102 protein-coding genes and 11 pseudogenes (2 of these 113 running past the window's edge) are annotated in these 113532 nt (G+C 60.5%); 60 read left to right on the top strand and 53 right to left on the bottom strand.

All coding sequences use genetic code 11. From position 1 onward, the window contains the following. From PYH37_RS10840 to PYH37_RS10825, 4 genes are all read left to right on the top strand, one after another. Positions 1-670, top strand: partial view of a C-terminal binding protein gene (locus tag PYH37_RS10840; protein WP_280731409.1) — the 3' portion only. Its footprint begins 350 nt before the window's first position; the window shows 670 of its 1020 coding nt (coding positions 351-1020); its start codon lies off the left edge, out of view; it ends in the stop codon at positions 668-670. Between the two features lie 11 nt (positions 671-681). After that, positions 682-1353 carry an RraA family protein gene (locus PYH37_RS10835; RefSeq protein ID WP_280731408.1) on the top strand — a complete coding sequence of 224 codons (672 nt, stop codon included), beginning with the start codon at positions 682-684 and terminating at the stop codon, positions 1351-1353. A gap of 451 nt (positions 1354-1804) precedes the next feature. Further along, the gene (locus PYH37_RS10830) at positions 1805-2266 is read left to right on the top strand and encodes a mobile mystery protein A (RefSeq protein ID WP_280732478.1); all 462 of its coding nucleotides are present in this window, start codon (positions 1805-1807) and stop codon (positions 2264-2266) included. Continuing rightward, complete coding sequence (locus PYH37_RS10825) at positions 2263-2859, top strand: mobile mystery protein B (RefSeq protein WP_280731407.1); 597 nt, start codon at positions 2263-2265, stop codon at positions 2857-2859. The genes PYH37_RS10830 and PYH37_RS10825 overlap by 4 nt, the downstream gene beginning before the upstream one ends. Before the next feature lie 617 nt (positions 2860-3476). On the opposite strand, the gene PYH37_RS10820 is transcribed toward PYH37_RS10825, so the two are convergent. Continuing rightward, positions 3477-4112 (bottom strand): peroxiredoxin-like family protein, encoded by a 636-nt coding sequence (locus tag PYH37_RS10820; protein WP_280731406.1) that lies wholly within the window; start codon positions 4110-4112, stop codon positions 3477-3479. A gap of 820 nt (positions 4113-4932) precedes the next feature. On the opposite strand from PYH37_RS10820, the gene PYH37_RS10815 reads away from it, so the two are divergent. The 7 genes from PYH37_RS10815 to PYH37_RS10785 all read left to right on the top strand — a co-directional run bounded on the left by PYH37_RS10815 (position 4933) and on the right by PYH37_RS10785 (position 12728). Then, positions 4933-6168 carry a sensor histidine kinase gene (locus PYH37_RS10815; protein ID WP_280731405.1) on the top strand — a complete coding sequence of 412 codons (1236 nt, stop codon included), beginning with the start codon at positions 4933-4935 and terminating at the stop codon, positions 6166-6168. Positions 6169-6219: 51 nt separating this feature from the next. After that, positions 6220-6462, top strand: a complete 243-nt coding sequence (locus tag PYH37_RS10810; protein ID WP_280731404.1) for a hypothetical protein — start codon at positions 6220-6222, stop codon at positions 6460-6462. Positions 6463-7645: 1183 nt separating this feature from the next. After that, positions 7646-10672, top strand: a complete 3027-nt coding sequence (locus tag PYH37_RS10805) for a PAS domain-containing protein (protein WP_280731403.1) — start codon at positions 7646-7648, stop codon at positions 10670-10672. Further along, on the top strand, positions 10669-11316 hold the full coding sequence (locus PYH37_RS10800) for a response regulator transcription factor (protein ID WP_280731402.1): 648 nt from the start codon (positions 10669-10671) through the stop codon (positions 11314-11316). The genes PYH37_RS10805 and PYH37_RS10800 overlap by 4 nt, the downstream gene beginning before the upstream one ends. Continuing rightward, a complete protein-coding gene (locus tag PYH37_RS10795) occupies positions 11313-11702 on the top strand; it encodes a response regulator (protein WP_280731401.1) in 390 nt (129 codons plus the stop codon). The genes PYH37_RS10800 and PYH37_RS10795 overlap by 4 nt, the downstream gene beginning before the upstream one ends. Then, positions 11692-12375: a response regulator transcription factor gene (locus PYH37_RS10790; protein ID WP_280731400.1), complete on the top strand. Its 684-nt coding sequence runs from the start codon at positions 11692-11694 to the stop codon at positions 12373-12375. The genes PYH37_RS10795 and PYH37_RS10790 overlap by 11 nt, the downstream gene beginning before the upstream one ends. A 131-nt stretch (positions 12376-12506) precedes the next feature. Next, positions 12507-12728: a hypothetical protein gene (locus PYH37_RS10785; protein WP_280731399.1), complete on the top strand. Its 222-nt coding sequence runs from the start codon at positions 12507-12509 to the stop codon at positions 12726-12728. A 123-nt stretch (positions 12729-12851) separates the two neighbouring features. On the opposite strand, the gene PYH37_RS10780 is transcribed toward PYH37_RS10785, so the two are convergent. Further along, the gene (locus PYH37_RS10780; RefSeq protein ID WP_280731398.1) at positions 12852-13820 is read right to left on the bottom strand and encodes an MBL fold metallo-hydrolase; all 969 of its coding nucleotides are present in this window, start codon (positions 13818-13820) and stop codon (positions 12852-12854) included. A 456-nt stretch (positions 13821-14276) separates the two neighbouring features. On the opposite strand from PYH37_RS10780, the gene PYH37_RS10775 reads away from it, so the two are divergent. The 14 genes and pseudogenes from PYH37_RS10775 to PYH37_RS10710 all read left to right on the top strand — a co-directional run. Beyond that, a complete protein-coding gene (locus PYH37_RS10775) occupies positions 14277-15305 on the top strand; it encodes an HlyD family secretion protein (protein ID WP_280731397.1) in 1029 nt (342 codons plus the stop codon). Further along, on the top strand, positions 15302-16909 hold the full coding sequence (locus tag PYH37_RS10770) for a DHA2 family efflux MFS transporter permease subunit (protein WP_280731396.1): 1608 nt from the start codon (positions 15302-15304) through the stop codon (positions 16907-16909). Before PYH37_RS10775 ends, PYH37_RS10770 begins: the two co-directional genes overlap by 4 nt. A 145-nt stretch (positions 16910-17054) precedes the next feature. Beyond that, positions 17055-18608, top strand: coding sequence for a mechanosensitive ion channel domain-containing protein (locus PYH37_RS10765; protein ID WP_280731395.1), 1554 nt, complete (start codon positions 17055-17057; stop codon positions 18606-18608). Beyond that, positions 18602-18976 carry a mechanosensitive ion channel family protein gene (locus PYH37_RS10760; protein WP_280731394.1) on the top strand — a complete coding sequence of 125 codons (375 nt, stop codon included), beginning with the start codon at positions 18602-18604 and terminating at the stop codon, positions 18974-18976. The genes PYH37_RS10765 and PYH37_RS10760 overlap by 7 nt, the downstream gene beginning before the upstream one ends. A 64-nt stretch (positions 18977-19040) precedes the next feature. After that, a pseudogene (locus PYH37_RS10755) lies at positions 19041-19274 on the top strand (ATP-binding protein); the annotation flags it as partial. A 101-nt stretch (positions 19275-19375) separates the two neighbouring features. Beyond that, positions 19376-19966, top strand: a pseudogene (locus tag PYH37_RS10750) (GSU2403 family nucleotidyltransferase fold protein); the annotation flags it as partial. 602 nt (positions 19967-20568) lie between these two features. Then, positions 20569-21381 carry an SDR family oxidoreductase gene (locus PYH37_RS10745; RefSeq protein WP_280731393.1) on the top strand — a complete coding sequence of 271 codons (813 nt, stop codon included), beginning with the start codon at positions 20569-20571 and terminating at the stop codon, positions 21379-21381. A gap of 181 nt (positions 21382-21562) precedes the next feature. Further along, positions 21563-21964: a cupin domain-containing protein gene (locus PYH37_RS10740; protein ID WP_014764426.1), complete on the top strand. Its 402-nt coding sequence runs from the start codon at positions 21563-21565 to the stop codon at positions 21962-21964. Between the two features lie 135 nt (positions 21965-22099). Further along, positions 22100-22543, top strand: coding sequence for a carboxymuconolactone decarboxylase family protein (locus PYH37_RS10735; protein WP_280731392.1), 444 nt, complete (start codon positions 22100-22102; stop codon positions 22541-22543). Between the two features lie 334 nt (positions 22544-22877). Beyond that, a complete protein-coding gene (locus tag PYH37_RS10730; protein WP_280731391.1) occupies positions 22878-23207 on the top strand; it encodes a hypothetical protein in 330 nt (109 codons plus the stop codon). A gap of 114 nt (positions 23208-23321) precedes the next feature. After that, complete coding sequence (locus PYH37_RS10725; RefSeq protein WP_280731390.1) at positions 23322-24659, top strand: alpha/beta hydrolase; 1338 nt, start codon at positions 23322-23324, stop codon at positions 24657-24659. A 370-nt stretch (positions 24660-25029) separates the two neighbouring features. Further along, on the top strand, positions 25030-27861 hold the full coding sequence (locus PYH37_RS10720; protein WP_280731389.1) for an MASE1 domain-containing protein: 2832 nt from the start codon (positions 25030-25032) through the stop codon (positions 27859-27861). Then, positions 27858-28505, top strand: coding sequence for a response regulator transcription factor (locus PYH37_RS10715; RefSeq protein WP_280731388.1), 648 nt, complete (start codon positions 27858-27860; stop codon positions 28503-28505). The genes PYH37_RS10720 and PYH37_RS10715 overlap by 4 nt, the downstream gene beginning before the upstream one ends. 20 nt (positions 28506-28525) lie before the next feature. Continuing rightward, positions 28526-28996, top strand: a pseudogene (locus tag PYH37_RS10710) (response regulator transcription factor); the annotation flags it as partial. A gap of 133 nt (positions 28997-29129) precedes the next feature. On the opposite strand, the pseudogene PYH37_RS10705 reads toward PYH37_RS10710, so the two are convergent. The 3 genes and pseudogenes from PYH37_RS10705 to PYH37_RS10700 all read right to left on the bottom strand — a co-directional run. Then, positions 29130-29950: pseudogene (locus PYH37_RS10705) on the bottom strand (alpha/beta fold hydrolase); the annotation flags it as partial. After that, entirely contained in the window at positions 29951-30118 is a 168-nt protein-coding gene (locus PYH37_RS32410; RefSeq protein ID WP_425336056.1) for a hypothetical protein, read from the bottom strand. A 176-nt stretch (positions 30119-30294) separates the two neighbouring features. Beyond that, positions 30295-30492 (bottom strand): cysteine hydrolase family protein, encoded by a 198-nt coding sequence (locus PYH37_RS10700; RefSeq protein ID WP_280731387.1) that lies wholly within the window; start codon positions 30490-30492, stop codon positions 30295-30297. 516 nt (positions 30493-31008) lie between these two features. On the opposite strand from PYH37_RS10700, the gene PYH37_RS10695 reads away from it, so the two are divergent. Continuing rightward, positions 31009-32175 (top strand): IS110 family RNA-guided transposase, encoded by a 1167-nt coding sequence (locus PYH37_RS10695; RefSeq protein WP_280731386.1) that lies wholly within the window; start codon positions 31009-31011, stop codon positions 32173-32175. Positions 32176-32625: 450 nt separating this feature from the next. Here PYH37_RS10695 and PYH37_RS10690 read toward each other — a convergent pair whose 3' ends face one another. Both PYH37_RS10690 and PYH37_RS10685 read right to left on the bottom strand, forming a co-directional pair. Beyond that, a complete protein-coding gene (locus tag PYH37_RS10690) occupies positions 32626-33507 on the bottom strand; it encodes an ImmA/IrrE family metallo-endopeptidase (protein ID WP_280731385.1) in 882 nt (293 codons plus the stop codon). 9 nt (positions 33508-33516) lie between these two features. Next, positions 33517-33831 carry a helix-turn-helix domain-containing protein gene (locus PYH37_RS10685; protein ID WP_280731384.1) on the bottom strand — a complete coding sequence of 105 codons (315 nt, stop codon included), beginning with the start codon at positions 33829-33831 and terminating at the stop codon, positions 33517-33519. 132 nt (positions 33832-33963) lie between these two features. On the opposite strand from PYH37_RS10685, the gene PYH37_RS10680 reads away from it, so the two are divergent. From PYH37_RS10680 to PYH37_RS10670, 3 genes are all read left to right on the top strand, one after another. Further along, positions 33964-34188 carry a DUF2188 domain-containing protein gene (locus tag PYH37_RS10680; RefSeq protein WP_280731383.1) on the top strand — a complete coding sequence of 75 codons (225 nt, stop codon included), beginning with the start codon at positions 33964-33966 and terminating at the stop codon, positions 34186-34188. Between the two features lie 401 nt (positions 34189-34589). After that, positions 34590-36134 carry an adenylosuccinate synthetase gene (locus PYH37_RS10675; protein WP_280736680.1) on the top strand — a complete coding sequence of 515 codons (1545 nt, stop codon included), beginning with the start codon at positions 34590-34592 and terminating at the stop codon, positions 36132-36134. 8 nt (positions 36135-36142) lie between these two features. After that, positions 36143-36838: a DUF7002 family protein gene (locus PYH37_RS10670; protein WP_280731381.1), complete on the top strand. Its 696-nt coding sequence runs from the start codon at positions 36143-36145 to the stop codon at positions 36836-36838. Between the two features lie 51 nt (positions 36839-36889). Here the strand turns inward: PYH37_RS10670 and PYH37_RS10665 are convergent, their stop codons facing one another. Together PYH37_RS10665 and PYH37_RS10660 are read right to left on the bottom strand one after the other, a co-directional pair. Next, complete coding sequence (locus tag PYH37_RS10665; protein WP_280731380.1) at positions 36890-37438, bottom strand: hypothetical protein; 549 nt, start codon at positions 37436-37438, stop codon at positions 36890-36892. A 210-nt stretch (positions 37439-37648) separates the two neighbouring features. Beyond that, positions 37649-39007 (bottom strand): hypothetical protein, encoded by a 1359-nt coding sequence (locus PYH37_RS10660; protein ID WP_280731379.1) that lies wholly within the window; start codon positions 39005-39007, stop codon positions 37649-37651. Between the two features lie 527 nt (positions 39008-39534). On the opposite strand from PYH37_RS10660, the gene fic reads away from it, so the two are divergent. Both fic and PYH37_RS10650 read left to right on the top strand, forming a co-directional pair. Continuing rightward, positions 39535-40623: a protein adenylyltransferase Fic gene (gene fic, locus PYH37_RS10655; protein WP_280731378.1), complete on the top strand. Its 1089-nt coding sequence runs from the start codon at positions 39535-39537 to the stop codon at positions 40621-40623. Continuing rightward, a complete protein-coding gene (locus PYH37_RS10650; protein WP_280731377.1) occupies positions 40620-41528 on the top strand; it encodes a recombinase family protein in 909 nt (302 codons plus the stop codon). Before fic ends, PYH37_RS10650 begins: the two co-directional genes overlap by 4 nt. 32 nt (positions 41529-41560) lie before the next feature. Here the strand turns inward: PYH37_RS10650 and PYH37_RS10645 are convergent, their stop codons facing one another. From PYH37_RS10645 to PYH37_RS10635, 3 genes are all read right to left on the bottom strand, one after another. Then, a complete protein-coding gene (locus tag PYH37_RS10645; protein WP_280731376.1) occupies positions 41561-41893 on the bottom strand; it encodes a hypothetical protein in 333 nt (110 codons plus the stop codon). Positions 41894-42258: 365 nt separating this feature from the next. Further along, positions 42259-42861 carry an NADPH-dependent F420 reductase gene (locus PYH37_RS10640; protein ID WP_280731375.1) on the bottom strand — a complete coding sequence of 201 codons (603 nt, stop codon included), beginning with the start codon at positions 42859-42861 and terminating at the stop codon, positions 42259-42261. A 153-nt stretch (positions 42862-43014) separates the two neighbouring features. Continuing rightward, positions 43015-43749, bottom strand: a complete 735-nt coding sequence (locus tag PYH37_RS10635) for an SDR family NAD(P)-dependent oxidoreductase (protein WP_280731374.1) — start codon at positions 43747-43749, stop codon at positions 43015-43017. 268 nt (positions 43750-44017) lie between these two features. Between PYH37_RS10635 and PYH37_RS10630 the strand changes: the two genes are divergently transcribed. From PYH37_RS10630 to PYH37_RS10615, 4 genes are all read left to right on the top strand, one after another. Further along, entirely contained in the window at positions 44018-44914 is an 897-nt protein-coding gene (locus PYH37_RS10630; RefSeq protein ID WP_280731373.1) for a LysR family transcriptional regulator, read from the top strand. Positions 44915-45400: 486 nt separating this feature from the next. Continuing rightward, positions 45401-45607 (top strand): hypothetical protein, encoded by a 207-nt coding sequence (locus PYH37_RS10625; RefSeq protein ID WP_280731372.1) that lies wholly within the window; start codon positions 45401-45403, stop codon positions 45605-45607. A 696-nt stretch (positions 45608-46303) separates the two neighbouring features. Further along, positions 46304-46870, top strand: a complete 567-nt coding sequence (locus PYH37_RS10620) for a TetR/AcrR family transcriptional regulator (RefSeq protein ID WP_280731371.1) — start codon at positions 46304-46306, stop codon at positions 46868-46870. Positions 46871-46922: 52 nt separating this feature from the next. Further along, entirely contained in the window at positions 46923-47891 is a 969-nt protein-coding gene (locus PYH37_RS10615) for a quinone oxidoreductase family protein (protein ID WP_280731370.1), read from the top strand. Positions 47892-48106: 215 nt separating this feature from the next. Here the strand turns inward: PYH37_RS10615 and PYH37_RS10610 are convergent, their stop codons facing one another. Then, positions 48107-49705 carry an ABC-F family ATP-binding cassette domain-containing protein gene (locus tag PYH37_RS10610; protein WP_280731369.1) on the bottom strand — a complete coding sequence of 533 codons (1599 nt, stop codon included), beginning with the start codon at positions 49703-49705 and terminating at the stop codon, positions 48107-48109. A 118-nt stretch (positions 49706-49823) separates the two neighbouring features. On the opposite strand from PYH37_RS10610, the gene PYH37_RS10605 reads away from it, so the two are divergent. Next, positions 49824-50489, top strand: a complete 666-nt coding sequence (locus tag PYH37_RS10605) for a TetR/AcrR family transcriptional regulator (protein ID WP_280732477.1) — start codon at positions 49824-49826, stop codon at positions 50487-50489. A 773-nt stretch (positions 50490-51262) separates the two neighbouring features. On the opposite strand, the gene PYH37_RS10600 is transcribed toward PYH37_RS10605, so the two are convergent. The 5 genes from PYH37_RS10600 to PYH37_RS10580 form a co-directional block, all read right to left on the bottom strand. Then, positions 51263-52039, bottom strand: coding sequence for an alpha/beta fold hydrolase (locus tag PYH37_RS10600; RefSeq protein WP_280731368.1), 777 nt, complete (start codon positions 52037-52039; stop codon positions 51263-51265). A gap of 130 nt (positions 52040-52169) precedes the next feature. Beyond that, complete coding sequence (locus PYH37_RS10595; protein WP_280731367.1) at positions 52170-52682, bottom strand: cytochrome P460 family protein; 513 nt, start codon at positions 52680-52682, stop codon at positions 52170-52172. A gap of 24 nt (positions 52683-52706) precedes the next feature. Continuing rightward, on the bottom strand, positions 52707-53768 hold the full coding sequence (locus PYH37_RS10590) for an alpha/beta fold hydrolase (protein WP_425336055.1): 1062 nt from the start codon (positions 53766-53768) through the stop codon (positions 52707-52709). 62 nt (positions 53769-53830) lie between these two features. Then, the gene (locus PYH37_RS10585; protein WP_280731366.1) at positions 53831-54247 is read right to left on the bottom strand and encodes an organic hydroperoxide resistance protein; all 417 of its coding nucleotides are present in this window, start codon (positions 54245-54247) and stop codon (positions 53831-53833) included. Positions 54248-54280: 33 nt separating this feature from the next. Beyond that, the gene (locus tag PYH37_RS10580) at positions 54281-55555 is read right to left on the bottom strand and encodes an epoxide hydrolase family protein (RefSeq protein WP_280731365.1); all 1275 of its coding nucleotides are present in this window, start codon (positions 55553-55555) and stop codon (positions 54281-54283) included. 247 nt (positions 55556-55802) lie between these two features. On the opposite strand from PYH37_RS10580, the gene PYH37_RS10575 reads away from it, so the two are divergent. The 3 genes from PYH37_RS10575 to PYH37_RS10565 all read left to right on the top strand — a co-directional run bounded on the left by PYH37_RS10575 (position 55803) and on the right by PYH37_RS10565 (position 62695). Beyond that, positions 55803-58670: an ATP-binding protein gene (locus PYH37_RS10575; RefSeq protein WP_280731364.1), complete on the top strand. Its 2868-nt coding sequence runs from the start codon at positions 55803-55805 to the stop codon at positions 58668-58670. A 596-nt stretch (positions 58671-59266) separates the two neighbouring features. Further along, on the top strand, positions 59267-60328 hold the full coding sequence (locus PYH37_RS10570) for an NAD(P)H-dependent flavin oxidoreductase (RefSeq protein WP_280731363.1): 1062 nt from the start codon (positions 59267-59269) through the stop codon (positions 60326-60328). A 225-nt stretch (positions 60329-60553) separates the two neighbouring features. Continuing rightward, a complete protein-coding gene (locus PYH37_RS10565) occupies positions 60554-62695 on the top strand; it encodes a TonB-dependent receptor (RefSeq protein ID WP_280731362.1) in 2142 nt (713 codons plus the stop codon). A 313-nt stretch (positions 62696-63008) separates the two neighbouring features. Here PYH37_RS10565 and PYH37_RS10560 read toward each other — a convergent pair whose 3' ends face one another. The 5 genes and pseudogenes from PYH37_RS10560 to PYH37_RS10540 form a co-directional block, all read right to left on the bottom strand. After that, positions 63009-64157, bottom strand: coding sequence for an ABC transporter substrate-binding protein (locus PYH37_RS10560; RefSeq protein ID WP_425336084.1), 1149 nt, complete (start codon positions 64155-64157; stop codon positions 63009-63011). A gap of 14 nt (positions 64158-64171) precedes the next feature. After that, on the bottom strand, positions 64172-65401 hold the full coding sequence (locus tag PYH37_RS10555) for an MFS transporter (protein WP_280731360.1): 1230 nt from the start codon (positions 65399-65401) through the stop codon (positions 64172-64174). A 50-nt stretch (positions 65402-65451) separates the two neighbouring features. Further along, positions 65452-65658, bottom strand: a pseudogene (locus PYH37_RS10550) (ParB N-terminal domain-containing protein); the annotation flags it as partial. A 471-nt stretch (positions 65659-66129) separates the two neighbouring features. Further along, positions 66130-66639 carry a DEAD/DEAH box helicase family protein gene (locus PYH37_RS10545; protein WP_280732475.1) on the bottom strand — a complete coding sequence of 170 codons (510 nt, stop codon included), beginning with the start codon at positions 66637-66639 and terminating at the stop codon, positions 66130-66132. A 69-nt stretch (positions 66640-66708) separates the two neighbouring features. Then, a pseudogene (locus PYH37_RS10540) lies at positions 66709-66825 on the bottom strand (SAM-dependent methyltransferase); the annotation flags it as partial. A gap of 179 nt (positions 66826-67004) precedes the next feature. Between PYH37_RS10540 and PYH37_RS10535 the strand changes: the two are divergent. Beyond that, the gene (locus PYH37_RS10535) at positions 67005-68384 is read left to right on the top strand and encodes a transposase (RefSeq protein WP_280731359.1); all 1380 of its coding nucleotides are present in this window, start codon (positions 67005-67007) and stop codon (positions 68382-68384) included. A 1203-nt stretch (positions 68385-69587) separates the two neighbouring features. On the opposite strand, the gene PYH37_RS10530 is transcribed toward PYH37_RS10535, so the two are convergent. Further along, positions 69588-70568 carry an adenylate/guanylate cyclase domain-containing protein gene (locus PYH37_RS10530; RefSeq protein WP_280731358.1) on the bottom strand — a complete coding sequence of 327 codons (981 nt, stop codon included), beginning with the start codon at positions 70566-70568 and terminating at the stop codon, positions 69588-69590. Positions 70569-71189: 621 nt separating this feature from the next. On the opposite strand from PYH37_RS10530, the gene PYH37_RS10525 reads away from it, so the two are divergent. From PYH37_RS10525 to PYH37_RS10515, 3 genes and pseudogenes are all read left to right on the top strand, one after another. Continuing rightward, on the top strand, positions 71190-72014 hold the full coding sequence (locus PYH37_RS10525; protein ID WP_280731357.1) for a class I SAM-dependent methyltransferase: 825 nt from the start codon (positions 71190-71192) through the stop codon (positions 72012-72014). Next, positions 72011-72619, top strand: a complete 609-nt coding sequence (locus PYH37_RS10520; protein WP_280731355.1) for an alpha/beta hydrolase — start codon at positions 72011-72013, stop codon at positions 72617-72619. Before PYH37_RS10525 ends, PYH37_RS10520 begins: the two co-directional genes overlap by 4 nt. A 147-nt stretch (positions 72620-72766) precedes the next feature. Next, a pseudogene (locus tag PYH37_RS10515) lies at positions 72767-73457 on the top strand (DUF1868 domain-containing protein). A 165-nt stretch (positions 73458-73622) separates the two neighbouring features. On the opposite strand, the gene PYH37_RS10510 reads toward PYH37_RS10515, so the two are convergent. Then, positions 73623-74108 (bottom strand): MarR family winged helix-turn-helix transcriptional regulator, encoded by a 486-nt coding sequence (locus PYH37_RS10510; RefSeq protein ID WP_280731354.1) that lies wholly within the window; start codon positions 74106-74108, stop codon positions 73623-73625. A gap of 65 nt (positions 74109-74173) precedes the next feature. On the opposite strand from PYH37_RS10510, the gene PYH37_RS10505 reads away from it, so the two are divergent. Continuing rightward, entirely contained in the window at positions 74174-74464 is a 291-nt protein-coding gene (locus PYH37_RS10505; RefSeq protein WP_280731353.1) for a DUF1330 domain-containing protein, read from the top strand. A gap of 227 nt (positions 74465-74691) precedes the next feature. Here PYH37_RS10505 and PYH37_RS10500 read toward each other — a convergent pair whose 3' ends face one another. From PYH37_RS10500 to PYH37_RS10480, 5 genes and pseudogenes are all read right to left on the bottom strand, one after another. Next, complete coding sequence (locus tag PYH37_RS10500; RefSeq protein ID WP_280731352.1) at positions 74692-75021, bottom strand: type II toxin-antitoxin system RelE/ParE family toxin; 330 nt, start codon at positions 75019-75021, stop codon at positions 74692-74694. Beyond that, a complete protein-coding gene (locus PYH37_RS10495; protein WP_425336083.1) occupies positions 75018-75293 on the bottom strand; it encodes a type II toxin-antitoxin system ParD family antitoxin in 276 nt (91 codons plus the stop codon). The genes PYH37_RS10500 and PYH37_RS10495 overlap by 4 nt, the downstream gene beginning before the upstream one ends. Positions 75294-75678: 385 nt before the next feature. After that, positions 75679-76212: pseudogene (locus PYH37_RS10490) on the bottom strand (hypothetical protein); the annotation flags it as partial. 454 nt (positions 76213-76666) lie between these two features. Further along, a complete protein-coding gene (locus PYH37_RS10485; RefSeq protein ID WP_280731351.1) occupies positions 76667-76927 on the bottom strand; it encodes a hypothetical protein in 261 nt (86 codons plus the stop codon). Then, entirely contained in the window at positions 76920-77189 is a 270-nt protein-coding gene (locus PYH37_RS10480) for a type II toxin-antitoxin system prevent-host-death family antitoxin (protein WP_280731350.1), read from the bottom strand. The genes PYH37_RS10485 and PYH37_RS10480 overlap by 8 nt, the downstream gene beginning before the upstream one ends. Before the next feature lie 125 nt (positions 77190-77314). Between PYH37_RS10480 and PYH37_RS32225 the strand changes: the two genes are divergently transcribed. The 6 genes and pseudogenes from PYH37_RS32225 to PYH37_RS10450 all read left to right on the top strand — a co-directional run bounded on the left by PYH37_RS32225 (position 77315) and on the right by PYH37_RS10450 (position 80285). Then, positions 77315-77587 (top strand): hypothetical protein, encoded by a 273-nt coding sequence (locus PYH37_RS32225; protein WP_342394626.1) that lies wholly within the window; start codon positions 77315-77317, stop codon positions 77585-77587. Between the two features lie 170 nt (positions 77588-77757). After that, positions 77758-78012 (top strand): type II toxin-antitoxin system VapB family antitoxin, encoded by a 255-nt coding sequence (locus PYH37_RS10470; RefSeq protein ID WP_280731349.1) that lies wholly within the window; start codon positions 77758-77760, stop codon positions 78010-78012. Further along, the gene (locus tag PYH37_RS10465) at positions 78012-78398 is read left to right on the top strand and encodes a type II toxin-antitoxin system VapC family toxin (protein WP_280731348.1); all 387 of its coding nucleotides are present in this window, start codon (positions 78012-78014) and stop codon (positions 78396-78398) included. The genes PYH37_RS10470 and PYH37_RS10465 overlap by 1 nt, the downstream gene beginning before the upstream one ends. 160 nt (positions 78399-78558) lie before the next feature. Further along, on the top strand, positions 78559-78819 hold the full coding sequence (locus PYH37_RS10460; protein WP_280731347.1) for a CopG family ribbon-helix-helix protein: 261 nt from the start codon (positions 78559-78561) through the stop codon (positions 78817-78819). Next, positions 78819-79094, top strand: a complete 276-nt coding sequence (locus PYH37_RS10455; protein ID WP_280732473.1) for a type II toxin-antitoxin system RelE/ParE family toxin — start codon at positions 78819-78821, stop codon at positions 79092-79094. The genes PYH37_RS10460 and PYH37_RS10455 overlap by 1 nt, the downstream gene beginning before the upstream one ends. A 54-nt stretch (positions 79095-79148) precedes the next feature. Continuing rightward, positions 79149-80285: pseudogene (locus PYH37_RS10450) on the top strand (tyrosine-type recombinase/integrase). On the opposite strand, the gene PYH37_RS10445 reads toward PYH37_RS10450, so the two are convergent. Further along, positions 80274-80639 carry a hypothetical protein gene (locus tag PYH37_RS10445; protein ID WP_280731346.1) on the bottom strand — a complete coding sequence of 122 codons (366 nt, stop codon included), beginning with the start codon at positions 80637-80639 and terminating at the stop codon, positions 80274-80276. The pseudogene PYH37_RS10450 and the gene PYH37_RS10445 overlap by 12 nt on opposite strands. Before the next feature lie 362 nt (positions 80640-81001). Then, the gene (locus PYH37_RS10440; protein ID WP_280732472.1) at positions 81002-81208 is read right to left on the bottom strand and encodes a cold-shock protein; all 207 of its coding nucleotides are present in this window, start codon (positions 81206-81208) and stop codon (positions 81002-81004) included. Between the two features lie 144 nt (positions 81209-81352). Between PYH37_RS10440 and PYH37_RS10435 the strand changes: the two are divergent. The 4 genes and pseudogenes from PYH37_RS10435 to PYH37_RS10420 form a co-directional block, all read left to right on the top strand. Then, positions 81353-81710: pseudogene (locus PYH37_RS10435) on the top strand (site-specific integrase); the annotation flags it as partial. Continuing rightward, positions 81702-81815: pseudogene (locus tag PYH37_RS10430) on the top strand (VOC family protein); the annotation flags it as partial. The pseudogenes PYH37_RS10435 and PYH37_RS10430, both read left to right, overlap by 9 nt. A gap of 205 nt (positions 81816-82020) precedes the next feature. After that, a complete protein-coding gene (locus PYH37_RS10425; protein ID WP_280731345.1) occupies positions 82021-82938 on the top strand; it encodes an aldo/keto reductase in 918 nt (305 codons plus the stop codon). A gap of 34 nt (positions 82939-82972) precedes the next feature. Beyond that, complete coding sequence (locus tag PYH37_RS10420; protein ID WP_280731344.1) at positions 82973-83647, top strand: DUF6064 family protein; 675 nt, start codon at positions 82973-82975, stop codon at positions 83645-83647. A 12-nt stretch (positions 83648-83659) separates the two neighbouring features. Here PYH37_RS10420 and PYH37_RS10415 read toward each other — a convergent pair whose 3' ends face one another. From PYH37_RS10415 to PYH37_RS10375, 9 genes are all read right to left on the bottom strand, one after another. Beyond that, positions 83660-84559: a carbohydrate ABC transporter permease gene (locus tag PYH37_RS10415; protein ID WP_280731343.1), complete on the bottom strand. Its 900-nt coding sequence runs from the start codon at positions 84557-84559 to the stop codon at positions 83660-83662. A gap of 16 nt (positions 84560-84575) precedes the next feature. Next, positions 84576-85508: a carbohydrate ABC transporter permease gene (locus PYH37_RS10410; protein ID WP_280731342.1), complete on the bottom strand. Its 933-nt coding sequence runs from the start codon at positions 85506-85508 to the stop codon at positions 84576-84578. Between the two features lie 101 nt (positions 85509-85609). After that, a complete protein-coding gene (locus tag PYH37_RS10405) occupies positions 85610-86926 on the bottom strand; it encodes an ABC transporter substrate-binding protein (RefSeq protein ID WP_280731341.1) in 1317 nt (438 codons plus the stop codon). 155 nt (positions 86927-87081) lie between these two features. Then, entirely contained in the window at positions 87082-88149 is a 1068-nt protein-coding gene (locus PYH37_RS10400; RefSeq protein ID WP_280731340.1) for an ABC transporter ATP-binding protein, read from the bottom strand. Between the two features lie 103 nt (positions 88150-88252). Then, positions 88253-89029, bottom strand: coding sequence for an SDR family oxidoreductase (locus PYH37_RS10395; RefSeq protein WP_280731339.1), 777 nt, complete (start codon positions 89027-89029; stop codon positions 88253-88255). Between the two features lies 1 nt (position 89030). Further along, positions 89031-90014 (bottom strand): D-erythronate dehydrogenase, encoded by a 984-nt coding sequence (gene denD, locus PYH37_RS10390; RefSeq protein ID WP_280731338.1) that lies wholly within the window; start codon positions 90012-90014, stop codon positions 89031-89033. 47 nt (positions 90015-90061) lie between these two features. Continuing rightward, positions 90062-90832, bottom strand: coding sequence for a FadR/GntR family transcriptional regulator (locus PYH37_RS10385; protein WP_280731337.1), 771 nt, complete (start codon positions 90830-90832; stop codon positions 90062-90064). Between the two features lie 186 nt (positions 90833-91018). Next, the gene (gene otnC / locus PYH37_RS10380) at positions 91019-91696 is read right to left on the bottom strand and encodes a 3-oxo-tetronate 4-phosphate decarboxylase (protein ID WP_280731336.1); all 678 of its coding nucleotides are present in this window, start codon (positions 91694-91696) and stop codon (positions 91019-91021) included. Positions 91697-91712: 16 nt separating this feature from the next. Further along, the gene (locus PYH37_RS10375) at positions 91713-92711 is read right to left on the bottom strand and encodes a LacI family DNA-binding transcriptional regulator (protein ID WP_280732471.1); all 999 of its coding nucleotides are present in this window, start codon (positions 92709-92711) and stop codon (positions 91713-91715) included. Positions 92712-92941: 230 nt separating this feature from the next. Here PYH37_RS10375 and PYH37_RS10370 point away from each other — a divergent pair, with 230 nt between their 5' ends. The 4 genes from PYH37_RS10370 (at position 92942) to otnK (ending at position 97338) form a co-directional block, all read left to right on the top strand. Then, on the top strand, positions 92942-94258 hold the full coding sequence (locus tag PYH37_RS10370; RefSeq protein ID WP_280731335.1) for an MFS transporter: 1317 nt from the start codon (positions 92942-92944) through the stop codon (positions 94256-94258). A 64-nt stretch (positions 94259-94322) separates the two neighbouring features. Beyond that, positions 94323-95267, top strand: a complete 945-nt coding sequence (ltnD, locus tag PYH37_RS10365; protein WP_280731334.1) for an L-threonate dehydrogenase — start codon at positions 94323-94325, stop codon at positions 95265-95267. A gap of 10 nt (positions 95268-95277) precedes the next feature. Beyond that, positions 95278-96054: a 2-oxo-tetronate isomerase gene (gene otnI / locus PYH37_RS10360; protein WP_280731333.1), complete on the top strand. Its 777-nt coding sequence runs from the start codon at positions 95278-95280 to the stop codon at positions 96052-96054. Between the two features lie 3 nt (positions 96055-96057). Continuing rightward, the gene (otnK, locus tag PYH37_RS10355) at positions 96058-97338 is read left to right on the top strand and encodes a 3-oxo-tetronate kinase (protein ID WP_280731332.1); all 1281 of its coding nucleotides are present in this window, start codon (positions 96058-96060) and stop codon (positions 97336-97338) included. A 66-nt stretch (positions 97339-97404) separates the two neighbouring features. On the opposite strand, the gene PYH37_RS10350 is transcribed toward otnK, so the two are convergent. The 3 genes from PYH37_RS10350 to PYH37_RS10340 are packed head-to-tail and all read right to left on the bottom strand — an operon-like array spanning position 97405 to position 101278. Further along, positions 97405-98373 carry a substrate-binding domain-containing protein gene (locus tag PYH37_RS10350; protein WP_280731331.1) on the bottom strand — a complete coding sequence of 323 codons (969 nt, stop codon included), beginning with the start codon at positions 98371-98373 and terminating at the stop codon, positions 97405-97407. Next, entirely contained in the window at positions 98370-99692 is a 1323-nt protein-coding gene (locus PYH37_RS10345) for an ABC transporter permease (protein ID WP_280731330.1), read from the bottom strand. Before PYH37_RS10345 ends, PYH37_RS10350 begins: the two co-directional genes overlap by 4 nt. Next, the gene (locus PYH37_RS10340; RefSeq protein ID WP_280731329.1) at positions 99689-101278 is read right to left on the bottom strand and encodes a sugar ABC transporter ATP-binding protein; all 1590 of its coding nucleotides are present in this window, start codon (positions 101276-101278) and stop codon (positions 99689-99691) included. The genes PYH37_RS10345 and PYH37_RS10340 overlap by 4 nt, the downstream gene beginning before the upstream one ends. 221 nt (positions 101279-101499) lie before the next feature. Between PYH37_RS10340 and PYH37_RS10335 the strand changes: the two genes are divergently transcribed. Next, on the top strand, positions 101500-102516 hold the full coding sequence (locus PYH37_RS10335; protein ID WP_280732470.1) for a LacI family DNA-binding transcriptional regulator: 1017 nt from the start codon (positions 101500-101502) through the stop codon (positions 102514-102516). Between the two features lie 145 nt (positions 102517-102661). Here PYH37_RS10335 and PYH37_RS10325 read toward each other — a convergent pair whose 3' ends face one another. The 7 genes from PYH37_RS10325 to gcl form a co-directional block, all read right to left on the bottom strand. After that, a complete protein-coding gene (locus PYH37_RS10325) occupies positions 102662-103237 on the bottom strand; it encodes a DUF1349 domain-containing protein (protein WP_280731328.1) in 576 nt (191 codons plus the stop codon). Between the two features lie 45 nt (positions 103238-103282). Then, positions 103283-104218, bottom strand: coding sequence for a DUF930 domain-containing protein (locus tag PYH37_RS10320; RefSeq protein WP_280731327.1), 936 nt, complete (start codon positions 104216-104218; stop codon positions 103283-103285). An 80-nt stretch (positions 104219-104298) separates the two neighbouring features. After that, on the bottom strand, positions 104299-104790 hold the full coding sequence (locus PYH37_RS10315) for an ureidoglycolate lyase (RefSeq protein ID WP_280732469.1): 492 nt from the start codon (positions 104788-104790) through the stop codon (positions 104299-104301). 59 nt (positions 104791-104849) lie between these two features. Further along, entirely contained in the window at positions 104850-106118 is a 1269-nt protein-coding gene (locus PYH37_RS10310) for a glycerate kinase type-2 family protein (protein WP_280731326.1), read from the bottom strand. A gap of 151 nt (positions 106119-106269) precedes the next feature. Then, positions 106270-107154: a 2-hydroxy-3-oxopropionate reductase gene (locus tag PYH37_RS10305; protein WP_280731325.1), complete on the bottom strand. Its 885-nt coding sequence runs from the start codon at positions 107152-107154 to the stop codon at positions 106270-106272. A 119-nt stretch (positions 107155-107273) separates the two neighbouring features. Beyond that, a complete protein-coding gene (hyi, locus tag PYH37_RS10300) occupies positions 107274-108086 on the bottom strand; it encodes a hydroxypyruvate isomerase (RefSeq protein WP_280731324.1) in 813 nt (270 codons plus the stop codon). 80 nt (positions 108087-108166) lie between these two features. After that, positions 108167-109951 (bottom strand): glyoxylate carboligase, encoded by a 1785-nt coding sequence (gene gcl / locus PYH37_RS10295; protein ID WP_280731323.1) that lies wholly within the window; start codon positions 109949-109951, stop codon positions 108167-108169. Between the two features lie 173 nt (positions 109952-110124). Here gcl and PYH37_RS10290 point away from each other — a divergent pair, with 173 nt between their 5' ends. Continuing rightward, positions 110125-110943 carry an IclR family transcriptional regulator gene (locus tag PYH37_RS10290; protein WP_280731322.1) on the top strand — a complete coding sequence of 273 codons (819 nt, stop codon included), beginning with the start codon at positions 110125-110127 and terminating at the stop codon, positions 110941-110943. 57 nt (positions 110944-111000) lie between these two features. Here the strand turns inward: PYH37_RS10290 and PYH37_RS10285 are convergent, their stop codons facing one another. Then, complete coding sequence (locus PYH37_RS10285; protein ID WP_280731321.1) at positions 111001-113055, bottom strand: SMc04171 family calcium-binding repeat protein; 2055 nt, start codon at positions 113053-113055, stop codon at positions 111001-111003. A 230-nt stretch (positions 113056-113285) separates the two neighbouring features. Next, positions 113286-113532, bottom strand: the 3' end of a protein-coding gene (locus tag PYH37_RS10280) for a LysR family transcriptional regulator (protein WP_280731320.1). The gene runs 629 nt beyond the window's last position; only the last 247 of its 876 coding nucleotides appear in the window; the start codon falls outside the window, past its right edge — the gene reads right to left on this strand; its stop codon occupies positions 113286-113288.

Below are 113532 nucleotides of genomic sequence, written 5' to 3'. Positions count from 1 at the left end.
CGCCCGCAAGCTCATTCGCTATGACGCGGCGATCCGCAACGGCATCTGGCGTTGGCAGATGGGCAAACCCGTTTGTCGTCTCAAAGGCCGCACCATGGGAATCGTCTCTTTCGGCAAGATCGGCCAGGCGATAGCTGAGCGCGCCAAGGCGTTCGGCGTCACGATCATCGCCTATGATCCCTACCTAGCCGAAGGCATCGCCGAAGCGAAGGGGGTCGCGCTTGTCGGGAAGGACGAGATCCTTGCCCGCTCGGACTATCTGATGATGCAGGTGCCGATGACGGCCGAGTCGCATCATTTTCTGGGCGAGGCCGAGCTTGCGAAGATGAGGAAGGACGCCATCATCGTGAATACCGGCCGCGGCCCAACGATCGACAACCGTGCTCTCGCCAAAGCCCTGGCTGAGGGGCGCATTGCCGGTGCCGGCCTCGACGATCTCGAGGAAGAGCCGGCAAAGCTCAGGAACTGGAACCCCTCCAGCAATCCTTTATTCTCGCTCGAAAATCTGATCGTCACCTCCCATGTCGCTTATTATTCCGAAGAATCGATCCGGCTCGCCCGCGAGACGGCCGCCTCGGAGGTCGCTCGCGTGCTGAAGGGCGAGCGCCCGCTCAATCCGGTGAACGAAGTGTCGCTGGGCGGGCAAGACGGTGACCTCCGGCGGGATTGAAAGAGGTTAAAATGCTGAAGCTGTTCAACCATTTCGAGCGCAATCCTGCGCTCGCCGCGAAATTCGATGCGGTGGCCCAGTGCTACAGCGCCTCCTGCGTTTTTGCAGATTGCCAATACCGCCAGGGGGTGATGGATTCCGAGATCAAGCCGGCCTTCCCGGCCAAGATCGTCGGACAGGCGGTGACGGTCCAGCTCTCGCCCGGCGATCTCGTGGACCCGCTGCGGGCAATCGAGATGAGCGGTGCCGGAGACGTGATCGTGGTTGATGCCGGAGGCGATCGCCAGACTTCGGTTTGCGGCGGGCTGATGGGCGGCCTTGCGCGCAATCGTGGCATCCGGGGCATGATCATCGACGGCGCCGGTCGGGACATTGATGAGCTGCGCGACATAGGATGGCCAATCTGGACCCGCGCCATCACCGCGCGCGGCACCCACACCATGTATTCCGGACGCAAGGAGGAGCTTTCCGTCAATGTGCCGATCCAGTGCGGAGGGGTGACGGTCAATCCGGGTGATTTCGTCGTGGCCGACACGATCGGCGTGACGGTCGTGCCATTGCCGATGGCGGAAGTGGTCCTCGAAGCGGCACGCGAACAGGCCGAACGCGAGCAGAAGACTCGGGAGCGGGTCGCTCAGGGGAAAACGCTCGAGGATCTGCTCGATGAATTCGGCCGGCTTTAGAGACCGATCGAGGGTATCTCTCCCTCGCCGGGTTAGTCGACCGCATGCATAATCATTGTCGCTAATCTATTGCCGCTGTGGATCGCAGAAGGCATTCGATGCGGAGGCGCTAGATCGCAGCACGACCGCCTCGACAATCGGATACAGCGTGCTGTCCGCCCTGAGGCGATTCGAACCAGAGAACCTTCAATTTAGTGATTGCGAACTCGAGAACGCAGGCCGTGACAATAGCTATGACAGTATCTCACGGGTCATCTCCATCGGAACTTTTCTCTAGTTTCAGGAACACCCGGAGGCTACAGACTGATTTTATCGCCTATGTCTCAGGCTGTAGGCTGATTCTATGCCTCATGTTGTCAGCCTATGGACTGACCAATTGATCTTGTTCGTCAGGCTCTGAGCTGATAAAGTTGCGTCCAAGATCAGCTTGCAGGCTGGTGATAGGAGCATGATGAAGAGCAATACTCGCAAGAGAGCACGGCTCCGCCTCGACGAGAGACTTCAGTCGCTCCAGCCGATTGATCGGTTCAGGGCGCCGCCGAGGGGATGGGTGCGCGCGCTGCGCGATGCCCTCGGCATGACGGGCGTGCAGCTCGGCGCGCGCATCGGCATCCGACCCCAGACTGTCGAAACGATCGAGAAGTCGGAAGCGGCAGGAACCATCCAGCTCAACACGCTGCGGCGCGCCGCCGAGGCGCTGGATTGCACGCTCGTCTACGCCCTCGTTCCGAACAGCTCGCTTCAGGCAGTCATTGAGGCTCGGGCGCGCAAGATCGCAATACGCGAGCTGCAGCGTGTCGCGCATACGATGCGGCTGGAAGCGCAAGGCACGGACAATGCCGATTTCGAATCTCGCATCCAGGCATATATCCGCGACAAGCTCTCTGAGCGCGATCTCTGGAACGAGATATGACGGATCTCTTCCAGGAGCCTGAGGACGCGACACCGCTTGAACCGCAGGAGCGAGAGGGCCTGCTCCAGACCTGGATCACTCACCGCAACGACCTCAACGAGGCAGAACAGGAGAACATCGTGGAGGGTGCGGCCTGGGCGCGCGCGCGGCGGCGCGTGCCGCTCGAGCGGATGCTCAGCGAAGACTTCATGCGGACACTGCACAAGCAGATGTTTGGGGAAGTCTGGCAGTGGGCCGGTACGTTCCGGACGACCGAGCGCGACATCGGCATTCAAGCCTATCGCATAGGGATGGACCTGGCGAGCCTGATGGACGACATCCGATACTGGATCGAGCATGAGACCTTTCCGCCGGATGAGATCGCGATCAGGTTCCATCATCGCCTCGTCGCGATTCACCCGTTTCCGAACGGAAATGGCCGTCACGCGCGCCTGGCGGCTGACCTTCTGATTGAGCGGCTCGGCGGCGAGCCTTTCAGTTGGAGTGGTGGCAGCTTGGCCAACGTGGGCGAATTGCGCGCGCGTTACGTCGCCGCGCTACGCGCAGCGGACTATCATGATATCGGTCCGCTGCTGGAATTCGCGCGCAGCTGAGTGCAGAGATTGTCGTTCCAGTTTACTTAACCCGGCCCCAGCCCCTCGAACCGGCAACCGATCGCCGGTGCATTGTCAGCAAGCGGTCGGCATAGGTACCGCAAGCACGCGAGGTGGGGATGTCGACGGAAGAACTAAATGCAGTATGGGCCGCAGGCCTCCCCTCACCTCCCCGCCGTTGCAAGCGACCGGCGTTGCTTGACGCGGTCGTATCCTCCACTGGAGGCTGTTCCAAGGGATACATTATGCGATCCATTTAGCCCAGAACGTGAACATCCTCGCAACAAGCCGTGCACGGGGGCTCGTGAAGAACGGCTCCCTTCGCCCAATCCTGACCTTCCCACTTCGCCAAAGAAAATCAGGAAAGGGTGTGGAAACTTGCCAGATGGCGCGCCCGTCGGAACGGCGTGATTGCGGCAAGGAGGGGACGTCGCCCCGCCTATGCGCGAGGCCTGCTCACTCTAGCGTCTGGTCGCTCCGCGGCCGTTGAATGGAAATCGCTACGAAGCCCACGGGCAGACTTTAACCCTCCGCGCCTTAGCATCATCTAAATTCACAGAATCACCACAGGACGGTGGTCGTCGAGCGAGTTTTCAGCAGCCTATTTCCGCCGCCTATTAATGTGTAACTTGGGAAGCTGCGGACATCAATTCCTCAGGATTCGGTGCCCTGAACGTATTGAGGCCAGCCTCCAGAACTTCAGTGAAGCTCCAGCGTACGATGCCCCCTCGGTCGATCAGGAACTGACCGACAAGCTGCCCCTGGCTGGAAGCCATCGCCTGCTGATCGGCTTCCGTAATCTCATATCCTTCCTTCTTATTGAGAAACTCGTCCATTGCCATGACATCCATAGGCTCGGGCAACTCGCCCGGGAGATGAACCCGTATCGCCTTGACCGTGTCCATCCCGACCTCGCGCAAGCCGAAAGCACGGTGCGAGGCCCGCTCCGGGTCGGATGCGGCGAGAAGATCGGGGGCCGGGTGGTAACGGAAATAGAGCCGCGCCCGCTCGACCGGCGTAATGACCACCGCCAGGCATTCGACGCCTTTCTCACGCAGGGCCGGCTTGAGTTGCGCCATCGCCGCGACATGGCGCCGGCAGAACGGACAGTGTAGGCCGCGAAACATACCGATCAATAACGGGTTACGGCCTCGAAAATCATCAAGCGCGATCTTGCCGTCGCGCGATATCGCATCGAGCACTATATTCGGGGCCTGGTCGCCCAGCTGCAGCGGGCGGGTACTCGTGGACATGGACTACCTCCTCGCCCCGGATCAGTCAGGAAAAGGCAGCACACCCAGCTTCGGCGTTGAGCCTATCCTGGGGGGCGCAAAACTTCCTGCGCCAGAGCAAAAATAGCGTTCGGCCTCTGCCCTATTGTCGAGGTCGTGATTACGCGCTGCAAGCCCCATCATAACACGAAAAAAGCATCCGCGGGTCGCCCGCTAGCCGTCTCGCGCGCCGCCGGTAAACTGTGGGTCGTCTCATCCGTGCCATGGGGCGATACAGCGGCGAGGCCGACTTGGATCTTCCACATACGCACGTCCTTGCGGTGTTGAACGTGTTGAAACTTGGGCGGCCACGATGTGACCGGACACGAAATGTGGTGAATGACCCCAGACCAGCGCACGCCCGAATGCTCTTACGCTGAAGGTCAGGTTCCCGACTTCGTTTAGGACGTTCAGTCTGCAACGACCAAGGTCGTCAACGGGGTCGGATCGCCACACTCGCAATGTCAGACGATGGCGCTGCCTGCGCGTTCCGATCGGAAGGCAGAAAACCACCCGCTCGAGACGATCGGCGCTTGCCCACGCGACACAGCGGCAAGCCGACTGCGAATCCCTCGCCTTGAACGGATTTGAACTGCCGCCACGCAGAGAAGTCGCGCACGCGTTCAAAGCCACAAGCGGCGGGCTGGTGGGTCGCTGGGCCGGAATGAAGGCCCTGGAAAAACATCACACGGTCACCGTGACTCCTGCACCAGGAATTCTACCTGCCGACGTTTTGCTCGCCTTCCGATTTGCGGTATCAATGAACCTTCTGATCGCTCAGGGCGCGGAAAGGACGGGAAAGGTGAAAATTGCAGCTGTGTCGAAGCCTGACGTTTCGGCGGTCTACGCCGTCGACCTGAGACAGCGGCCAGTGCCACAGTCCGATGCGGCGCGCGAGAAGTCCGCACTTCTCCAGCTCGCCGGGCGCATGCACGACGCGCCCGGAGAGTTGCTCCCGAAGTTCGTCGAACTCGCCATGGAACTGACCGGCGGGATTTCGGCGGGCATCAGTCTTCTGGAAGAGACGGAGCCATCCCCAGTATTCCGGTGGCATCATCTGACCGGAATTCTGTCGCCGTTCGACGGAGCCACGACGCCCCGCGATTTCTCGCCGTGCGGTGTTACGCTGGACCGCAACGCGCCGACACTCGCCGTTCATCCAGAACGCGTCTACGAGTGGATCCCGCGGGACCTGTCGCTACCGGAGGTCCTGCTCGTTCCCCTTTACATCGGAAGGACGGAACCACTTGGGACACTCTGGATCGTCGCCGATGGAATCGGACATTTCCACGGCCGCCACGCAGCGACGATGCAGGAACTTGCGAGCTTCATCGGCATAGCGCTGAAGATGGTCCGGTCCGAACAGGAACTCTCTTACGCGCTTGAACAACAGGAACTGCTCACCAGGGAGATGAGCCACAGGCTCAAGAATCTTTTCGCAATCATCGGCGGCATGATCCGGATGAGCTCCCGCGGTACGGACAACAAGGATGATCTGATCGCGATGCTGTCCGGTCGGCTGCGCGCGCTCGCTGCCGCCCACTCTTTGGTGAGGCGTTCTTTCAGCGACGTTGAGGGGGCGGCCTCCGGTCTGGCCGAATTGCTGAGCATCATCGTCGAACCGCACGAGGCTGCGACGCTTGAACGGAACCGAAGGTTTTCTCTCGACGGGCCAGCTGTTCGATGCGGAGAGCAGGCGGTCAATGGGCTCGCGCTCGTCTTCCACGAACTGGCGACCAATGCTGCCAAATACGGCGGTCTTTGCGGCGACAGTGGCGGAGTGGACATTGTCTGGCAGATCGAAGGCGAACACCTTGTCATCACATGGAAGGAACACGGTGGGCCGCAAATACACTCCTCCCCCGGGTCGAAGGGCTTCGGCAGCGCGTTGGTAGAAGCCACTGTGGTCCGCCAATTCGGCGGCACTCTGAGCCATGATTGGCGGCTGGATGGTCTCACAGTGAACATCGTCATCCCACTTTCCGGTCTAGGGCCTGTTGAGATTCACCGCGAGTTGATGAAGGCGTTGCAAACATAAATCATTGATGAAAAGTTGCGATTTGAGTTTGCAGAAGAAACTCTCGATCAGATGCCGCCACTTGTAGACCTCTTGATCGATCGCGATGGGATGTTTGCGTTGTGGGCGTTGCGAGATGACGATCCGCGCGCCGCATTCCTGCATCTCTTCGATGATCCAGTTGGCGTCGAAAGCCTTGTCGGCGAGGGTGGCCCCGAAATCGAGGCCGTCGATAAGTGGCGCGACTCCGACCGTGTTGTAGCGCTCGCCCGGCAGGAGATGAAAGCGCACGAGGTCGCCCAGCGCATCGGTTAAAGCGAGGATGCACCTCCCTGATGAACCAACTCCCGGGAGGCTCTAAGCCTGATGATGTGTGCGTTAGGTGCGGCAATTCCAGTCGATACATTATGCGATCTTCTTAGCGCAGAACGTGAACATCTTCGCAACAAGTCGCGCACAGGGCTCGTGAAGAATGGCTCCCTTCACCAATGCAGAGTCTCAAGGGCGGAGTCGTGCTGACCGCTTTGCGCCCCGTTCGGCCGTTGAAGCGGACTTCGCTTCATCCCTAAAGCAGACGCTGCTGGCACGACCAAAAAGTCTTTGCGCCGCCGAAATCCGCGGCGGCTCGTGAACGATGAACATAGTCACACGTGCGAGATAATCTGTTCGAATGATCTGCAAAATGCTAGTGCAATCTTGGGCGAACGGGGGACGCACATGGATAAGCAGACAAAGGGTGCATGGGTTATCCATCACGGCAGGAAGGTTTCGGGCGACCAGCGCGGTGCGTAGGAATACAGCGCGATAGACCTTGCGGCGAGGCGGCTTCGCTTCTGGTTAGGCTTGCGGAGAGCAAGCTGAACAAGAGCCAAGTTGTTGCCGCTGCAAGACTCGGCGGCTTGAATCCAAAGACAGAGCTACAGGCCTGTCTTACCCAACTTCAGGACCGGCGGGTCATCGACGTCGCCGCTGATGTTTCAGTTTCAGTTATCGGCGTGACTGGGCGCTGCTCTTGGTCACACCTCGGACCTTTTCGACGAGAACGAATCCCAACCGTTCGAGCTGGCATCGATAGGCCTGGCGGAGCTGGCATCGTTCGCCCCCGTCGGCATGAAGGCTGCTTCCGAGTACATCGGGCGGTACCTATAAGCTCACCAAGAGCGATACCTCTATCCGGCAATCTCGGTCGTACACCGATGCCTCATAGTCATCTCCTTGAAGGCGGTTGAGGTTCATGGCAAATCATGCCGGAGCGAGCCGAACCGAGCCATCATGCTAGAGGGTCATATCTCCACTCGGATGGTCTAGCAGAGCGATCCGAGGGGCCAGGCAGGTACAGTTCACCCCATCGACATGCAATGCATGGATTTCCATAGGATGCGGCTGAGGCAAGGCGCGATTAGGATTGTGCGCGTGATTTCGCCAACACAGATATTCAAAACAAGTGCTGCGCGACGCGCTGACGGTCCGCAGCTTTTCTCGTCCGTAGGAGGAGGCAATGACGACGGCGTTTAACTCGCTTGGCGAAATCGACTCCGAAGCATTGCGAGCGGCTCGGATCATCGAAAGCGTGGTTGGCAACGCGTGGGCGACCGACGCCGCCGGCAAATTCACCTACGTGACTCCGGCGACGTTGTCGCTTCTCGGCATGACGCTGGAGGAATTCAATTCGCCTTTGGAAGAGGGTCCTTCCGGTTGGAGGCGGATAATCCATCCAGACGATTATGAGGGCGCCGTCGCCACATGGCGTCTCTGCCTGCAAACAGGTGAGCATTACAATGTCGAACACCGCATGTTACGCGCGAGTGGTGCTTACGGTTGGAGTCGAAGCTCGGGACAGCCATTGCGTGACAGCCAAGGTCATGTCCTTGCATGGTACGGCACAATTATTGACGGCGATGTTCCGCCCGTGGCCAGTGAGCGATTCGCGGACGTCGCCAGTGCTGCGCTCGAGGAAAAAGCCGCGCCCGTCGCACCGCATTCGCTGAGCCTTATTCATCCGAATGACCGGACTGCTGCGGCTCATGCGGCCGCCCGCGCCTTCTGGACGGGCGTCCCCCAAGTCACGAGACATCGGCAACTCCAGGCCGACGGCACCTATCGTTGGACCGAGACCCGATCAGAGCCGAGGTACAGTGTAAGTGTCGACATCGACGATCTGGTGACAGACAGGGAGCCGCTAACTACGACAGGATTAGACCCATTGGGTGAAAACGAAGCCGAACCAATCCGGTCGGCGAAGGTCATCGAGAGAATATTCGGCAACGGATGGGCATTCGATGCGGCCGGTAGATGGATCTACCTGCATACGTTTGCCCAGAATTCCCTCGGGGTGACGCCGGAGGATTTGAATGCTTCCTTGAAGGAGGGTCATACCGCCTGGAAGCGGCTGCTTCATCCCGACGACTATGACCAGATCGCAGCCGCATGGCGCCACTGCCTGGAGACCGGCGATCATTTTAATGTCGAGTTTCGCTTTCGGCGCGCGACCGGCATCTATGTCTGGGCTCGAACCGCCGCACGACCAACGCGCGACAGCCAAGGTCGTATCACAGGATGGTTTGGCATCGCGCTTGACATCGACGTTTACAAGAAAACCGTGGCGGCGTTGCGCGGTCGGGAGCGCGAGTTGTCGCAACTCGTGGACATGGTTCCCGTCCACATCAGACGCTTGACGCCCGGAGGCGAGCCGACCTTCTTCAACAAGCGCTTGCTCGACTTCTTCGGTTTGAACGACCTGGCGCAACTGGACAAGCCGGACATGAGCCGAATGGCGGCTGCCATACAGACCCTTGTTCATTCCGAGGATGCCGCACGCCTGCTGGAGACCGTCCGCCACTCCTTCGCCACCGGGGAGCCCTACTCTATGAAGTATCGTATGCGTCATGCGGATGGCGCGTATCGTTGGTTCGACGGCCGAGGGGAGCCGGTGCGGGACCAAAGCGGAACGATCGTGCAGTGGTACGCCATCTCCATCGACATCGACGATGAGATGCGCGCGCAGGAAGCGCTGCGCAATCGGGAACGTCAGCTTCAACAACTCATCGACACCGTGCCGGTGCAGATCTGGTGCATCACGCCTGGCGGTGAACCGGCATACATCAACAAAACGATGATGGACTATATCGGCCTGAAGCTGGAGGATTTTGATGCCCAGCAAGGATTAGCCGGAGCAATTCAGACCATCGTCCATCCTGACGACAGGATCCCTTTGCAGCGCGCCCTAAACCACTCCTTCAGCACGGGTGAAGCGTTCGAGTTGAAATTTCGCAACCGCCGATCGGATGGTTCATACCGCTGGACAGAGGGGCGTGCTGAACCACTCCGTGACGAGAGCGGCCGCATCATCCGGTGGTTCGGCGCCAACGTCGATATCCATGATTTCGTGACTTCTCAGGAAGCGCTGCAAGAGCGGGAGCGCTTCCTCTGGGAGCTCGTTGAAACGCTGCCGGCAATGATCGATTGCGCCGCACCGAATGGCGAGCCGGTCTATCGCAGCCAGCAGCTTCGCGAATTCCTCGGGTATGAGCTTGAAGAATTGGACGGCACCGGAAAGTCCCGGCTGGCGGGGACGCTCGACGCCGGCGTTCACCCCGACGACGTGGCGGGCGTCAAAGAGAACTATGCCCATTCGTTGGCGACCGGCGAGCCGTATGCGAGGAGGCACCGTCTGCGGCGCTTCGATGGCGAATATCGCTGGGTTGAGACGCGCGCTGCGGCGATGCGCAACGCCGAAGGCGCCATCGTGCAGTGGAACGTCATCTGCCTGGACATCGAAAATGAGGTTCGGGCGGAGGAAGATCTGCGTCTGGCGCAAGAGGGGCTTGCACGGGCGAGCCAGGCGGCCAGCCTTGCGGAGCTTTCGGCTTCTATCGCGCACGAAGTGAACCAGCCGCTGGCGGCGATCGTCGCCAACTCACATGCCTGCAACCGTTGGCTGTCCGCCGAGCCGCCGAATCTTGAGCGTGCGAAGATCACCGCCGAGCGCATCATCCGGGATGCCAACTCGGCGGCGGATGTCGTCGGCCGCATCCGTGCATTGTTCAAGCAGTCCACGGAGCCAAGGATCGGCACGACGATCTCCGGCGTCGTTGCCGAAGCGCGCAACCTCATGGCGGAGGAGGCGGCGCGGCGGCGCGTTCGGATGGATATCAATGTCGAAAGCAACCTTCCCCCTGTCGCGTTGGATCGGGTCCAGGTCCAGCAGGTTTTGGTGAACCTCATTCGCAACGGCGTGGAGGCGATGGACTCTGCTGCTGGCGATGACAGAGTCCTTGGGTTGCGCGTGCGCCGCATGGGAAATGTGGTCCAGACCGAGATCAGTGATCGCGGCCGGGGCGTCGAATTTCCCGACAGGATCTTCGAGCCGTTCTTTTCGACGAAAGAGCACGGGATGGGCATGGGGCTCGCCATCTGCCGCTCGATTGTCGAGTCTCACGGCGGACGGCTATGGGCGGAGAAGAACCAACCGCATGGAGCGACCTTCGTCTTCACATTACCCGTTGAAGTGAAAGCATCGCCATGACGACGGACGATCATATCGTGTTCATCGTGGATGACGATGAACGCATTCGAGAGGCGCTCGGCGAACTGCTGGCCTCCCACGGCATGCGCGCCATCGCGTTCGGATCGGCCGGCGACTATGTCAGCGCGGACAAGCCGAACGTCCCTGCCTGCCTCATCCTCGACGTCGAATTGCCGGATATCAACGGGCTCGATCTGCAGAGTCAGATCGCCGCGGGCGATCATCCGCCGATCGTTTTCATAACAGGGCATGGTGACATTCCGTCCTCGGTGTGCGCGATCAAGCACGGCGCCGTGGACTTCCTGACCAAGCCTTTCAGTGATGCGGACCTCATGGCCGCAACCCATGCGGCGATCGCCCAGGATCGGGAAAAGAGAGCAGAACGCGCTGAACTCGGCGTGCTAAGGCAACGCTATTTCGACCTGACGCCGCGCGAACGCGAGGTGCTGCCGCTGGTGGTGAGTGGTCTGCTCAACAAGCAGGCCGCAGCCGAGCTGGGGATCGGCGAAGTCACGCTGCAAATTCATAGAAGGAACGTGATGCAGAAAATGGCAGCGGCGTCGCTCGCCGATCTTGTGCGTATCGCGGAGCGATTGGAAATACCGATCACCCACTCGCGCCGAGCAGGAGGGAGCGGAGCATGAGCAAGCGAAGACCTGTCGTGGCGATTGTTGATGACGATCCAAGACTGCTCGAGTCGCTGGAGGACCTTCTGGAGTCCGCGGGCTATGCCGCGCGCATCTTCCCGTCCGCGGGGTCGCTACTCATCAGCGGACTGTCGGGCGTGGACTTGCTCATCACCGACATAGGGATGCCAGGCATGGACGGCTTTGAACTTCGTGACTGGGTGAAGAAGGTACGTCCGGAGCTGCCGGTGTTCCTGATCACCGGCCGCCACGAGATAGCGGATCAGGACCGCGCCCAAGGCATCAGCGGGTTCTTCCGCAAACCCTTCGATGCCCAGGCCTTACTGGCGGCCGTGGACCACGCCTTACGCAATCGAAACATCGAGGGTGATCATGATAGTTGACCAGTTGTTCGTGCTGCGGATATCAGCGCCGCAGAGGAATGAAGCGGAGCAGCCGCTCGTCATCATTGTCGATGACGATGCGTCTATGCGGGAGGCGCTGACGGAGTTGATCCTGTCGGCCGGCTTTCAGCCGGTTTGCTTTGCCTCGACCCGCGAATTGCTCGACGCCGACGTATTGGAAAGCCCCGGCTGCTTGATCCTCGATGTTCGCATGCCAGGAGCGAGCGGTCTCGATCTGCAGCGTCATCTGACCCAAAGCGGCAACTCCAAGCCAATCATCTTCCTGACCGGGCATGGCGACATTCCGATGACTGTCCAGGCGATGAAGGCCGGCGCTGTGGATTTCCTCACCAAGCCAGTGCGGGACCAAACGCTGCTTGACGCTGTGATTGCGGGCATTGCGATGGATGCCGCGCGCCGGGCGGAAGCCGTGATCGTCAAGCGCAATGTCGAACGCCTTGAGACGCTGACGCCACGCGAGCGCGAGGTTCTGCACGAACTGGCGTGCGGACGCCTCAACAAGCAGATCGCCTTCGACCTCGGCATTAGTGAAGTGACGGTCAAGCTGCATCGCGGCAATGTCATGCGCAAGATGGAGGCCGCTTCCATCGGCGAACTGATCCGGGCATGGGAAACATTGCCCGCGCCGATGCGCGAGGCCGGCACGAACTAGAGTACTCAAAAATTCGGTTCTGTAAGCGCGGCTCGCTGAATGTCCACTTCGCTCCGAAAGTGAGCAGATGCAGCGAACTATCGAACCGGGCAGTGGTCGATCAGAGGTTTGCGGCCGAAAAGCAAAACGGCGTGGGGACACCCTACATACCGCCCATGACGCGCCGCTTGAAATGCCGGATCGATCCCGAGCAGAGCCCCTACATCTGCATGCTGCCGGAGCACAACCGGTGCGGCGCGGAGATGATCGACCTGCCCGCGGTAGAGAAGCCGAAGCCTAAGCCGGCGAAGATACGGGCGGGTGTCGTACGAGGCGGCGATCGACCAGTTGTTCAAACGCATGCGGTCGTCTAGATCGTTTCATTGTTTCATGGAAACAGTGAAACGATCTAACTCTTTGAAAGTCCGCAATTCCGGACGGAAAACCGTTACACACTTTCCTGGATTGCTCTAGTTCGGCCCTAACCCAACAAGCGGTCAGTAGTCCCAGAAGACCGGTACCCAACGAAAGGCGTCGCCGTCGACCGCCACCCGGCCGACGGACGGGAATGGCAGGTGAGTGGCCACCAGCTGTTCGCCTGTTGCCGCCAGCTCCGTCAAAAGACGGACCCGAACCCGGGCCGCCTCTTCGGGGTCGTGTTCGAAACCGTTGTGCCAATCGGGATGGTCGAACCCGACCGCGAACACGGCGTCACCAGCGAAGGTCAGCCGATCGCCGCCGGATGCCAGGCGAACCACGCTGTGCCCAGGGGTGTGGCCGCCAGTGCGACGGACGACCACCCCAGGCGCCACCTCGTGCTCCTCATCGAACAGCCGCAGCTGGCCGCGGTACTCTTCTGCGAACCGGGTGGCGGCCGCCCGAAGCGCGTCCGGGAACCCAGCCGGCATGGAGACGTGGGTAAAGTCGGGCGCCTCCCAAAACTTGACCTCGGCGGCCGCCACATGGATCCGCAGGTCCGGACGCAGCCGGTCTTTCACGCCATCGACGAGCAGCCCGCCAATGTGGTCCATGTGCATGTGGGTCAGCACCACGTCGGTCACGGACGCAAGATCGATGCCGGCAGCCTCCAGCCGCTTGACCAACTGCCCGGCCCGCGGCAAGTTCAAGGCCGGGTCCAAACCTAGCCCAGCATCAACGAGTATGGTCTGCCCGCCGCTACGCACCACGACCACGTTCAGCGGCCAGTCGAGGGCGTCCGGCGGCAGGAACATGTCGTCCAGCCAGGCCCCCCGGACAGCTGGGTCGGTGTCGTGCGCCAACATCGCGGTTGGGAGCGGCAGCACCCCATCGCTGATCACCAGCACCTCAATCTCGCCGATCTGCACCGCATAGCGCGACGGAACCAGCTCGTCGCGGGCCGTCGTACCGGGGTTTGAGGTGTTGTCCAAGCTCATGTTTGTCTCCTGCTGACCAATCCTACGGGGTTTTGTTTCTGCCTGCGACATGATGCGCTCCTGTTTTTGCGTGATCGAGACATGTCGATCACGAGTTACGTCGCGGAGTCTATGTTGAAGCATGTTTGGCGGTCGAGCTACACCTGAGGATAGGGCAGCCTGTGCTCTCAGCGGACCGCAACGAAGATTTGGTGGTGAAGAGGCTGGTATGATGGAGTAGACGCTCTCGGCCGCCGAACGGTGCCCCCCGCGCTCAGCGTTGACTCGAAGCCGCTCGGCGTCCTGATACACTCTCGAGGTGCTCTTTCGAGCAGGAAAGACCGCCGGGCGGTTTAGTGACACGATTAGGATCCCCATCCGCTGGGCGCATCCGACCTAGACCTTGCCCTCGCATCACAGAGACTTCGGTACAATGGTTCTCCGGACGCATAGGCGCATCCTGGTCATTGCCGGCCACAGCCTGCATGGAGGAAACAATGCGCAATAACATCGGAATTGGGGGGCGTCGTGGCTGAGCTCAACAAGATCGTCGGCTTGCTGCTCTGCCTCGGCGCGGTGGTGGTCGTAGCCGGCGGATGGGCCTGGGCTCGTCCGGGCGGCGTCGCGTCGACCGACAATGCCTATGTCCGCGGGGATGTCACTTCGCTTGCCCCGAAGGTCGCCGGCTATGTCACGGCGGTAGAGGTTCAGGACAACCAAGCCGTGCGGGCGGGTGACGTCCTGTTCCGGATCGACGATCGTGACTACCGCGCACGGCTTGCGCAGGCGGTCGCCAATGTCGAAGCGGCCCAGGCTCGGCTCACCAATGTCGATGCGGAGACGGAGCTTCAGCATGCGCTCATTCGGCAGGCCGAAGCGCAGAGACGTTCGGCCGTGGCCGAGGTGAATCTGGCGACCAAAGCCGCCAGCCGCCACCGTGAACTCATCCGCAGCAACACCATCAGCCAGGCTATTGTCGATGAAAGCGACGCGGCACGGTCGAGAGCCGAAGCGGGCGTGGCGGCGGCAGCGGCAACGCTGGAGGCGCAGCAGCAGCGCATCGCCGTCCTTGCCGCTCAGCGTGCAGCTGCCGTTGCCGCGGTGGCGCAGGCAGAGGCCGCGCGCGATCTCGCCCAAATCGATCTGGAGAATACCGTGGTACGCGCCCCTGTCGACGGCGTTATCGGCAACCGGCAGGTCCGCATCGGCCGATTTGTTGCGCCGGGCGCCTCCTTGCTCGATATCGTTCCGGTCAACAATGTCTGGGTCGTGGCGAATTTCAAGGAAACCCAGCTCGAACATATCCGGCCCGGTCAGCGCGTCCGCATCAGCATCGACGGCTATCCGAACGGGGCGCTTGAAGGTGTGGTTGACAGCTCTTCGCCCGGCAGCGGCTCTGCCTTCAGCTTGCTGCCAGCGGACAATGCGACGGGGAACTTCGTTCGCGTCGTCCAGCGTGTGCCGGTGAAGATCCGGTTTGCCAACAATCCGTTGGCCGGCCGCCTCGTGCCCGGCCTGTCCGCGCGTGTCGAGGTTGATCTGAGGAGCGGCTCATGACCACGACCGTCACCATCACGCGGAGGCGCCACAGATCGACGCCCGGATCCTTTCTAGTCGCGGGCATCGTGCTCGCCACACTGACAGAAGCGATCGCCAGCACCGTCCTGTCGCTCGGGCGCGGCGACATCATCGGCGACACATACGCAACGCCTGATGAGTTCGCGTGGCTGGATATCGGCTACACCGCGCTCAAGCTCATCGGCTTCATGGCCGCCTCGTCGCTGATGAACCGTATCGATCCGCGCCGCCTGATCGTCGGCTCGACCCTCACCATGGGCCTGGCGTGCGGCATTGCCGCCATAACGGCTCGCTTGGACCTGCTGGTCGCGCTTCGAATGATTCAGGGCTTCGCCGGCGGCACCCTGCTTGTCGCCGGCCAGGCGATGATTTTTCTCGCCTATCCGCGATCCCACCAGCCGCTCCTTCAGGCTCTGTTTGCGATGGGGTCCGTTGTCGCCCCCGCGACGATTGCGCCCGCCCTTCAGGGGTGGTTGCTCGATAGCCAATCCTGGACATGGATCTTCTTCAGCATTGTTCCGCTGGCGCTGGCGGCTGCCGGACTTCTGCTGATCGCAGACGGCCCGATGCCCGCCAGGACCGCGCACCGTCCATTTGATTGGATCGGCTTCTCGCTGATCGCCGTCACACTTTTCTGCTTCACCTACGTCTTCAGCCAGGGCAGCCGCTGGGACTGGTTCGAGGAACCTCTTATCCTCTGGCTGACAGTGATCGGTGCAGCCACGCTGCTGGCCTTTCTCGGCCAACAAGTGTTGGCCAAAGGCGAGGGCCTGCTCGACTTCACCCTGTTCAAATCGGAGGATTTTTCCTTCGCCTTCATCGTCAGTTTTGTCGCCGGCGCCGCCTTGTTCGGAAGCGCGTTCCTGATTCCGGCCTTTGCCGTGTCCGTCCTCGCGTTCACGCCGACCGATGCCGGCCTGCTCCTGTTGCCGAGTGGCGCGCTTTTCATCGGCACGCTCCTCATTGCCGCCTTCCTCATGCAGGTCCGCCGCGTTCCTCCGGTCGCCACGGTGCCCTTTGGCATCCTGATGATCATGGTTGCGATGTGGATGCTCTCCGGATCGACCAGCGAGAGCGGCGCGGACGACATGATGGCAGCAATCCTGTTGCGTGGCTTGGGCCTGGGTTTCCTGTTTCTATCGATCACTCTGATCGCTTTCAGCAACCTCAACAGCCGAAATCTCGCGTCCGGAATCGGCCTCTTCAATACCGGTCGCCAGCTTGGTGGTCTGATCGGAGTCGCCGCACTCCAGACACTGATCGACCACAACGTCGTCGCCAATGTCGCGGTCCTCGGCGCGAACGTCACCGCAGGACGGCCCGCGGTCATCGACCGGCTGACGACGACGACCGCCATGCTGACGGCGAGAGGAATGGACGCCGCGGCCGCTGGTCGAGCAGCGGCGAGCCTGCTCGGCCGGGTCATCACAGGTCAGTCCACGGTGATCGCCTTCGACACGGCGTTCAATGCAGTCGCCCTGCTTTTTGTCATCGCCGCGCCCGTGCTGGTCGCCATTAAGATCGGACTCTCCCGGTACGCGAAAATGCGCGCTGCGCGGTTGCTCAAGACGAAGGAACCCTAACGTGAGAACTATGCGGTTTTTTGGAGCATGTACGCCAACCGTTGGTGTGGACCGCCGTTGGGACCTGTAAACACGGTGGACGGGCCAAGGAGCGTTACATGAATCACCGCTATTTGTTGCCACTCATCTTCGCTTTACTGATGCCGTGTCAATCAGCACTTCCCAAACGGAACGCAATCCGGTCGAGCAGCCGACATCCGTTGCTGCGCCACCTCCGGAAGATTTGCGACATCTTGTCGACATCTTGCAACGCCCCGACATTCAAGCATGGCTTCAGTCTCAAACGGGGAACCGCCCGGTCGAAGAGCAAAGTTCGGCCGAAGCCGCCAACGCCCGCGAGATCATCGTTGGCCGGTTGAATGCAGTGCGCTCCTTCGTTCACGACATGGCGACCGCCATTCCGACACTGCCCGCCGAACTCAATCGAGCGCGTCTCGCATTGATGACCGAGATGAGGGAACAGGGATCCTTCGCCGCCATTCTGCCGCTGGTCTTTTTTGCGACGCTGGGCTTCGGCCTGGAGTGGCGCTATTGGCACGCCGCATCTGGCTTCCGCAAACGGATGATCGCGACACATCTGGATACCATCGACGACCGGTTGCGCGCTGCGGGATTGCGTATCCTCTACGGCCAGGGCGTCCTTCTGGCCTTTGCAGTCGGAAGTATTGGCGCCTTCCTGCTGTTCGACTGGCCACCGTTACTGCAGCACACCGTCCTCGCTTATCTTCTCGTGTTCCTGGCCGCGCGTTTGACATTGGTTGTGGGGCGGATCGTGCTTGCTCCCGGCGCTGAACGGTTTCGGCTGATGCCGATGGCGACAGTCACCGCTCGCTTCTGGTTTTTCTGGTCGGCAGTATTGGTTGGCTTCTTCGCATTTGGGCACTTCACCTATCAGCTGTTGCCGATGCTCGGAGTAGGACACGAGACCACCTACATTGTTGCACTTGCATCGGGCTTGGTCTTGTTCGGTCTGGCCCTCGTCGCACTTTGGCGCTGTCCAACATTCGACGGTGTCGATATGGTGAGCCGCCGACACCGCGTCAGTACCGTGCTAAGTACGCTCTATATAGTCGCCAACTGGTTGGTCGCGTTGTCCGGCGTTGCCGCCACGTTTTACATTGGGGTTGTACTTCTGGTTTTGCCGATTGCGATTTCCTGCGTAAGGCTCTCAATAGACCATATTATGCGTCCGCCGGGCACGATGGCCGCGGATGAAGGTGCTCCTTCGCTCACCGGCGCAGCATTGGAACGCGGTCTCCGCGCTCTGCTGCTGATCGGAGGCGCTTACCTCATTGCATCGCTGCTTGGACTCGACTTAGGCACACTGGCGGCCAGGGACACCATGGCGATCCGTTTGATTCGAGGGCTCCTCAATGCCTTTGTCGTCATTCTGCTGGCCGATTTTACATGGCGGATGACGAGTGCATGGATAGATCGCAAGCTGATGCAGACAGCTGGCGACGCGGTCGACCCCGACGAGTTGCGAAGAAGTGTTAGGCTTCGCACATTACTTCCGGTCCTTCGCAACGTATTGTTTGTTGTGCTGCTCGCAATGGCCATACTGATGGCGCTTTCCAGTCTGGGCGTGGAGATTGGTCCGCTTATCGCCGGTGCAGGTGTCGTTGGGCTTGCCGTTGGCTTCGGTGCCCAGACGCTGGTCAAGGACATTATCTCCGGAATGTTGACAAGATCATGGTGAGCGTCACCTACAATACCGACTTGGACGTCGTAAAATGTACCGTTAAGGAGGTTGGCAAGCAGCTGCTGACAGATGAGGAAATCGCGCCGAGCATCATGGAAACATTGAAGATGCAGGGCGTCGAGCAGTTTGGCGATTTCGCTATTCAGATTCGCATGAAGATCATGACAAAGCCGGGCGAGCAGGCGGTGATCCGTCGCCGTGCCTATGCTTTGATCAAGAAGGCCTTCGATGCCCAAGGGATCAAATTTGCCGTTCCGACTGTCTCCGTCGCCGGCGGCGGGGACGCAAGCAGCGCGGTCGCGCAGAAGGGGCTTGATCTCATCAAACCACCGCCGCAGACCGAGCAAGCAGCCTTAGATGCCTAGCCACAGCGCTCAAGCCGCCCGTCGCCGCAAGCCCTTGCGAATGCTTATGACCGGCAGATCGCCGATGCAGCGCCTCGCCGATGAGACCGTGCTCATCAAGGTGCCCGATCGCGGCCCCGGTATTCCGGAAAGCCAGTGGAAGCGGTCCTGAGGCCCTTCTACCGGTAGGAGCAATCCCGCAACCGCGATACCGGTGAGACCGGCCTTGGGCTTTCCATCGCCCAACAACTCGCGACGGCGATCGGTGCTCACTACCTTGCGCAACGGCGGCGGTCTTGCCGCAAAAATTGCCATTCAAGGCGGAGGAGGTGAGTCGCGTCTGCAACCCTGTGATTTAGGTGGGGTTCCCCGAACTGATGGCCGCGCTAACCAGGCGGGGACCACATCGTCGATGTCCATACCGGAGACGCCGATTTCGCTCAGCATTATTCGCTGTCCTCGACTATCGAGGACAGCCTGCCGCCCGTCATCGACATTCTGAAGAGTGTTGACGCTACTTTCAGGGCGATACCACACCGATCAGACCCGCACAGGATCACGCAGTTCGAGAATGCCGCCCGATACCGGGTCGAATTCCTCACACCCAATCGGGGTTCCGATGATTATGCCGATCATGCCAGCCCCATGCCCGCTCTTGGCGGGGCGTCGGCACAGCCATTGCGTTTTCTCGATTTTTTAATCCATGAGCCCGTCCGGACTGTCATGCTGCATCGCTCGGGTGTTCCTGTGATCGTGCCATCGCCGGAGCGCTATGCAGTGCACAAACTGATCGTCGCCTCCCGCAGGCAGTGGGATGTAAACGGCATCGCGAAACGGGAGAAGGACGTGTATCAGGCCAGCCTCCTGATCGAGGCACTGGAAGCCACACGCCGACAAGAGGAACTCGCAGAGGTCTTTGCCGAAGCTTGGGGCAGAGGTCAGAGCTGGCGCGCCGCGATCCAGAAGGGCCTTAGCCTGCTTCCGGAAAAAAGAAGGCAGCGGCCAAGCTAAGTATTGGAGACGCTCTATCGTCAATCGGGGCGGAACTCGAAGGCTTCACCGACGCCGCCGTTAAATAGCAGATAAGCTCGTTGGCGGGTTTTTGGCTGCGTTTCCCCCTTTGCATGAATGGCATTGCTGCGATTCTAGACTCCAGGATCTGCAGTTCGAATCCTTTCAAGGCGACCGATTGAAGGTCGACGTGGGTCGGAAGCGGGCTAGTATAGCGGAGCTTTTCCATTCAGATCGGCGGACCATCCCTGTCCGGGCATGCTGTCCACAATAAGCGGCTTCACCGTCGTCACGATTAGAGAAACCTGCACTCTGCAATCAGCATCAGCACACTGATGCCAAGACCCTCTGCGGAAGAATGCTCGAGAACGAGTAGCTCACAGACCCGTATCCCGGATCGGCTAGCTTGGTCGCTAGGGCGGGCTGGCGGAAGGTCTAGGGCGAATTACGCCTTTGTCGACAGCAAACATCGGTTCGAACGATAGCGACGACACTGCCCATTGCGTCATCTTTCATGCAGACCACCGCGCGGACCGGATCCGTAGGCGCAACAGAGAGGTCTTTGGGAGCGTCACGCGCCGCGTTAAATAAGAGGTGTAGTCATGAAGATCGTAGTGATTGGCGGAACAGGCCTAATAGGCACGAAAGTCGTCAACATTCTGCAGCAGAATGGTCATCAGGCTCTCGCGGCAACGCCGGCTACGGGCGTTGATACTATCTCCGGTAAAGGTTTGTCGGAGGCGCTCGAGGGAGCCGAGGTCGTAGTAGACGTCTCGAACTCCCCGTCATTTGAGAGCGATGCCGCAATGGCCTTCTTCAAGACTGCGGGTGAAAATATAAGTGCGGCCGAGGCGAATGCCGGCGTTAAGCACCACGTCGCACTGTCCGTAGTGGGCACTCAAAGGCTCCAGGACTCCGGCTATTTCCGGGCAAAGCTTGCTCAGGAGAGTAAAATCAAGGCTTCAGCAATTCCCTACACTCTAGTCAGAGCGACCCAGTTCTTTGAGTTTATCCGCGGCATTGCCCAATCCGGCACGAGTGGAGATACCGTTCGTCTGTCGCATGCGCCATTTCAACCGATGGCGGCCCAGGATGTCGCTGCAGCAGTTGCGTGTGCGGCCCTTGGCGCTCCCGTCAATGGCACACTAGAAGTAGCTGGTCCGGAGATTCTCCGCTTAGACGAAGTGATAGCTAAAGTACTCGATGCCGATCGCGATCCACGCAAGGTGGTTACCGATTCTGAGGCACCCTATTTCGGTGTTCGATTGAACAATCCATCGCTGCTGCCTGATGGCGAAGCACGATACGGCGCGACTACGTTCGGCTGGTGGCTGGTTAACGTCCGCCGCCTCCCCAAAGATAGGCTTGCAAAACCCGTGGGGGCTGAGCGTTGGGATCCGATGGGCGTGTGCTGAGCAGAATGATTGCCGGTCGCGGTCACCTGCGTCCGGATTGCACCGGAAGCGCCCGCAGCTCCTCTGCCGCCCTGATGCCATGGCGTTCAAGAGGAGCATGCGCGTGCCACACACGAGACCATGAACTCCCGATCCACTTCTCCCGAATGCCATATCCCAATCAACTACAAAGGAGACCGATATGAAGTCTATCCCCCTCATGGTGCTCTTGTCGGCCACGGTCGGCTTTGGCACCTTGTCAGTTGCAGCTGAAGACGGCGCAAAGGTCACACCATTGATGACCAAGGATCTGCCAGACTATCCGGGCAAGGAAGGGCTCATGCTGTCGGTAGAATATCAGCCAGGCGGCTCCTCGCCTATCCACCGCCACGATGCCAACGCATTCGTGTACGTCCTGGAGGGCGCGATCGTGATGCAGGTTAAGGGCGGCGAAGAAGTCACCGTTGCTGCAGGAGAAACCTACTACGAGAACCCCTCCGACATTCACCTCATTAGCCGCAATGCGAGCAAGACGAATTCCGCCAAATTCATAGTAGTACTGCTCAAGAAGAAGGATACGCCGGCCGTTATCCCGCTGGAGTGATCAAGGCCAACACGAGGAAAACCGGAGCGTAATCATCCCCATGCCTGCTTGCCAAATTCGATACTCCGAGCTTGCAGTTGCACACAATGCCCAGCCCTCACACCCTCGATTCTGACCGACGAAAAGGAAAGAACCATGCAACCTCGTCAAAATAATTACTTCAAACTTGCTGAACCGGGCTTTAAACACGTCTTCGCGCTGGAGAGCGCTCTTAAAAATGGTCCGCTAGAGCCAAAGCTGCTGCACCTTGTCAAGCTGCGCGCCTCACAGATCAATTCGTGTGTGTTCTGCATTCATTTACACACCACAGAAGCTTTGAAAGACGGGGAAGATCCCATGCGCCTCTATTTGTTGACCGGGTGGCGCGAGGCAACGCTTTACTCGTCGCGTGAGCGCGCTGCTCTTGCCTGGACTGAGGCGCTAACCAACCTCGCGCAAACTGGTGCCCCCGACGATGATTGGGGGCTGGTTGAGGCTGCATTTACGGCAGAAGAACGGTCTTGGTTGTCTCTTGCAATCGGTGCGATCAATCTTTGGAATCGGCTTCAGGTAGGTTTCAGGGCTACACATCCTGCTTAACAGCTCGATGTGCTCCATCAGGCATAATGTCTTTGTGGCGCAGCAGTCGAAACCGCTGCGCCGTTCTTGCCGGTTCGAATAGATTTGAGGAATTAACTGGGTGGTTACAACCAGTCTGCCCTCCAGCCCTCGACGATCGCCACCATGCAGCTTCTGACCGCTCGCAGGGCGCAAGCGCTGTCGAGCACCAAGTTCGACGGCCCCAGATAATATCATCAACGGCCATGCACCGGGGGATGGACTAGCGGACCTGTTTCGGCGACCGTCCCTTGAATGCTTCGGCGGGTTACGATCGGAGCCGCCGGCGAGCCCGAGCCTGTCAGGGGAATACATCATGCCCCCCACGAGCCTCGAACTAACACTCGAAGAGATGCTGGCCGACCCCATCATCCAGCTTGTGATGAGGCGCGATAACGTCGTCGCGGATGACGTGCGGCGGGTCATTTATGATGCTAGGGAGGCACATCGACGTCGAGACCTGCTGGCCGAACGCCGCCGCGCGAGCCCGAACCGGCCAGGGGACCATATCATGGGCACCACGAGCCCCGAATTAACACTCGAAGAGATGCTGGCCGACCCCATCGTCCAGCTCGTGATGAGGCGCGATAACATCCTCGCGGACGACGTGCGGCGGGTCATTCATGAGGCTCGGCAGGCACATTGAATCGAGAACTGCTACTAGAACGGCGCATCGGCATGGTGCCCAACACCCTCAGCGACTCAACCAATGACGAAGGCGGGCCCAAGTTCTGGAGACGAACTGAAGGAAATAATGCCTATGAGCTTTGACGCATCCAATCTGCGATTGCGGATGTTCGCCACTTTATTTTTCTTATTACCATGCATTCTCGTCCCTGCGGCCTGCTCAAGTGGAAGAGGCCTAGTCGGCGAATTGCCGGCTGGGACAGAAACTGCTGCTTCTCACATTAAACAGGATAACTCCCTCGATCTACTTTACGTCACTGATCGGGTGCCTGCCGCCTCGGCTAATGGCGAACTCGCCTACAGCTCGTTTCGGGGTCGTTCAATGAGCTTCGGTTCAGTTACGCTTGCTCGCGATCGGTCGCGCTTTGACGATGGGTCGGCTGGGCAGCCTGACGCGTCGCTACAGGTTTCACGCACGACCAAACTCGGAGAATTTCCGCAGTCGCCATACCCGATTGAACTCACGCCTCAGGGGCCTCGTCGGGTACCCGAAACTGTAGATGCCCATATGCGGGCAGCCGCGGGGTTGCAGGCTGAGGTGACCCGGCGCCTTGCGATGGCGGAACGCAAAGAAGTGGTCATTTTTGTTCATGGCTATAACAATAGTTTCGACGATGCCGCCAAAGCCACCGGCAAGATATGCAATGCCCTTTCTGCAGAGTTTGTGTGCGTATCGCTCTCGTGGCCAGCGGGCGGATCGGGCGGCGCTTTCTACGGTTACAATATCGACCGTGAGTCCGGCGAGTTCGCAGTAGCGGATGTGAAGAAGGCTATTCGTATCATTTCCGCAACCGAAGCTATCAAACGTCTCCACCTCATCGCGCACAGTCGCGGCGCAGACGTGCTATTATCCGCCCTTCAGCAACTGGGAATGGAGGCCTACACCACCCGGTCTTCTCCTACCGAGCGCTACAAAATCAGCAATGTCGTGCTGTTCGCTCCTGACATCGATCTCGATGTTGCCACAGCAAGATTGTTCGGATTCGTGTCTGATCCCGATGCGCCCTTCGGAGCAAACGCAACCCCCTACGGCCTTTTGCCGCCCATAGGCTCGCTGCATCTGACAGTATATTCATCCCCCAATGACCAGGCGCTTGCCCTTTCAAGCGGGCTGTTCGGAAGCGTAGTGCGGCTCGGGCGATTAACCAGCGCCAGCATCAGCTCCAAGGAGGCGGGCTCGAATGCGCTCTGGAAGAATTCGCAGTTATCCGGTATCGCCGACTTTATCGAATACAAGGGAAGAGCGGGCTTTGCGGGTCATAGCTATTTCTTGTCCGACCCGGCGGTTCAAAAAGATCTAGTTGCTCTACTTAGGGACCGGCTCAAGGCCGGTGGTCCCGGTCGGCCACTGGTCGAAATCAAACGTCCATTTTGGAGCGTGCTCAGCCGCAATAGTAAGCTATCTCACTGATAAGAATACTACTTCGTTCGTGACGCTCTGCTCGGTCGCCAGATTCGGTGGTCGGGTTAGATTTGCCGTCGCGGCTTGGCCTTTTACCGCAGCTCGACTTGCTGTCGTGGGAGCTCATGCACGGCTCGGGTGTATCGATGTTAACTTGTCGCCTTGTTCACTGTGTCGTCGACTGTCTTACGCATTCTTGGTGTGAATCCGCCGATCAGATCCGCAGATATCCACTTCAGCTCATGGATTTCCATGAGGTGCGGTTGGGCCATGGCGGGATTAGGGTGGGCCTGTGAGTTCGCCAGCCCAGATATTGAGAACAAGTGCTATACGAAGCGCTGACAGCCCCCAGGCTTTCTTTGTCCGGCAGGAGAAGCCAATGACATGCGTGTGGTCGCACCGCCCCCAATCCTTGCATCTGGGACTTTTTATTGCGGCCTATGTTCTGGGCAGCGGATTCGCTCAGTCGCTCGCAATCGTACCCGGAACAGGTATTTCCATTTGGCCTCCAGGCGGGCTTTTCATGGCTACGCTTATCCTCGCTTCCCGGCACAGCTGGCCGTGGTGGGTGCTGGGGGGCCTTCTGGCGGAACTGTTTAGCAATTTCCTGTGGTTCCATAGTCCGTTGCCTGCCGCCGTCCTGATCTATGCCGGCAACGCTCTTGAAGCGGCGGCCGGCGCATGGCTGGTGATCCGGATCTCCGGCCGGCCGGTGCGGCTGGAAACCTTGCCGGAAGTTCTCGCATTCGTCGTACTGGGCGCTGGAATTGCGCCAGTCATAAGCGCTACGGTGGGAAGCGCGACACTTGCGTGGTTTGGCATACAATCGCAATCCTTCACAACTGCCTGGCCTCTATGGTGGATCGGAGACGCCACCGGAGTCTTGATCGTAGCGCCACTGGCGCTGGTCGTGTTGCAGAACTGGCGCGGCAAGGCCCAGCTCTCGGCCGCGCAATGGATGGAAGCTTGTGTCCTGGGGCTGATCTTTCTTGGCGTCGCTGCCCTTTCCTTGAGCGGTTACCTGCCCTTCGCCTACATCATCATGCCGCCTCTTCTTTGGGCCGCAGTGCGCTTTGAGTTCAAAGGCGCCGCCGTCAGCTTGACCCTCCTCGCTCTGATCACGGCAGTATTCACGATATCCGGCGCCAGCCAATTTGCCGGCGATCCTGAGTCCCAGAAGCATAAGCAGGTCATGCTGCAGCTTTTTCTGGCCGTCTCGGCATTTTCGGCGCTCATCGTGGCCGCCATATCCCGGCAGCACCAGCTGGCGGTGCTCACATTGCGCCAAAGCGTGGAGGCGTTGCGCGACCGGGAGCGGGAACTGTCGCAGCTCGTGGATATGGTTCCGAGCCTGCTCTGGCGGTTGAGTCCGGAGGGCGAGCCGACCTTCTTCAACCAGCGCCTGATAAATTTTCTCGGCCTGGACATGGCAGATGCAGACAAGCCGGGCATGAGCCGGCTGGCGGCCATCATAGAAGCCGCCGTCCATCCCGATGATGCGGCCAGCCTTAGGGAAGCGCTCAACCATTCTTTCGTCACCGGCGAACGCTTCTCCAAGACGTATCGCCTGCGGCGTGCGGATGGCGTCTACCGCTGGGTGGAAGGCAGTGCGGAGCCGCTGCGCGATGAGAGCGGGCGCATCCTCCAATGGTACGGCCTCTCGCATGACATCGACGATCAGCTGCGCGTTGAGGAGGCGCTGCGACGCAGCGAGCGGCAGCTTCAGCAACTCATTGACACCGTGCCGGTGCAGATCTGGTGCATCACGCCTGGCGGTGAACCGGCATACATCAACAAAACGATGATGGACTATATCGGCCTGAAGCTGGAGGATTTTGATGCCCAGCAAGGATTAGCCGGAGCAATTCAGACCATCGTCCATCCTGACGACAGGATCCCTTTGCAGCGCGCCCTAAACCACTCCTTCAGCACGGGTGAAGCGTTCGAGTTGAAATTTCGCAACCGCCGATCGGATGGTTCATACCGCTGGACAGAGGGGCGTGCTGAACCACTCCGTGACGAGAGCGGCCGCATCATCCGGTGGTTCGGCGCCAACGTCGATATCCATGATTTCGTGACTTCTCAGGAAGCGCTGCAAGAGCGGGAGCGCTTCCTCTGGGAGCTCGTTGAAACGCTGCCGGCAATGATCGATTGCGCCGCACCGAATGGCGAGCCGGTCTATCGCAGCCAGCAGCTTCGCGAATTCCTCGGGTATGAGCTTGAAGAATTGGACGGCACCGGAAAGTCCCGGCTGGCCGGCACACTCGATGCCGGTGTTCATCCCGACGACGTGGCGGGTGTCAAAGAGAGATATGCCCATTCGTTGTCTACCGGCGAGCCGTATGCTCGGAAGCACCGTCTGCGGCGCTTCGATGGCGAATATCGCTGGGTCAATACGCGCGCCGCGGCGATGCGCAACGCCGAAGGCGCCATCGTGCAGTGGAACGTCATCTGCCTGGACATCGACGGTGAGGTTCGGGCGCAAGAAGAGCTGCGTCTGGCGCAAGAGAGCCTTGCGCGTGCGAGTCAGGCGGCGAGCCTTGCTGAGCTTTCGGCTTCTATAGCGCACGAGGTGAACCAGCCGTTAGCGGCCGTCGTGGCGAACTCGCACGCCTGCCAGCGCTGGCTCACGGCTGAACCGCCAAATCTCGAGCGCGCGCAAAAGACGGTGGAGCGCATCATTCGTGACGCAAACGCCGCCGCCGCCGTCGTGAGCCGCATCCGCGCCTTGTTCAAGCAGTCGGTCGAGACGAGGCATGCCACGACACTGGACAGTGTCATCGCGGAGGCGCGTGACCTCACGGCTGAGGAGGCGGCGCGGCGGCGCGTCCGTATGGATGTTGATGTCGAAAGCAACCTTCCGCCTGTCGCGCTCGATCGCGTCCAGATCCAGCAGGTTCTCGTCAATCTTATTCGCAACGGCATGGAGGCCATGGACACCATTACGACTGACAGAGTTCTTCGGATCCGCGCGCGGCGGATGGGGAACGCGGTCGAGACCGAGATCAGTGATCGCGGCCGGGGCGTCGAATCTCCTGACAAGATCTTCGAGCCGTTCTTTTCGACGAAAGAGCACGGGATGGGCATGGGGCTCGCCATCTGCCGCTCGATTGTCGAGTCGCACGGCGGACGGCTGTGGGCGGAGAAGAACCAACCGCATGGAGCGACCTTCGTCTTCACATTACCCGTTGAAGTGAAAGCATCGCCATGACGACGGACGATCATATCGTGTTCATCGTGGATGACGATGAACGCATTCGAGAGGCGCTCGGCGAACTGCTGGCCTCCCACGGCATGCGCGCCATCGCGTTCGGATCGGCCGGCGACTATGTCAGCGCGGACAAGCCGAACGTCCCTGCCTGCCTCATCCTCGACGTCGAATTGCCGGATATCAACGGGCTCGATCTGCAGAGTCAGATCGCCGCGGGCGATCATCCGCCGATCGTTTTCATAACAGGGCATGGTGACATTCCGTCCTCGGTGCGCGCGATCAAGCACGGCGCCGTGGACTTCCTGACCAAGCCTTTCAGTGATGCGGACCTCATGGCCGCAACCCATGCGGCGATCGCCCAGGATCGGGAAAAGAGAGCAGAACGCGCTGAACTCGGCGTGCTAAGGCAACGCTATTTCGACCTGACGCCGCGCGAACGCGAGGTGCTGCCGCTGGTGGTGAGTGGTCTGCTCAACAAGCAGGCCGCAGCCGAGCTGGGGATCGGCGAAGTCACGCTGCAAATTCATAGAAGGAACGTGATGCAGAAAATGGCAGCGGCGTCGCTCGCCGATCTTGTGCGTATCGCGGAGCGATTGGAAATACCGATCACCCACTCGCGCCGAGCAGGAGGGAGCGGAGCGTGAGCAAGCGAAGACCTCGATGAATGCCAGGAGCGAGCGGTCTCGATCTGCAGCGTCATCTGACCCAAAGCGGCAACTCCAAGCCAATCATCTTCCTGACCGGGCATGGCGACATTCCGATGACTGTCCAGGCGATGAAGGCCGGCGCTGTGGATTTCCTCACCAAGCCAGTGCGGGACCAAACGCTGCTTGACGCTGTGATTGCGGGCATTGCGATGGATGCCGCGCGCCGGGCGGAAGCCGTGATCGTCAAGCGCAATGTCGAACGCCTTGAGACGCTGACGCCACGCGAGCGCGAGGTTCTGCACGAACTGGCGTGCGGACGCCTCAACAAGCAGATCGCCTTCGACCTCGGCATTAGTGAAGTGACGGTCAAGCTGCATCGCGGCAATGTCATGCGCAAGATGGAGGCCGCTTCCATCGGCGAACTGATCCGGGCATGGGAAACATTGCCCGCGCCGATGCGCGAGGCCGGCGCGACCAAGATGCCATGATGCCTGCTCGCGAGAGCGCCTAAAGACACCGGGTAGTCGACGGCCGGTGTGTGCGCGATACATGCGGTGATGCTGCGTGCAGAAAAGGCCATGCGCGGTGCGATGAACTGCTCGATTGAGCCACATTGCAGACCTTCTGGGGCAGGTTGTGGCCGATGCCGCCGGTGATCACCCGGTGCCGGTACTTGCCGGAGAACATTTTGGCGTAGGCGCTGGCGTCCGGATGCGGAGCGCCATTGGCGTCGCCTTCGAGCGTAATTGTGGGTACGCTGATGATTGGCGCCTGTGCGAGCCGCTTCTCCAGCTCGTCATATTGGCGCTCGCCTTCGGCGAGGCCGAGCCGCCAGCGGTAGTTGTGGATCACGATCTCGACGTGGTCCGGATTGTCGAAGGCAGCGGCGCTGCGCTCGAAGGTGGCGTGGTCGAAGCTCCATTGTGGGAAAGCGAGCTGCCAGATGAGCTTGGCGAAATCCCGCGTGTATTTCTCGTAGCCGGCGCGGCCGCGGTCGGTGGCGAAGTAATATTGGTACCACCACTGGAGTTCTGCCTTCGGTGGGAGCGGCAGCTTGCCGAGCTGTTGGTTGCCGATGAGATGGCCGCTCACCGAGACCATCGCCTTGCAGCGTTCCGGCCAGAGCGCGGCGATGATGTTGGCCGTGCGTGCGCCCCAGTTGCAGCCGTCTCCAGCGCATCCATCAGGGCGATCGTGTCCGCGGCGAGCGCCGACTGCTGGCCGTTGCGCTTCGCGTCATGCGAGAGGAAGCGCGTCTTACCGTGGCCGCGCAGGTAGGGCACGATTACGGTAGCCCTTCGACGCCAGCAGCGGCGCGACGTCGACGTAAGTGTGAATGGCCAGCCGTGCAGCAGGATAACGGGCGCGCCATCGGTGGGGCCTAGCTCGGCAAAACTGACGCTCAGAACGCCGGCATCGATCTGCTTCAGCGGGCCGAATGATTAAGGTGCCAGCTGCGTCGCGGACGCCTTTGACTGGTCGGTTCCGCCGGACGCCGCTTTCGCTGGCGCTTTCATGCCGAGCTCAGCGGCGGCGAATGTGATTGCGGCTGCGCCAATAACCCGGCGGCGATGGCAATCGATCTTCTCGGGAGCCTTGATCTTGTCCATGTCGAGGCCTCAGTGAAACAGTGGGTGTCTTAGATAAGCGAATGGGCCTTGCCAAAGCGGCCTACGCGGCCTGATCGCTCGCATGTCGCCCGTTCGGCGCGGAATTGTTACCATCCTTTGGTCTAGGCTGCGCGCCACTCGCGCATGTCACACTCATCGTTAGCCACGCTTGAAGCTTAGCAATCTCGGCCGCTTCCGGGCGGTTCCAGGTGCGGTGGATTTCCGAGAGCACTGCATTGGTCGTCACGGGGATGACGCCGCCCTGGACAAAGCGCCAGTGTCGTCCGGTTCGCCATTTCGCTCACATCGCCCGAAGCATCCATCACAGCGTAGACCTTATATCCCGCCACTTTTGCATCAAGCGCTGGGAACATCACGCAAACGCTGGTCCAGACTCCCGCCTCGGATCAGGCACGCCGTCGACCCGAAGGACGGAGCCTCAGCGAAGTACGGCCATGGGCGGCGTGCCGCCGTATGTTTGCTTCGGAGGAGGTCAGCATGCCTGCGCTACGAGGTAGATGCGGCGTCAGCGGAATGGCCGCTTGTTGCTGACACCTCCCGATAGTGGACGGTCCGGTTTCGGCCCCTTTTGGTCATCGCCAACCATGTTCGAGATGACCGCTTTTTCGGCGCATCTTGGCCGTTCGCGGTGGCCGCAGCGAGCGACTGCCTGAAGGTTTTTTGGATGCGCGCCGAGAGGTGACGGTTGCCACCGGGTGTGTTCCGGCCCGCGTTGGAAACCTTGGAAGGGGGCAGCCGCGGGAGGCGGTGGGTCTATCGCCGATGTGACCGTCGACTGCGCACCCGTCGCCTTGAGATCCCATCAGGAATGGATAGCGGCCTGCACCGTGGCAGAGTGAGGTCGCTAGAAATCTCTCTGGAGGCCAACCATGCCGGTGAAAGCAGATCAACCCCAAGCACATACCGCTACCCCCGTCGATCTTGGCGCAATTTTCGTATCGTTGGAACTGAGCAAATCGACATGGCTCGTGACCGCTCTCTCGCCGGGGAGCGAGAAAATGTCTCGCCATGCTGTAACTGGTGGTGACATCGCCGGCTTGTTCTCGTGTTTCGCCACCCTTCGCCAGAAAGCGCAGCGGCGTGTGGACAAGCTTTATCCACTGGTGGTGATCCAGGAGGCCGGGCTTGATGGCTTCTGGCTGGGGCGAGTGCTTAGCAAGGAAACCTGGATTGAGAGCCATATTGTGGAGGCTGCATCCATTGCCATGCCGCGCCGACATCGCCGCGCAAAGACGGATCGCATAGACGGCGAAACATTAATACGTGCTTTGATGGCCTGGAAACGCGGTGAACCTCGTGCTTGCTCGATGGTCAAACTCCTCACGCCCGAAGAGGAAGACAACCGCCGGCTCGGACGAGAGCGGAAGACCCTGATTGCGGAACGTGTTTTTCACGTCAATCGCATAAAGGGGCTGCTCTTCTCCCAAGGAATACGAGATTACGAGCCTTTGCGTCGCGATCGCCGTCAGCGCCTGGAGGAGCTTCGAACGGGAGATGGCCGGATAGTGTCGAAGCACCTGAGAGCAGAGATCTGCCGTGAGCTCGATCGTCTCGAATTGCTGCTCACACAGATCAAAGCGGTAGAAGCAGAACGCGATGCGTTGATGTCCCGCGAGTCCACCAGCGCACCGGCAAGAGCAGCCACGCTGTTAAGGATCAAGGGAATTGGTCCCGAGTTCGCGACGATACTTTACTCAGAAGGCTTGTTCAGACACTTCGACAATCGGCGGCAAGTCGCGGCCTACGCAGGGCTTGCTCCTTCGCCTTGGCAAAGTGGCAACGTCAATCGTGAGCAGGGTGTCTCGAAGGCGGGGAATCCGCGCTTGCGAGCGACGATGGTTGAGCTCGCCTGGCTATGGCTGCGCCATCAACCGAACTCGGCGCTGACCTTCTGGTTCAAGGAGCGCATTGCACGCAACAGCGGTCGTCTTAAGAGACCGATGATCGTCGCTCTGGCTCGCAAGTTGCTGGTCGCCCTCTGGAAGTACGTGAGCTCCGGCGTCGTAATCGAAGGAGCGGTGATGAAAACCGCCTGAAGTACAAAAGCAGCCATTGAACGCAGATTGCTATCCTCAGGGCCTGATCAGTCCTGACGGATCCAGGTGAACGGACCGGGATTCCCATTGGCTTTAACCGCCGACCTTGAGTTTGGCCCCGTTCTCCTGAGCCCGTGCCCGTCGAAAGCGGGATAATGGTGCAGCCGTTGAAAGCGGCGACCGGATGTGAGGTTGTACAGGCCCGAGGACGGGCCGGTAATTGCTATGGGCTCAGACCGTGGATCCGACTACCAAGGAGAACTCGATGCCACCTGAATGAACCATTGACAAAAATCCTGATGTGAACGGAATCGAACCGCAGCCACTGTCATAAAAAGAGGCGGCACCGAACCGATAACTTGGCGGGACGACCCAGGCGCTGAGATCTACACGCTGTAGTCAGCCCCTCACCATAAAGGCGGTCGCGCGCTACGATCTGTAACGACGTTGCTACCGGCCGTAAGCGAAGCGCGGCGTCCAGCTTTCTTCCAGTTTGGCCTCTTCATCCTCCTCGTCAAGAGGATGTTCTGGCAATGCCTCGCTGCTGAGAACGGTCAGGGTATATCCATATTTGCCGAGACCAATGATCTCCTCATCAAGCGAGATCTTTCCAGGACCATCAAACCACGTCGCTAGATCGGTCTGATCAACCAGACGCTCGGCACGCAGAACCCTTGTCGGTTCCGTGTTGAACTGACGGGTCGCGCCAATCGGCAAAGGCGTACCCTTGCGCAAAAAGGCAAGCCTGCCGAGACCTTTGAACGGTTCCGAAGTAAACGCATAGACAATCTCGTCGCCCCTACTCACAATTATGGCCATCGGATAGGAGCTGCACTCGGCCGCGCGGATTGCAGCCGCGCTCACCGAAGAGCGAGCTGCCTCCGCCAACTTGAGGATACCATCGAGCCCAATTTGACTCCTCGACAAAAGTTCGCGTGTGAGAGTAGACGGCAGAAGCAGCCCGCTCGCGAAGTGATCAGCCTCCAGCTCAATTGAAGTTTTTTGCGTAAAATTGCCACGCGACAAGTGAGTGCCGCCCGCGTTGACAATCTCTTCGGGGTGTCCGGGGAGGAACCAATGACCGAGCTCATGGGCGATCGAGAAGTTCTCAAACCCTACGTTGTTGTATTCGGTCGAGTAGATGATGGTGGCCGAGTCTCCAGCAAAGATGATGGCTCCAGATACCCCTTGAACGTCGGCTGGCTTCGCCTGAAGAATGATATCCCTCGCCTCTGTGATCACGCGAGGATCAATCGGAAACTGTGTGAAACCGAATTCCTCGGCGATCTTCTCGCCATGCTGGGTCGCCATTTTCAGCCGGAAGCCAGCCATGCTTGCTCGCTATTTTTTACCTTGGACCATTGTGTCGATAATGTTCTGGATAAATAGACGATCTTTTGTGGTCAGCTTATCCTCGTCGCGAAAGGCAGTTGTCGCAGTTTTTGTGCCGAGCAAATAGTCCGCCGTAACGCTCAAGGCTTTCGCCAGTGCGCGGACGTTGTCGAAAGATGGCTTGCGGCGACCAGCTTCAAAATGCGCGATGGCCGAAGGCTGCATGCCGGCCTCTCGGGCAAGCTCGGATTGGCTCTGCCCCCTGCCCTCACGCGTCTTGCGTAGGCGGGAGGCAAAGTCGGATGGGGTGCTTGACTCGGTCATGACGATTCGTATATGTTTCCTATTACAGATCGTATAGGCCCTAAGGGGCCTTTTCTTGGGCTCCGCCTATGACAGAGCGTATAGAAAGATATTACGATTTGAGAATCAGGTCAAGGAATCAGGAGTTGATAAATGGCAGGAAAGAATCAGCACGTAGTGCCTCACGGCGACGATTGGGCCGTGCGCGGCGCCGGAAATCAAAGGGTGACTTCGACCCATCCGACTCAGGCCGAGGCTGAGCGGGCGGCGCGGGAGATCGCCATTAACCAGCAGAGCGAGGTCGTCATCCATCGTCCCAACGGACGTATTCGTGACAAGAACTCCTACGGGCGCGATCCGTTCCCGCCTAAGGGCTAAGGAGCGTGGCTGCCGATTGCCCTCTCTCCATGATCCCGCCTGCCCGCCGAACTCCTTGGATCGACGGGGGCGGGATCATGGGAACGCTGCCTCCCTCGTCGCTGGAGGAAGACCTGGATCGGCCGACCGAAGTTGTTTCGGTTCTCGGGCCAACACGCTCATTGGCAATGCCTGGACGCGACTGGTAGTAAAAAGCGTGGCAAGACTGGTCATGGACGGGTACTTGCACGGTGCGCTCCGCATGGCGACGGCCTCCGAACACGACGAGAACCCCTTCAACTTCTACACGAATCACGATTTACTAAAGTCAACTGGGAGAATGGCTTCCGTTCAATCGTCAGGGTAGTTTCATGTGCACGATATTTTTGATCTCCGGGCCCATCTCAGTTGGAAAATCAGCCTTGGTTAAAGAGTTCGAAGCGCGTTTCGGCGCCAGGAAGGTATCAACGAGACAGCTTCTGTTGCAGCGGAGCCCTGACGCAGATCGCGAAACTCTAATTCAGCTGGGATTGGACCTCGACAAGGAGACATCGGGCCGCTGGGTACTTGAAGAGTTCTTGGCGCTCGCGGGTGGCAATTTAGGAAAATCGATTTGGCTGATCGATGCCGTTAGAACAATGGAACAGGTACAGCATTTTCGGCACAGGTTCGAAAATGAGGTCATTCATATTCATCTTACAGCTCCGATCGGCATTCTCCGAAAACGCTACCAGGAGCGCCATGCTGAGTTGCAAGAATTCGCAAGCTACGATGAGGCGCGTGTTCACGGGACGGAACGAAACATTGAAGACCTGGCCACAAAAGCCGATCGTGTTTTGGATGCGCACAGAAATAGCCCAGCTTCTCTGCTTGCGCTTGCAGCAAGCGGACTAAAGCTCTTCCCGGAAGGAGTACCACAGCTCGTAGATGTTCTCGTCGGTGCACAATTCGGCAGTGAGGGGAAAGGCAACATCTGCGCCCACATCGCAAAAGACTACCAGGTTCTTATGCGCGTGGGCGGACCGAACGCCGGGCATAAAGTTTCCTTTCCGAAATACGACTACATTCAGCTTCCTTCAGGAACGCAATCAAATCCCGAGGCGAAGCTCCTGATTGGTGCAGGCGCCACACTTTCCGTTAATCAGGTCCTCAAGGAGATCACCGATCTGAGCCTTACAGGAGACCGACTGTCAATCGATCCCCAGGCCATTGTTATCGAGGACGAGGACGTCAAGGTCGAAATGGGAAGCCTTGAGGCAATTGGCTCAACGAAGAAGGGGGTCGGTGTGGCAACTGCGAGGAAGATACTCGGGCGTGGAGACAAGGTTCACTTCGATGCGCCGGTTCGCCTCGCTCAAGATATACCGGAATTCAAGCAGTTTGTCCGATGCACGAAGGTCGAGCTCGAAAAGGCCTACCGGCGCGGCGACCGCATTCTGCTCGAAGGGACTCAGGGCACAGATCTGAGCATCCATCATGGTCATTACCCGTATGTCACATCCAGAGAAACGACCGCGTCAGGATGCTTGGCGGACGCCGGCATCGCTCCATCAAGGGTGCGCCGCGTGATCATGGTAACTAGAACGTACCCTATTCGAGTGGGTGGAAATTCTGGCCCGATGATGAACGAAATTAATTTTGCGACCATCGCTAAGCGAAGCGGCGTTCCGGAAGAGGATATCACCGGAACAGAAGTAGGCACCGTGTCAGGCAAAAAGAGGCGCATCGGAGAATTCGATTGGGAGCAAGCACGACGGTCCGCAGTCCTGAATGGAGCAACCGATATCGCGCTTACGTTCGCTGATTACATCGACGCTTCAAACAAGACCGTGGCGGAGTATGCCATGCTGACTGCCGAGACCAAGTCATTTGTTCAGGACCTCGAGCGTGTCACCGGTGCCAGGGTAACTTGGATTACGAAAGATTTCGGGCCAGATGCGATCGTGATCGACCGGAGAGAAAGCTAAGACTGAAAATGGAAATTGACCTTCTACTGCAGACGTACCCGCGGCTCTTCCATATGGCCGAGGATGGCGCGTTTCCCTCTATACAGGAGCGTGGCCTATTGAGCGCCACGGCACTCCTTGACCTCTACGAAATCAACGGCGCGCGACGCTTGGAAATCGAAGCCCAACGCCGCCCTGAAAGCGTGACAATTTCAAAGAACGGTCTGCCAAATACGGTAATCCGCGACAACAAGCCCATGACGGATAGCGCTCTAGAAAAGTGCCTACAGGACGGGCTGAGTCCAGAACAATGGTATCGCACGCTCAACGGAAAGACATTCTTCTGGCTTCACAAGAAGCGTTTGTGGAGGTTGCTAAAGGCCAAGGCATACCGCGACTATCCACAAACCATCCTTACACTAGATACCGCTTCGCTTGTGGGTGCGCACCAGAACAATATCTTGCTCAGCCCAATAAACAGCGGTTCGACTATTATGAACCCTCAGCCTCGCGGCCAGGGTACATTCCTTCCGATCGCAGATTACCCCTTCGCCGAGCGACGGAAAACGCGCGCGGTCGAAGACACACTAGTGGAATTGACGGTGCCATATGGTGTCCACGATATCATGGACCATTTGATATCAGCTCACCGCATTGCGAACGGACAATTGATTGAGCTGTGGCGCCGCCCTGGAGCAGACCTCGATGACGGGCCGCACGAGTAAGTCCTCGCCACGAGGTGGAAAGCTGCACGAACATGGGCTCGTGCAGCGCCCTCAACAGGTTAACTCATGGAATTTGGCGAGAAAGCGATCGCGCGCGTTGGAGGGGGAGAGAAACTCTACCGTGACGGGTGCGGGACGAACATCGGACTGTGCGGCCCAGTAGTCGGTCCCGACAGGCATGAGTTGCGATTGCTCGGCAGCCAAAACGCGCAAATCTGCCAGCTTAACGTGAGGGGTAGCCATCTGATTGAGGCCAAAACGGCTGTAAATCGCAGCTTCGACGTTAGCTTCGATGGCTTTATACTCCGGAAGGAGTTGTTTGAGCGGCCTCGTAATATCGCCAATGAACGCTTCCGCGGCATCATGCAGCAATGCCTCGAGTTTGAACTCTTCTATCGTATCACAGACATGCAAGGAATGTTCTGCAACCGAATAGAAATCCCTACACTGGCCGGCGTAGCGACATATGTTTGAAAGGCCCTGAGCGATGTCTTCTATGGTGAAGTGGCTATGCCACGGATCAAGGAGATCGAACCAGGTACCGCTTGCGAGCATGATGCTCGGCCCTGATTTCATCTTGACAGCGACTTGAACGTTCATCGACACATCCTAGGGCGAATCATTTCCGTACTGCTATCTGAGCGGGATATTCATATGGGTGGGGCAAAACCGCAAGCAGCAACAGGAATTTGCTATGCGAGCCTGCGCGCCAACGCCACCCATGTTTTTTGCCATCCACGCAAAAAACAAAGAGCCAACGTTAACGAAATGCTCGTGAGAGCCAGCCGTCTCTCCTACATGCCGGAGCAGTTAGACGCTTTTGAGCTTGGACGGCCGATTTGCCTTTCGGAGCAAGTCCGCAACGTGGCTTGTAAGTCCAACACGGCCGACTACCAGAATGCCCTGCCCTGGGGGCAGGGATGCCAACAAACTGCGCAACTTGTCCAATCCGGCAGAGCTTTCGAAATCTACCCACGTGTCGGCGTCGCCAGGAACGATGACGTCCGCGGTCGTACCCGTCCCGCCACAATGCAGTTGGACGATCCAAACGATATCGCCATCGTGCACCCATTCAAACCGTACAGGACCGAGGCGGCTTGCTAGAACAGCATAGATGGCTGAAACATTCTCGACCACGAAGGACGGCAAGGTTTCCGGCAATTGGAGACCAAGCATGAATTGGTCCCCTTCCCCTCGGCGCCCCTCGATGATGATTTGCCCGTTCGGGCCGGTTACCGCCGCGCCGGAAAACTCGGCTCGTACAGCTGACTGGCAAATCACCGAACGAATATTTGACCCGTCGGGATCCTCCGACGACAGTAGTGCGAACGGATCCAACCATCCCTTGACGGTCGTGTAAAGCCCTGGCTGCGGCTCCGTGGGCGCAGTCCGCGTCCAGACTTCTGACGATCCCGTGTCTCTTCCGAAAGAGAAGGGAGCCGTACGCCTGCCAATCACCGTCGTTCGGGGCACGGGAACTCCTAATGCGTTGGCGACGAGAAGGCCAAAGACCTTGTCCCCTAAATGGCGACTAAACCGGTTCGGCCAGGTTAGTGCAGCGGGAAGGAATCTTGGCGCATCGCGTTCAAGTTCCCATACAATGGTATGGCGTTGATGGTAGCCACGCGGCTTAGGATGGATGCTGAATTCAACGCGGGAGCCTTGCGCAAACGAGAGTTCTGCGGAAAACCCATAAACTGTGTTGAGGATGTTCAGTCCAAACGCGAGAGGCAGTGATGCAGCCCCTGGTTTTTCCACACAGCGTGGCGTGTCGTCTGGAGCAAACTCAATCAGTTGGCCCTGTACGACCCCGGATACGCCGCCGTCATGAATGTCTATGGTCTCATTTACAATGAGGTGGAGATCCTCCGCCGCCAAGCGGTCGAGGACTGCCAAAGTCTCTTCGACCGTCCGTAAACCATATACAAACTCTCTGCTGCGGGGGCTGTTAGGCTCGTAACTCCGAACGTTGACCATTCGGTCGGAACTGCGACCTAAGAGGGCTTCCACCGCTTGCTTGGAGTCTTGAAATCGGTGGTTTTCTTCAAAACCGGCAATCCTGCAATAACTCTGAACCAGACGCCCTCCCAAAGGGCGGAAGGCCACAAACTGAGCGACATTAGCAGTAGCAGCAAGGGAGTTCAGAATCTCGTCTTTGTGCAGCGCCATACGAAAGTGTACCTGGTTGGTAGTCTGATCGCACGCTCTTACAGAATCTGGCGCTGCAATAACACCCCTCCAGCAAGATGAACCGGTGGATCGAGGCCAGCATCCGCTCCCCGTCCCAATCACCTTCAAACGTTCTGCAGGCGGCTACAAAGATTCATTAACCATGTGAATTAACGTCTTAAATGCTGGACACGGAAACTAACTTGGCTCAAATTTCCGTCACCCAGACACCCATTTTCCGCGCTCCTCACTATCGATAGGTTTCAAGTATCGATAGTGCCACAAGCGCTCACCTCGTTGGGCAACAGCCGCGGAAACGCCGGCTTTTCCGTCCGTCACCGCCACCGGACCCGCCTCTAGAGACGTTCACAAACGATCGTTTGCCTACATCCCCTGAAATTGAACAGGCCCGGTTGCCAGCGACACGATATGTCGATAAATTCCGATTCTATCGACACGATTTTGGCGACGTGTCGTCGCCGTCGACATATCCGGAGATCCCATCGACCGGAAAAGGAAGCTTCAGAATGCCGTTCCGGCCGGACCGACCCTATAATGATCTACCACCGTTGCCGCCGAAAGAGGATGTCGAGACGAAAGCCGTCCTCAAAGCCTGCATAGCCGCGCGGGCCGCTCTGGCAGGGCTCAAAGTTTCTGGCGAGTTGATCCCGAACCAGTCGGTGCTGATCAATTCGATTCCCTTGCTCGAAGCGCAGGCGAGCTCTGAAATCGAGAATATCGTCACGACGACCGATCGGCTGTTTCGCTTCGCCGGCGAGGACGGAAATCCTCCCGACGCCGCCACGAAGGAAGCTCTGCGCTATCGCACAGCGTTGCACCAGGGATTCCGGATGCTAAAGGAGCGGCCGGTCTCCACCGCAATGGCAGTCGAAGTGTGCCGGACGATCAAGGGTATTGACCTCGATATACGAGCCACACCGGGGACCGCGCTCTACAACGAAGCGACTGCGGAAGTCATTTACACCCCTCCCGAAGGACGCGACCTCCTGAAGGACAAGCTTTCGAATTGGGAGCGCTACATTCACGAGGCCGAAGAAATCGATCCGCTAGTCCGCCTAGCAGTCATGCACTACCAGTTCGAGGCCATTCACCCCTTCACCGATGGTAATGGCAGGACTGGACGCGTTCTCAATCTACTTTATCTCGTCGACAAGGGCCTGCTGGACATCCCCGTGCTGTATCTCAGCCGCTACATCATCGGCAATAAGAGTGCCTATTACGACAGGCTGCTTAGAGTGACCACGGAGGATGCCTGGGAAACGTGGATCCTCTACATGCTCGAGGCAATCAGAGAGACGGCAGAATGGTCGAACAGGAAGATCCACGCAATCCGCGATCTGCTCGGTGAGACGGGCGCCCGGATGCGCCGCGACTTGCCGAAGATCTATTCGCGCGAGCTGGCAGAAGTGATCTTCGTCAATCCCTATTGCCGGATCGCCGACGTCGTGTCAGCCGGCATCGCCAAGCGACAGGCCGCGGCAGTTTACCTGAAGGCCCTCGTCGACGCCGGAATTCTGGCGGAGATGAAGGCCGGTCGCGAAAACCTGTATATCAATCCCGCGCTTCTTGAGCTCCTGACCGGAACTCGCCCGTGAAATCTTCTGCTCGTGGCGGCCTGATTGGATATGCGCGTGTCTCGACCGAGGAGCAGACTACGGAAGCGCAGGAGATTGAACTGCGCGCTGCAGGCTGCGATCTGATCATTCACGAGCATGGCTCCGGTGCCTCTCGCGCCCGCCCTGCACTTGCAAAATTGCTGAAGGACATCGGCGCCGGCGAAACACTCGTCGTCGTCCGGCTTGACTGCCTGGCGCGCTCGGTCACCCATCTTCTCGAGGTGATCGAGCAGCTCGCCGACAAGGGGGCGCATTTCCGCTCCCTGCGGGACCCCATCGATACTTCGACACCGCAGGGGATGTTTTCACTCCAGGTGCTCGGTGCTGTTGCTCAGCTCGAACGCGCTCTGATCTCCGAGCGTACGAAAGCCGGCATCCAGGCAGCGAAGGCGAAAGGGAAGCTGCCTGGAAACCCGGCCATCCGGGAACGCCGGCCGGACGCCCTGGCGAGTATGACGGCCGCCCAGAAGGCGGCTTACGGAAAACGCATCCAGACCACCGCGCACCAGTGGCTTCCGACCGTACGCCGGATGCGTCCCGATCACACGTGGGATGATATCGCTCGCGTCCTGCGGCAGCGCGGGCAAGACTGGACGCCGGAACGCCTCCGCCGTGCGATCAAATGGCTGGTGTCCGAGCACATGGCCGACGTAGCACTTCTCAAGCGCTCCCCTCCCCGACCGCCAGAAGATCGGCTGATGACCCTGGTCGCCGGCATCTCGGCGTCGAATCCTGACCTCTCGCTGCGCGACATAGCCACTCAGTTGGAGCGGCTGCATGAACGCACGCCGCGCGGCGGCAGGAAATGGTCTCCGTCTTCGGTCAAGAATCTTCTCGATCGTGCCAAGAAGATCGGATTGCTTGAAACCGCTTTCCGAGTTTGACCGGCATAGCAGCGAACGTCTGGCAACTTTCATTACTGTCCAGCTTCGATGCTCGGCCACGGTAAACTTGCGACGAATCGGTCAAACACGGCCACGTCGTAGCGATGGTCAGTGATACCGCTGACCAGGACGGGCAATTCAGAAGGCAGAGTCCATTTCACCGTCGCCGGCACACATCCGGAAATAGCCTCGTACCAGGCGTGTACTGAGTTCCGCAGCCGGACGTGCAGATCGAAGTTGGGGCGGTGGCGTTCGTTGTCGGCGTCGCGTTGCTGACGGGCGATTGATGGATCGATTCGCTTCACAAGATAGAGATCGGCGAAGCCGACAACCCTCTTGCGAAAAGCTTCCCGGGTCGCTTCCAACTGGTGGAGCCAGTGCTCGTCGGGCGCCTCGACCGCCTTCCAAAAGCAGACATAGTTATGCCGCCGAAGTTCAGCCGACTATTTCGGCGCACGCGTTCGAACACTGCCCCGTCCGTCACGGAAAACCCACCTACACCTTCCGTCGCTATAGGGGCGTTGCGGGACAGGCTGTGCAAAAATCTGATCAGGAGATGGCGCCGCCACGGCCGCTGCCTGGTAAGCCGGCCTCCTGAAATTCGCGTGGGGGTGGAAAGGGGACGTCGAAGCCCTCGCCGCTTCCGGACCTCGGATTATGACTTATCCCGCGTGGACTCTCATGGACGGGCCCGGGCAAGCAGCACCTCTGACATTGGACAGTAAATCCGTTACTGCGCCTTCTTGAACAGGTCCTGGAAGATCAGCTGGCCCCAAGTGCGGCCGCGTGCGTGCACCAGCGCGCCACCCTCGTTGAGCTTTCCCAGCTTGACGGGTGCGAACCCGAGTTGTTTGGCCAAGGCCGCCACGGGAGCGATCGCGTCCTCGTCGTCGCTCGACAGAAAGACGACCCGGTGCCCGCCCTCGACGATCGGATCTGCAGCCAAGGTGGCCGCAACCAGGTGATTGAAACCTTTCACGAGCTTGGCGCCGGTGAACGCCTTCGCGACGAAGGCGGAGGACGGGAGACCGTCCAGCTCTTCAGGGAGAACTCCAAACGTGTTCGTCGCGTCGATCACTGTCTTGTCTTCCCAGCTCGGCAGAGCCTTCGCAACCTCGCGATGTTCCCCGAACGGGACCGCCAAGATGATTGTGTCGGCCTCGAGCGCATCCCGCAGCGACTTGGCGACGACCGTGGGTCCAATCGCCCGAACCTGCGGCGCCAACGCCTCGGGCGGCCGGCGGCTCGCGACGGCCACCTTGATGTTCTTACGGGCGAAGGCGTGGGCGAGGGCCTGGCCTATCTTACCGAATCCTACAATCGCATAGCTCATAATACTTCTCCGATCCGTGTTGATATTGATTACCCGGCCTTCAACGGCGCTGGGTTATCCGTTCCGCTGTGTGGCGACCTTCGCGTAGACGTCCGGCCGTGAGCGACTTCGCGCGGCCGGACGGTCAGCCACTTCAGGCGATCCGGCGCGAATTCAAATGGCCGAGAAGCCGCCGTCGACAGACAGCTCCAACCCATTCACGAAGCTCGAATCGTCTGAAGCAAGAAACAGCGCGACCGCCGCAATTTCCTCAGGACGACCCATCTTTCCCCGCGGGATCAGGGATTCGAACATCAGCTTCGCTTCCTCTGTGAGAACTTGGTCCTGCATCGGTGTGGCGATCGGCCCCGGGTGCAGCACGTTCACCCGGATATTCCTGCCCTTCAGCTCGTTGAGCCACCCGCGTGCGAATGCGTGCAACGCCGCCTTGCTCGCCGCATACACGCTGTAACCAGGAAAACCTTTCACCGAAGCAACTGATCCGGTCATGAAGATCGATCCGCCATCGTTGAACAGCGGCAACGCCTTCTGAACCGTAAACAGGGTGCCGCGCGTATTCAGGCCGAAGGTCGCGTCGAAATGCTGCTCGGTAATCTCGCCCAGTGGGGCGGCTTCGCCCGTGCCGGCGCTCGCGTACAGGACGTCGATCTTGCCCTTTTCCCGCTTGACTGTATCGAACAGGCGGTCGAGGTCGTCGAGATTGGACGCGTCGCCGCGCACGCCGGTCACGTTCCGGCCGATCAGCTTGACGGCCTCGTCCAGCGCCTCCTGTCTCCGGCCCGTGATGAAAACATAGGCCCCCTCTTCGACGAACAGTTTCGCCGTCTCAAGTGCCATACCGGAGGTACCACCCGTGATGACCGCAACCTTACCCTCAAGCTTTCCCATGACTTCTCCTTTCGTGGTGTCCGGACAGCATCTGCCTCCGAGAACCTCGAAATGGGTCCGCCGGTGTCCGTTGTTGAGTGCGGAAGCGCGCACATCGGTGGTGCGAAATCGATCCGGCTGGACGACTGACGCCAGCCGCGACGATCGGTGTCCGCCGTTCGGAATGGGGCCTCGTTCGTCGACATAGGCTAGGATAACCGCCCGTACTGCTGTTCGATGTGTTAGATACGGGCTTTGGAAGGCGCACCCCGCGGTGCGGGATTGCACCATGATCGACTGGGATGACGTTCGCTACTTTCTTGCCGTCGCGCGCGGAGGCTCAGTGCGGGCCGCCGCCGAGCGCCTCGGGGTGAATCACTCGACCGTGCTGCGGCGCATCGCTCAGCTCGAGGAACGCCTCGGAGCGCACATGTTCGAAAAGCTGCCTTCGGGCTACCGCCTGACGGCTGCGGGCGAGGAGGTCCTCGAGTTCGCGGAGCAGATGGAGGCGTCGTCGAACCGGCTGGAGACGCGAATCTTCGGGCGCGACCAGGGCGTACGCGGACTCTTGCGGGTGACACTGGCGCCGATCCTCGCGACGCACTTGCTTATGCCCGACTTCGCTGAGTTTGCGCTTCTGCATCCGGACATCGAGATGGAAATCGTGTCGTCCGGCGAGTTGGCAAATCTGACCAACCGAGAGGCCGACGTCGCGATCCGCGTCGTTTACGACCGCAAAACCCTGCCGCTCAATCTTCACGGTCTGAAGGGACCGGAGCTGTTCGGCGGTGTCTACATGTCCCGCGATCGACTAGCCGCGTGGCGTGCGGGTGCGCCCGATCCCATCCGGTGGATCGTCATAAGCATTCATGGCACCCCGGACTGGGCCCGCGAGGGTGAGGTTCGTACCACGGGGGTTCCGTTCAGGACCACGGACGGCGAGGCGCAGATCGTTGCAGTACGGCAAGGGCTCGGGATGACGACACTGCCGTGCTTCGTCGGAGATGCCGACCCCCTACTGGTGAGGGTGCCGGGCACCGACCTGCACATGCATGGAACGCTCTGGCTTCTCACGCAGGGGGAGACACGCAAGACGAAGCGCGTGCGGCTCTTCACCGAGTTCGTATCCCGCAGGCTCGCCGCGTACGCGCCGCTTCTCGCGGGGCTGTCTGTATCGCGCGACTGATGCGCAGCAGGTCGCCGGCGACGCTTGCAGTGGACAAGTGCCTAGAAGCGGGCATCCCCAGGGTACGACTTGGGTCGATAGCGCGGCCCGCCTTCCGCGATCCGGACCTTCACGAGGTTCGGAGACATCCACCCCGCCGAAGGGGCCTCTACACTGGCGGCTTTATCCCAAGTCGCTCCCGAAAACCGTCGTTCCGGTACTTGGCCCATTGCAGACCAGCACCGTCCGGACGATGAGTGGCACGGTTTGGCCCGCAGCAGACCGCCCCCCCGAGGGCCGAACTTCGGCTGTCCACACAACTGAGACTGTCGGGATGCTGCGAGCACCCGCGGTGCCGCGGACCCGCGAAGCGGATTAGGTCTTGAAACGGTCGAAGGTCGTCTGATCGGAGGTCGGCCTCCGGCTCGTTGTCAAAAACGACTCTTCGGACTGACTCGTCCTCTAAATCCGCTATAAGGCATTCGCTCGAGCAATTTGGGAGAGATCATGGAGACCGTCGAAATCAGCAGCCGTAGCGACTTTGCCCTGTGGGCAATCCAGCGCGCGCAGGAAATTGTAACCGCGGAAGGCGCGGCCTTCGCGATAGCAGCCCGCGAAATGAACGAGGAAGCACTGATGGAAACTGCGGCCGTGCTCGGCAAGGCGATCAGCGATGCAATGCTCGAAGTGTTTGATAGCATGCTAGGTGAATGATTTCCCGGTGTTCGATCGATCACGGGGTCACTGTCTGAGTGAATGCGGCGAACGACTCCGCTTCTGGTTGGAACCTTTCCGTCGGAGAACATACCTATCGATCGGCTGCGGCACTCAGGTCCCACGTGGCAAAGTTCCCGTCGATATATTTTGCGATCTTTTAGCACAAAGGGGAACGCCCCCCCGGGGTTCGCGCCTGAGGCCCGCGTAGGGACGGCTCCTCTCGACCCGTTGCGCCATCTGACGAATGTGAAAGATCGGCCCACTGCAGACGCTCCACTGCCCGACACGAAGGAACTATGCGAGCAGTGCTGGCGACGCGGCCATTGGGGCCGGCGACACCGAACAGAGGATTGCTTGGATGAATTTAGGGATGCGCAACGAACCCACGAACATGGGACTCTATCCGTATCTGCAGGGATGGGCGTTGACGACAGGGGAACGGTATCAAGAATAGGTCGAGGTGATGAAGGAACTAGACGATTCGGGCGCCCCATCCCACTCACCAAGATCGAGGACAAGGCGCTGCATCGGCAGGCAAGCGATTTGATTGGGGCCGCGTTACCGGAGAAGTAGCAGCCTAATGTCGTCGCCTAAGGGCGATATCGCCAATGACTGCAACGGGGCTCCAAGTAGTTGACGGCGCTCGGAACGACCATTCTTGACAGATCGTTCCAATATGCCTAACTAAGCTCCATGGCACGGACCAAGGAATTCGACAGGGATGAGGCACTGGACGCGGCGATTGGTGTGTTTCGTGAGCATGGCTACGAGGGTAGCTCGACGGACATGCTTGTACGAGCGATGAAAATCGGTCGCCAGAGCCTCTATGACACGTTCGGCGACAAGTGGAAGCTCTATTGCCTTGCCGTAGAACGGTACTCGGCCGGAGAGACGAATGCCCACATTGGCAAGTTGCGCGGCGAATCGCGGGCCCTGGACGGCATTCGTGCAATGATGGAGCGCGTCGTCGAAGATGCAGGACAAGCCTGTCTTGGCGTTAGCTCAATCTGCGAGTTCGGGCAGACGATGCCGGAACTCGCCGCACTTCATCATGCCGCGGACTGGCGGCTGAAGGATGCTGCTCGCGAACGCATAGCCGAGGCTCAGATAGCAGGCGATGTAGACAAGACCCTCTCTGCAGGGGCGGTGGCGGATTTTCTGTTCTGCAGCATCGCCGGCATGCGCATCGCCGCCCGCGGCGGCGCGAGCAGAGAACATCTGCAATCTCTCGGAAGGCTCACGCTTCGCGCCATCATGTAGGTGAAAAAATTTTTAATCGTTTTTGGAATGATTGGTCAAAAAAGGAAAGCACATGAAAGCCATAGTTATGAACAAGGTCGGCAGCACCGACGTGATGGAGTTCGTCGACCGCCCGGAGCCCGGTGCAACGCCGGGAAACATCGTTGTGAAGGTTGCCGCCGCCGGCGTGAACTTCATGGATATCGGCGTGCGCCAGGGCATGGCGTGGACTGAAATGCCGAATCCGAAGGTTCTCGGCGTCGAGGGGGCCGGCCGCGTGATTGCCGTTGGCGATGGCGTCGGCGAATTTATCCCCGGCGACCGGGTCGCCTGGGTCTATGCGCCGGGCAGCTATGCCGAACGCCTGTCGATCCCGGCGAGTTCGCTCGTCAAGATTCCCGACGGTATCGATGATCACACCGCCGCGTCCGTCATGATGCAGGGCCTGACCGCCAGCCACTTCGCCACAGATTTCTATCCCGTGCAACCCGGCGACACGGCTCTGGTGCACGCAGCGGCGGGCGGCCTCGGCCTGTTGCTGACGCAAATTATCAGGCGCAGGGGCGGCCGTGTGATCGGACGCGTCTCGTCCGAAGACAAAGTAGCCATCGTGAGGAAGGCCGGTGCTGAGCATGTCATCGTCGATAGCGAAGGGCAATTTTCCGGCGAGGTGCTCCGCCTCACCGATGGAGAGGGCGTGAACGTCGTCTATGACGGTTCGGGCCCCAAGACCTTCAAGGACTCGCTCTCCTCGCTTCGCCGTTCCGGTACGTTCTGCTGGTATGGACCGGTACTCGGCGGGCCTGGGCCACTCGACATCATGAGCCTGCCGAAGAGCATTAAACTCGGCTACGCCGTCTTTTCCGATCACATCCATACGCCAGGACTGTTCCGCGCCCGCGCGCGACAGCTCTTTCGCTGGATAGAAGAAGGATCTCTCAAGGTAAGCATTGGCGGCAACTATGCGCTTGCCGACGCCGCCCGCGCACATGCCGACATGGAAAGCCGCACCACCACCGGTAAGCTGCTGCTGATGCCGTGAAGGATGGCGCGATGAAAAAGTAGAAGACAAGTCGACAAAACTCGCACTGGTATTCTGAGAAACGCGCGGCATTAGTGCCGCAATCGCCAGACGGTTGGCGACCGACAGCTTTCATGTGGTGATCACTTGCGTTACGCGGCCGAGGCATACCTCGCGAGTGCGCAAGCGTGCTACATGAGCGGTGCGAGCGTCACAATCGACGGCGGTTATGTGCTCTAACGAGCCTTCTCCGCAGGCCCTGTCAGTTCGATGCGTCGATCGACACCAATATTGGCAAGGAAGGTTTCGTCATGGCTGACGACGAGGAGCGCGCCGTCATAAGCAAGCAAGCCCGCCTCCACTGCCTCGATGGAATCGATGTCCAGATGGTTGGTCGGCTCGTCGAGGATAAGCAACGAAGGCGGGGACGCCCCGCCGAGCACGCAAGCAAGGCCGGCGCGCAACACCTGCCCGCCGCTCAAGGTGCCGACCGGCTGAAGGGTGGCGTCGGCACGGAAGCGGAAGCTTGCCAACGTCGCACGGCAGGAATTCTCGGTCGCGCCGGGGTTGAGCCGCCTGAAGTTGTCGAGGATCGTATCGTCGCGCTCGAGAATCCCGACGCTTTGATCCAGCATGGCGAAAGGCACTGTGACGGAGAGCGTCCCTTGGAATGGCAAGATCTCTCCCGCCACCAACCTTAGAAAGGTCGTTTTTCCCGATCCGTTGGGACCAACAAGTGCGACACGTTGTGGCCCCATCAGTGAAAAGGACAGGTCCTGAATAATGGGATGGGCCGGATCGTAGCCAGCCGTGACCTCGTCAAACGCGAGCACCTGACGGCCTGCGGGCAATCCCGTCGGAGGAAGGCGGACAGAGAATGGCTGCAAGACTTCAATGCGGGCCCGCGCGGCCGAGACGGCATCGAGTGCCTCTGCCCGCTGGCGCTCGGCAAGTTGCACGCCCTTTCCTCGGGTCGCCTCCGCATTGCTTTTTCGCTTGCCGAGCAGAATGCGCGGCATGTCGCCTTTCCCCCCTTTCTTGGCGCCGGCGGCGTTGCGCCTGTCCCGCCGCTCGGTAATGAGCTGCGCCTTACGGTCGATCTCGTCGCTTGCCTTCTGTGCATGCGCCAGATTTTGTTCTGCCGCTTCCAACTCGACGCCTTTGATTGCCTGGTAGACGCTCCAGTTCCCGCCGTAGCGTTTGGCGCCAAGCGAGGTCAGTTCGATGATCGTGTCCGCGTGGTCGAGAAGTTCGCGGTCGTGGCTGACGATAATCGCGCCGTTCCGCCAGCCGGTCATAAAGTCGATTACCGCCCGCCTACCGTCACGATCCAGATTGTTAGTGGGCTCGTCTAGCAGCAGAAAATCGGGCTCGGAGAATGTTGCCGCCGCGAGGGCGGCCCGCGTACGCTGACCGCCGGAAAGCTGCGTCAGGAGAGTGTTCGTCTCTGCCTCCAACCCGATATGGGCAAGGGCAGCAACGATCCGCTCCTCTACCGTCCAGTCCGCATCGGCCAATTCCTCGACACTCGCCTCGCCTTTTTCGGCGCGCTGCAGCAATGCAATCGCCTCCCTCGCAACGAAGAGATCGGCAATGGTTTCATCCGCAGCTACCTGAAGCATCTGCCGGGCGAACGCGATGCGCCCATCGATGATTACCGTGCCGGCAGAGGGCCGTACACGGCCGGCAATGACGTTGAGCAGCGCCGTCTTACCGACACCGTTCCTGCCGACAAGCCCCACCTTTTCAGGACCTAAAGCCAGCTCGAGATCGGCAAAGACCTGTTCACCGTCGGGTTTCGACCAGGAAAGACCGAAAAGCGTGATGGAGGGCATAGCAATAAACCTGTTGCGAAGGAAATAACGGCACGGTATGGTGCTGTTATCAGAGATCAGCGTCGAGGGCAATGACAGGCCGTTCGGCCTGCTGCCCATCGACTATCAACGGGGAATAATGAATCCAGCCATTAGACGTGCCGGTGGACGGCCAAGACGCGAGGAGTCCGAGGCTCTGACCGAGCGACTTCTCGATAGCACCCGTTCGACCTTCGCCCGCAAAGGTGTGGCCAACACTTCCGTGGAAGAGATCGCCGCGGTGCTCGGCATCTCGAAGCACACGCTCTATCGGCGTTATCGGAGTAAGCCGGCGCTCCTCGAAGCCGTCGTCGAGCGCGACCTGCTCCGCTTTCGCAAGGCGCTCTCGGAGGCCGCAGCCCAAAGCGCCGACCCTCTCGAAGCCTTGCATGATACCGCCAGAAGGTACTTTCTCTTCGGCGCGGACCGAGATTATTCCGCTTTCTATCTCTCAGTAATAGCCGAAGCCGTGATCTCCGCCTCGCTCCGTGAACGCTTGGCGGAGTGGTCGGGCATTGCGCTGCAGCCACTCAAGGAGGCGATCCTCTCAGCGCAGGCCGCTAATGCCATCGTGCCAGGCGATGCTGCAGAGATTTGCGGCATCCTCGTCGATTTGCTCGAGGGCGCCAACAATCGTGTGCGGCTCGGCACCTCCGATTCACCTGAGAAGATCGAATTCCTCGAGCTCTTCGAACGTCGATGGACGGTGTTCCTCGCCGCCATGAGTTCCATACCTGGACCGCACCGACCGGAGACCAACGTCTAAGACAGCTGTAGCAACACCAATCCGTTTTCCCAAATGCTCAACATGGTTTGTCAAGTTCGGGAATGACGGCGATGGTAAGCGGACGCCTACGAGTTCGAGAAACACGGGGATCCTAAAGTCAGGCATAGCCGTCGTCACAATGGAAAGCCTACCATCGATTATAGTGAACTTTATGGATCACGATGGGAACGGGAGATCGGCCAGAGCCCAATCAACACGACCGGCCTGCTGCCGACCTTTGCGATCCAGGCCTAAAATCAATGCTGGATCACCTCCATCGCAAGAGCAGTCTTTGGCTCTTGAGACGGCAGCCATCCTTGAAGACTCCGATCAGAAAGCATGATCAAACAAAAGAGCGGCTGTTTCAGCAGCCGCTCATTCGCCAGGACTACATCCGCGGCGCCGGGGCATTCTGCGTGAATGGAGGCAACGCTTCCAACGGAGCAATCACTGCGTCGATGTTCGGCCAGCGTCCGAGATCGAAGCCGAGACGCCGCGCGGCCCACCGCCTGCGGAAACTGGAAGATAGCGGCGACCGTCGGCCGACCGGAGAGAGCGAAAGCTCGCTCCCGGCGCCCCGCTATCAATCGCTCGATCGATTCGAGCTCTTCAAAGCGGAGGTCCGTCACTACATTTCGGTCGTCCGCTATCGCTATACGGACACGCAGCGGCAGCAATCTCAACCAAGACTTCTCCAACCGCAAGGACGGGCTCCGGCCGCTCGACAAGTTCGATGACTTCCGGCCCGCCGGTTCGGCTCATTACGATTGCTTTCATCGCGATGCCTCAGTGGCCGCCTTCTCGATCAGCCCGGCGACGGGTTCGGGATTCGAAACCATCACAACATGAGAGGCACCCTTGACGACCACGGTATCCCGCGAGTGCGCCCGTGCAGCCATGAAGGCCAAGGCTTCCGGCGGTATGTTCTTGTCCCCGTCACCGTAGATGAACCAGCTCGGGATCTTCATCCACGCCGCTTCCGCTTGGGTCTCGTTCAGCGCCGCTTCTTCAATGGGTCTTTGCGTCACTGCCATGAGCTTGGCTTCGGCTTCGGGGACGTCGGCGGCGAACTGCTCGTGGAATTTGTCCTGCCGGATGTAGAGATCCTTGCCTCCGCTCGACAGGGTGACTGGCGGCGCGAGGGTCGGACCAAGCGTGCTGCCGGGAAATTTGCCGGCGAGTTGCGCGGCGGTCTCGCCCGCATCCGGCGCGAAGGCCGCGACATAGACCAGCGCCTTCACGTTTGCATGGCCTTCGGCCGCGTCGCTGATGACCGAGCCGCCGTAGGAATGCCCAACGAGGACGACAGGCGATTTGATGGCGCCAAGGATATCGGCGACGTCGCTGGCGTCATTTTTGACGCCACGCAACGGATTGGCGACAGCCACGACGGGATAGCCATCCGTCTCCAGGATTTTGACGACGCCGTTCCAGCTCGACGAATCCGCGAACGCGCCGTGGACCAGAACGATGGTGGGTTTGTCGGCCTGCGCATATGCATTGCCGAACGAAGCGCTGGCGATTGCCAAGGCTGCAAGCAGTGTTTTCATCTGACATGTCCTTCATGGTTGATCGAAATCGGCGGCTATGGTGGCCGTTCCAGACGATGCGAACATCGGAGTCGTTCTGGCGATTCCGCGGGCGCTGGATTCCTCAAAAATCCATGGGCCGGCTCATGGGCTATGGGGCGAACCGGGTGAAGACGTAGTCGTGCCCCTGAACGCGCGCCTCATGGCAGGCGAAGCAGGTCTGGTGCTGAGCCTCATCGACCGGCTTGCCGTCGACAAACCGGCCGAAGCCCCATCCGCCGGTGGCTGCATATTTCTTCGAGTCCTTGAGCATGACCTGGACGGTTGTCGACGCGCCGGGAACGGATGCGGGTTCGAATTCGGGCGATTGCGCCCGCTTCCATGCGAGCTTGACGAGGACGGTGCCATCCGGAAACGGCAGCGTGCCAGCCCGATATGCCTCGATTGCAACCGAATTCGCGACGACTGCACGAAGCTCGTTCAGCGGGTCCGCTTCCAGCGCCGGCGCGACCAGTTCCCATCCCCGGTAGCCGTCTGGGATCGTCACGCCGTAGATCGGCGAGGCATTCGTCGCGCCCGAACCCGCGCCGGCTCCAAGCGTCGCGCCCGCGGTTCCGACCAATGTCGCTGCCAGCCCGGCCAGTGCGAGATTAAGGCGTCTCATCGCAATGTTCCTTCTGTCGAGTGGCTAGAAGCGGTCGACGTCGATGACTGCCTGGGCGAAGGCCTGAGGTGCCTCCTGCGGCAGGTTGTGACCGATGCCGCCCGTGATCAGGCGGTGCTCATACTTGCCGGAAAATCTCTTGGCGTAGACGCTGGGGTCCGGATGAGGCGCGCCATTGGCGTCGCCCTCCATCGTAATCGTCGGCACACCGATAGTTGGAAACGTGGCGAGCTTCTTTTCCAGGTCATCGTATTCCGGTTCGCCTTCGGCGAGACCGAGCCGCCACCGATAATTGTGGATGACAATATCGACATGGTCCGGATTGACGAAGGCTGCCGCGCTCAGCGCGAAAGTAGCGTCGTCGAACTTCCATTGCGGAGAGGCGAGCTGCCAGATGAGCCTAGCGAAGTCGCCGGTGTTTTTCGCGTAGCCGGCACGCCCACGTTCGGTAGCGAAATAGAACTGGTACCACCACTGGAGCTCGGCCTGCGGCGGCAGAGGGGCCTCGTTCGCCGCTTGGCTGCCGATCAGATAACCACTGACCGATACCATCGCCTTGCAGCGAACCGGCCAGAGCGCGGCAACGATGTTGGCGGTCCGCGCTCCCCAGTCGTAGCCGGCGACGACGGCCTTCTGGATTCCGAGGGCATCCATCAACGCGATGACGTCGACGCCGAGCGCTGCCTGCTGGCCATTCCGTGCCGTGGCGTCCGACAGGAAGCCTGTCGTCCCGTAGCCGCGCAGATAAGGCACGATCACCCGATACCCTGCGTTCGCAAGCAAAGGCGCGACGTCGACGTAGCTGTAGATGTCATAGGGCCAGCCGTGCAGAAGGATGACTGGCGGTCCGTCCGCAGGACCGTCCTCGGCATATCCGACGTTGAGCAGACCCGCGTTGATCCGCTTCAGCGACGCGAACGACGTCCGCGGCTTCATGGCGCCCGAGGCGGCGGCTTGCGTACCGACACCTTGTGCACTCACTATGCGAATAGCGCCGAGCTGCGCCGCGGCTACGGTCGCGGCAGCGATGCCGAAAAGGCGCCGGCGGGAATGGTCGATTTCTTCTGGAATTCTGACTGAGTTCATTGCTGTGGTGCCCTTCGGTGTGCCGTTGGCCAGCGATCCGATCGTTGATCGAGCCGACGGGGCTAAGTGACGTTGATTTCGACTTCGATGTTGCCGCGCGTGGCCCTCGAATAGGGGCAGGTCTGATGCGCTGCATCCACGACAGCTCGTGCTAAGTCGCGGTCGAGACCGGGCAGGTTCACATTGAGCCGCGCGCTGAGAAAGTAGGCACCGTCGTCGGTGTTGAGATCCACTTCGGCATCGATCGCCAGGCCAGCAGGCAGTGCAACGCCCATCTTGCGAGCGGCGATGGCTATCGCGCCCTCAAAGCAAGCAGACCAGCCGGCAGCGAAAAGCTGTTCCGGATTGGTACCGCCTCCCGTGCCGCCGGGCGTCGAGAGCCGAATATCCAGCCTGCCGTCGGAGCTGCGGGAAGCACCGTCCCGGCCGCCAGTGGTGCGGACCTTGGCGGTGTAGAGCCGTTTTGCCTGTGCGGTCATATCGTCGTTCCTCATTGCGAAGGTGAGCGCCGATCAGCGGAGCGACCTAAAGGCCGCTCGGACTTCTCGGGTAAAGATTTCCGGCTGTTCCCATGCGGCGAAATGGCCGCCGTTCTCGGCGTTACTGAAGTAGACGAGGTTGTGGTAACAACGCTCGGCCCAGCTTCGCGGCGCGCAATAGATCTCCCCGGGGAACACCGTTACGGCCACGGGAAGCTGAGGGATGTCTACGGCGTTGAAGTTATTCGAATGGTCTTCCCAGTAGATCTGGGCCGCGGAGGTTTCAGTTGCAGTGAGCCAGTAGAGGGAGATGTCATCGAGCATCTCGTCCTTCGTCAGGACCCGCTCGGGGTGCCCACCGCTGTAGGTCCACTGGGCGAACTTTTCGTAGATCCACGCAGCCAAGCCGACAGGGGAATCGACCAATGAGTAGCCGATGGTCTGTGGCCGGGTGACCATCATGGCGGCATAGCCCGAACTGTCCCTGTAGAACGTCTCCAGAGCGGCGAATGCTGCCTGTTCGTCCTCCGTCAGATCGCTCGGAGCCGGTCCGCCTGAGGCGAGAATTGCGGCGATTTCCTTCGGCACGGTTCCAGGCATGTTGACGTGTATGCCAATCAGTCCCGGCACGTTCTGGAGCGCCATTCGATGAGAGATCACCGACCCGCAGTCTCCACCTTGCGACACGTAGCGCTCGTATCCCAGGCGCTTCATGAGGACCGCCCAGGCACGACCAATATGATCGGAGCCCCAACCGGTCGTCGTCGGTTTCCCGGAAAACCCGAAGCCGGGGATGGAGGGTACGACAAGGTGAAACGCATCCTCTGCAGCACCGCCATGCGCAGTGGGATCGGTGAGCGGGCCGATGACTTTGAGGAACTCCAAGATTGAACCGGGCCAGCCATGCGTCATGATCATCGGCATGGCGTTCTCGTGAGGGGAGCGGACGTGGATGAAGTGAATGTCGAGGCCGTCGATCTCAGTGATGAACATCGGCAGCGTGTTCAGTCTGGCCTCCACCTTCCGCCAGTCGTAGCCGGTCATCCAGTAGCCGACGAGGTCTTGGAGCTTCGCTAGTTGCACACCCTGTGTTTGATCTTTGACGGTCTCACGGCCGGGCCAACGCGCTGCGGCCAGTCGTCGACGCAATTCAACGATTGCTTCATCTGGAATGTTGACCTGGAAGGGCCGTACAGCCTCGCTATCAACGGCAGTGCTCGCCTTCGCAGGAAGCAGCCAGAGAGCGCCTGCAGCCACTGATCCGGCAAGCAGATGGCGTCGCGTGAGTGTTAGGGACGGGGCGGACATGGTCATTCTCTCCTTGGGTCGGCAGAGGCTCTGCTCGACACATAGTGAGAGATCGCCCGACGAGCCCGTTATGCGTTATGAGGAATTGTTAGCGCTCATCGGCAACTAGAAGTTTTGGAAGCAGGCTACTATGTTCTTGTTGCAGGTCGTCAACTGCGTGAGAAACCATCGTTTATGCAAGACGCCCCAGGTGGGGTCTTGAGTGGGATTTTGCTTCAGACCTTCACAAGTCGCAAAGGATGATGGCATGACGCAGTCGGCGAGCGAGACGATCTCGTTTGGTGCCTTCTCATTGAATGCAAATGAACGGCTTCTGCTTCGAGACGGGGCGCCTGTGGAACTCGGCAGTCGCGCGTTCGACATCCTGGTCGTTTTGACCGGACGCCCGAACGAAGTCGTCAGCAAGAAAGAACTGCTGGATCGTGTGTGGCCCGACGTGATCGTCGAGGAAGGCAGTCTGCGGTTTCACATCGCCAATCTGCGCAAGGCATTAGGCGATGGGAAGGAAAGCGCGAGATACATTTCGACCCTGTCCGGGCGGGGATACTGCTTTGTGGCGCCAGTCCAGCGATCGAGTCAGGGGGACGATGTCCCAGGAGAGGTCGCCGCCAGTTTCCCAAAGGCCAATCTTCCGGGCCGGCTCGTCCGCATGGTGGGGCGGGCGGACGACACTGCAGTACTCTCCGCGCTGCTGGCGGAGAAGCGATTTGTGACCATCGTCGGCACGGGCGGGATCGGCAAGACGACCGTAGCGGTCGCGGCAGGCCATAATCTGGTCCGATCTTTTGATGGCGCCGTGCATTTCGTCGATCTGGGCGCATTGGCCGATCCTTGCCAGGTTGCGGCGACGGTAGCCTCAACTCTCGGGATTTCGTTTCAGTCCGAAGACCTCGTCTCAGCCCTAGCCACCTATCTGGCCGACAAGCGAATTCTCCTGATCCTCGACACCTGCGAGCATGTCATCGAAGCAGCGGCGGATCTGGCCTACCGCATCTTTTCCGCTGCGCCTCAGGTTCACCTGCTTGCAACGAGCCGCCAGCCGCTCAACGTCGAGGGCGAACACGTCTATAAACTGGCTCCGCTCGCCTGCCCACCGGACGAACCGGATCTTACGGCCACTATGGCGCAGGGCTTTCCGGCGATCGAATTGTTTATGGAGCGGGCCGCCGCTAGTGGGGCTCGCCTCGACCTCGACGACGCCGACGCCGCGGTCGTGGCGACCATTTGCCGAAAGCTTGATGGGGTGCCGCTCGCGATTGAATTGGCGGCTGGACGGGTCGCAAGCTACGGTATCCAGAAGACGGCCACCCTCCTCAATGAACGCCTGTCTTTGCTCTGGACCGGACAGCGAACCGCGCCGCCGCGCCAAAGGACCCTCCAGGCCACGCTTGACTGGAGCTCCAATCTGCTATCCGAATTCGAGCGGCGGGTGCTTCGCCGTCTTGCCGTGTTCGTCGGCCACTTCGCGATCGATGCCGCGCTCGCCGTAGTGACGAACGCCAGTATCGACGAGACGATTGTTTTCGAGGCCTTCGACAGCCTTGTCGCCAAGTCGATGGTCGCGACACGGCCCGCCGGAGCGACGATGCGCTATCGACTGCTGGACACCACGCGTGCCTACGCCCTTCAGCTCGATATCGAGGAAGCCGAGTTTGCCGATCTGGCCGCACGTCACGCGATCTATTATATGCGGTGGCTGGAAGAAACCGGGGGCGAATGGCCGACTCTATCGAGCGCGGCGCAACGGGCGCTGCACCTCGACGGCCTTGCTAATGTGCGCGCGGCCCTGGATTGGTGTTTTGGACCCACCGGAAACACGCAAGTCGGCATTCGCCTTGCCGCCGCTGCAGCTCCTGTCTTTCTGTCGATGTCCTTGCTGACCGAATGCCATCGCTGGACAGCCAGGGCCATGGAGGCTCTCGACGATGCCACGCGCGGCGGGCGCGAGGAGATGCATCTCCGGGCAGCGATGGGAGTCTCGCTGATGTTCACGCACGGCGGCAGAGATGCCGCGCGCGTCGCATTGGAAAGAAGCCTGGCAATTGCTGAGGAGCGCGGCGACGGACTGGACCAGCTTCAGGTTCTCGGTCCCCTGCAGATGTTTCACCTACGCACCGGAGAATTCAGGGTCGCCCTGGATTATGCAGAGCGCTGTTCCGCACTGGCCGAAGCCCTGGAGGATTGCGACTCGGCGACGTTGGCCTACTCCCTCATGGGTATTTCGCTCCACCTAAATGGTGACTTCGGCCGCGCGCGGACCGCGCTGGAAGCTGCGTTACGGACTGGGCCGCGATCCAATCAAACCACGACCAATTATCTCGGCTTCGACGGGAGGATTCTGGCCGGCGCAATACTCGCCAGGACTCTGTGGCTGCAAGGGCTTTCCGACCAAGCGGTCGAGCAAGCCTTGCGGACGATTGCGGACGCAGAAACGCTTGACCATCCTCTGACGCTGTCCATCGCCTTGGTCTGGGCCGTATCGGTATTCCTCTGGGTCGGCGATCTCGAACGTGCTGACAAACACACTGATCGTCTTCTCTCAACTGCCGCACTCCATTCGCTACGCCCTTATCTCGCAGTCGGCCGCGGGTTTATGGGTGAACTGGCCATCCGTCGAGGCGACACCGACAAGGGCATCGTCAGCTTGCGGCATTGCATTCGTGAGCTCCACAAGGCACCCTACGAACTGCTCAGCACGCCGCTGACACTCTCGCTTCTTGAAGGCTTGGCAGCAGCTGGCCGGGTCACGGAAGCGTTGGCGCTCGTGGACGAGACGATTCAGTCGGTCGAGGCGAACGGTGATTTGTGCTACTCGGCAGAGTTGCTTCGTGTGAAGGGCGGCCTTGTGGTTGCGGCATCGCAATCTGATAGCGACGACGCAGAAAAGTGCCTGACGCGGTCGCTTGAGGTCAGCCGCTGTCAGGGGGCGCGGGCTTGGGAGTTGCGCACCACAACCTACCTGGCGACGCTCCTGGCCGATCGCGATGAACGCGAGAGTGCCCGAGAGCTTCTTCAGCCCGTGTTCGAGCAGTTCGTGAAAGATCCAAACTCCGCCGACCTGAAGTCAGCGGCTCGCCTGCTTGCAACATTGGGCTCGTTTGGCGCCATAGATTAGCTCCCCCTAACGGAGCGTGCGATCAGCTCGCTGAGCTGTACCGCGCCGCTACGATGCAGTTGTGGACGATCGTTCGAGAAGACTGGTGACCTTACAGGAGTCCACGCCCTCGGCCGCTTCCGGCTAGGCCATATGGAATCGGTGCCCGAAATGTCTGCTGTTGGCGCTACTTGCTCATTCTGGTCAACCAGACGTACGACAGGAAACCACCCAACTGAGACGATCGGAGACCGGCAATACGAGCGCCGGTCCGTGGTGTCGGCTGTTTATCCGCCTTGAAGCGATTCGAACCATAGTCCCTTATTTTTGCGGCCAATCATGGTTCGCGTGGTCAATAACGTTCTATTTTGGCGCTGCAGCCGCCGTTGGGCCTGGAGGCAATATCCCGAACAGGAAGGTTGATACCTCGGCGCCTGGACGAAGCCACTAGCGATCGTGGCAGAAAGTTTGTCATCAGCATCGACGCGGCTCATTTTCGCAGCGCCGATCCCATTTCAGCAGGCAACTTCGAGCTCGTTGTATGTGGTCGCCGAGTCGGACGCGTTGTACAATATCGTTTTGGTCGACCTGATTACCTTCGTCGATTGGAGGCTCGCATGTGGCCGCGTCGAAATCTTCAGGACCTTCTGGGTATCGAGCACCCCATCATACAGGCTCCAATGAGCGGCATCACGACGCCCGAGTTGGTCTCGGCGGTGTGCAATGCGGGCGCCCTAGGTTCGCTCGGCTGCGGCCTCCTGCCGTCCGAGCTGGTGCGCGAACAAGTCGCGGCGATTCGGACCGCTACCGATCGCCCCTTCAACTTGAATTTCTTCGCGCATCCGCGACCTTCCGTGGACAATAAGGCCGCCGCCGAGGCACGGCAAAGAGTTCAGCGCTATTATGATGAACTCGGGCTGGGTACGGCGCCCGAAGCGACCGAGCCTTTCCCCATCTTTGATTCGAGCAGGCTGGGCTTGGTGCTCGAACTGCGGCCCCGCGTGGTGAGTTTTCACTTCGGGTTGCCTGGTGCCGATGCGCTGAACGCGCTGAAACGGGCAGGCTGCCTCATCTTGAGCTCGGCGACCACCGTGGCCGAGGCACGCTGGCTCGAGGCGGCGGGCGTCGATGCGATTATTGCACAAGGAGCGGAGGCCGGCGGGCACCGAGGGACTTTTACCGACGATGCCGGCGCGGGCACCGTTGGTACAATGGTGCTTGTTCCACGGGTCGTCGATGCGGTGCGCGTGCCTGTTATCGCTGCTGGCGGAATATTCGACGGCCGCGGGATTGAGGCGGCCTTCAAGCTTGGGGCGAGCGGCGTTCAGATCGGCACGGCTTTTCTCGGCTGTCCCGAAAGTAACGTGCCGCCGCCCTACCGGGAAGCATTGCGAGCTGCCACGGACCTGAGTACGCACGTTACTCGCATGTACACCGGTCGGCCCGCGCGTGTCCTTCGCAATCGTTTCTCCTCCGAAATGGCGGCCGGTGATGCGTTGGTGCTCGACTTTCCGCTCCAGGCATCGCTGACGATGCCGCTCGGACGCAGCGCCGACGGCGACATACGCCCGGACTTCTTGCCGATGTGGGCGGGTCAGGGCGCATCGGCAGGAAACAATTTGCCCGCGGGCGAATTTGTGCGGCGGTTAGTAAACGAGGCCCAAGAGAAGCATTCTTAATCGCTCTTACAATGTCTTGCGCCAGTCGTGATCGACACCCTCTCGATCAATATCCGGGCAGTCCACGGGTGCACAGTGATGTGCCAGTGAGCAAGTGTCAAACGATGCGCTCTATTTGTTGACAGAAAAAATCAAGTTATCTAACACCCCTTTTGAGCCAACACACTCAACTCCCTGCGAAGCGAGCCGACTGTTTTGGTCATTGTTCACAACGGGGGGCTGCGTATGGAATTGCGTGTTGGACTGCTGGCTGTCTTGGTGGCGACGGTAAGCCGCGCCGCACTGGCGCAAGATGTGACGGCGCTGGAGCGTCTCGAGGTGAAGGCGGGTGCTTCGAATGGGACGATCGGCACTGAACCGGAAGACTATGCCGGGGGGCAGGTGGCGCGCGGCGGTCGCGTAGGCTTGCTCGGCAACCGCGGCTTCATGGATACGCCGTTCAACATCACCGGCTACACGGCAGAGACGATCGAAAACCAGAACGCGAAGACCGTAGCCGACGTCCTGGCCAACGACCCCTCGGTGAGGAGCACGCACGCATCCGGCGGTATGCTGGATTCCTTCTACATTAGAGGGTTTCCGCTCAATGAGGGGAACTTCGGCGAAGTCGCCTTCGACGGCGTCTTCGGCGTCGCTCCGACCTACCGCCTGTTCACCGACTATGCAGAACGCGTCGAGGTGCTTAAAGGGCCGACGGCACTCCTCTACGGCATATCCCCGAACAGCAGCGTCGGCGGCACCATTAACATCGTGCCGAAGCGCGCGTCTGACGTCGACCTGACCCGAGTGACGACCGACTATGCTTCGGATCTTTACGGCGGCGGCCACGTCGACATCAGCCGCCGGTTCGGCGATGAGCGGCAATTCGGCGTCCGCTTTAACGGCAGCTATCACGGCGGCGACACGGCGATCGACAACCAGTCACTGGACGTAGCGGTCGGGGCACTGGCGCTCGACTACGAGGGAGAAGACTTCAGAGCGACATTGGACGTCATCGGGCAGCGGCAGGACATCGACGCTCCGCTTCGCCCATTCTTCCCCTTCGGAACCTTTGAAATCCCCGACGCGCCTGACGGTCGCTCCAACATCCAGGAACCGTGGGAATGGACAAGGACGGAAGACCTGTCCTGGTTGGGCCGGGTCGAATATGACGTAAGCGACGCCGTCACGGTGTTCGCAGCCGTCGGCGGTGGCAACTCGCGCGTCGAGCGGCTGTTCGGCACGCCACTGCTTCTTAACTCCGCAGGCGACGTCAGTGTCACGCCGCAGAATTTCGTTTTCGATGTCGACCGACTGACGGCGGAGGCGGGCGTTCGCGCCGAGTTCGAGACGGCGGCCATTGATCACTCGGTCGCATTCCAGGTCAGCGGACTGCAGCAGAGTCTCGCCCGCGGCTCGAATTCAGGGACCGCGCAGCTAACCCATATCTTCGATCCGCTCCCCCGCCCCGAGCAGGATGTGCCGCAGCCGACGCATGTGCCGAGGATCTCGGAAAACATCTTCTACGGTTTGGCGCTTTCCGACACGATGTCGATGTTCGATGAGCGCGTGCAACTGACTTTGGGTGGGCGCTGGCAGCACATCGACACCGAAAACTACAGCCCAGTCACGGGCGACGTCACCAGCTCTTCCGATGAGAGTGCATTGACGCCGCTCGCCGGCATCGTCGTCAAGCCGTGGGAGAATGTCGCGTTTTACGCCAACTACGTCGAGGGCCTGAGCGTCGGCGACACCGCTCCGACGACGGCGGTTAATTCGGGCGAAACGCTCGCGCCCTACCGATCCAGACAGTATGAAATCGGCACCAAGGTCGACCTGGGCCGGGTAGCGGTGACCGTCAGCGCGTTCCAGATCGAAAAGCCTTTCGGCGTGCTCGAGACGCGCGGCAGCGATCTGGTCTTCGTCGAAGGCGGCGAGCAGCGCAACCGCGGCGTGGAGTTGAACGTCTTCGGCGAGGTGACCCCCGAGATCCGAGTGCTCGGTGGCGTCACCTTCATTCATGGTGAAATCACGAAAACGCCCGATAACCTAACGCGCGGCAATACACCGATCGGCGTTCCTTCGCTGCAAGTCAATCTGGGGGCGGAGTGGGATACGCACTTCTTGCCGGGCCTGACGCTCACCGGCAATGTCATCCACACGGACGAGCAATTTGTGAACACCGCAAATACCCAGGAAATCCCCTCCTGGACGCGGCTTGATCTCGGCGCCCGTTACCTGACCGAGATCAATGAGAGGCCGGTCACCTTCCGGGCCAACGTCGAGAACGTCTTCGACCTCGACTACTGGTCCGGCGTCGCGAGCTTCGGCACGATTTCGCAGGGTGCGCCGCTGACTGTGAAGGTCTCCATGACGACCGATTTCTGATACCGGGTGCACGTCATCGCCGATGACGACACAGCCTCTGGTAATATTGAAGGAGGCGCCGGCCAGAAGCCGGCGCCTCCGCCCGTTTGATGGTCTGTCCAAACAAATACAAGTTTTCGAAGTCGATCGGCGACTTGCCGACACGGGCGACTAGCTTGTGTTTCTACACGCGTTGCCGCTGCGCAAAAAGCAAAGGCGAGGCTCTTCGTTGAACCCCGCCCGCTAAAAGCATTTTTAGGTTCGGCTGCCGGACGCCGCTTCCTCATTGCCTACTGAGAATGAGCTGGCAGCGGCCGGCCATTTCTCTGCACCTTCACTCCGCGCTGCCAGCAAGGCTGATGGCATAGCCCGGCCGATAGGGAATGGGCAGGAAGCGGCGGTGATACTCCGCAAATGTCGCGTCCGGATCAAGATCGGCGAAGAGGTCCGGATGGAACCATTTCGCCAGTTGCTGGACGGCGACGAACTCGTAGGGGCTGTTGTAGAACTGATGCCAGATGCCGTGGAAGTTCCGAGCCTTCTGCGCTGCGATGTCGGTATAGGCGCTGCGGCTGGTGTACCATTCGAGCTTCTGGCGCGTCACGTTCGGGTCGGCGCCGGGGCCGAGCGGGATCCAGTGCCCGCCGGGCACATAGGCCTCCCAGTCGGCGCTGGTGACGACGACATGTTCGGGATTGGCTGCAATCACTTGCTCGGGATTGAGCTGTCCGAAGGTCGAGGGAAGAATGTCGCTGCCGATATTGTGTCCGCCGGCGAGCTCGGCATATTTGCCGAAGTTCTCGGCGCCGAAAGTAAGGCAGCAATCATCGGCATAGCCGCCAATCCGTTCGATGAAGACCCTGGGGCGCTCCGGCTTCGCCTGGGCGATGACGTCGGTGACGCGGGCCATCGCCTCGTGGCGGAACGCGATGATTTCTTCCGCGCGTGCCTCGCGCCCCATGATCTTGCCGAGGAGGCGAATGGTCGGTTCGGTGTTCTTCAGCGGATAATGGCGGAAGTCGATGTAGAGAACCGGAATCTTCAGCTCGGCCAGCTTTTCAATATATTTAGCGTCCTCGTTGGCGCGCATGGCCTCGAGATTGAGCAGGACCACATCGGGCTTCAGGACGATGGTCGACTCTATGTCGATCAAGCCATTCTCCTGGCCCGGAAAGGCCTGGAGCTTCGCCAGCTTGGGAAAGGCTCCGAGGTATTGCGCGTAGGTCGCCGGATCGGCCTCTATCAGATCGTTGCGCCATGCGACGACGCGCGCCAGCGGGTCTTCCGGTTCCAAAGAGGCGACGAGATAGAGCTGCCGCCCCTCTCCGAGCAGCATGCGCTTGACCGGCGCATTCACCGTCACCTCGCGGCCGGCGATGTCGGTGACGGTGATCGGTGCCTGCCTGTCCGTCGACGCCTGCTCTCCGGCGAACGCCACCGCCGGAATCAGTATGGCCAGGAAGGCGATCGCGGCACGCAGCACCGAAGGTTTTCTCCTCACGATAATTCTCCTTTGTCGAATGATTGGCGCGATTTGAGCCATAGGCCGAGCGCCACAAGAAGTGATAGGCCGTAAAGGCTTGCAACCACCGGGAATGCCAGTTCGAGCCCGAAGCGTTGCGTGGCGACAACGCCGGCAATGATCCCCGCCACCGAAGCACCCTGCTGGCAGGTTTGCGCAAGCCCGAGGACCGACCCTTGTCGATCGCTTCGGCTGCCTGCCGAAACGAGCGCCAGGAGAACCGGCGTTGTCCCTCCAAGGAGCGCGCCCCAGGCGAAATAAAGCGCCGCGAAAAGGCTTATGACGCGGGTCGCGCCGGCAAGGCCCGTAATCACGAGACAGCCGGCCGCGATCAACACGCTGCATCCAAGCACAAAAGACGGTGCACGCCTCTCGAAGAGCCGCGCCCACACCGGCGCGCCGACGACAAAACCGAGCGCAAGAAGGCCGTAGCTCAAGCCGGTGATCCAATGCTGAGCACCGTAGACATTCGACACGTAGAGGGAAAACGGCACTTGCAGCATCATCCGGCTCGCAAGCAGCAAGCCCATCAACACCAGAAGTGCGGGCACGGGTACGCCGGTCGAAGGCGCGCGAGACACCGTTGTCGCCTTGGCCGGTCCCGCGCCGCCTGCTCCTTCCGGCGGTAGCGGCAGGCTCGCCCAGGCGACAGCGGCGCAGACCGCGCAGATGACGCCGTCGGTGAGGTTGACGGCCGCGAAGGGCAAGGCGTCGAGGATGAGACCGCCGAGGAAAGCGCCGCCGAGTGAGCCGACATTGGTGGCCACCTGGAGCCAGGCGAAGAGGCCGGCGCGATCGCGCCCGCCGGTGAGCTCAACGCCGTAGGCCTGGGCCGGGGCGATATAGCCGGCGCAGGCCCCCTGCAGAAACCGCAGCGCCAGAATGGTCCAGACGTCCTCGGCAAAGGCGACGAGCAGTTGCGTGATCGCCAGGCCGGCCAAGGCCCGGACCATCATCAGACGATTGCCGTAGCGGTAGCCCATACGCCCCCAAAAGGCGCTCGTCAGCGACACGCCGAGCATGGGGCAGACATAGACGGCGATTCCCGCGAGGCCGTAGACGCCGTCGGAGGGGCTCAACGCCTTGATCTGGATCGGCCAGAAGGGACCGCTCATTTCCATGGCGCCCATGGAAATGAATTGCAGGCCGAAAAGCAGCGCGAAGACGGGTCCGACGCCGCGCAGGGCGGCGACTATACTGGTCATTGCGCGCCCGCCACCGGATTGGGCAGTTGGTGTTCGACCCGGTAGTCGCGGACCAGGGGCACGATGGCGAGTTGGGAGCGGTGCGCAACGGTCAGCCGATGATGACCGTCCGTCACGAACAGGGCATCCTTCTCGACTGTTATTGGCGCGGTCCATGAACCCGCTTGCAGGATTTGGGCCTGCGGTGCGTCGACCCTGTCGAGATTCACCTCTTCTGTCGGGATCAATTGTGCTGGGGAGAGAAGGCAATATCCCATGCGGTCCGGACTCACGCTCGCTCTTTTGCATATATCTTGAGTTATCGACTCAAGATTATGGCCGCTATAGCCAGCCGTGATTGTACCGTCAAGAGTGCCTTCACGACCGATTGATTGGCGTGTCCGGAGAGCGCGACAAAGGCCCCTCGCCATCGAAGCGCAGACCGACTGGACCTAGGATGCGTTCCATTCGATACACTATGCGATCTTCTTAGCACAGAACGCGAACATCCTCGCGACAAGCCGTGCACAGGCCGTGAAATACGGCTCCCTTCACCAATGCAGAGTCTCAAGGGCGGAGTCGTGCTGACCGCTTTGCGCCCGAAGAGGGTCGTTGGGACGCCAGGTTCGTCATTCTGGAAGCTGCCGGTCGGCTACGAACGCGGAAATACCGCCGCCAGTGAGCGTCTAGGCGGCTAGTCTTTCCCGTATAATCGGGGGCTTTCCCTTCCATCACATAGCTGCACGGCTTCAGGTGAGTTTAGCGAGGATATCGTCGACGACACCTGGGACGGTTTTCGCCGTGTCGATATTGATGCCGGCAGGAAGATGTTCCCGAGTGTGATGGTAGCGGAGTACCAGCGCCCGCTCGGCCGGCTCAAAGCCCGGCTCATTCGGCCGCCCATCTAATCGTCGGTTCAACGTCTCAACGTCGATGTCGAGCACGAAAACCTTGTCGAATAGGTCCAGGAATTTGTGGAAATTGCGCGAGCCGCCACAGAAGAAGGTGGCAGGATGGGTGGTGTCGGCAGCAATAGCCCGGACCTTGTCGACCCGCCAGATCCAGTGCGCGTATCCCCAAACCATGCGGTGCGCGCCTTTGGGCGGTCCTGCGAGTGCCTGGCCTGTCTCGGGGTCGCCAACATAGGCCAAGACCCGGTCACCATGGACGACATGGTAGCCCCGCCGCTCCAGTTCGGTAGCGACAGACGTTTTTCCAGTGCCGGAACCGCCTTCGATCAGATAGTTCTTGATGCCCATGGGGGCTCTTATCATGGCCTTCAATCCGGTGAGAAGAGTCTCTCCGGGCGGGCGCTCCCCTACTCAGTTCATCGTCGAGGCCGAGTAGTAGAGCCGCCCGACGGGGTTGATATTGTCTTCAAGTGTGTCGCCGGCCGTCGGCTCGACCACCATCCACATGCCGTCGGTCTTGAGCGCCTTGCGGATGCCGGGCCGCTTTCGCCCTCCTTCCAGCCATAGGGCGTAGGCTAGCCTCGATCCGAAAGCCGACATTCGGTGAATCGGCGAGGCGGCATGTTTGCGCGGATATTGTTGAAAAACTTGGCATTGCCGATGCTTGGGACGCGTGATTCAATCCTCTGAGTGATTTGCAGGGGATCAGGCGAATGATGGGATGTCAGGCGGTTCCGGCGCAGCTCTTCTACGACTTCTGCCTCGATGAACATGTCCCTGCGGATCATCTGCTGCGCGGGATCGATCGTCACCTCGATCTCGATAGCGTTCGAGCACAGTTGAAGCCTTTCTATAGCAACACTGGTCGGCCCTCAGTTGATCCTGAGCTGATGATGCGAATGCTGATCATCGGCTACAGCATGGGTATCCGGTCGGAACGGCGACTTTGCGAGGAGGTCCATCTCAATCTCGCATATCGGTGGTTTTGCCGCCTTGGCCTGGACGGAAAGGTACCGGATCATTCCAGCTTTTCGAAGAACCGTCATGGCCGGTTCCGGCAAAGTGATATCCTCCGGCACATGTTTGAGACTGTGGTGGAACGGTGCCTTGCCCAAGGGCTGGTGGGAGCAGAAGGCTTTGCGGTTGATGCCAGCCTGATCGCGGCGGACGCCAACAAGCAGCGTTCGGTGCCCGGCACTGAATGGAAAGCCGAAGACGATGCTGGCCGCTCGGTTCAGGAGTATTTGGCGGTTCTGGATGACGCTGCTTTTGGCGCTGCCTCGCCGGTGACGCCGAAGTTCATTTCGCAATCCGACCCGGCAGCTCAGTGGACAGGTGCTCATAAGGGGCATGCCTTCTTCGCCTACGCCACCAATTATCTGATCGATACTGATCACGGTATCATTCTTGATGTCGAGGCGACGCGAGCGATCCGTCAGGCGGAGGTCGGAGCATCCCGCACGATGATCGACAGAACCGAGAACCGCTTCGGCTTGACGCCAGGCTATCTGGCAGCCGACAGCGCTTACGGTTCTGCTGACAATCTTGCCTGGCTGGTGAAGGAAAAGGACATCGCGCCGCACATTCCCGTGTTTGATAAATCCAACAGGACGGACGGGACCTTCTCGCGTTCGGACTTCACCTGGGATGGCGAGGGAGATCGCTACATCTGCCCGGCGGGCAAGGAATTGGTTCAGTTCCGCCGCACCTACGCGACGCCCCGATCGGGCATCACCAGTGAAGGCACCCGGCTTTATCGGGCCAGCAAGAAGGACTGTGATGTGTGCGATCTGAAGCAGCGCTGCTGCCCGAATGCAGTTGCTCGCAAGGTGCCGCGTGATCTCAACGAAGATGCCCGCGATGTGGCCAGAGCAATTGCCGCCACACCCGCTTACGAGCGTTCCCGGCATCGCCGCAAGAAGGTCGAGATGCTCTTCGCTCACCTCAAACGCATTCTCCGGATGGCGCGTTTGAGGCTGCGAGGTCCATGTGGTGCGCGAGACGAATTCCTGCTTGCAGCAACCGCCCAGAACCTCAGAAGACTGGCGAAACTCAGACCACAAAGGCCACCACACGGCGTCATTGCCGCATAAAAGCAGCCAGTAAGGATACCCTGCGCCAAAGTGCGGGGCAGATAACCGATCATCCCTACCGGAAAGATGCTGCAACAGCCCGATGAACAGTTAACTGGCCGAGTTTTTCAACGATATCCGCCATGAACGGACGTTCTTGGTGCACAAGTTCATTTCGCGGATGCCACAATGAAACGTGCCGCTCGTGTGACTAGATCGCCGCTGCATCGGTCCGGCATTCGGTAGCAAACGCCACCAGACTCACGCCTTCCAGCGTCCGGACGCCCTTACTCGCGATGAGCCAATCACGGGGAGCGTTTCGGCGATAGCTGAAGCGACCTTCGTGTTGGCAGCTTTGTTGCGGCGGCCGCGAGATGGGCTTCCACGCAGCACAATTCCGAAAGTCGTCGCGACATGCTGCCGGGAACGCTCCTCACCGGTAAGCGATCGGTTCTCGAGGTCAATCCAACCCGTCAATTCAGGCCGGCACGGGCAAGTCCCTCGATCAGGCGCGCCCGATCCTCGGCGCGGACGAAAGAAGATGTTGCTCCGACCGCGTCCCGTGAAATGTCAGGGACTAGCGACTTGAGCCGTCCGAGCAAGTCCGTGGCAGCCTCCTGGTTGTCCAGAAGTCCGGCACAGGCCGTGCCGATGACCAGCGGAACCGCGTGGCCGGACCGCAAGCGATGCGCCTCCCGTGCATAACTCAATCCAAGCTCGTAATTCGCGCCCTGGAAGTAAGCCATGGCGTAGTAGAACTGAAAGTCGCCGAGAAAAGCCTCGCGCGGGCTCAGTCTGAGGGCGTAGTCGATGCAAGGAATGGCGTCCGCCGCGCGGCCCCCGTTGGCATGCGCAAGTCCCAACTGGCCGTGTGCAAACGCGGAGTTGGGGTTGATCGCGACAGCCTGGCTGATCGCTGCCATCGCCAGGACATTGTCACGCGTCGCAAAGGCTATCATCGCCTGCGCAAGGTAAGCCCACGGTTCCTTATCGTCCGCGGCAATGGCTTGTTGGACGATATCCCTGGCAAGGGCCAGGGCGTATCCCATGTCCTCCCACCCCTGGAACGCGCGCCACATCGTAATCCAACCTTTCATGGCGAGCGCCTGGGCATAATCGGGAGCCAGTCCGATTGCCCGATCGAGCAGGGGGAGCATCTTCCGGCTGCTCTCCTCAGACAACTGGGAACACAGGAACACCGCCCGCACGACACATTCCCAGGCATCAAGGCCATGATGCGGCTTGGGGCTTTCGCGGGCATGCTCTGCCGCCAGGAGTTCCGGCCCGATGCGGCCGACGACGCTTGCGGTGATTTCGTCCTGAATGACGAAGATGTCGCCGAGGTCGCCGTCGTACCTCTCGGCCCAGAGATGGACTTCGGAGGCCGCATCGATGAGCTGCGCGGTCACCCTCACGCGGTTGCCGGACTTGCGGACACTGCTCGCGCCCGATGGCGCGCACATCCACGGGCTTTCCCTTGTAGGTGAACATCGTGTTGCGGGCGATCACGAAGAAGCCCTTGAGCTTGGATAGCGCGGTGGTGATGTCCTCGGTGAGCCCATCGCTGAAGAAGTCCTGCTCCGGGTCGGCGCTCATGGCGTTGAACGGCAGCACGGCAATGGATGGTCGGTCCGGAAGTGCGCGCCTGGGCGATGCCGTTCGTGCGGTCGACCCTTCCAGAAGGGGGCGGTACAGTCGCACCGGCCGCCCCATGTTCTTGAGCGCGCGTTCGCCGAGGTACTCGTAGTCGCAGTCAAGCTTGCCCTGGAGGTGATCGTACGCCGTGCCGGAAATGCAAATGCCGCCTGGATCTGCCAGGGTCTGGAGGCGGGCCGCGATGTTGACGCCATCGCCGTAGAGATCCCCATCAACCTCGTGGATCACATCACCGAGATTGACGCCGATCCGGAAGATGATGCGTCGCTCCGTTGGGATATCGGCCTGGTTCTCGGCAACGCCCGTCTGGATGGCGACCGCGCACGCGACGGCATCGACGACCGAGCCGAACTCCACGAGCGCACCGTCGCCCATCAGCTTGACAATACGGCCCTGATGCTCGGCCAGCAGCGGATCGATCACATCCCGGCGCAGAACCTTCAGGGCCGACAACGTCCCAGCCTCGTCATGTTCGACGAGGCGGGAATAGCCGACGACGTCAGCGGCCAGGATCGCGGCCAGCCGCCGCTCCGCTCTTGCAGTTGCCATGGCTGTCTCTCCCTCAGGAGATCCGCCGGATGAAGCCCAGGCGATTGACGCGACATGCACCATCCGGCTGCCCGACACCGCGACCGTGCTGGTTCATGATACCACTGAGACGGTCATGTGGCGACGCTTCACGAGAGAGCAGCCTTCGACAGGAACAGGATCCGCGAAGCGGTCACTGCAAAGGTCTGTTGCGGTCCAATGGAAGGACGGCGTCATTCGAAGGAAGGTCCGTTTTCGGGACTTCGAACCCACTGGCGCGCTGAACTTGCCGAAGCGGTTGTCGTTGGCGGTGGGAACAATCGCTCCGTCAGCCACGTGTCCCAACCTCAGGATGGTCTGGAGTGGGCCAATCGAGCCATTCATCGCGTGGGTCGCCGATGACCAGGAACGGGTCGAGGAATTCGCGTTCATTGAGCTTGAGAATGGGTGGGCAGGAGACCTTAGCTTACCGGGGCATCGATCGCGCATGTGCCACGATGAGCAGCAGTTCCTCAGTGGCGCACACCCGTCGGGAACAGCAGCCTTTGTTCGGTATGGACCGGACATCCGAGAGCTTCATCACGCAGTCACCGAATCGGTCGAATACCACGCGCGGATCGGAACAACCGCGCGGCATGCACCATGAAGGAATCGCGTCACAACAGCTCCATCCTCGCATTCCAACAGAAGCGGGGTAAGGACTCGGTCGCCTTTTTCCTGCCGTTCCTCGGTCCAGACATGACGGTCCTGGACATTGGTTGCGGTCCTGGAACGATTACAGCTGCCTTGGCCAGCGTTGTGGCGAATGTGATTGGACTAGACCTGGAACCCAAAGCAATTGAAGCGGCCAAGCAACTCGCGCGTGGTTGTGAGCGCGCGAACTTGAGCTTCATCGAAGCGGACATGACCGCGCTGCCGTTTGACAGCGACACAGTCGACGCGGTGTTCTTTCATGCCGTCCTCTATCACCAGAGTCAGGAGGTACTGACAAGAACACTCGCCGAGGCAAGAAGAGTGCTGAAGCCAGGTGGGCTGCTCGCGACGCGCGATGCCGATGCAGGCGGTAACGTTCTTTATCCCGAGTCTCAAGGACTTTGCACCGCGCTCGACCTCTGGCAGAGGTGGTACGAACATGCCGATCCGGAAGCTCCCAGATTTGGCCGCCGCCAGGCTTCGGTACTTCGCGCACATGGTTTTGTTCCGATCTGGAGCGGGGCGAGTTATGTGAACCACAGCGAAGACGCGTTCGCTCGCAACGAGACGGTGGCGGATGCGCGGCGAAGCCTTCTCGGTCTCGGGTCCGAGCTTGTCACTAAGGGGCTGGCTGAAGACGCCGAAATCCAGGCAGCACTCGCCGCGTGGGATTGCTGGGGCTCCGATCCGGACTCGGTCTACTTCAGGTGCCGATGCGAATGCGTCGCCCGCAAGACTGATCAACTCGACACAAGCGGAAGGCCTGGCGTATGACCTGGCGGTATCAGTTGATAGCAGGCGCCGAACCGGCGCGAGCGCCACTCGTGCTTCTGCACGGTTCCGGCCGCGACGAACAGGACATGGTGCCGCTTGCGGCCAAATTCGCTCCGGGGTCGACGGCGGTCGCGGTACGCGGTGCGATTCCGTGGGAACGTGGCTATGCTTTCTTCCGTCGGTTCGAGGATCGATCGATCGACGAAGCAAGCGTTCTCGAGCAGGGGCACTCGCTCGCAGAGTTTATTAACGATGTGGGAGTGCGCTATGGCTTCCAGAAGCCTCCGATCCTGATTGGCTTTTCGAACGGCGCAATCATGGCAGCGGCGTTGATTCAGCTCTACCCGGACCTGATGGGCGCAGCGGTGCTTCTGCGCCCGCTGTCACCGTTCGCGACCCCTCACCGGGAGCGCCTTCCGGGCACCCCCGTGCTCATTATCGATGGCAGCGACGACGAGCGTCGGACACCAGGCGACGGCCTCCGCTTGGCTAAGACCCTGGAGCACGCTGGTGCCGTTACGAGGCACCATGTTCTCAACGCAGGACACAGCATAGGGCCGGAGGATTGCGCGTTCGTTCGGGATTGGCTGGTATCCCGCCGGTGATGCCCGCCATTCGCATCGGCAGCCTGAGGCAAGCCGTCCTTCGTTTCTTCGAAGAGCGGATATCGTTGCGACTCCGCCGGTGTCACGTGGTTTTCTTCCGACTCGCATATAGGCGGCACACAGTCTGCTTCTCGACGGATATGGCATATGGACACTTCTTCACTTTCACCGGGACTGTTGTATTGCTCAAAGGTGCACAATCTCTCGCCGCCGAGAGAGCTGGGCCGGCGCTATGATCGTGCGGGGAATTTCCTGCCAGAGCCCGGCAATACGGTCGTCTGCCATATCGTCGAAGGGTCGGAGACCGAAAAGGCGCTCATCGAGGCGCGTGCCAAATACTTGGCGATGCCGGAAGCGTCGCAGTTCGCGTTCACGCCGATCTCCAGCCTGCATATGACGCTTTTTCAGGGAATCATCGAATACCGACGGCGGCTGCCTTTCTGGCCGGCTGATGTCGATCTCGATACCCTGACCGAGCTGTTTCGCGAGAGACTGCCGGCCCTTCCGCGTGCGCGTGACGAAAGCAGAGCCACGGGGTCTGGTGGTCGAAGGTCCGACCGCAGATGATCGCAAGGCAATGAAAGGCTGGCGGGACGCCTTGGCGGATATCTTCGGCTATCGTCATCCGGATCACGACACGTACGAATTTCACATCACCTTCAGCTAAGTTATCGAGCGGCTGGACGAGCCGGCGCTCCCGCGTTGGCAGCAGATGTTGGATAGCGTCGTGGACGAGCTCTCGCAGCGCGCACCGGTGCTTGAGCTACGCCCGCCGGCCTTCTGCGCTTTCAATGACATGACGCACTTCGAGGAACTGCGATTGTTCAACTTCGCCTGACGCACGCCATCGATCAGGGAAATCAGGGTGGCGGATCAGATGACCGCTGGAACCAGCATTCTTGTCCGCTTTGGGCCGATCCAAGACCTTGGCGGACAGGATCCAGACGTCTGCTTTTCGTGTTGGTATCGTAGCAGCGGACGGTCTGCCGTCGGCCGATTCCTGTCATTCCGCCCCATCGCAGGTCGCCCCGGCCGTCGAGGTCGCAGCCTGCGCGGCGACAGCAAGCCGGGACATGACGCTCGCCGCAACACGCGATGCCTCCTCGCCAAGAGCCTCAGCCAACCGGGTGCGGGCGCGCTCCCAGGCGGCCATGGACTCGTCCATCAACCGGCGGCCCTCGTCGGTAAGCACCAAGCGTTTGCCGGCCCGGCCTCGCCCTCCATGATTGCGCACGAGATTGCTCCGTTCGAGGCTCTTTACGCTGCGGCTGAGAGTGGTGGCGTCGACCCCGGCGCGCGCCGCCAGTTCAGCGAGCGTTGGCTCGTGGCTGCCTCCAATCCCCACCAGAAGGCTGAACTGCTCTGCGGTGATCCCCAGGGGCCGAAAGCAGGCATTGTAGTAGCGCGTGAGCGCTCGCGCCGTGACCCGGGCCTGGAAGGCCGGGCACTCGGTTTCGACGCGGCGATAGAAATCAAAAGCCTCTGTCATTTGCAGGTCTCGACACTCTCCGACTGATGAAATACTGTATATACAGCATTGTTAAGGAGTTGCCCATGACGGCCTATGTCCACGTTAATCTGCGTATCAAAAATCCGGCCAGGCAAGCCGCATTGGCGCCGCGCTTTCAGGCAGCGCTACAGGCAGCGGGAGGCCGCATCCTCCACTTTGGGCCGGTGGCCCAGCTGCTGGAAGGGGACGTGACGCCATTGCCTATGGCCGGCATCTTCGAATTCGCGACCCTCGCCGACGCGCTGGCGTTTTATCAGTCATCGGAGTACGCGCCGATCAAGGTTGAGCGCGACGCGGCGCAGGAAGCACGCATGTTTGTTGTCGACGCGGGCTAAAGAGTTCCAAGACCGCATCGTCCGGCCACCTGGCCCTGACCGACGCGCCGTTTTCCGATCCTTTTTGAGAAAGCCGGCCACGCCGGGCAACGGCAGCTATCGCAGGGTTGTCTCAGGAACCGGCCTGTCTGTAATGCGGCCCCAGAGCCGACTTTCATCCCTCGCCTTGAACGGGTTCGAACCTCCGGCCCACCAAATAGATTCCAACGACGAGAATATCCGATCGGTCAGTGACTGTTCGGCTCCTGCGTCCACTGCGGAATGTCCCGCTTGGCATGTAGCACGCGCCACACGTCGACATGATCTGGCTGGTCGCGATAGAAAACGAGATAGGGATATCGCCTCAGAGAGACACTCCGCAGGTCAGGCAATCCCAACTCGTATGCATACCGCAACGACCCGGACTCCGGATGGCTTGCGATCAAAGAGTACGCCTCTTGAAGAGCGTCGATAAAGCCGAGCGCGATCTCGGTTCCTGCTTCGCGTACATAATAGTCGATGGCCACCTCGACGTCGCTGCGACCCAACTCCCGGGGAATAATGGTCTTATCGTTCACGTTCTGCGCTGACCACGAACTCGATCACGCAGACCGGTGAAATATTCCGCATCGACCGGCTCAGTTGGTGCGGACGAGGCTCCGTCAAGCAACAGCCTGCGTAACGCGAGGCGATCCTGATCTCGACGTATCAACTCCCGAATATACTCACTACTTGTCCCATAGCCCCGTCCGGCGACTTGCTCATCGACGAAGCTCTTGAGATGGTCCGGCAAGGAAATGTTCATTGTGCTCATGCGAAAGACCATAGCGGCGTTGGCAAAAATTGGCAAGACCGGCCGCTTCCCTTGAACCATCAGCGGCATGGCAGTACGCAGGTTCCCGTTGATACATTATGCGAACTTTTGAGCCCAGAACGTGAACATCCTCCCAACAAGCCGGGCACAGGGCTCGTGAAGAACGGCTCTCTTCGACCCGAACCGGTCCTTACCGCATCTTCACCGAGTGACAAAGGTGGGTGGATGGAAAGTTCACATTGCCGCCTTCGGTCTGAACGTGAAGAAAGCGCCATATGAGCAGTCGTTTCCGTCCTGCGACTAAATGGCGACTTAGGCTGCTTCAACGGTCGTCTGTGGCCGTGGAATTGCCTCGACGCAGATGTTCGAATCCCACCCGACCTCGGGAAACTCGCCAAGGTGGTGGGCATCCCAGAGCCACTCAACCTTCCAGCAAGTAATCCGCCAAGCTGTAGCAGTGGCTCGCCTGGTAGGCGTTCCGACCCCGGTTCATGTGCGTCAGATTGAATCTCCGAATGGCGCGCAACACGTGGCGGGTCGCGAGCAATTTGTGGATCGAGGCGGAGCCCCGCACATTTATGCCAAAAATGTCCTCGCCGCGCGGGAAGAAATAGCCGACGTCTTCTGGCGTCGTGACGCAGTGCTCGAGAAACGGTTCGTCCAAATGGCCCCGGGCGGGTGAATGGTCGGTGGTGAAATCCGAAAGATGCACCAGGAATCTTGCACGGATGCCCTCGCCGTCCGCATAGAGCGTGAAAAGCTCCATCGAGCTCGCATTAACGCGGACAAGCGGCTTGTCGGAAGTCTACGGCAGACAAGACACCGACCAGTAGTGACGCTCGGATTTGCGCGGGATGGGGATGCAGTTTTGGCCGTAGAGCCTGAGGCGAAGGCCTTCCATGGCGTTCGAGCGGAAAACGCTGCGCACCATCTTGCGGCGGCGCTCCATTTCCTCCGGGGTGATGGCCGGTGCCTTCGGCTTAACGGCAATTGCCATGGCAAGTCTCCTTTTGCGGCATCAGCTTTAGGCTGCGGACAGCGCCCGCTCTACCGCTTACGGCTCCTTCTTGATGACGGTGAGAAGGATACAGGCGCGTCAACATTGGATCGGCCCTGCCGGATGGCGCGAACGTCAACCTCTGCTGGAATATGAACACCATATTCCACTGTTTCGGCCTCGGCCTTGGCATAAGCAAGAGCTTCCCGGGCGCCCTGCAAAATCCGCGATCCTGCGACGATCTTCTTCCCTCACTTCGTCCTGTCGATGCGACCGCGCCTTTGCGCCAAGTGGCGACGAAAGCGGATCAGAATTTGGTCCATGAACGGGCCGCTGAACCGGCCTCGCGGTCTCTGATTGGGGTCAAAGTAGAAGGACCGTTCAAGCACATCATAGTTGTATTCGCTGACGGTTATCCAGCCAGATTTGAAGTCCGACAAACCCGCTCTGCGCAGCTCCAAGGGCGGGATGACCAAGGCGTCCTGATCAGGACGGGGCGCGCTCCCGAGATCGGCAGGATGATCAAATGCGTTATGCCCTGCTGCTCGTCCTTGATAACCATGGCAAGGCAAACCGGCCGGTCTTTCTCGCCATTTCTCCGGCCCGCCTGAGCCTGCCAGTCCCACAAATATTCGTATTCGAGGATCTGGCCGTCATCGAATTTCTTAGTCATTCTGCGGCTCATCGGAAACGCGAGCCAAGCGCTTGTCCAATTCGGACAGAATCATGTCGCTGAGTTCTTGCGGCGTTTCGCTCGTCCGGTAGACCCTGCGCGGATCCGCTCCCTTGGTGATGCGCTCGAAAAGATCGACGGGCACGACGACAACGGAGGCGCGGCCGTGCTTGGTAAGGGTGATGGGCTCGCGCATGGCCTCGTCATGGTAGCGCCCGAAATGCCGAATAAATTCGACGGTGGAAACGGTCTTGGTGGTCATGGAACTTACCTCGTTCTGACTAATCTGAATAATACAGAAAAGCCAGAAAAAGGCAAGCCCTTTCAGCGCTTCGACCGGTCCATTCCCTATTTGATCTATCCAAGCCGCTCGCCAAGCGAGGGCACGTGCTTCTGGCCGGCTTCGGCCAGCATGGCGATGAGATATCGGCCTGTTTCAGGCCTGCGATCTCAAAGCCTCGCGTCTTCGGCTTCGGCCGTTTATTTGTCGTCGATAAAGCCACCAACTCCACCGTCGGCGAAGTGGGGTTCGCTCACTTCCATCGCGGTCATGGCGCGACCTTTGACGGTTCACCTGAAGCGATGTGGAAAATAGACAGCGCATCTTCCGGAAAGGTCTGCGACAAGACTTTGATTTCCTTTCCGTCACGCGGACGCTGATTTCGGCGTCGCGTCACTATCGATAGGGACCCAGTATCGATAGTGATTAATTTCACGGCGCGAAGCCGCTAAAGTCGCGTCGGCCGCATACCGCTAGGCGGCGTATCCAACCCTTGCGCCTGCGCCGGAGCTAGGTAGAATATGGACAACGAGGAACCAAGGAACCAGAAATGGCGCTCAGCATTAAAGATCTAGAGACGGAACGCCTGGCAAAGGCACTGGCCGAGAAGACTGGTGAAACTATTACCATGGCGACCCGCCGCGCACTGGAAGAGCGGCTGCGGCGTCTCGCAAACACGGGAAATCGCGATGTTCTTCTCGAGGAGCTTGCCGCCAGCCGTCGACGCTGGGCGAAGCTGCCGGTGCTCGACAACCGCTCTGCCGATGAGATTTTGGGGTATGACGAAAACGGGCTCCCCAACTGATGGTCATCGACACCTCCGCCATCGTCGCGATCGCATTCAATGAGCCGGAAGCGGAAAGCTACGAGCAAAAAGTCGTCGACGCTCCACGGCGCTTCATCTCGGCCGCGACAGTCCTTGAACTGGCAATCGTCATCGAGGCGCGCCTCGGCGAGGCAGGTGCCGCCGAGCTCGATCTATGGCTCTACAAGGCGGGCGTCGAAATCGTCGCCGTCGACGCGGAGCAGATCGCCGTCGCAAGGCGAGCCTGGCGCAGCTACGGCAAAGGCCGACATCCGGCAGGTCTGAATTATGGAGACTGTTTCTCCTATGCGCTGGCCAAGACGCGCAACGAACCGCTGCTCTTCAAAGGTGATGATTTCTCACGCACCGACATGCAGGCGGCATGACAATGCGCCCGGAGGACGAGGCGCGCGACATCCCGCGCACGGCGCTGTCGACCGGCGAGCGGCCGCCGGGCAATCTCGCCGCCGCCATTCGCGCTTGATTTTTCTCCAAGTTAATCAATATTAATCACTGTGATTGAAAATGAATCGACAGGGCCAAAACATGGAAACGAAGGTAGTGACAGCGCACGTGCCCCTGCCGCTCGCCGAAAAAGTCGATCAGATCGCGGCTCGACTTGAGCGTTCGCGCGGTTGGATCGTGAAGCAAGCGCTGGCGGCCTGGATCGACCAGGAAGAGGAACGCCGGCGCATGACTCTGGAGGCGCTCGCTGACGTGGACAGTGGCCGGGTGATTGACCATCAGTCCGTGCAGGCGTGGGCCGACAGTCTCGACAGCGACAAGCCGCGGCCGCTACCGCTGTGATGAAGCTTGAGTGGTCGAGTAAAGCGGTGTCCGATCTCGGGCGCCTCTATGATTTCCTGGCGCTAGTAAATCGGCAAGCCGCTGTCCGCACCGTCCAATCTTTGACAAGCGCTCCAACAAGCCTGCTTGAACAACCATGGATCGGCGAGCGGCTGGAGGAGTTCAATCCCCGCGAGGTCCGCCGAATCGTCGTTGGCCATTACGAAATGCGCTATGAGATCAGGCAGTCAACGATCTACGTGCTGCGGCTTTGGCATACGCGTGAAGAGCGATAACGAGGTGCTGATCGAAAGGGCGTTCATTGGCAACGGAAAACCGTCCTGTGACAAATTGACGAGGATGCGATCGTGAAACGGGCCGAGGCGCTCGACGCACTCGACGCAATTCTGCCGTTTAACCGCCGCGACCAGCTCGCCGGTCTCCTGACCGACGACGACGTTGCCATACTCAAGCATCTCGCCAGCGAAGGCATGGGGAAGAATCCGCTGAGGGCCCTTGCCTCCGACCTCGGCTACCGCGAGGTCTGGTGCCAGCTTGCGACCGACTCCCCCCTCCCCTGGCCGGCGCCGGAAAGCCTGCTGCTGAAATTCGTTGCCCACCACCTCTGGGACCGGGTGAAGCGAGCCGAGGACGCGGGCCGCGCCATGCCGGCGGAGGTCGAGGCCGGATTGCGCGCCGAGCGCCTGCTGAAGGCCGTCGGCCCGCACGCGCCCGGCACAGTGCGGCGACGGTTGACGAGCTGGTCGGTTCTCATCCGCTGGCGGGGCTTAAGCGGCTCGTTTTCAGCGCCCTCGCTCAAGAGCGCACTTCGCCTAGCGGTGAAGGCAAGCAGCCGGCCACGGCAAAGGAAAAGCAAAAAGGCGGTTACCGAGGATGTCCTGGCGAAGCTGCTTCAGGCCTGCGCCGGCGATCGGCTCGTCGACTTGCGCGATCGCGCGTTCTTGTTGACCGCCTTTGCCTCCGGCGGCCGTCGCCGTTCGGAGGTGGCGGATTTGCGCGTCGAGGATCTCCACGAGGAGGAGCCGGTGCGCGCCGATCCGGCCGATGAGAACTCCCCTGCCCTGCCTGTCGATCCGCCTCGGCCGCACGAAAACGACAACTAGCGGCGACGACGAACATGTGCTGCTGATCGGTCGGCCGGTGACCGTCTTGAAACGATGGCTCACGGAAGCACGGCTCACCGCGGGACCGGTATTCCGGCGCATTGATCAATGGGATAACGTCGACCGGCGGGCGCTCACGCCACAGTCGGTCAACCTGATCCTGAAGCGCCGTTGCAAGCAGGCCGGCCTCGACGCGGCACGGCGCATGGGCTGAGATCCGGTTATCTGACGGAGGCGGCCAATCGCGGCGTTCCGCTCCCCGAAGCGATGCAGCAGTCGCTGCACAAGTCAGTGACGCAGGCGGCGAGCTACTACAACAAAGCCGAGCGCAAGCTGGGACGCGTGGCGCGGCTAATCGTTTAAACGCGACGATGCGGCGGCGGCATCGAATGGCGTGTCGGTCGGCCTATCGGGCGATGACGGTTCTTCCGCCGTCGACGCCTCCACCAATCGATCTTGGTTTGCGGCAATTTCTGCCCTGGCCCAGGTTTCAGCGCGCTCCATCAGCGAAGCCATTTCGCGCTTCAGGTCATGGGATCGTAGCAAGATGCCCGCATGAGTTCGATTGTGACGCGGGTCGTAAAAGGTAGTGATCTCCGCGCCAGCGGCCTGCCTCGCCGCTTCCAGCTGCGCCTTCAACGCAGCCAGCTCAGCCTTCGTCGCAAAGTAACGTCTCATCACCTCGATGAGCTCGCGGTCGCTCGCGTTGGCTTCCATGGTTCCGCTCTCGCATTCTGATCGCGTGACGGCATGACCGATAAGAGTGGCAAAATCGGGGTGCGGCCGGCCTGCTGAAAACTGCGCACCGACGGCACGAAAACGCCCGGCGCGGAGGAGGTGCGCCGGGCTTCGTTAAGTGACCGACAGCTGGGAGGAGGAAGGCTGTCCGTCGAACCGAAGCGGTTCGGGAGGAGGTGAACCGCCTCGACACTAAAAAGGTGGTGTTGCATTGCAACAAATTCAAGAACGTTCACGTCGCGGCGGGGCCGGGTGCACCACTCTTACCGGTCGCTGAATACTCTAAACGGAAAAGGCCGAGTCGACCCCGGCCTATCCTAGCTCGCGTGTGAGGAACCGGGCTAGGCCTGCAAATTGTCCGCCGACATCTTGCCGGACTTACGATCCTTTACCAGCTCATAGGTGATCTTCTGACCATCCTTCAGATCTCGCAGGCCAGCCCGCTCCACTGCAGAAATGTGGACGAAAACATCGGCGCTGCCGTCGTCCGGCTGGATGAAGCCAAAGCCCTTTGTTGCGTTGAACCATTTTACCGTACCCGTCGCCATAGTCTTCCCTTGATCTTGGCCTGCCGAACCGTAGCCAGTCAGGCTCGTCATATGCTGCAGCACAGATAGATCGTTCTGGATTCGGCGGAAAGCCGAAATTTTTGGCGGAGGCTGTCACGGTTCCCTCCAGGTTGAGAGAAGCGACCGACCGACAAGACCTCCCCTGCCCTATCCGTCTCACTATCAACCTCGGCCGCACCAAGACCACCGTCGCCGATGACGACGCGCCCGTCATCCTGATCGGCCGACCGGCAATCGCCTTGAACGGTGGCTGGCGGAACCGGGATCGACGACGGGCGCGGTGTCCCGGCGCATCGATCAATGGGACAATGTTGACCGGCGCGCGCTAACGCCGCAATCGGTCAACCTGGTTCTGAAGGCCGCTGTAAGCAGGCCTCGATCCGACGCTATTTTCGGCGCACGGGCTGAGATCCGGCTATCTGACCGAGGCGGCGAACCGCGGTGTTCCTCTGCCCGAAAGCCGATGCAGCAGTTACTGCACATGATTGCCGATCCTGATCGCGATCGCGCCAAACGCGCAACCGAAGTCATGCTCGGCATGGTCAAGCTCGATATCGCCGCGATCGAGCGCGCCTTTAACGGTTAGGACTGAGCGCGCTCGTCTGCGGCACCGAATTCGTCGCTCACGACTTCGTGCCTTCAGACTTCTTCCGCGGGGGTTCATTATCGTGAGCGTCCGTGCCGGCTCGTCGCGGCGGTCATTGCCGACACGATCACAGCGACTTTGGAGCGGGCCGCGGGCGAGGACCGACAAGCCTTTACCATGCCGCTTCAAACGGAGGGAGTGAGCGATGGCAATCACCCGGCGCGCGATCATGCAGGGGCTCGGCTTCGGGGCTTTGCTGCCGGTTCTGCCGCGGCTGGCGCTCGGACAGCCCGCCGACATCATCACCAGGCCCATACCGGTGAGCGGCGAGCCGGTGCCGGTTGTCGGCCTCGGCACCTGGATCACCTTCAACGTCGGAGACGATCCGGTGCTTAAGGACGAATGCGCGGATGTAATGGCAGCCTTCTTCGAAGGCGGCGGTCGCATGATCGACTCGTCCCCAATGTACGGCTCTTCCCAGCCGACGATCGGCTACGGGTTACGCAAGCTCGGATATCCCAAGGGCCTGTTTTCGGCCGAGAAGGTCTGGATATCGGACCCGGAAGAGGGAGCGTCGCAAATCGAGGCCTCCCGCGGCTATTGGGGGGTAGCTAAATTCGATCTCATGCAGGTCCACAATCTTCTATCCTGGGAGGAGCATTTGCCGGCTCTTTTTAAGATGAAGGCGCAAGGACAATTGCGCTATGTCGGCATCACGACCTCGGAAGGGCGCAGGCACCGGGAAATCGAAAGCATCATGGCGAACGAGCCGATCGACTTCGTCCAGGTCACCTACAATGTCCTCGACCGTGAAGTCGAACAACGCATCCTGCCGCTGGCGCAGGAAAAGGGCATCGCCGTCATCGTCAACCGTCCCTTCCGCCAGGGGAACCTCATCCGACAATTCGAGGACGAACCCCTGCCGGACTGGCTCGCCGAGACGGGCGCGCGCAATTGGGCTCAGTTTCTGCTGAAATTCATTATCTCCCATCCGGCGGTTACCTGCGCCATTCCGGCGACCACCCTCGTCGCCCATGTGCGCGAGAACATCGAGGCGGCGACAGGCATCCTGCCGGATGAAAGGACGCGCCGGCGCATGGTCGACTACGTGGAGGCGCTGTGAACAGGCGCCGTGCTCGTGACGCGGATGCGAGCTGATGCCCGATTGGACGAGCTACACGCTCTCAGACTTCCTGATGTTTTCGCCGAGGGTCTATTTTCGCCTCATCGAGCGCTACAACCAGGATCTCTGGCCGCTTCAGCTTATCCTGATCGCCGCTGCGCTCCTCGTCCTGATACCGGCCTTGCATGTTCCGCGCGCCCGCATCGCCGTGTATCCGACGCTTGCCGCAGCTTGGGCCTTCTGCGCGTGGCAGTTCCTGTGGATACGCTATGCCGCCATCAGTTGGGCGACGTCCTACGCGGCAATTGCCTTCCTGGCTGAGGCCGGATTGCTGGCTCTGTGGAGCGGCACGACGGGGCAAGCCGACCCGGCCGCAACCCGCCTGCGCCAAGCCGGCGGCATCGGCCTCATGCTCTTCGGCCTGCTCGCCTATCCATTCCTTGCCTTGCTGGCGGGCCGCTCCCTCGCCTCGGCCGAGACCTTCGCGATGATGCCGGATCCGACCGCAACGGCAACGCTCGGCGCAGTGTTGGCGGCATCGCGGAAGACGCCCTGGCTGCTTCTGCCTATGCCCCTTCTGTGGTGCGGCTTCAGCGGCCTGACGCTGTGGGCACTGGAGGATCCCGGCGCCTGGGCGCCGTTCGCCTCGATTGCCGCCACGCTCGCACTTCTCCTGACACCGGCGGTGAAGGCCTCTCGGTTCAGGTAAAATAGCGATCGGTTACTCCTTCACCGCCCCCGTCATCGACGAGACATAGTAGTCAACGAAGAACGAATAGAGGATGACGACGGGCAGTGAGCCGAACAAGGCGCCCGCCATCAGCGCGCCCCATTCGAAGACGTCGCCGCGTACCAGTTCGGTCAGCACACCGACCGGCACGGTCTTGTTCTCCGACGACTGGATGAATGTCAGTGCATAGATGAATTCGTTCCAGGAGAGCGTAAAGGCGAAAATGCCGGCCGAAATCAGCCCCGGCACGGCGAGCGGCAAAATGATCCGGATGAGGATCTGCCAGCGCGTCGCCCCGTCGACCAGCGCGCTTTCCTCCAGCTCGAACGGGATCGAGCGGAAATAGCCCATCAACAGCCATGTGCAGAATGGGATGAGAAAGGTCGGATAGGTGAAGATCAGCGCCAGCTTGGAATCATAGATCCCGAACTTGAAGACGATGAATGCGAGCGGGATGAAGAGGATCGACGGCGGCACCAGATAGGCGAGGAAGATCATCAGCCCGACGGGCCGAGAGCCGGTGAAGCGCACCCGCTCGATCGCGTAAGCCGCAAAGACCGAGGCTGCCAGCGACAAGATGGTCGAGCCGACGGCAACCAGCATCGTGTTCCACAGCCAGCCGGGATAGGAGGTCTCGAAAAGCAGATATTTAATGTGGTCGAGCGTCGGTCTAACCACCCAGAAGGGGCTGTAATTGTTGTAGTCGGTGAGCTGCGAGTTCGGCTTCACGGCCGTGATCGCCATCCAGTAGAACGGGAACAGCAGCACGAAGACGAACACCGCCATCGGCAGATAGAGCACGACGATCCTACGCGGCAAGCGGTTGAGATAGCTCATGCCCTCCGCGGTATCGGTGAGAACGGCGTCTTCCATTTTTGTGGTCGTGTTCATTTTATCCCTCCCGATCTCAATCCTGACCGCCCTGCTGCCATTTGCGGCGCTGCAAGCCGAAGAAGCTGAACATGATAGCGGCGAGCAGGAAGGGGATCATCGCGACGGCGATCGCCGCCCCCTCGCCGAGCTGGCCTCCAGGAATGCCGCGCTGGAAGGAGAGCGTCGCCATCAGATGGGTCGCGTTCACCGGCCCGCCTTTGGTCAAGACGTAGATGAGCTGGAAATCGGTAAAGGTGAACAGCACCGAAAACGTCATCACGACAGCGATGATCGGCGTTAGCATCGGCAGGGTGACATAACGGAAGCGCTGCCAGCTCGTGGCGCCGTCAAGCGAGGCTGCCTCCTGCAGCGAAGCCGGGATCGTCTGCAGCCCGGCAAGCAGGGAGATCGCCACAAAGGGAATTCCGCGCCAGACATTGGCGGCGATCACTGAAGCGCGTGCGTTCGTCGGATCGCCGAGGAAGTTGATCGGCCCGTCGATAATTCCGAGCTCCATCAGCGACCAGGAAATGATCGAGAATTGGGAATCGTAAATCCACCAGAAGGCGAGCGCCGAAAGCACCGTCGGCACCACCCAAGGCAGGAGCACGATCGCTCGGAAGAAGGACTTGAACGGCAGGTTCTCATTGAGCAGCAGCGCGAGCCAGAGGCCGAGCACGAACTTCAGTATCGAGGCCACGAAAGTATAGAGAAGCGTGTTGAAGACCGAGAGCCAGAACACCGAATCCCGGGCAAGGAAGACATAGTTCTCCAGGCCGATGAAGATACCGTCGCGGCCGATGCGGGTATCAGTGAAACCGAGCCAGACGCCGAGCCCGAGCGGATAGGTGAGGAAGCAAACGAGAAAGACAGCGGCCGGCAGCATGAACAGCAGACCGAGCACGTTGTTGTTCTGCATGAGCGAAGCCGCGGTCGATGGCGGCTTTCCAGGCGACGTGATGGACATCGGACTACTCCGGCTGGATGAACGGCTTCAACTTTGCGCCGGCAACCTAGGGCCGCCGACGCACTTTGAGGCGCGGCGGCCTTCACGGCCGCCACGAAAGATCAGACGCGATAATAGCGGTTTGCCCGCCGTTCGGCCTCGGCGACGGCGTCCTCCGGCGTCATCTGCCCCGTAACAGCGGCCGCAAACATATCGACAAGGACGTAATCCGCCATCACGCCGGCCGAGGCATAGCCGAGCGGGCCGGCATAACCATTCGGGCGCAGCGTCTCGGAAGCGCGGGCATAGGGCGCGTGGATCGGATCGGACGTCCAGATGGGATTGTTGGCGAAGGCCTTCAGCGGCTGGCAGCAATAGGCGCTCGATCCTTCGATCCACGCGTTCATCTGGTCCGCCTCCATCATGAACTTGATGTAGGCCTTGGCCGCTTCCGGATATTTGCTGTGATTGAAAAGCAGGATCGAGCTTGTCTGATGCAGCTCGACGCTCTGACCGACCGGCCCCACGGGGAAGTTCGTGGTGCGGAGGTCCGCCGCCAGCTCGGCAAGCGCCGCATCCTTCTTGGCCGCATAGTAGAGCGAAACGCCGTTGGCGGTCAGCGACACCTGGCCTGCGAGGAAGGCCCGATTGTTATTGATGTCGAGCCAGCTCTCGGTGCCGGGAATGAAGGTCTCGTAGAGCGCCTTAGCGTAGTTGACCGCCTTCAATGTCTCTGGACTGTTAATGGTGACCTTGCCGGTCTCGTCGACCATCTTGCCGCCATGGCTCCAGAGTAGCCAATGGGCGTAGTTGTTGCCGTCACCGACCGCTTTTCCGTGTGGAAAGCCAGCGGGCGTTCCCTTTGCCTTCATGGCCTTGCAGAGTTCGAGGAAACCGTCGGTGTCCTTGGGAAACTCGCTGAACCCTGCCGCTTTCATGTGGCTGTCGCGGTAGCATACAGCGTTTCCGATGGCCGTCAGCGGCATGGCGATGAATTTGCCCTCGCGGCTCGCATAGCCCTTCAAGCCGTCGTACCAGCCGCCATATTTGTCGCCGAGATAATTTGCAAGTTCGGTCACATCGACGAGCTTGTCGGGGTATTGATGCGCATCGTCGAACCAGCACATGATCATGTCGGGGCCAGAGCCAACATTCGCGGCAACGGCTGCTTTCGGACGAATATCCTCCCAGCTCTCCTTGTCGATGCGAACCTCGACACCGGTGGCCTCGGTGAACTTCTTGGTGTTGGCGAGCCAGGCATCCTCGTCGCCCTTGACGAAGGGCGTCCATCTAAGAAGCCTGAGGCTTGCGCCTTCCTCCGGCTTGTAGCTTGGCTCGGCGCCCTGCGCGAAGGACGGGCGGATGCCAAGCGGCGAAAGACCTGCCGCACCGGCAAGGGCGGCGGAGGCCGCAAGAAAATCACGTCTCTTTATGGGCATGGTACTCCTCCTTCAAAAAGCGGGAGCGTCTCTGTCCGGCATTCACCGTCCCGCTTGGCGAATGCAGCAGCCGTGATGCCCGGCCGTTTGCCTGGCATCGTCCGTGCGGCAAAGGCCGAGGAAGGCTCCTCCCTTCCTCGCCCTCTCCCGTGGCGTCAGTCGAATAGTCTTTGCCCAGTCTCGGCGTCGAACAGGTGCACATGCGCTGCATCGATCGACAGGCGGATCGGCTCACCGGGCTTGACGCTCACTCTCTCGCGGAAGACACAGGTCACCTCGTTGCCGCCGAGTCTTGCGATCATTTGCGTCTCGTAACCGGTCGGCTCGATAACCACGACCTCGGCCGGAAGGCCGTTCGGATCGAGCGCCATGTATTCTGGCCTGAGCCCATAGACGAGCTCGCGCCCTCGCGCCGCTGCCGGCGGCCGGGCGACCGGCAAGGCGGTCCCGTCAGCGGTGATGAACGCATTGGGATTGGCTTCGTCGAGCCGGCCCTTGATCATGTTCATCGCCGGCGAGCCGATGAAGCCGGCGACAAAAAGATTGGCTGGGTTGTCGTAAAGTTCGAGCGGAGCGCCGATCTGCTCGACGATGCCGTCATGCATGACGACGATCTTGTCGGCCATGGTCATGGCTTCGATCTGGTCGTGTGTCACATAGACGGTCGTAGTCTTCAGCCGCTGGTGCAGTTCCTTGATTTCCGCCCGCATGGCAACGCGTAGCTTGGCGTCGAGGTTGGAGAGCGGTTCGTCGAAGAGAAATACCTGCGGGTCACGCACGATCGCCCGGCCCATGGCGACACGCTGGCGCTGGCCGCCGGAGAGCTGCCGTGGATAGCGGTCGAGCAGTTTCGAAAGGCCAAGGATTTCCGCCGCCACTCCGACGCGCTTGTCGATGTCCGCTTTGGGAGAGCCCGCGAGCATCAGCGAAAAAGCCATGTTGTCGGCCACCGTCATATGCGGATAGAGCGCATAGTTCTGAAACACCATCGCGATGTCGCGGTCCTTCGGCGGCAGCCGATTTACGACGCGGTCACCGATGCGGATTTCGCCCGCGGTGATGTTTTCAAGCCCCGCCAACATCCTGAGCAACGTGGACTTCCCGCAACCGGAGGGGCCAACGAGAATGACGAATTCGCCATCCTCGATCTCGATGTTGACACCCTTGATGACGGGAAAGGCGCCGAACGATTTCTTAACATCAACAAAGTCAACGCCGGCCATGTGAGTTCCTCCTGAAACTAATTGCTGCACGTTCGGTCCGCCTTTCTCCGCCAGGTCTCTCCTGGCTCCCCCTGAAGATCAGCGGCCTGCTAAACCCTCGTCTCTATCCACGACCGACCAACGGCATCTTTGTCGCCATCACCGTCATGCTCAGCACATTGGCGGTAAGCGGCAGGCTCGCCATATAGACGACAGCCTCGGCAATGTGCTCGACCGGTATGGTCGGCTCTGCCGCGATCTCGCCATTAGCCTGCAAAACGCCGACACTCATCTTCTGCGTCATGTCGGTTGCGGCGTTGCCGATGTCGATCTGTCCGCAGGCTATGTCATGCGCCCGCCCGTCAAGCGCCGATGATTTCGTCAACCCCGTGATGGCGTGCTTGGTTGCAGTATAGGGTGCCGAATTTGGCCTTGGCGTGGTCGCTGAAATCGATCCGTTATTGATGATCCGCCCACCGCGGGGGTCCTGCGCCTTCATCAGCCGGAATGCCTGCTGAGTGCAGAGGAAAGCGCCCGTAAGGTTGGCTGCGACGATGCCGCTCCATTGCTCGAAAGTCACGTCTTCCAACGGCACCGGCGGCACATTCGAGCCGGCATTGTTGACGAGCAGGTCGAGCCGACCGAACTCGGCGCGGATCGCTTCAAAAAGGGCCGCAACTTCACCGGGATTACCGACGTCGCAGACGACCGCCCGCACGACGCCGCCAGTCTCGGCCGCGATTTCCCCGGCTGTTGCCTCCAGTACAGTCGAACGGCGGCCGGTAATGACGAGCGTGTAGCCCTCAGTGCTCAAAGCCTTGGCTATGCCGCGCCCGACACCGGTGCCGCCACCCGTCACAAGCGCAATCTTTCCCTCGCCCGATCTGCTCGCCTGCGCCATCTCAGATCCTTCCCCCGAGTTCGTCCTCGATGTGGATCCGGATGATCTCGTCGAAGCTCGTTTCCGCTGTAAAGCCGAGCTCGCGTGCGCGGCGCGCATCGAAATCCGTCGCCCAACCGGAGACGATTGAGCGAATGACCGGATCCGGCTCGCGACGTATGAGGTTCACGGCCTTCTGGCCGGCCACACGCCCAAGCGCCTCGATTTCTTCGCCCACCAGCGCCGACAGTCCGGGCATGGTCAGATTGCGCCTCGGCCCGATCTGGCTTGTATCCATCCGCGCCGCGTGAACGAAGAAACCGACTGCGGAACGCGGGCTTGCGAACCAGTGGCGGACGTTCTCATCGACCGGCAAAACGGCCTCCTTCCCGACGAGCGGCTCGCGCAGGATGTTCGAGAAGAAACCCGACGCCGCTTTGTTGGGTGCTCCGGGCCGGATGCAGATCGTCGGCAGACGGATGCCGATGCCGTCGAAGATGCCGCGCCGCGTATAGTCGGCGAGCAACAATTCACAGATCGCTTTCTGCGTCCCGTAGCTCGTCAGCGGCGTCGTGAAAAACTCGTCTCCGATCTTGGCCGGAAAAGGTTCGCCGAAGACCGCGATCGAGGAGGCGAAGATCAGGCGTGGCAAATAAGGTTCGTTCCGGCTCTCGGAGCGGATCGCGTCGAAGAGCGCCCGCGTGCCGTCGAGATTGACGCGATAGCCCTTCTCGAAGTCCGCTTCCGCTTCGCCCGACACGATCGCCGCCAAATGGTAGATCACGTCCGGCCGAGACGAAACGAGCCGCTCGGCTGCGCCTTCTGATGAGAGATCAAGCGCAAGTGCCGTCGATACGGAAGAAAATACGGGCGGGACCGCCGGCTCCACCACGTCCACCAGTGTCAGCTTTTTGAGCTCGTTACCGAGCGCATCCGGCTCGCGCGCAAGCCTTTCGAGTAGTTTTCGACCGATCATGCCGGCCGCGCCTATAATCATCACATGCATTGACGGCGAACCTCCTCCCTGTTCGGCCACACCGGGTTAATCCGGATTCAACGTGCCTTTTTGCTTCTATTTCCTTCCGCCCGCCGTTTCGCGGCGAGCAAATCCTTCGTGGTCTCATAAATCCGCGTGAGATGATGGTGAAAGGCTGCAACGACCGCCTCACGGTCGCGTTTGCGAAGTGCCTCGACGATTTCGCTGTGATCCTCGTAGCTCGCCTCGATTGCGCCGGGTTGCGACATGGCGTTGCGTCGAAAATCCATCATATAGGTGTAAAGGTCGGTGACGAAATCGGAGAGCAGCGGATTGCCGCAGGCCCGATAGATCGCCACATGGAACTCGCGGTCGCAGATCAAAAACCGCATTGCGTCATCGCCGCAGAGCCTTTGTGCCTCGAGCAGGCTCTCCAATTTGCGCAGCGTCTCCTCGTCCATCTTTTCAGCGGCGTCGCCCACGACCTTCAATTCGATGTGGAGCCTCGCGGCATGGACCGCCTCGAGATCGTAGCTGTCGATCGCATTTGGCGAAGCAATCGTGACCGTGATGTGGCTGAGATCGACATTGGCAACCCGGCTGCGGCTGCCCTGCGACACCTCGATGATGCCGCGCGCGGCAAGCGCCTGCATGGCGCCGCGCACCGTCTCGCGGCTGACGTGAAGCACGTTAGCGAGCTCGCGTTCACCTGGCAGCTCGTCGCCCGGCCGCAGCATGTTGGTCGCGACCAGAACCATCAGCTTGTCGGCAATCACCTCACGCGCCGTGCGGCGGTCAAGGCTTTGCCCAACCTTCGGCATCTGCGTGAGTATCGGACTGCCGTTCACTGCTTCACGCCTCCCACTGATCCACTGGTTGGTCCAGCAGATCAGTAGCACCAATAGACCTCGCAAAAGAACGTGCGGTCAAGGCCAGTTCGTCGCCGCACTGCATCAAAAATGGCCGCGCCTTTTGTGCGACGCATACAAGTTGACGGGCATTTCTCGGCCATCCAACGCGCACCGCCGGCAGGCTCAGGCGTGATCGTGGTCCTCATGGTCGTCATGGGACGGCAGATCGAGACCGAAGGTTTTGACGAGATCGGCGACTTGCGCCGGGCTGAGAAAGCGAGGGTTGAGACTTCGCAACAGGAGATAGAGCTTTGCCGTTTCCTCGAGTTCCTCCGTTGCGAAAACCGCGGCCTCGAGGCTGTCGCCTGCGACAACCGGCCCGTGATTGGCAAGCAGCACCGAGGTGTATTTGCCCGCCAGCCCGCGGATAGCATCGGCAACCGCTGGATCACCCGGCCGGTAATAGGGCAGGAGAGCTGTCTCGCCGGCACGCATGAGATAATAGGGCGTCAACGGCGGAAGGGCCGCGCGCGGATCGATTTCGGGAAGCATTGTGAGCGCTACCGCGTGGGTCGAGTGAAGATGGACGATCGCCCGCGCGCTGCCGCGCGTCTCGTAAAGAGCCGAATGCAGCGGAATTTCCTTGGTCGGCTTGTCGCCGGAGACCAGCCGTCCCTCGGCATCAAGCCGCGAGATGCGGGCGGGATCGAGGAATCCGAGCGATGCGTTGGTGGGCGTGACCAGCCAGCCGCCATCATCGAGCCGCAGGGATATGTTGCCTGACGAGCCAGGTGTCAGCCCTCGTTCGAAAAGGGATCGACCATATCGGCAAATTTCGTCGCGCAGACGCGTCTCCGGCATTGGACATCCTTTCAGGTTAGGCAGTGGCGCCTTCGAGCAGCTCGAATCCGAGGTCGACCACCTGCGGCGGCGCGTTCGCCACGATAAGCTCCGCCGCCACGCGGCCCGTGGCGACGCGAGGCGTGCGTATGGTCGAGAGCGGCTGCGGTGTCACCCGGCCGATATCGAGCCCGTTGTAGCCGAAGATCGCCAGTTGCGAGGGTATCGAAATTCCGCGCGCCAGACAGTGGAAATAGCCGCCGAGCGCCATGTCGTCGTTCGAAAAATAGATGGCGTCGATATCCGGTTTTCGGGCAAGCAGCCGCTGCAGCCCAAATCGCCCATTTTCTACTGACGAGGCGCCGGCATGAATTTCCCGATCAACGAGCGGGAAGCCAGCAGCACTAAGCGTCTCGCAGAAGCCGGCGAAGCGTTTTCCGGCACGGGTGTCGCGCTCAAGATCGTGCCCTACATAGCCGATCCGCCGATAACCCCGCTTCAACAGAAAATCGGCGCTTGCGCGCCCTGCGGCGCGGTTGGAAAAGCCGACCGCCAGGTCCACCGCGGTGCCATCCAGATCAAGCACCTCCACGACCCGGCACCCACTCGCCCGCAGCATCTTCAGGGTACCGTCCGTGTGCTCATATCCGGCCAGCATCACCGCTGCCGGCCGCCAAGCAAGCATCGCAGCGACGAGTGCCTCCTCGCGTCCCGGATCATAGTCGGTAACGGAGAAGACGGCCTGATGCTGGTTCTCTTCCAACACGCCGCTCGCACCCCTGAGCACATCGGGAAAAACGATGTTGGACAGAGAGGGAATGACGAAGGCGACGAGACGCGACCCGGCGGAAGCTAGCGTTCCCGCGATCCGGTTCGGTACGTAGCCGAGCCGTTCGACCGCCTCCATCACGCGGTCCCTTGTCTTGCGGGAAAACGAGCCATGGTTTCGAAGAACGCGCGACACCGTGCTCTCGCCGACACCGGCGGCCTGCGCGACCTCAGCAAGCGTTACCGTGGCCTGATGCTTGAAGTCCAAAGTCACTTTCGAACCTACTTCTGAAAATCTGACGCAGCTCAGCGCGGGCGCCACTAGGCACCGGATTTTCTCCTAGATTCAATAACGATATTTTTTGGCAGCGCTACCATTTTCTGATTGGCAGCGCTGCCAAAATGGGTTACTGGAGTTGATGGCAGCGCTGCCAATAAGGTGGCGCCCGCGTCGGATTGGCAAGGAGGCCCCGGCAACCTAAACGGAGGAGGAAAATCATGACGCTGCAAACGCAGGCGCCAGCCGAGGGCGCATATCTCGAACGGGCGATGGAGGACCGCGCTTACGCCAAAGTTTTCTGGCGAATCGTTCCATTCCTGATGCTGTGCTACGTGGTCGCCTATCTGGACCGCGTCAATGTCGGCTTTGCCAAGCTGCAGATGTCAAGCGAACTCGGCCTCTCGGAAGCGGCCTATGGCATCGGCGCCGGCATATTCTTCATTGGATATTTTCTTTTCGAAGTGCCGAGCAACGTCATCCTGAACAAGGTCGGCGCTCGCGTGTGGATCGCACGCATCATGATAACATGGGGGCTCATCTCCGCCGCCTTCATGTTCACCTCGTCAGAAACGGTATTCTACATTCTGCGCTTCCTGCTCGGGATCGCCGAGGCCGGTTTTTTCCCGGGGATCATTCTCTATCTGACGTCCTGGTACCCGGCGCATCGGCGCGCCAAGATCATCACCACCTTCATGTCTGCAATCCCGATCTCAGCGATCTTTGGTAATCCGCTTTCCGGCCTGCTTATCGACAGCTTCCACGGAACCCATGGCCTGTCGGGCTGGCAATGGATGTTCCTGATTGAAGCAATTCCTGCCATTCTTCTCGGCATTGTCACGCTCTTCTATCTCGATGATAGGATCAAAGACGCAAAGTGGCTGACGGATGAGGAGAAGAACGTGCTGGCGGTGAACATCAGCGCTGAGAACAGGGCCAAGACCTCGAGCCCGCACAGCATTGGCGCAACGCTGGCCGATCCGCGCGTGTGGCTGATGTGCCTCATCTACTTCTGCTTCGTGCTCGGACAATATGGCTTGAATTTCTGGATGCCGACGATGGTGAAGGCATCGGGCGTGGCGGGAAACCTGCAGATCGGCCTGGTGTCCGCGGTCCCCTATATCTGCACCTTCATTGCCATGCTGGCGCTTGGTCGCTCGTCGGACCGGTTGCGCGAACGGCGTTGGCACCTCGTCGTCCCGGCGGTCATCGCCGCCGGCGGGTTCGTCGCTGCGACGATGGCGACGAGCACGACAGTCGCTATCGCCTGCCTCTCGCTGGCCGCGGCCGGCGCCATCAGTTGCGCACCGCTCTTCTGGTCCCTGCCGACAGCCTTCCTCGCCGGCACCGGCGCTGCCGCCGGCATTGCCTGGATCAACTCGGTCGGCAATCTCGCCGGCTTTCTCGGGCCGTTCATGGTCGGCTACCTGAAGGACTTCACCGGCAGCAACAGTGCGGGCATGTATTTCCTGGCCGCGGTCCTGCTCGTCGGCGCGCTCGCCGTGCTGGCGGTTCCCGGCAAGACGGTCAACCGCTAGAACTATGCCTCTCCGGCGGACGTCCGGAGGGCAACCCCGTCCCATCAGATTGGAGATTGCCGTCATGTCGGTACAAGTTGAAAATCCGAGGCCTTCGGCAGTGGCGGCCGTGATCGGCCTCGGCTCCATGGGGTTTGGCATGGCTCAGTCGATGAAGCGCGCCGGCCTCGACGTTGTCGGCTACGACATCACCAAGGCGACCGTGGACCGCTTCGTTGCGGACGGCGGCCGAGGCGCGGCGACCCTCAAAGAGACCGTGCAGGATGCCGATATCGTTGTTTCAGTCGTCGTGACCGGGGCGCAGACCGAGGCCGTCCTCTTCGGCTCCGACGGCATCGCGACGGCGATGAAGCCCGGCGCTGTCTTCGTGTCGTCGGCAACCATGGACCCGGCGATCGCGCGCAGCCTGGCTGAGCGGCTGGAACCGCTCGGCCTCCACTACCTCGACGCGCCGATCTCCGGCGGCACAGCCAGAGCGGCAAAGGGCGAGCTGACGATCATGGCTTCGGGCTCCAGGCAAGCCTTTGCCGCAGCCCGCCCGGCACTCGACGCCATGGCCGCCAAGGTCTACGAACTCGGCGACGCCGCAGGCATCGGCGCGGCCTTCAAGATGATCAATCAGCTTCTCGCCGGCGTGCATATCGCTGCTGCCTGCGAGGCCATAAGCTTCGCTGCCAAGCAGGGGCTCGATCTTCAGAAAGTCTATGAGGTGATCACGGCCTCGGCCGGCAATTCCTGGATGTTCGAAAATCGTATCCCGCATGTGCTCGCGGGAGATTATACGCCGCTCAGCGCCATCGAGATTTTCGTCAAAGACCTCGGCATCGTTCAGGACATGGCCCGTTCGGAGCGTTATCCTGTGCCGCTCGTGGCAGCCGCTTTGCAGATGTATCTGGCCGCTTCCGGTGCCGGCATGGGCCGCGACGACGATTCTTCCCTCGCGCGCCTCTATGCTCAGCTCTCCGGCGTAGAATTGCCCGGGATGAACAAAGAGCCGCAGCAGGCGTAGAGGACGACCCATGCCCGTTTTTGCCGCCAATCTGACAATGATGTTCAACGAATGGTCGTTCCTTGACCGCTTCGACGCCGCAACGGAGGCCGGTTTTACGGCCGTCGAATATCTTTTCCCTTATGAAGCGCCACCAGAGGTAATCGCCGACCGGCTTGCCCGCAACAACCTTCAGCAGGCATTGTTCAACCTGCCGCCAGGCGAATGGGCCGCGGGCGAACGCGGCATCGCGGCCCTTCCCGGACGCTTTGATGGGTTGAAAGCGGACGTCGAGCAGGCGCTGGATTATGCCGCAGCGACGGGCGTCAAGCGGCTGCATTTGATGGCTGGCCTTGCCGATCCTTCCGACCCGGAGGCTGCGTCCTGCTATCGCCGCTCTGTCGCCTATACCGCCGAGCGGTTGGCCGACAAGGGCATCGATCTTTTGCTCGAGCCCATCAACGCACGGAACATGCCAGGCTATTTCCTCAATGATTTCGGCGCCGCCGAGCGGCTGATCACAGAACTCGGCCTGGCAAACGTGAAGCTCCAGTTCGATATCTATCACCGTCAGATCATGCATGGCGACGTGGCGATGGCACTCCGCCGCCTGTTGCCGATAACCGGCCATATCCAGATCGCCAGCGTGCCGTCACGCCATGAGCCGGATGACGAAGAATTGAACTATCCCTATCTATTCGCAGAGATCGACCGGCTCGGTTACGGCGGTTTCGTCGGCTGCGAATACACGCCGCGGGGGCGCACGCTCGACGGTCTTAACTGGTTCAAACCTTTTGCGCGGAGTTAGCCGATGCCCATCTTGCTAGGATCGATCGCCGACGATTACACCGGCGCCTCCGACCTCGCCAACACGTTGACGAAAAACGGGCTCGCCACCGTACAGACGATCGGCATTCCCGATCCCTCTCTCGCACTGCCGGATGTCGACGCGGTGGTCGTCTCCTTGAAAATTCGTTCGGTCGCTGCCGACGAGGCCGTCGACGCGGCCACCAAGGCCGAAGAATGGCTACGCGGCCGCGGGGCGGGCCACGTGCTCTACAAGATCTGTTCGACCTTCGATTGCACCGATCAAGGCAACATCGGCCCGGTAACGGAGGCGCTGTGCCAGGCTGCAGGCGGCGCCACCGTGCTCGTCACCCCCGCTTTTCCCGAAACCGGACGCACCGTCTATCTCGGCCATCTTTTCGTCGCCGGTCAGCCGCTCAACGAAAGCCCACTGAAAGACCATCCGCTCAACCCGATGCACGATGCCAATCTGGTCCGCGTCATGGCCCGACAATCGCGCGGTGCCGTCGGGCTTATCGATTTGGCAACGGTGACGGCAGGACCGAGTGCGGTGAAGGCGCGGCTCGATGCGCTACGCGCCGCCGGCGTAAGCGCCGCGATCGCTGACGCAATCTTCGAGCGCGATCTCGAAACGCTGGGTGAAGTGGCACTGCAAACACCGGTATCCACCGGAGCGTCCGGCCTTGGCCTCGGTCTTGCACGCGCGCTCGCGCGATCAGGCCGCGCGTCGTCCGCAGGCGCCGGCACTACCGATGCCATGCGTCCCGTCGGAGGCCTCGCTGCGATCGTTGCCGGCAGCTGCTCGGCAGCGACGCTCAGGCAGCTCGACATCGCCGAGCAGTCTATGCCCGTTTTGCGACTGGACCCGGAAAAACTCCTGGCCGGATCTGACGAGATTGCCGCGGCGATTTCATGGGCTGGCGAGCGGATTTCCACCGGCCCGGTCGTTGTGGCCGCAAGCGCCTCACCCGAGGTGGTTTCGCGGCTGCAAGCGCGACATGGGCGGGAGGCGTCCGGTCACGCCATTGAATCCGCGACTGCGACCATCGCCAGTGAACTCGTGGCGCGAGGCGTCAGGCGCCTCGTCGTCGCAGGCGGCGAGACGTCCGGCGCGGCGGTCGACCGGCTTGCCATACCTGCTTTCCTGATCGGCCCGGAGATCGCGCCCGGCGTGCCGGTGCTCAGAACCATCGGCAATCCGCAGGGAGACATGCTGCTGGCACTGAAATCCGGCAACTTCGGCGGCGACGATTTCTTCACCGCAGCATTGGCGATGATGCGCTAACTCGTCGCAACGGCCGAGTGGGCGGCGGATGGTCCGCCAGATCCGCCACCCACCGGTTGGCTGATATTACAGACCCTTCTCCTTCAGGATCTCAGCGGCGTTCTCCTTGGTGACCTTCATCGTGTCGAGTGTGACGGTCTTCTCGACTTTTTCCCCATTCAGGAACTTGACCGCCTGACGCAAACCCTCGGCGCCGGGGGTCGCATAGAGGAAGGTCGCGGTCAGTTCGCCGTTGTTGACCCAGGTCACTCCTTCGTTCGGCAACGCGTCGATGCCGATGAACTTCATCTCCTTCTCGCGCCCGGCATCCTTTGCCGCCAGATAGGCGCCGTAGGCCATGGGATCGTTGTGGCCGTAGACCAGATCGATCTTCTCATTGTTGCGCAAGGCGGTCGCCATGATGTTGTAGGCCTGGTCCTGCTTCCAGTCACCGGACTGCTGATCGAGCAGATGCTTGATGCCTGGCTCCTTGTCGGTGAATTCGTGGAAACCGTCGTGACGGTCATGCGCAGGCTGGGTCCCCATGCCGCCCCATATCTCGACGATATTGCCCTGAGCCTTGCCCTTGCCGCCCAAAAGCTCCACAGCATACTCGCCGGCTGCCCGGCCGATCAGCTTGTTGTCGCCGCCGACGAACTGGGTGTACTGGTCGGTGTCGACGTTGCGGTCGAGGACGAAAACCGGGATCTTGGCGTCAATCGCCTGCTGGACGACGCCGGTAAGCCCGGCAGACTCCTTCGGCGACACAAGCAATGCATCGACCTCTTGGCGTATGAGGTTCTCGACGTCGGCTACCTGCTTCTCAGTCTTGTCCTCACCGTCCGTTATGATGAGCTCGACTTCCGGATGCTTTGCCGCTTCGGCGATAATGTCCTTGTTGAACTGGGCGCGCCAAGGCTCGATCGTTGTCGCCTGGCTGAAGCCGATACGCCATTTCTTCTCCTGGGCCATTACTTCCCCGGCGGGCAAAAGGGCGGTCGTTGTGGCAAGAACGGCAGCAACGGCGGTCAGTTTCATGATGTCACGGCGTTTCATTCTTCTTTTCCTCCCATTGTTAGAGACAAGGTCTCTCTTGACGGCCGCTTCTCGGCGGACGTTTCCCTCTCGGCCGCGCGGCGGCTTGTATGCGGCAGGCGCAAATGGGCGAGGATATCGTAGGCGTTGCGCTCCTGAACGAGCACCGTGCCGATGATGATCACGCCCTTCAGCACCAGCTGAAGATTGGAATTGATGTTGTGAAGCTGCAGGATGTTCGAGAGCAGGCCAAAGATCAGGACGCCGCAAAACGTACCGGCAAGGCTTCCACGCCCTCCCATCAGGCTCGTGCCGCCGATCACCACGGCGGCGATCGCATCGAGTTCCAGCCCCGCGCCCGCGTCCGGCTTCCCCTGGCGGTACTGCGCCACGTAGAGCACCGCGGCGATGCCAGCGAGCAGGCCCGAGATCGCATAGGTGGCGATCTTCACCCGCCCGGCATTGATGCCGGAGAGCCGCGCGGCCTCCTCATTTCCGCCGATCGCATAGACGTAGCGGCCGAAGGGCGTGAAGCGCAGCACCGCGCCGTAAATAAGGATTGCGGCGATGAAGAAGATGCCCGGCATCGGAACGATGCCGAACACAAGCTGACGAAGCATGTCGAAATCGGCGGTGGCGTTGCTGCCGGTATAGACCGGCAGGACTGCGTTGTTCTGGCCGGCGGTGAGGCGGGCGATCCCGAGCGCGGTTACCATCATCGCAAGGGTGACGATGAAGGGCTGGAGTCTCCCGACAACGATGATCGCGCCGTTGATTGCTCCGAAGAGCAAGCCCACTGCAGGTGCCACGAGCAGCACGCCGAGAACGCCGAATTTCGTCTGCACCTGCGGCAGCAGGAAACTCAAGACCAGCACGCAGAGGCCGACACCCGCAAGGGCCGGCAAGACGGTGCCACGTGTGCGATCGAGATGCACGTCGCGAATACTGTTTTCGCCCGCCCGCGATTTTTCGATGTTGAGAAAGGCGAAGCGCACGGCAACCGCACCGATGAGAAGCGACGCGAGCCCGACGGCGGGAAGGCCGAGGAATACCGCCGGCGTCTCGCCGGGGACGGTCAGCAGCATGGCACAGACGACACTGCAGATTGCCATCAGCGAGCCGACGGAGAGGTCGATGCCGCCGGTGAGAATGACGGCCGTCATGCCGGTGGCGACCAACCCGGTGGTCGAGACCTGCCGCAACACGTCGAGCAGGTTTCCGGACGACAAGAAAATGTTCCTGCCCGACGACGTCATCGGCGAGGAGAGAACGCCGATCAGAAAGATGGCGATCAGCCCCCAATAGAGTTTGGTGCGCGAGAGAGCTTTCAATAATGTCATGCAACGGCCTTTCCACGCGCGCTGCCCCGCGGAGCGGCAAGTTGCATGATACGCTCCTCGCTCGCCTCCTCACGGGAGATAAGTCCGGTCTGCCGCCCCTCGGCCATCACGAGAATACGATCCGCGAGATGCAACAGCTCCGGCAATTCGGAACTCACCACGACGATTGCCAAGCCTTCGCCGGCGAGCTTGAAAATAAGATCGTAGATCTCGCGCTTCGCGCCGACATCGATGCCGCGTGTCGGTTCATCGAGAAGGAGGACGCGCGGACCGGTGGCCAACCATTTGCCGATCACTACCTTCTGCTGATTGCCACCCGAGAGCGTTCCGGTCTGCTGATCGGTGCCCCCGCAACGCACCCCGAGCATCTCGACGGCCTTTCTTGCAAGGGAACTCTCCGCGTCGAAGGAACGCAAGCCGAAGCGAGCGATCCGGTTGACCAGCGGCAAGGCGACGTTGTCCGTAATCGAATCATGAAGATGCAAACCCTTCGTCTTACGATCCTCCGTCACCAGCGCAATGCCGAGCCGGCGCGCATCGAGCGGGGAACGGATGTCGACCGGTACGCCGTTGAGACGTATCTCGCCGCCACGACGGCCCTCGCTCGAGCCGAAGATCGTCTCCAGGATTTCCGTGCGCCCCGCCCCGAGCAACCCGCCGATGCCGAGGATTTCCCCTGCACGAACGTCGAAGCTGACGCCCTTCAAAACGTCGCGCCAGCCATGCCGCGCAGCCGTCGAAAGCGAAAGGTCTTTGACGGAAAGGACGGCCTCGCCACCCGGTGAGCGCCCCGGCCGCTCCACGTCGAGGAGGTTGCGGCCGACCATCGCTGCAATAACGGCGTCTTCATCGAGATCGGCAATTGGGCGGGTCCAGACATGCTTGCCGTCGCGAAAGACCGTAATCCGGTCACTGAGATGCATCACCTCGTCGATCCGGTGGGAAATGTAGACGATACCGACGCCATCGCCGGCGAGTTGCCGCATGATCTTGAAAAGCCGTTGGCATTCGCCGGGCGAAAGTGCCGAGGTCGGCTCGTCCATGATCAGAATGCGGGCCTGAAGCGACAGGGCCTTGGCGATCTCGACGAGCTGCTGCTCGCCCACTCTCAGTTGACTGACGCGCGCTTCGGGGTCGAGTTCAATGCCAAGACGATTGAGCAGCAAACGCGCCGCATGGAGGCTCGCCTTGCGGTCCAGGAAAAGCCCGGCGATCACCCGCTCGCGACCGAGAAAGATGTTATCGGCAATGCTGAGCTCCGGAACGAGATTGAGCTCCTGATGAATGATGGCAATCCCGGCCGCCTCGGCGTCGCGAACGTTCGAGAAGTAGACCGGTCCTCCATCGACACGGACGGTCCCGTCGTAGTCGGTATAGACGCCCGAGAGAATCTTCATCAGCGTTGACTTGCCGGCACCGTTTTCGCCCATCAGCGCATGGATTTCGCCGGCGCGCAGATCGAACCGTACCTCTTTCAGCGCAGCGATGCCGCCGAAGGACTTGGAAATCGCTTCGGCCGTCAGGATCGCGCGCCCGTCGGCCGCAACAAAGGCTTGATGAGATGACGTCGGAATATCATCGCGCATGATATTGGCGGCCTCCCTACCACCGACATCTGACGATAATTCTTTGTTTTGGGCACCCTATTCGAAACGTTTAGAGCATGTCAAGCTGTGAAACGCCCTGCCTTTCCAGCCTTATTGCCTAATCTCTTTCGTTCAAATAGAGTTTGGCATGGAATTCATCGAAACGTTTTGACACGGAAATGCAGAAGCGTCGAACCTCACGTAAATCCAGTGCACCGACGATGCTCGACGTCGCCAAGGCGGCCAGCGTTTCGGTGGCCACGGTTTCGGCCGTGATCAATGGCTCGGCGCCCGTCAGCCCCGAACTGCGCGGCCGCATCGAGCAGGCGATCCAACTGATTGGCTACAAACGCAATGCGATCGCCCGCAGTCTCAAACTCGGCACCACGCGCACGGTAGGCCTGATGGTCGCCGACATTACCAACCCCTTTTTCACCGATGTTGTGGCGGTAATTCAGGACGTACTCCACCGCGCCGGCTACGCGGTGATGCTCTGCTGCAATGACGAAGACGTTGCCATGCAGGACGAGCAGATCGCGCTTCTGATCGATCGAAGCGTGGACGGGCTGATCGTCGCGCCCGCAGGCGATGACGAAACGCTGAAGCGAATACTTGCCAGTGCCAATCTGCCGACGGTGCTGATCGATAGGCTCTGTGACGGTATCCACACCGATGCGGTCGTGCTCGACAACCGCCGCGCCGTTTTGGACGCGACGGTTTATATGCTTGGCCTAGGACATCGGCGCATCGGCTATATTTCCGGATCGCTCGATACCTCGACCGGACGTGAGCGTCTTTCCGGCTACAGGGCGGCCCTCGAAGCGACAGGATTGCCTTACGAGGAAGATCTAGTGCGGATCGGCAATTTCCGCGAGAAGGACGCCTACACGGCGACGATGCAACTGCTCACCAGCGCGAAACGGCCGACCGCGATTTTCTCCGCCAACAATCTGATGGTCATCGGCGTGATGAAGGCGATCCGCGATATCGGCCTGCGCTGCCCCGACGACGTATCCGTCGCGAGCTTCGATGACTTCCCTTGGGCCGATGTCTTTCAGCCGCACCTGACGACGATCGCCCAGCCGGTCCAGGCGATCGGTGAGCAGGCAGCGCAACTCATCCTCGACCGCCTTTCGGGAAGAAGCTCCGAGGCACCACGCAAGCTCGTGCTCCAGGGACGCCTGATGATCCGGGAGTCCTGCCGACCTATAAGCCTCACGCCGCGCGCAATCGCCTAGGGCGCGGGCTCATTAATGCGTAGCCGCAGCCGGATTGATGCAAGCTGACGCGCCCTGACAATGGACGTATCGATCATCTGCACCGCCGCATCATGTCCGGCGGTTCGTGCGTTCATGACCCTGTCCCAGACGGACGTGGTGGCGCTCAATCTTCGTGCAGCGCACGGGCAATCGGCGGACCGACCGTGATATCGTGGAAGCTCGCTTCGAACCCCGCGCGCTCCGGCGAGCACGCCATGACGCCGACTTCGGCATCGGCTGCGGAAAACGGGCAGAGACGCGCCATCTGCCACCGGCCCTCTCCGAATCGGAACTGGACCCGCACCGCATCGCCATGCCGCGTCAGACGCACCTGAAGGGGATCGGCGGCACGAGCGTCGGGAAGCGGGATGACCGACCAATCCGAAAGGCCGCGCGTAACGACCACGCTGAAGTGCATCAGCCCGTCGGTATATTCGATGCCGCACTTGATCCAGTTGCGCTCATCAAGCCGCAGCATCAATCCGGCCTGATCATAGAGCTCTTCATAGGCACCGGTAACTGTCGCCGAGGCGGTGAAATCTCCGGAGACCGGTTGAAGATAGGCGTGGCCGCTGTCGCGGACGAAGCCGTAGAAGGTTTCTCGCCAGAAATCGGTATTGCGATCGGTCTTCAGCGACAAGGCGCTTCGATCGCCCCGCCAGCTTGCCGGTTCGTTCAGCCAACGATGCTCTACTTCCATTCCATCCTCCGCTCTGATGTATAGGCAATTTATGGTCTGGCCGCGCTAGTTGGTCGGTAATCGCCGCGCGTTCCACTGGTCGCTCGGCACGAGGTTGCCGATTGCGAAGCTGAAGGATACGACCGATAGCTTGTCGGTATCGACTTCGCATCTGAAGTCGATGTCGTACCATTTCGCCTGGCTGCGGAACGCACCGCCGTTGGCCTTGAGCGCGGACTTCGAGATGAACCCGCCCGAGGGACCGTAGGGGACAAGCATGTCCGGATAGGCACCGGGTCTTTGGCGGCGAACCTGCTCCAGCGCCTCGATGCTGCACAACTGAAGGATGCGCTTTTTAGGCGGAAGCTGGCCGATTGCCTGCCTCACATGCGGATCGGACAAGCTGTCTTCTGAATAGAGCTCTCGCGCAGCCACGAGTTCGCTCGATTGCCGCTCGAGTTTGACGCCGGCAGGTTCCGGCGCGTTGTCCATCTTCTCCACCTTAGGGAGCGGCTTTTTGTCGCCGGCGCTTGCTTCTCGCAACGCTGACGCCGCATCGGAGGATTTCTCGACTGATGGCGCCTTGTCTGTTTGCTCCGTGTCCGCGCGCAGTTCCGCGAGTGCCGGTCTTGCATCACCGGCCGTCTGCGACGGCTGCGGAGGCGAAGTCTCAGAGGGCCGCGCGCCTTCAATTCCCTTCGGCGCGGCCGGGGGCAATTGCGGCGCGGGCTTTTCCCTGTTGGGCTTGGCAGAGGCGGATTCGAGCGCCTGCGGCTGGGAGCGAGGCCGCTCGGCCGTTGATTTGTCCCGCTTTTGCGGTGGCCGCTCCTCTGGCTTCGGCGGCGGCACGAGCTCGACGTTGATATTTCGCTCTTCCGGCGGTCTAGGGGGTTCTTCGGGCAACCGAAACAGCAACAGGAATGCGATCGCGAGATGCAGGGCAACCGACGTTGGCAGGCCCCACCGGGTTTCCCCCCATAGCTCTCTGGCGAATAGTTGCATTGCTCAAAAGATGTCGGACCGCATGGGCGGAACCTAAGAGCTTGAGCGGCTCGCCACAAGTACCGATGCGAATATTGCAATCACGCGTAGCTGACCAGATACGGCATATTGAAGAAGTATTCCTCTAGGTTTGATCCGCTGCCACCGCGATCGATAACCACAAAATCGGAAACGGAATGAAGGGGCGTGAGGATCCCGTGCCAGACGTTTCGCGCGATGTTCACGCCTTGGCCCGGCGCTGTTTCGAGGGCGATCGGTTCTCCCGGCCTGCCACCTTCGTCCGGTGCGACAACGACGAGAAATGAGTTTTCAGTCAACGGTATGAAAGCCTGGCTGCCGAAGGGGTGACGCTCGACCATCGTCAACTTCAGCGGAATCTCATAGGGCTCGCCGCGAAGCAGGCTGACAAGAGTGCGCGCTTCCGGCCCGCTGGTCTCCACCTTCGCCAGATCGTGATAGCGGATGCATTTGCCACCGTTGATCGCGAAGCTCTTTGCCTCGTCCAGTTCGATGACATCGCCAAAGGGCGAAAAATCGGTGCGCGAAAGGGGTCGGATCGATAGGGGCTTCATCGCTTCTGCTTTCTTAGTCAGCTCTACTCTCATCTTCTGCTTCGGCGGTATGGGCTTGTTCATTGGATCAGCATCGCCCGGAAGTCATTGACGTTGGTGCCGGTCGGTCCGGGCTTGAAGAGATCGCCGAGCGCATCGAACGCCGCCCAGCTATCGTTGCGCTCAAGCAGCCTTGCGGCGTCCAGCCGCCGTTGAAGAAGGCGGGCGATCGTCGTCTCGTCCGCGAAGGCGCCGGCATTGTCTTCAGAGCCGTCGATCCCGTCTGTATCGGCGGCAAGCGCGGAAATCCCGCCGACCCCGTCTATGCCGAGCGCGAGCGACAGCAGGAACTCGCTGTTGCGGCCGCCGCGACCCTGGCCCCTAACTGTCACAGTGGTCTCCCCGCCCGAAAGCACGACGACCGGTTTCTTGAATGGTCGGCTATGCATGGCCACCTCGCGGGCGATCGCGGCATGGACCAGCCCGACATCGCGCGCCTCCCCTTCGATCGCATCCGAGAGAATGATCGCTTCGATTCCGGCCTGACGAACCTTGGCGGCGGCAGCCTCCAGAGAAACGCGTGCCGATGCGATCAGCCGCACTTCGTTTTGGGCAAAGCGGGGGTCGGAAGGCTTTGGCGCGTTCGCCGCATCCGTTTCCAGCCACTGGACAACATTTTCCGGCAGTGTCAGCCGGTAGCGCTCGATGATCTTCAAGGCGTCCTCGCGGTTCATCGTATCGGCAATCGTCGGGCCGGAGGCGACTAGCGCCGGATCGTCGCCGGGAATGTCCGAGACGATGAAGGAGACGACTTTTGCTGGATGGGCCGCGGCGGCCAAGCGTCCGCCCTTGATGGTCGAGACGTGTTTACGCACAGCATTCATCGCGCGGATCGGCGCGCCCGACGCAAGCAGGGCGCGGTTGACGGCGATCTCATCATCGAGCAACAGGCCCGGTGGTGGCGCGGGCAGAAGCGCCGAGCCACCGCCGCAGATAAGCGCGATGACGAGATCATCCGCTGTCAAACCGCTGACTTCAGCGAGAAGACGCCTCGAAGCCCGCAATCCGCTCTCGTCGGGCAGTGGATGCGAGGCTTCGAGTACCTCGATACGCTCGCACCGGACGCCAAAGCTGTAGCGGGTGACGACGGCACCGCTGAGCGGCCCCGGCCACAGCTTTTCGAAAGCGCGCGCCATCTGCGCTGCCCCCTTGCCCGCGCCGACGACGACGGTGCGTCCCTTCGGCTTTTCAGGCAGATTGGAGGCGATGGCGCGCGCGGGATCTGCCGCCGCGACCGCCGAATTGAATAGCGTTTCGAGAAAGGCGCGCGGCTCGGCAATCACTGCCATGTTGGGGCTCCTCCCCTGGATCGGAAATGCGGGCGATTGAAGGGCTGCACTTGCCGCACCTCTTCCCCTCGCCGCTTAAGTATCGGGCGGCGGCTCCTCCCCGCCGCCCGCCGGCATCCACTTTCGATCGGAAAGCGTATGCTCTGGATGCTCATGCCACCTGGTGGTTCGCCATCCGCTCGAGTGCACGAACGAGACCGGAATGATCGAGGCCGGCGTCGCCATTGGCGGCGCAATTGTTGAAGAGCTCCTGGGTAGCCGCCGTGTTCGGCAACGAGATGCCGAGGCTTTTTGCTGCCTGCAGCGCTAGATTGAGATCCTTCTGGTGCAGCGAAATACGGAAGCCCGGCTCGAAGGTCCGCTTTATCATGCGCTCGCCATGCACTTCGAGAATGCGCGAGGAAGCAAAGCCGCCCATCAGCGCCTCGCGAACCCGCGCGGGATCGGCCCCCGCCTTCGACGCGAACACCAGCGCCTCGGAAACCGCCTCGATCGTCAGTGCCACGATGATCTGGTTGGCGACCTTGGTTACCTGCCCGTCGCCGCAAACGCCGACGAGCGTGATGTTCTTGCCCATCAACTTGAAGAGCGGCAGGGCGCGCTCGAAGGATTCCTGCGTGCCGCCGGCCATGATGCTGAGTGAGGCGTTCTTGGCGCCGACTTCGCCGCCGGAGACAGGCGCGTCCATATATTCGGCGCCGGTTTCGCGGACCTTCTTGGCAAATTCCTTCGTCTCGATCGGCGAGATCGAACTCATGTCGATGACGAGCTTGCCCGTGCCGAGACCGTAGAAGACGCCGTTTTCGCCAAAGAGGACATCCTTCACCTCCGGCGTGTCCGGCAGCATCAGGATGATCGTGTCAACGGTCTCGGCGAGCGCCTTCGGCGTCTCGACGATTTCCAGGCCGTTATCGACAAGTTCCTGGCGCGGAGGATGAACGAATTTCGAGGTGATGACCGTGTGGCCGGCATCCTGCAGATGGCGCGCCATCGGCGTGCCCATGATGCCCAGTCCAATGAAACCGATTGTTGCCATCGTCTTTAGCTCCTGATTTTAATGACATCTGCGGGTTGCCGGCGCTTGTTTTCGGCCCTCGATCACGATGATTTGGGTCGGATCGACCCAAATCGTGAAACGTGATCGATTCTAAAAAGTTAGAGCGGGATGCGGGCCGAAAACCGAGCACACTTTTCCTCATCCCGCTCTAGCCAGCCAAGCCCCTCTGCCGTGGTCGTGCGCGGCTTGTATTCGCAACCGATCCAGCCGTCGTAGCCGGCGGCTTCCAGTGCGTCGAAGACGAAGGGATAGTTGATCTCGCCAGTGCCCGGCTCGTTGCGGCCGGGATTGTCGGCAAGCTGCACGTGGGCGATTTGCGTGCGGTAGCGCTGATAGGTGCCGATCAGTTCTCCCCGCGTGCGCTGCTGGTGGTAGAGGTCGTACTGGATGAACAGGTTGTCGCTGCCGACCTCCTCGATGATCGCGGCCGCCTGCTCAACGGTGTTGAGGTAGAAACCGGGAATATCGAAGCGGTTGATCGGCTCGACCAGCAGGCGAATGCCTTGCTTGCCGAGTTCGGCGGCGGCGAGCTTCAGATTGGCGACCAGCGTCGTGCGCAGCACGCTGTCGGAGACGCCGTCCGGGGCGATACCGACGAGGCAGTTGACCTGCTTGCATTCGAGCGCGGTCGCGTAGTCGATGGCGCTCGCCACCCCCTTTCGGAATTCATCGATCCGGTCCGGCAGGATGGCGATGCCCCGTTCGCCGCGCGCCCAGTCGCCGGCAGGCAGATTGTGCAGCACCTGGACGAGACCGTTGCGATCGAGTGCGGCGCGCAGCGCCATTTTCTCGAATTCATAGGGAAAGAGATACTCCACTCCTTCGAAACCGGCATTGGCGGCGAGCGAAAAGCGATCGAGGAACGGCGCCTCGTTGAACAGCATGGTCAGGTTGGCCGCAAATTTCGGCATGCGGGCTACTCCTCTTAGAAATTGGAGCGGATGCGGGCGGAAAACCGCGTACAGTTTTCCTCACCCCGCTCTGATGGTTTTCAGTCGAGCAGGGCGGCAATCGAGGTCGGTGCGTCCTCGCCGCGTTCGGCGAGTTCCTCGAACTCGACGACGGCGTTGATGTCAGCGCCCATGGCGACGTTGGTGACGCGCTCCAGAATGAACTCGATGACGACCGGCACGTGGTGTTCATCCATCAAAGCCTGCGCCCGCTCGAAGGCACCGGCGAACTCGTTTGGGCTCTTCACCCGGATCGCCTTGCAGCCGAGCCCCTCCGCAACGGCGACGTGATCGACGCCGTAGCCCTTTTCCGCGTCGCCACTCGCATTGATGTTGTCGAAGGCGAGGCTCACCTCGAAGTCCATGTCGAAGCCGCGCTGCGCCTGGCGAATAAGGCCGAGGTAGGAATTGTTCACGACGACATGCAGGTAAGGCAGCTTGTGCTGCGCTCCGACGGCAAGTTCCTCGATCAGGAACTGGAAGTCGTAGTCACCGGAAAGCGCGACGATCGGCCGGCTGGGATCGGCCGCACGGACGCCGAGCGCTGCCGGCAGCGTCCAGCCGAGCGGGCCGGCCTGGCCGCAATTGATCCAGTTGCGCGGCTTATAGACGTGCAGGAACTGCGCGCCGGCGATCTGGCTGAGGCCGATGGTCGAGACGTAGCAAGTGTCACGGCCGAAGGCCTTGTTCATCTCCTCGTAGACGCGTTGCGGTTTGAGCGGCGTCTGCTCGAAATGGGTCTTGCGCAGCATGGTGCGTTTGCGCTCGCGGCACTCCTCCGCCCAAGCAGACCAGTCGCGCAGCTTGCCGGCGGTCTTCCACTCGGTCGCGACATCGAGGAAGAGTTTGAGCGCGGCGCCGGCGTCCGAGACTATGCCGAAATCCGGTGCGAAAACGCGGCCGATCTGCGTCGGTTCGATGTCGACATGGATGAATTTGCGGCCTTCCGTATAGGTCGGAATATTGCCGGTGTGGCGGTTGGCCCAGCGGTTGCCAATGCCGAAGACGAAATCGGAGGCGAGCATCGTTGCATTGCCGTAGCGCTGTGAGGTCTGCAGCCCGCACATGCCGGCCATCAGCGGGTGGTCGTCCGGGATCGTGCCCCAGCCCATCAGGGTCGGGATGACCGGAACGCCAGTGATCTCGGCGAACTCGACCAGAAGGTCCGAGGCATCCGCATTGATGATGCCGCCGCCCGCGACGATCAGCGGCCGTTCCGCCGCATTCAGCATCGCGATCGCCTTCTCGGCTTGAGCGCGGGTTGCGGCGGGCTTGTAGGGGTCAAGCGGCATATAGATGTCCGGATCGAACTCGATCTCGGCAAGCTGAACATCGACCGGCAGATCGATGAGAACGGGGCCGGGCCGGCCCGAGCGCATCAGATGGAAGGCCTTCTGAAAGACGAAGGGAACGAGCGCCGGCTCCATGACGGTGACCGCCCATTTGGTGACAGGCGCGGCAATGGCGGCGATGTCGACTGCCTGGAAATCCTCCTTGTCGAGGCGCGCCCTCGGCGCCTGGCCAGTGATGCAGAGGATCGGGATCGAATCGGCCGAAGCCGAGTAGAGGCCGGTGATCATGTCCGTGCCGGCCGGACCCGACGTACCTATGCAGACGCCGACATTGCCGTGCTTCGCCCGTGTGTAGCCTTCCGCCATGTGCGAGGCGCCTTCAACGTGGCGCGCCAGAATGTGGCGGACCGATCCGCGCGCCCTGAGCGCCGAATAGAGCGGATTGATCGCAGCTCCCGGCACGCCGAAGGCGCAATCGACCCCTTCCCTCTCCAGAACATGAACCGCTGCATCGACAGCACGCATCTTGGCCATGGAAGCTCCTCCTATTTATTGGAAACGTAATCCATTATTCTCCCCCGTCAACAAAAAAATGGAATTAATTATCATTATATGGAAATTCTGGCGCCAGCCTTGGTATGTGCCACTGGTCAAAGCCGCGCGTCGCGGCTATGGCATAGCCAGAGAAATCGAGAGGTTGGGCGATCGTGGAGCAGACAAAGGGCAAGAGAGGCCGCAAGGCGGGAACCAATTCGACGCCTTCGTCCGTCCAGGTGCTCGACCGCAGCCTGTCGCTCTTCAGCCTGGTGGCGGAGCGAGACGGGTCGACATTGACGGACCTGGCGGATCAGACCGGGCTTGCGCCTTCGACCATCCACCGTCTTTTGAACTCGCTTTCCAGCCACGGCATGGTCGCGCATGATCCCGACACGGGCGAATGGACCATCGGGGTCAAAGCATTCGAGATCGGCAATGCCTTCCTGCGCTTTCGCAAGCTCGGCACGATCAGCCGGCCCTTCCTGAAGCGGCTGATGGATGAAAGCGGCGAGACCGCCAATATCGGCATCGAGGATGATGGCGACGTCGTGTTCATCTCGCAGGTCGAAAGCCATGCGCCGATGCGGGCATTCTTCCGTCCGGGACGCCGCGGCCCGATCCACGCCTCCGGCATCGGCAAGGCGATCCTTTCGACCTGGTCGGATACGGAGATCGCCAAGATGCTCGGCGGCAAGACGTTGACGCGCTTCACCGGCCGCACGCTCGATATGCTGCCGGCGCTGATCAAGAATATCCAGGAGACGCGCTATCGCGGCTGGTCAATCGACGACGAGGAGCACACGCTCGGCATGCGCTGCGTTGCCGCTCCGTTGTTCAACGAATATGGCGAGGCGATCGGCGGCATCTCGATCTCCGGCCCGACGGTCCGCATCGACGACGAGAGGTTGAAAACACTCGGCCCTCTCGTCCGCCGAACCGCGGACGAGCTGACACGCGCGATCGGCGGCCACAGGCCGGGGGAGAACTAGGCGAGGCCCGGCGATCCGGTCCGCGCAAAGCCGCTCAGCAGATAGCGCCCGCCGGATTCAGGCAATGTCGAAGACCACGTCGTTGGCCGAGACAGCCGCAAGCGAAACACCTTCTATCAGTAGGCCGTACGTGTCGGAGCCGTTGAAGGCGACGTAAACGCCGGCCGCCGTTTCGGTCGAGGCTGCAAGAAAACCGGCGTAATCGTGAATGCCGGTATTGTTCTCAGCGGCGGAAGAGAACGCGATCACGTCGCCGCTCCCGGTGTCGAAGTCGAGGATGCGGTCGATGCCCTGTTGATCGGGGCTTTCAGTGGACCAGAGAAACGTGTCCTTGCCGCTGCCGCCGACCAAGATGTCGACACCATTGCCGCCGCTCAACAGGTCATCCTGCGGGCCGCCGTCGAGAAAATCCTCGCCATCGCCGCCGAACAGCCGGTCATCGTCCGAATAGCCCCGTAGCTCATCGTTTCCGCCACGACCTTCGAGAAGATCGTTGCCGCTGAGCGCATAGAAGGCATCGTCGCCGTCGGCACCCCGCAACACATCGTTCTGAATCCCGGTCGTGACTCTGAAGTCCTCGATGTCGGCAAAGGTCAATCCGGTCCCGGTCGCTCCGCGCATCGCGTCGAAATCGGTCGCATCCGGAAGCGCGCCAAGGCTCAACTGGAGCAGGTCGCGCCCTTCGCCGCCATCGACTTCTCCCCTGAAGTAGGCGTTAAACGTGTCGTTGCCGGCGCCACCAAGCATAAGCGATCCTTCGCCCAGACTGCCACCGCCGGGAGTGGCATCCCTGAACCAGTCGTCGCCAGCGCCGCCCTCGAGGACGTCCCTGCCGCCATTGTTGGCGAGCGTGTCCATGCCGTCACCGCCAAAGGCCACGTCGTTGCCGACGCCGGTCGTTATCGTGTCGTTTCCTCCGCCGCCATCGATGCGGTCGTTACCGCCTTCTCCATGGAGGGAGTCGCGGCCGGCTCCGCCTACGAGGCGGTCGTCGCCAGCGCCGGCGTACACCACAGCATAGGTGAGATTGCCGGCGATCACCGTGTCGTTGCCGCCGCCGAGCGCGACGCTCGCCTGCTCGATGCCGCGGAAGACCGTGCCTGTGGATGCGGTTCCGGCAGAAAAATCGATGGTGGCGTCGCTCGTGCGCACCCTTTCCTCGATCCGCAACCAATCCTGGCCAAGCCCGCCGTCGATCTCGGCGGAATAGAGCGTCGTCGTGATGCTGTCGTTGCCGGCGCCGCCGAAAAGGCGGTTGGCGCCGCGCCCGTCGACGATCATGTCGTCCCCCGCCGCGGCATCGACGACGTCGTTGCCGACTTCCGTCCGGATGACGTCGGCAAGGATGCTTCCCTGGATACGGTCGTTTCCGCTTCCCGTCGTCAATACGACCCGCTCGATATCGTAGTGCCGGAAGAAAAGATGCCGCTCGTCGGGCGTCTGGTATCCGAGGATGCCGTGACCGTTCTCGCCGTTGAACACCACCTGATCCGAAGCCGCGGAGAGATCGATGACCAGCGTATCGTCTCCGCTGCCGCCGAGAACGGTGCTGCCCGTACCGACGAGGACGAAACGGTCGTTTCCCTCGCCGCCGTCGAGACGGTCGTGGCCGCCCGTATTCGTGATGATATCCTGCCCGGCTCCCGCTTCGACTACGTCATCGCCGGCTCCGGTCGAGATCCTGTCGCTCGCCGCGGTTCCCGTGATGCGGTCATCGCCGCTTCCCGCCACGAGCCTCAGCCATTCTATATCGTGGAAGAAGATGTGCCGCTCGTTCGCGCTCTGATATCCGATGATGCCGTGACCGCTTTCCCCGTTGAACACCAGCCGACCGGACGTCATGGAGAGATCGATGATCAGCCCATCGTAGCCGACACCTCCGGTGATGGCACCGCCGGTGCCGATAAGAAAGATCTGGTCGTCACCTGCGCCCCCATCGAGACGGTCGTAGCCGCTCGAACTCGTGAGGATGTCGCTTTCGGCGCCGCCGTCCACGAAATCGTCGCCGCCACCCGCGTCGATGTTGTCGCCACCGGGAAGGCCCCAGATGTAGTCGGTTTCCTCGGAGCCTCGCAACGTATCATTACCATACCAACCTACGATCGTCGCCATGTTGCCATCCTCCGCAGTCGGCTTGGGACACCAATAGTCTTTCTATATTTCCACTAAGACTTTATCGTTATTGTGAACGTACACATACCAGATGTGAGGGGCAACCCATGAATAATTTAGATATTATCTGTGATTTATTTCAAGAATTGTATTAGTTATGATTTAATAAATACATTGGAGAACCAGGAGTTTCTGCTTTCAAGCAGGCTACGGGGCGTCACGCGCGGCAATCATTTGAACGCGCTTTGCGTGGCCTCGAGAAAGCTCGCGACAACGGGGCCGGGGTTCGGCCGATGGATGACGTAGACATCGGCCTCCGGGGCAGGGTCGGCGAGCGGGCGATAGATGACGCCCGGACGCGAGAGGTTCCGGATGCATTCCGGAACGAGCGCCACGCCGAGACCCGCCGCCACCAGGCTGGTCAGGGAATAGGACTCCACCACCTCGTTAGTGATGTTCGGGACGAAGCCTGCCCCA

This window comes from Sinorhizobium numidicum (assembly GCF_029892045.1).
Lineage (GTDB): Bacteria > Pseudomonadota > Alphaproteobacteria > Rhizobiales > Rhizobiaceae > Sinorhizobium > Sinorhizobium numidicum.
Note: the sequence above shows the minus strand (reverse complement) of the source record. Positions and strands in the feature narration are given on the sequence as shown.

What these genes read in the sequence shown, in the direction of transcription:
- PYH37_RS10685 (WP_280731384.1), bottom strand. Translation starts at nt 33,831, where the DNA reads ATGACCGAGTCAAGCACCCCATCCGACTTTGCCTCCCGCCTACGCAAG.
- PYH37_RS10305 (WP_280731325.1), bottom strand. Translation starts at nt 107,154, where the DNA reads ATGGCAACAATCGGTTTCATTGGACTGGGCATCATGGGCACGCCGATG.
- PYH37_RS10530 (WP_280731358.1), bottom strand. Translation starts at nt 70,568, where the DNA reads ATGGCAACTGCAAGAGCGGAGCGGCGGCTGGCCGCGATCCTGGCCGCT.
- PYH37_RS10600 (WP_280731368.1), bottom strand. Translation starts at nt 52,039, where the DNA reads ATGAAAACACTGCTTGCAGCCTTGGCAATCGCCAGCGCTTCGTTCGGC.
- PYH37_RS10795 (WP_280731401.1), top strand. Translation starts at nt 11,313, where the DNA reads ATGAGCAAGCGAAGACCTGTCGTGGCGATTGTTGATGACGATCCAAGA.
- PYH37_RS10630 (WP_280731373.1), top strand. Translation starts at nt 44,018, where the DNA reads ATGATCGACTGGGATGACGTTCGCTACTTTCTTGCCGTCGCGCGCGGA.
- PYH37_RS10820 (WP_280731406.1), bottom strand. Translation starts at nt 4,112, where the DNA reads ATGTCCACGAGTACCCGCCCGCTGCAGCTGGGCGACCAGGCCCCGAAT.
- PYH37_RS10315 (WP_280732469.1), bottom strand. Translation starts at nt 104,790, where the DNA reads ATGAAGCCCCTATCGATCCGACCCCTTTCGCGCACCGATTTTTCGCCC.
- PYH37_RS10745 (WP_280731393.1), top strand. Translation starts at nt 20,569, where the DNA reads ATGAAGATCGTAGTGATTGGCGGAACAGGCCTAATAGGCACGAAAGTC.
- PYH37_RS10715 (WP_280731388.1), top strand. Translation starts at nt 27,858, where the DNA reads ATGACGACGGACGATCATATCGTGTTCATCGTGGATGACGATGAACGC.
- PYH37_RS10485 (WP_280731351.1), bottom strand. Translation starts at nt 76,927, where the DNA reads ATGACTAAGAAATTCGATGACGGCCAGATCCTCGAATACGAATATTTG.
- PYH37_RS10660 (WP_280731379.1), bottom strand. Translation starts at nt 39,007, where the DNA reads ATGGCGCTGCACAAAGACGAGATTCTGAACTCCCTTGCTGCTACTGCT.
- PYH37_RS10395 (WP_280731339.1), bottom strand. Translation starts at nt 89,029, where the DNA reads ATGGCGCAGGCGAGCAGATCGGGCGAGGGAAAGATTGCGCTTGTGACG.
- PYH37_RS10825 (WP_280731407.1), top strand. Translation starts at nt 2,263, where the DNA reads ATGACGGATCTCTTCCAGGAGCCTGAGGACGCGACACCGCTTGAACCG.
- PYH37_RS10810 (WP_280731404.1), top strand. Translation starts at nt 6,220, where the DNA reads ATGCCGCCACTTGTAGACCTCTTGATCGATCGCGATGGGATGTTTGCG.
- denD (WP_280731338.1), bottom strand. Translation starts at nt 90,014, where the DNA reads ATGCATGTGATGATTATAGGCGCGGCCGGCATGATCGGTCGAAAACTA.
- PYH37_RS10445 (WP_280731346.1), bottom strand. Translation starts at nt 80,639, where the DNA reads ATGGAAGCCAACGCGAGCGACCGCGAGCTCATCGAGGTGATGAGACGT.
- PYH37_RS10805 (WP_280731403.1), top strand. Translation starts at nt 7,646, where the DNA reads ATGACGACGGCGTTTAACTCGCTTGGCGAAATCGACTCCGAAGCATTG.
- PYH37_RS10350 (WP_280731331.1), bottom strand. Translation starts at nt 98,373, where the DNA reads ATGAAACGCCGTGACATCATGAAACTGACCGCCGTTGCTGCCGTTCTT.
- hyi (WP_280731324.1), bottom strand. Translation starts at nt 108,086, where the DNA reads ATGCCGAAATTTGCGGCCAACCTGACCATGCTGTTCAACGAGGCGCCG.
- PYH37_RS10835 (WP_280731408.1), top strand. Translation starts at nt 682, where the DNA reads ATGCTGAAGCTGTTCAACCATTTCGAGCGCAATCCTGCGCTCGCCGCG.
- PYH37_RS10720 (WP_280731389.1), top strand. Translation starts at nt 25,030, where the DNA reads ATGACATGCGTGTGGTCGCACCGCCCCCAATCCTTGCATCTGGGACTT.
- PYH37_RS10730 (WP_280731391.1), top strand. Translation starts at nt 22,878, where the DNA reads ATGCCCCCCACGAGCCTCGAACTAACACTCGAAGAGATGCTGGCCGAC.
- PYH37_RS10455 (WP_280732473.1), top strand. Translation starts at nt 78,819, where the DNA reads ATGAAGCTTGAGTGGTCGAGTAAAGCGGTGTCCGATCTCGGGCGCCTC.
- PYH37_RS10605 (WP_280732477.1), top strand. Translation starts at nt 49,824, where the DNA reads ATGAATCCAGCCATTAGACGTGCCGGTGGACGGCCAAGACGCGAGGAG.
- PYH37_RS10420 (WP_280731344.1), top strand. Translation starts at nt 82,973, where the DNA reads ATGCCCGATTGGACGAGCTACACGCTCTCAGACTTCCTGATGTTTTCG.
- PYH37_RS10585 (WP_280731366.1), bottom strand. Translation starts at nt 54,247, where the DNA reads ATGACCGCACAGGCAAAACGGCTCTACACCGCCAAGGTCCGCACCACT.
- PYH37_RS10520 (WP_280731355.1), top strand. Translation starts at nt 72,011, where the DNA reads ATGACCTGGCGGTATCAGTTGATAGCAGGCGCCGAACCGGCGCGAGCG.
- otnI (WP_280731333.1), top strand. Translation starts at nt 95,278, where the DNA reads ATGCCCGTTTTTGCCGCCAATCTGACAATGATGTTCAACGAATGGTCG.
- otnK (WP_280731332.1), top strand. Translation starts at nt 96,058, where the DNA reads ATGCCCATCTTGCTAGGATCGATCGCCGACGATTACACCGGCGCCTCC.
- PYH37_RS10690 (WP_280731385.1), bottom strand. Translation starts at nt 33,507, where the DNA reads ATGGCTGGCTTCCGGCTGAAAATGGCGACCCAGCATGGCGAGAAGATC.
- PYH37_RS10370 (WP_280731335.1), top strand. Translation starts at nt 92,942, where the DNA reads ATGACGCTGCAAACGCAGGCGCCAGCCGAGGGCGCATATCTCGAACGG.
- ltnD (WP_280731334.1), top strand. Translation starts at nt 94,323, where the DNA reads ATGTCGGTACAAGTTGAAAATCCGAGGCCTTCGGCAGTGGCGGCCGTG.
- PYH37_RS10740 (WP_014764426.1), top strand. Translation starts at nt 21,563, where the DNA reads ATGAAGTCTATCCCCCTCATGGTGCTCTTGTCGGCCACGGTCGGCTTT.
- PYH37_RS10800 (WP_280731402.1), top strand. Translation starts at nt 10,669, where the DNA reads ATGACGACGGACGATCATATCGTGTTCATCGTGGATGACGATGAACGC.
- PYH37_RS10575 (WP_280731364.1), top strand. Translation starts at nt 55,803, where the DNA reads ATGACGCAGTCGGCGAGCGAGACGATCTCGTTTGGTGCCTTCTCATTG.
- PYH37_RS10665 (WP_280731380.1), bottom strand. Translation starts at nt 37,438, where the DNA reads ATGAACGTTCAAGTCGCTGTCAAGATGAAATCAGGGCCGAGCATCATG.
- PYH37_RS10580 (WP_280731365.1), bottom strand. Translation starts at nt 55,555, where the DNA reads ATGTCCGCCCCGTCCCTAACACTCACGCGACGCCATCTGCTTGCCGGA.
- gcl (WP_280731323.1), bottom strand. Translation starts at nt 109,951, where the DNA reads ATGGCCAAGATGCGTGCTGTCGATGCAGCGGTTCATGTTCTGGAGAGG.
- PYH37_RS10465 (WP_280731348.1), top strand. Translation starts at nt 78,012, where the DNA reads ATGGTCATCGACACCTCCGCCATCGTCGCGATCGCATTCAATGAGCCG.
- PYH37_RS10830 (WP_280732478.1), top strand. Translation starts at nt 1,805, where the DNA reads ATGAAGAGCAATACTCGCAAGAGAGCACGGCTCCGCCTCGACGAGAGA.
- PYH37_RS10285 (WP_280731321.1), bottom strand. Translation starts at nt 113,055, where the DNA reads ATGGCGACGATCGTAGGTTGGTATGGTAATGATACGTTGCGAGGCTCC.
- PYH37_RS10345 (WP_280731330.1), bottom strand. Translation starts at nt 99,692, where the DNA reads ATGACATTATTGAAAGCTCTCTCGCGCACCAAACTCTATTGGGGGCTG.
- PYH37_RS10780 (WP_280731398.1), bottom strand. Translation starts at nt 13,820, where the DNA reads ATGTCGCAGGCAGAAACAAAACCCCGTAGGATTGGTCAGCAGGAGACA.
- PYH37_RS10460 (WP_280731347.1), top strand. Translation starts at nt 78,559, where the DNA reads ATGGAAACGAAGGTAGTGACAGCGCACGTGCCCCTGCCGCTCGCCGAA.
- PYH37_RS10760 (WP_280731394.1), top strand. Translation starts at nt 18,602, where the DNA reads ATGGTGAGCGTCACCTACAATACCGACTTGGACGTCGTAAAATGTACC.
- PYH37_RS10770 (WP_280731396.1), top strand. Translation starts at nt 15,302, where the DNA reads ATGACCACGACCGTCACCATCACGCGGAGGCGCCACAGATCGACGCCC.
- PYH37_RS10410 (WP_280731342.1), bottom strand. Translation starts at nt 85,508, where the DNA reads ATGTCCATCACGTCGCCTGGAAAGCCGCCATCGACCGCGGCTTCGCTC.
- PYH37_RS10440 (WP_280732472.1), bottom strand. Translation starts at nt 81,208, where the DNA reads ATGGCGACGGGTACGGTAAAATGGTTCAACGCAACAAAGGGCTTTGGC.
- PYH37_RS10325 (WP_280731328.1), bottom strand. Translation starts at nt 103,237, where the DNA reads ATGGAAGTAGAGCATCGTTGGCTGAACGAACCGGCAAGCTGGCGGGGC.
- PYH37_RS10555 (WP_280731360.1), bottom strand. Translation starts at nt 65,401, where the DNA reads ATGACCAGTATAGTCGCCGCCCTGCGCGGCGTCGGACCCGTCTTCGCG.
- PYH37_RS10545 (WP_280732475.1), bottom strand. Translation starts at nt 66,639, where the DNA reads ATGGGCATCAAGAACTATCTGATCGAAGGCGGTTCCGGCACTGGAAAA.
- PYH37_RS10700 (WP_280731387.1), bottom strand. Translation starts at nt 30,492, where the DNA reads ATGTTCCCAGCGCTTGATGCAAAAGTGGCGGGATATAAGGTCTACGCT.
- PYH37_RS10695 (WP_280731386.1), top strand. Translation starts at nt 31,009, where the DNA reads ATGCCGGTGAAAGCAGATCAACCCCAAGCACATACCGCTACCCCCGTC.
- PYH37_RS10595 (WP_280731367.1), bottom strand. Translation starts at nt 52,682, where the DNA reads ATGAGACGCCTTAATCTCGCACTGGCCGGGCTGGCAGCGACATTGGTC.
- PYH37_RS10505 (WP_280731353.1), top strand. Translation starts at nt 74,174, where the DNA reads ATGACGGCCTATGTCCACGTTAATCTGCGTATCAAAAATCCGGCCAGG.
- PYH37_RS10590 (WP_425336055.1), bottom strand. Translation starts at nt 53,768, where the DNA reads ATGAACTCAGTCAGAATTCCAGAAGAAATCGACCATTCCCGCCGGCGC.
- PYH37_RS10400 (WP_280731340.1), bottom strand. Translation starts at nt 88,149, where the DNA reads ATGGCCGGCGTTGACTTTGTTGATGTTAAGAAATCGTTCGGCGCCTTT.
- PYH37_RS10565 (WP_280731362.1), top strand. Translation starts at nt 60,554, where the DNA reads ATGGAATTGCGTGTTGGACTGCTGGCTGTCTTGGTGGCGACGGTAAGC.
- PYH37_RS10510 (WP_280731354.1), bottom strand. Translation starts at nt 74,108, where the DNA reads ATGACAGAGGCTTTTGATTTCTATCGCCGCGTCGAAACCGAGTGCCCG.
- PYH37_RS10535 (WP_280731359.1), top strand. Translation starts at nt 67,005, where the DNA reads ATGATGGGATGTCAGGCGGTTCCGGCGCAGCTCTTCTACGACTTCTGC.
- PYH37_RS10415 (WP_280731343.1), bottom strand. Translation starts at nt 84,559, where the DNA reads ATGAACACGACCACAAAAATGGAAGACGCCGTTCTCACCGATACCGCG.
- PYH37_RS10640 (WP_280731375.1), bottom strand. Translation starts at nt 42,861, where the DNA reads ATGAGCTATGCGATTGTAGGATTCGGTAAGATAGGCCAGGCCCTCGCC.
- PYH37_RS10790 (WP_280731400.1), top strand. Translation starts at nt 11,692, where the DNA reads ATGATAGTTGACCAGTTGTTCGTGCTGCGGATATCAGCGCCGCAGAGG.
- PYH37_RS10480 (WP_280731350.1), bottom strand. Translation starts at nt 77,189, where the DNA reads ATGACCACCAAGACCGTTTCCACCGTCGAATTTATTCGGCATTTCGGG.
- PYH37_RS10470 (WP_280731349.1), top strand. Translation starts at nt 77,758, where the DNA reads ATGGCGCTCAGCATTAAAGATCTAGAGACGGAACGCCTGGCAAAGGCA.
- fic (WP_280731378.1), top strand. Translation starts at nt 39,535, where the DNA reads ATGCCGTTCCGGCCGGACCGACCCTATAATGATCTACCACCGTTGCCG.
- PYH37_RS10725 (WP_280731390.1), top strand. Translation starts at nt 23,322, where the DNA reads ATGAGCTTTGACGCATCCAATCTGCGATTGCGGATGTTCGCCACTTTA.
- PYH37_RS10335 (WP_280732470.1), top strand. Translation starts at nt 101,500, where the DNA reads ATGCTCGACGTCGCCAAGGCGGCCAGCGTTTCGGTGGCCACGGTTTCG.
- PYH37_RS10340 (WP_280731329.1), bottom strand. Translation starts at nt 101,278, where the DNA reads ATGCGCGATGATATTCCGACGTCATCTCATCAAGCCTTTGTTGCGGCC.
- PYH37_RS10570 (WP_280731363.1), top strand. Translation starts at nt 59,267, where the DNA reads ATGTGGCCGCGTCGAAATCTTCAGGACCTTCTGGGTATCGAGCACCCC.
- PYH37_RS10310 (WP_280731326.1), bottom strand. Translation starts at nt 106,118, where the DNA reads ATGGCAGTGATTGCCGAGCCGCGCGCCTTTCTCGAAACGCTATTCAAT.
- PYH37_RS10320 (WP_280731327.1), bottom strand. Translation starts at nt 104,218, where the DNA reads ATGCAACTATTCGCCAGAGAGCTATGGGGGGAAACCCGGTGGGGCCTG.
- otnC (WP_280731336.1), bottom strand. Translation starts at nt 91,696, where the DNA reads ATGCCGGAGACGCGTCTGCGCGACGAAATTTGCCGATATGGTCGATCC.
- PYH37_RS10405 (WP_280731341.1), bottom strand. Translation starts at nt 86,926, where the DNA reads ATGCCCATAAAGAGACGTGATTTTCTTGCGGCCTCCGCCGCCCTTGCC.
- PYH37_RS32410 (WP_425336056.1), bottom strand. Translation starts at nt 30,118, where the DNA reads ATGGACAAGATCAAGGCTCCCGAGAAGATCGATTGCCATCGCCGCCGG.
- PYH37_RS10680 (WP_280731383.1), top strand. Translation starts at nt 33,964, where the DNA reads ATGGCAGGAAAGAATCAGCACGTAGTGCCTCACGGCGACGATTGGGCC.
- PYH37_RS10620 (WP_280731371.1), top strand. Translation starts at nt 46,304, where the DNA reads ATGGCACGGACCAAGGAATTCGACAGGGATGAGGCACTGGACGCGGCG.
- PYH37_RS10525 (WP_280731357.1), top strand. Translation starts at nt 71,190, where the DNA reads ATGAAGGAATCGCGTCACAACAGCTCCATCCTCGCATTCCAACAGAAG.
- PYH37_RS10635 (WP_280731374.1), bottom strand. Translation starts at nt 43,749, where the DNA reads ATGGGAAAGCTTGAGGGTAAGGTTGCGGTCATCACGGGTGGTACCTCC.
- PYH37_RS10615 (WP_280731370.1), top strand. Translation starts at nt 46,923, where the DNA reads ATGAAAGCCATAGTTATGAACAAGGTCGGCAGCACCGACGTGATGGAG.
- PYH37_RS10625 (WP_280731372.1), top strand. Translation starts at nt 45,401, where the DNA reads ATGGAGACCGTCGAAATCAGCAGCCGTAGCGACTTTGCCCTGTGGGCA.
- PYH37_RS10670 (WP_280731381.1), top strand. Translation starts at nt 36,143, where the DNA reads ATGGAAATTGACCTTCTACTGCAGACGTACCCGCGGCTCTTCCATATG.
- PYH37_RS10610 (WP_280731369.1), bottom strand. Translation starts at nt 49,705, where the DNA reads ATGCCCTCCATCACGCTTTTCGGTCTTTCCTGGTCGAAACCCGACGGT.
- PYH37_RS10735 (WP_280731392.1), top strand. Translation starts at nt 22,100, where the DNA reads ATGCAACCTCGTCAAAATAATTACTTCAAACTTGCTGAACCGGGCTTT.
- PYH37_RS10425 (WP_280731345.1), top strand. Translation starts at nt 82,021, where the DNA reads ATGGCAATCACCCGGCGCGCGATCATGCAGGGGCTCGGCTTCGGGGCT.